Genomic DNA, 115,343 nt, shown 5'->3' with positions numbered 1-115,343 from the left:
ATAAACTAATAAGAAATAAAATGGAAGGCTTAGTAAGTCCTGAAAGTCAATATTTGCGTAATAGGCCTTCACTATTTATTTCCCTATTTCTTATAAAGTTTATAAATTCCAAAAGACAATACTTTTCTAATTCGACTTGGGGATTTGATCAATTTTCCCTCTAATGAAAACATCATCTTCACTTCAACTGGTAAGATTTCATTAGTTCCTTCGAATAAGTTTCGAAGATGCTTCACATCATTTCCTTTCAATACTTCTTCGAACCTAAACATCAAATACAATAACAACCCTTGGGCTCTAGATAGGACTCCTTCACTTTTCAATTTTTTGAGAAAAAGAATTCCCTGGTCAAGCACAAAGCGTCTTCTTTCTAGACTAATATGGGTATGAAAAGTAGACTTCCTATAAAAGGATGTAAAGTTATCGTTTCCATCCACCCACAATCTAATCTTCTCTGAATTTAATGCTCTAATGTGTAAATCAACATCTTGAAATCGCTGCAAGTCCATGTCAAATCCTCCAATTTGAGTAAAAAAATCTTTTCCCCAAAGTCCACTACTAGTGTGCCATGGGATCTGATAATCCAAAAACAAGTCTAGGTATTCAACCCTTGAAAAAGAGGGATTTAACAAATTCGAAAAAGCTGTAGATTCTTCCGTTGAGACTGTAAAATTGCCTGTATGAAAAACTGCTAGATCTATCTGTTCTCCAATTTGAGAAGTACGGTAAGAAAGGCAATTGTTAGATAATAAATCATCTGCATCTAAAAACAACAAAAGCTCACCTTTTGCAAGTTTTGCACCTAGATTCCTACAGGAATTAGCTCCTTTGGGAAGAGTTTCCGTTCTATTGATTATTCGAAACCTGCCATCTTGTTTTTCAAAATTCTTAGCGATTTCAATGGTTGAATCAGTCGAACCATCATCAACAATGATACACTCCCAAGCTTCATAGTCTTGATTTAACAGAGAATCCAAGGTTTCTGCCAAATGGTCAGAATTATTGAAACAAGGTATTACAACGGAAACTTTTGGCTCAGTTTGAATCGCCTCGGTGGATTTTAAAATATGCGAAAATGTAAGAGACAGCTATAGCTAATAAGCCAAGAAAAAATCCCAAAACAAGTGAAAATGCCAGAGTCATAGCCATTCTCGGAGATGTAGGTTTATTTGGGACATAGGGTGGTTCGATTTGAGAAAAGATCGGTTTTAAACTATTCAACTTTACTTTGGCTAGTTCCAATTCTTGAGAAATGGTTCTAAACAACTCAAATTTCAGACTGTATTCTGCATTCAGGTTTTGCTCTACAGCTTTCAAACTTTCTAAAGTAATCCCTTGGTTTCTTTCTCGATATTTTGTCAAAGTATTTTGAGCATCTTTATAATTCTTCTCAGCTACTTGGTATTGACCTTCCAAATAGTTCACTTGATTGGTTTGCTTTTCGAGCACATACCTACTGGAGTATTTCTCTATCAGTTTTTTAACTTTTTTTGAAAACTGAAAGGACAGATCCGCTTCAGGCATTTCAGTATCCAAGTTTAACAAAGACCCCTCTGGAGAAACAGCAATCCGACTTGCTATTTGTCCCATAGCATAAACCTCCAATGGTGCAAAACGCTCTCTCTCTGGAATCAATAAAGAATCATATTGATCAGAATCTACAGTCATTTGTCCTTTAAAAATTGAAGTCGGCCGTTTGATAGATTTTATTATTGAATTTTCTGGACGAGTTTCAACCATATATTTGAACAATGAAACAGAATCAGGGTACAGCTCTGAGCTAACCTTTGTTTTCATTAGATCCTCAAGGAATGGCTTACTTTGGACAATAACTGGATATAGTGCAGGGTCTAGAAAAGTATTTTGAGAAGCTCCCCCACCTAAACTAACTCCCGAGAGCTGAGCCAAAGACCCCAATCCTCCGGCACTATTAGCGCCCTCTTGAGACTCGATTAACAATACAGTATGGATCTGATAAGATTTAGGAGTAGTCACATAAATTAACAATCCTAGGCCTATTACACAGGTAATACTTAGCCAAAGTAATTTGATCTTTTGTTTAAATAAATGGATCAAATTGACCAAAGTAAATTCTCCTGATTGCAGGATATTCTCAGTATCAAATTTTTTCATTTTCTATCGAATGATTCTACCGTTAATGCCTTTGTGCAGATTTTCCTTGATGTGCGAGCATATACATCTCTTTGACACCGATCCACTCCAAATACCAAACAGCAAAAAACAGTTTGACTCTATCTTTAAATTGGATATCCTTTCTGAAAAGTAATGAAATTCTAGGTCTTAGAATATTGAGTGTGAATTTCAACTTTTTAAAATCCGAATAACCCCCAAAAAATCGGTAATACATTCCTCCAGAAGTTCTTTTTTTCTTTGATACCAGACTTTTAAATTCTTTCCTAGCAGGGTGCAAAACCAACGTATCATCTCCATAGGTCATTTTATACCCTGAATCGGTAGCTTTTTTTGTCCACTCAAAATCCCCTCCCGATAGAAGGTTTTCTGAAAAGGGTCCGATTTCATTTGCTATTTCCTTCCTACAAAAAAGGTTTGCAGTGATACTTTGCCCTCTCTCCTCAACATTTCTTTTTTGTTTAAAATTGAATGTTTTCTCAAACAAAAATGTAAGGTCATCTCCACCTTTTTCTTTGAAGAAATCAACCCTTCCTCCTACCAAATCAGATCCAGATTTTATATGCTTAATTCCGTTTTCCAACCAATTTCGATCTGGAATACAATCAGCATCTGTAAAAGCTAAAATTGGAAATTTGCTTTGTTCTATTCCCAGGTTTCTTGCGGAATAGGAGCCTGGTCTTTTCTGAATAAATAGTGTTGCATTTGGAGGAAGTTCAATTGAAGCTGGCTTTTCTTCAAATGGATCATTATTGACGATTAGGATCTCAAATTGTTCCTTTGGAAGTGATTGATTCTGTAATGCCCGTAGACATTTGGAAAGCAAATCCCAGCTTTTGTAGGTTGGAATAATGACCGAAACCTTCATTTATCCTTTTAAACAATTGAGCACTTTTGCCCACATGGCCTTAGACCTTTCCTTTTGAAGCGTTGAGTTCTCTTTCAGCTTTTCGTGGACTTCTTCCCTCTTTTTTTCGGAAAGAATCAAATCCAATTTTGTAGATAAATAGGACTTTTCCAATGACACATCACACATGCCCTCTTCATACTTATAATCCTTCATCAACTCTTGATACTTGTGACTCCATCCAGTTGACAAACATGGAATAGCCTGGGATAAAGCACTGACTAATCCATGGAAACGAGAGGTAACAACACCTTTTGAAGCACCGATGATCGCCTTTACCGCCAATGAATTGTCCTCTTTTACAATGGGAATAGGAGACTCAAGATGTTGGTTAACTGATTCTGCAATGGCTGCATCTTTATTGCTCTCATGAATCAAAAACAAAGGAAGCTCTCCTTTAACTTTTAACTGAGAGACCAAAGTCGCTAAGAATGAAATATAATTTTCATTAATTTCCTGACTATCCGTTTCCAACATTTTTTGATTGGGAATAATCAAGATTTTATCATTATAGCTGGACTTCAAATTGCTAGCATTCACAGTTACCAAATTGGTGAAATCTGGAGCTAATGAAATCGCACTGTTTTCAGGAGTCAAAGCTTTTAGATACTCCAATGATTGATCATCTCGAGCAAAAACTAAATCAGAGTTTTTGACGATTTTTTTCATTTGCTCTTGAAGGCTCTGGCTCGAAAAAGGGCCAAATGCCTGTGGTAAAAAAATGACTTTCTTACCTTGAGATCTCCAAGTCAAAATCGGATCACCGCTTCTTTGAGCAGCTTTTTTTGCTCCCCATTTATCCCCATATGCAAAACCAGAAGCATCTAAAACAGCTGAAATCTCTTGATCCAAGACCATTCGTTTTTTCCGAAGGACAGATTTTGGACTTAGCTGATAAAGGAATGTCAAATCAAATCCCTTTTTCTTTAATCTAGCTTTTTCAAAAATTCCAAAACTATCTAGTTTACTTTTAGGAGAACGGTGACTAGTCTCCATTACAAATTCAGCATCAGGTAACTGTTCCTTCAAATACTGAAGGATGGCATGAAGCATAAGCTCAGCACCTTTGTTGACAAACTCAACACCTCTTAATTCAATGAACATCAAAATTGTAACTTCTGATTTTAGTTAAATCTCTTTTTTTAGAATAGGCAACCTTGCCTTCTGGGTCAGGATATCCTACTCCTATACACATGACAGGCCTTTCCCAAGCTTTCAAGCTCAAAAAGTCTCCCAATAATTTTTCTCTTGATTCTATTTCCGGCCAATTAATCGGACAGCTTCCCAAGCCTAGAGTTTCCAAAGCAAACATCAATGCCATATTTGCCAAAGAGGCATCTATATAGATCAAATGCCTATCCCTTTCGTCAAAATAAGCTTCCAAGTTTCCAACAACAACAATGAAACTTTGGATGGAATGAGCATATCCCTTTGTCCCCATAGGAAAACCAGAAACTTGATCTACTAGGTCTTTTTTGTCAAAAATCCGATAGCTAAAAGGCTGTCTATTACATGCACTTGGGGCTTCTATTGCAGCTAGAATAGCTTTATCAATTAATTCCCTAGGAACGGGCTTTTCTTGGAACCAGCGAACAGACCTTCTTTGTCGGCAAAGTTTATAAAAAGATTCATAATCAATTTGGGAAAATTCCGTTCGGCTCCTTTCATAGGGGATGAAATGCTGATCCTCATCTTCTTTTTGAAGTGTTTTTAAAGAAAGTACTTTTTCGAATCTAGCTTTTAGAGAATCAATCTTTTGATTTGAGTCAACTACTGAAAAATACTCTTTCAGTACGTCTTTAGACCATTTCAGCTGTCCCTCTTCCAAATTTGCCTCCTGATCTATTGCAATGGACTCAAAGCAATTCATAGTCTCATCGATATAATCAAGGGCAAAAACTGGTTTTCTTGGCTGCATCAACAATCCCTTCTCCAATCTATGGGTGTTTCTCACCAACATGAAATAGTTTTTACCATTGGAAGAGGTAATATTCAAATGCTGTACTTTCCCAGCCAAAACTCCTTTAAATTCCCTTGAGAATCCTGGGTGGAACAGAAAATAATATAGAGCAGAAAGTCTTGTCGACCCTGCAAATAACCTTGGAAATTTATATTTGAAATAGTGGTTTTTCCTTCTTTTAAAACCACCATATATCTTTTTTAACATACCGATCAACCAGCTACTTTTTCCTTACCAAACTTAATTTCTAAATATTGCTTTTTGAGGTCTTCCCCCATAATCAACCAAATAATCCCTACATAACTACCCATCATCAGAACCAAAGAAACAATCATTCCAACTGGTGTATAATTGTAAGACACATACCCGATTCCCATGGAAACAATTAGTCCCAAAAGGGCTCCTTTCAAAACAGAGAAAAGTTCTTTGTAATGAAGATTAATAAGTTTCTTTAAAAAGAATTGAGCGATACAGACACTGACAAACTTATTGAACAGAACTGCATATGCTGCTCCAATTATTCCATAATAATAAACTCCAATGCTGATTGCCGGAAGGAAAATAAAAAGAGCTTTGAATAATTGGATAAAGAATTCCATTTTGGATTTCCCCATTCCCCTCATCAAAACGGTATTACTATTTGCCATCATATGAAAAATGACAGAAAGGGCTATAATTTTCAAAGGAATAATAGTTTGTTCCCATTTATCCCCAAAAAAGTTAAATACAATAGGTTCACCTAACACAATCAAGATCCCCATAACTGGATTAATAATCAGGCTATTATACTTCACTACGTTGAGATAGTACTTTTTGATTGAAGCTATATCTTCTTGCGCCTTTCCATATACAGGGTACATCACTTTGTTCATGATGCTCATGATTTGGCTTCTAAAAGTATCAGTCAAGACGAAGGCAAGTGTATAAGCACCTAAGGCACCAGCGCTTACAAATTTCCCAATAAATAAGTAGTCTAATTTATTGATCAGGTTATTGGAAAAGTTGGTACCGGTAGTATAGATTCCAAAACCGAAAATATCCTTAAATGCGGATTGTGACCAGATAAATTTAGGTGTCCATTTAGTAGCCCTAAAGTAAAGAGGCATACTAATTACAAAAGTAGCTACCGAATTAAAAACTAAAGACCAGACTCCAGCTCCATTCAGTGCCAAAACAAGAGAAAGTATTCCTGATGCTATTGCTGACAAATTTTCTATTTGAGCCACCTTTTTAAAGTTCAAATCCCTCATTAACTGAGCTTTATGAACCAAATTAATAGGGCTAGATAAAACTGAAATAGACAATACCGGAATGATTTTTAATAGAAGTGGTTCGTTATAAAAAGATGCCGCTAAAGGGCTTACCACAAAAATCATGACTTGGTACATAATCAATGACCAGCCGACTCCAGTCCAAAAGGCAGTGTAAAAATGCTCTTTTGTAAGGTTTTCATTTTTCCTTTGAATCAAGGCTGCTCCAAAGCCTAAATCATTAAAAACCTCCACAAAAGAAGTAAAAACCAAAGCCATTCCTACAATCCCGAATTCCTCCGGAAACAAAATTTTGGCAAGAACAAGCTTGATTACAAAACTAAAAGACTTGTTAACCAACACTTGCAAAGAGTTCCAGAAAACTCCTTTTAGTATTTTTAATTTAAGTGCTGCCAAAATTTTAAATATTATTTCGCTGGAACCCCTTTCAAAATCGCCCCGGCTTGGAAACAGTCTTTTGTAACCACTGCCCCTGCTCCAACGATTATTTCATCTCCTAAACTCACTCCAGGTAAAATCACTGCACCTGCTCCGATTCTACATTTCTCACCAATTGTCGAACCTCCCAAAAGCATAGCTCCCGGTCCTATCTCTGTATATTCCCCAACTTTGCAATCATGATGGATATTAGCTCTTACATTCACCAAAACCCCTTTGCCAAGGTTGGTATTTGGACCAACAAACGAAAAGGCCATTTTATCAACGAAAGTGAATACATGAGTTTGATCAAATATGGCTGATGGATGAGCCAATCCTTTGAGAGTACCTCCAATTTTAGTTAAAAGCAATTCAAAATTTTGCCTATGAATTGGGTTTCCCACTCCCAAACAAAACTCAGCGTTTTTTTGAAAGATCTCTGAAATATGGTCTAAAGAACAAATCACCCTTTCAGAGAATAGGTGACTTTTCTTTTTTGAAATATCCCCATCAAAAAAAAATATTTCGGAGCCATCAAATCCCTGATCAACAAGGCTTTGAAAAACCTCTAAACCATGCCCACCAGCACCTGCGATTACCACTTTTTATTGATTAAAAAACATAGGAATGCCCCCATGAATCACATGGGGGCAACAAATTTTACTTCGACCCGATACCGTAATGTGTGTAACCAAGTGTCCCAAGATAATTTTTGTCATAGATATTTCTTCCATCAAAAATCACCTTGTTCTTCAATAATTTAGAAACAACTTCCCAGCTAGGAATTCTAAATTCTGACCACTCAGTTACTAGTAACAATGCATCTGCATCGACAAGAGCATCATAAGCATCTTTGCAATAAGTCACCTTATCAAAGATGTAATGCTCTTTTGCTTCTTCCATAGCAACTGGATCATATGCTTTCACTGTTGCACCAGCAGCTCTCAATTCATCAATAATTACTGCGGCTGGAGCCTCTCTCATATCATCCGTATTTGGCTTAAAGCTCAATCCCCACATTGCAAAGGTCATCCCTGAAAGATCCTCTCCAAAATGTGATTTCACTTTGTTAGCTAATACATGCTTTTGATCTTCATTGACGTCCTCTACAGATTGTAATACACGAAGCTCATGACCATATTCTCTTCCTGTACGGATAATAGCCTTCACATCTTTTGGAAAACAGGAACCTCCGTAACCAACACCTGGATAAATAAACTTATTGCCAATTCTTGGATCAGATCCAATTCCTTTTCTAACCATGTTTGCATTGGCACCAACCTTTTCGCAAAGATTAGCAATATCATTCATGAAAGATATTTTTGTTGCCAACATTGCGTTAGCAGCATATTTTGTCATCTCTGCTGAAGGAATATCCATATAGATGATACGCTCACCGCTCAATTGGAATGGTTTGTAAAGACGCTGCATAATCTTTTCAGCTCTTTCGTCATCAATTCCAATCACAATTCTGTCCGGCTTTAAAAAGTCCTCTACTGCAGCTCCCTCTTTCAAGAATTCTGGATTTGAAGCTACTGCAAATGGCAAATCAGAACCTCTTTTATCCAAGGCCGATTTTATAGCAGATCTAACTTTTTCACCTGTGGTCACAGGTACAGTACTCTTAGTGGCAACGACGATGTAATCTGTCATTTTTTGACCGATTTCATCAGCAACAGCTAGTACATATTTCAAATCAGCAGAACCATCTTCGCCAGGAGGTGTTCCTACTGCAATAAATGCCACTTCGGCTCCTTGGATTGCTTCACCAAGATCAGTACTAAAATGTAGTCTTCCACTTTTATAGTTTCTGATTACAATTTCTTCTAGACCCGGCTCATAAATTGGCATAATGCCATTTTTAAGCTTTTCAATCTTTTTTTGATCGATATCTACGCAGGTAACTTCAATTCCTACGTCAGCAAAACATGCTCCTGATACTAGGCCTACATAACCTGTACCTACTACTGCTATTTTCATAGTGTTATTGTGGTATTAATTAATCAATCTTTCAACAAGAATTCCCAATGTTGCTAAACTCGACGCGATACCTATCCATCCAGCCGCACTCATCCTTTCTCGAATAGGTTTTTTGGGAACAACAATTTCTGCTCCCGGTTCTAATTTTGGATAATTTTTTATTCCTAAAAAGCTTTTGGTTTTTGCTGCATCTCCATTGGCATAAATCACATATGCTTTGGATCTTCTTGCATTCTCGGTAAACCCTCCTGCTTTTGAGATATATGCTTTAAGGCTTTTATTTTTCTCAAATCTTGTGGTAGTAGGTAGTAGCACCTCTCCTACCATCCTAACTGTTTGAAGTTGTTTAGGAATCTGAATCACATCCCCTTCAAAAAGGATCAAATCTGCCTCTGAGCCTGGGTGATCCATAATATATTCCAAATCAATCCCGACCAAATCCTCTTCTTTATACCTTGATGCATTCAGTGTAGAATCAATAGATAAACTATCTAAGGGATTAGATACTTCAAAGATTTTCTCTTGGAATCTACTTCTTTCTTCTTGGGCCTTTACTTCCTCAATTTGTTCGAGTTTTCTTTCAATCCTTTCGAACAAAATCTGTTCAGCCTCATTTGTATTTCTATTTTTCAACGGATCCAAATTATCCCGAAGTTCTTTTAATCTATCTTCCCGAATTTCTTCCTCAGTCGGTCCTTCAAAATAAATCGTTCTCCTAATCAAACTTGCTCCTTTTGGATAGGCAAACTGAGAAAGTCCTCCAGATCTTTTGATGACATCTGAAATTCTTTCATTCGCTGAAGTGATAGCATAATTTCCAGGGTATCTAACTTCACCTTTGACTGTGATCAACTGCTCTTGTTCAAATCCAGGTCTTCTCCTGATGAAAATATGATCAAATGGACTCAGAGGAGTACTGGCTTCTTCTTGAGATAATTTCATATCTGCATCTATAGATAAACTGATCACATCTGCAATTTTGCCGGAACCGCTATCCCTAACTCTTCTGGCAATCTCAATTGAAGAGTTACTTGCTGATTCCAAAAACCCTCCTGCTCTCAGGACCAAATCTCCTACAGTCATTTCAGAAGCAAATGGATAAGTTCCAGGAAAATTCACTTCACCAGAAACTTTCACATAATATTCCTCTTGGATGTCATATCTACTTGGAACAAATAACAAGTCTTCATTTTTCAATTCAACATCGGCACTTGTACCATCTAAAATTCCCTTGAGGTCTAATGGAACCGCCGCTAATGTCAAATCATCACTTGTTCTATAGAGTGTTGCTCTTGTTGTAAATGCCTCAGGCCTCAATCCTTCAGCTTTTTCAACTAATTGCTTGACAGTTAGGCCGCCAGAGCTCAAAGCAAATTCGCCCGGTCGATAAACCGAACCAGTTACCTGAACTCTGTTTGTAAACCTCTCCAAAGCCTCACCTACTAAAATCTCATCCCCATCTTTTGGTTGGAAAGTAGCGTATTCGGACTGTGGAACATCAAAAACTTTTCGCTCATTATTTTCGATTCTCCTTACAGTCACTCTATCCTTATAAGCAAGACTTTGGAATCCTCCAGTGTAAATATAGAGGTCTGATAAAGTCTCGTTTGGCTTCACCTCAAACAATCCCTCCCTTCGCACAGGCCCAATCACCTCTACTCTTGCCTGTAAAGGAGGAACTATTACTACATCATTATCTTGAAGTACAATATTGGCATTTTGGTCACCCTTTGATAGAAACTCATAAATATCTACCGTCGCCGCTAATTTCGAATTACGATAAACCTGCACATTTCTAAATGCGCCATTTTCATTAGGACCTCCAGCAGCATACAAAGCATTAAAAACAGTTGCAAAAGATGGCAAAGTGTATGTTCCTGGCTTGGTCAATTCTCCTACCATAGAAACTTTAATGGACCTAATATTTCCTAATCTAACTTGAAGGAAAGTATTTGGGTTAGACCCCAAAAGGCCAGAGTAGATTCTACCTAAACTTGTCTTAATTCTTGCCGAAGCTGCTTCAATGGTGGAACCACCAACTTGAATAGGACCAATATTGGGCAATAAGACTCTACCTTCCGGTGTTACTGTCAAATCAAATGATTGCTGGGACGCTCCATACACATCTACTAATAATTGGTCTCCGGAACCTATCACATAAGACAAGGGTGTCGGCAAATTCAAACTTGGGCTGAAATCCAATGATCTGTTATGAAACAGCTTGTAACCGAAAATTTTCTTTTGTGTTGGTGTGAGATCATAATATGGATCTGATCTTCTCAAGGAATCAAACATATCTATCCCCTGTTCACCTGTCATGGATCGACCTCCGAAACTCCCTATTCCTGTACCAGTTGAATTTGCAGCAGATTGAAGCTGAGAGATTCGTTGACTCAGTTTCATTGCTTCTGCTGCTGGCATCCCTCTTTCTCTGGCCATTCCTACCAACTGATTGCTTGTCAATCCACTTGCTTCAGCTCTTTTGATCAATTGCTCTATTTGAGCATCTGACAAATTATCAACCTTGATATTTTGAATATCAGATAAGCTTTGGGCTTCGACTTGGAAGGCAACAAAAAACGCCACAAGAATCAAAAGAAGACTCTTTATTCCAAATACTAGGTTATTTTTCAATTCGCTTTTCAAATCCGAATGGTTTGATGAAAATTCAATTTCGAACAATTTATTCACAATCCTCAATTGGGTACAGCTTCGCCCTTTCAGTCACATATGCGCCTAGAAGGGATTATTAAATTCACAAAGTCTAAATTGCTTTAGACTCCTATTTTAGTATCAAATAAAACAAGACCATTGCTTTCATAGCGGTCATTTTTTAGCATAAAGACCACCTTTCTTTCAATCATCTCTTCTATTCTTTTTGTCAGGGATTTGATATAATCTTTGTTCAGATTCTCACCTGTCACTACCACATCAATTTTCCCAGAATCAATTCCTTTGGAGATATCTCCTACCAAAACAACTTGACCAACTTCACCCATACGTTCCAAAATCTGCTCTAGCAACATGTCTAGTCCTAAATATTTTCGAATTATGTCTCGAATGTTGATATAGAAGGGGTGTTGGGTATTCGCCTGATAGGATATCTTATTTTTCTCAGAATGTTTGAGCAATATCCCTGCCTGAGTCAAGTTATTCAGTTCCTTTCGGATAGCATTTGTAGACTCACCAAACTCATCTGCCAATCCTCTTAGATGACTTTGATTTCTGTCATTGACAAAAAACTTCACAAGAAGCCTCAATCGAGTCTTTGAGGTGATTAGCGATTCTAACATTAAAAAACACTGAATAAGTGAGTAACAAAGGTACTCATTAGAAAGAATTGGAAAAAATAATCCCTCTAGAATTTATACTTAAAACGCCTCAAAAAATGAATTAAAGACCTATCCTCGGTAAATATTGGTAGGTCTCCGTTTGATTAGGTTTCTGAATAAATTACCACTCAAGGAAGAGAATCCTCCTAAAAAAAAGCCTATCACCCCTGTTACAGCCATCAACACAGTGCCTGAAGGGGCTCCTATAATCTGAGCCATTCTATCTGGTAAATCACTTCCTGAATTGATTGTCAAATATAAACTAAGCCCAATCCAAGATAGAGCCATACCAAATCCTCCTCCCCAAAATGCCGCAGAATTCCCTGGTTTTAATAATGCCGCGATGACAAATAAAATAACCATAACAGCCCAATAAGGCAGAAATGGATTTACAAAAACAACCACTAAAATGGTGACGACTAAGATTCCAAAAAATTTCATTTTACAGGGTTAAATGTGGTATTAAACAAAACAGGTAAATCTTGATCTTCCTTTCTCAGTGCAAAATCCAAATATTTTCCATTTGCCCAAAGGGGGATGAAATTGGAATAATATTTACTCCCAGGATTTCCAGATTGCCCTCCAGGATAAACTCCATAAGCTTTTATTTCTTCTCCAAGTTCTACTACCATTCTCCAACTTGCCCCATGCCTTTCACTGGTCGCATTCAACATTCCTCTTCCTCCTCCAGTATAAACATTTGCTACTGAAAAAGATTTGAACTGAGGTACAAGATGTTGAATTGTAGTTCTCTTATAATTTGCCCAAGAATAATCTCCTTCATCTTCTGTCCATTTTTCCAATTTTTCTACCATCTCCTCAAATCCTTTCTTCACATGGTCAGAAGCATTTTCAGTAACTGAAGTACTTTTTAAGTCAAAAACCGAGCTCTCAGGCTCTGTTTTCATTAATAGCGTTGTCTGATAGTTATTGGGTCTTACCACAGGTACTTCCAAATTGCTTAGATCCTTCCAAATCTGATTGTACGTTTCATTCCACCACAGATAAAAAATCGTAGGCCCTTTTTGATTCGGATCTGCATATAAGTCCCATCCTTTCACTTCTTCTAGAAATTTTGCTGCTATGTCACTCAATTCAGATGGTTCTCCAAGCAAGCCTAACATGACTGGTAAAGCTTCTGCAGCATGTAAATAGTAATCATCAAATTGGAGAGCTTGCATATCCTCAACTGTGATATTATTCATTTCTCTCAAACGATTATTCAATCTTCTGTTTCTATAATGCTCATAACTATTGTCAAAAACATAATAAGGATAGGATTGAGCAACGGGATGTTGATTCGCCGAAGAAACAAATCCCCTTTCGGGATTCAATGTACTCGGATTCTGATCATTGGGAATATATTGTTGCCACTCCATCCTTGGATCAGCTCCATCCATAAAAAACTTCCCTTGTTCAGGCCATTTCAAAGCAAATTTCCCTTGGACTCTCATCGCTACATCTCCTGATTTTGACGCAAAAGCAAAGTTTTGAGCAGGAGCAGTGAAGTTATCCAAGGCCGCGTTGTAATCATTATGATTTTTGGATCTATTGAGCATCAGGAATGTGCGTTGCTCATTGGATCCTTCATGAACAGTCCATTTTAAGGCAAAATTTGCATCTTGTCTTTCTCCTCTAAAGGTCCGATCATAAACAACAGGGCCATAATGGGTATAGACTACCGTATCCAAAAAGGTTTCCTCACCTTTTACTTTGATTTCTTCTACTCTAAATTCAGTCTTTCGCCACTCATCTCCATATTTATAAGTCGATCGACTATTATCCTGAAAAGTAATTTTATACCAATCCCGAGCATCTTTAGTGGCATTGGTTACTCCCCAAGCCACATTTTCATTAAATCCAGAGATCACACCTAATGCCCCTGGTAAGGTTGCTCCTTTTACAGAATACTCCGGGGTACTCAATTGCATACTATACCACAAAGAGGGAAGATTTAAACTCAAATGAGGGTCATTTGCTAGAATAGGATTGCCACTTTTGGTTTTTGATCCAGAAACTGCCCAGTTATTTGAGCCGGTACCCTCTTCAGGCTGTGGCAAAGGTTCTATTACCAATTCATCGTTTGGATAATTGAGGCTATCTGGTTTGGAAATAGGAATAGGTTGAAAATCCCAAACATGATCCGCTTCAATAATAGGATCATTATCAATTGGAAAATCTGGATACAACTTGTTCAAAAGTTCCTCACCTAGGATTTTCCTCAAATTTGAAAATTCTAAGTCCTTATCCCCAACAAGCATATCAGACATATACTTCAAAAGCAGTAAGGACTTGTATGCAGTCCAGTGCTCAGGCTTGTAATTGAGAATTTTATATTCTACAGGTAATCTAGCATCACTTAATTGATCAATATATTGATTCACCCCATCTGCATATGCTTCCAAAAACCTTAATGTCTCAGGATCCTTTTCTTGCAAAAAATTTATTCCTAACTCTGCTCCGTACCCTAACCCTTTTCTACGAGTCATTCTATCAAGATCCAAAGCAATTGGGCCAACAATCTCAGAAATTCGCCCTGCCGCTGCCATTGTCTGAAACTCCATCTGCCAAAGTCGATGCTGCGCTGTTACGTATCCTTGAATCCTATATAAATCTTCCTCATTTTTAGCGAAAACATGAGGGATTAAATTTTCATCATATGTCACCTTTACCGGTGAAGTCAGATTCTCCAAAGTAATCTCTTCCTCCGCAAAATCATCCTCACTTTTGGTTTGCTGCCAAAACCCATGATTGGGATCTAATAATGGAACAATAGGAGGAGCTGGGCCAAGTGGGATTGAACCAAAATATCCTAAGGCCAAGGTCAAAAGAAAAACAAAAATGAAACCTATATATTTCATGGGTGACAGGGTCTTTGATAGGTAGCGAATTTAGCTGAAAGATTCTTTTTACTAAAATCAGTGAAAAACCACTAAATCCAAATAAAAAAGCCCTGAAAACAAAATTTCAGGGCTTTGGAATATTTTAAAATCTTACTGAATTGTTATTGGCAACTTTAATTTTTCCCAACGAATCACCAATCCAGGTGACTCAATATCTATGGACAGCCTTTCTTGAGCTTCCGCCACCCATTCTGGGCTAACTTCAACTCTCAAAACATCATTTTTCTCATCATATTGAAAATGTCCATGTTCCAAATCCCATTCTGAATTGAAGATCACAGTCCACTTTCCATTTTCCTTTGGAATGGTAAACATTGAATATTTTCCAGCTGCCAAAGTTTTACCTTCTACTGTCATATCAGCGGATAAATCCACATAAGTAGCTTCGTTTGCACCTGTTCTCCACACCACATTATAAGGAACTAAATCACCCCACAATTCTCTTCCCTTAACGGCTGGAGAGCCGTATTGAACTCGAAAATCCTTCCCAGAAATTTGACCAGTTTTGACTTCCAACGGGCTAGGCCTAGATTCTTCAGAAGACTCTTCAGTACTTTCCATAGTTTCCATTTCGGTAGAAGCTTCCTCAGAAGTTTTAGATGAGCAGGAAAAGAGTAATGCTCCAAAAATAACAAAGACCCAAATTGTGTAGCGGTTATTCATATTGTTTCAATTTAATACTGAAATAAAAGGATAATTTATCGTATGCAAAATTCCTGCCTGATGTTGTTCAAAAATTTATTCAGGTAAAAAGACATTTTTATAAACAGTTTCATTTTCTAGCCTCTCTTTTGCTTCTTTACGGAAAGAATCCGTTTGAGGATTAGATTACCAATTAAATTAAACCAAACTATTACCATAATCTGGAATCTATTTCATGAGATTTCTTACTTGGCTTCTTTTCCTTTGTACGCTATTAGTTTTTGGGAGTGTATTTATTTCACCAGAGGACTTCCCGTATGTTGGGCTTTTACCATTCTTGATACCAGTTGCTTGGCTGATCAACTTTTTCCTATTTATCATCCTTACTCTTTCTTGGAGAAAATTAGCCTTTGTCCCTTTGGCAGCATTGCTAATAGGTTATCGATTTGCTGAAATCACATTTCAACTGAATCCAAAAACAGATAATCCCGAAGGACTCCAAGTGTTGACTTACAATGCTCATCTATTCAATTATAAAGGGAGAAATGGAGGAAAGTTTGATCCAAATATTTTCACTTGGCTTCAAGACCATCCTGCAGACGTGAAGGTCTTTCAAGAGTTTTATCAGAACTCCACAACTCCATCCAGAAATGCTGTAAAACTATTGGGCGAAGATTCTGGATTGGAAGTTTCCTATCAAATCATTGAAGGCAAGCCAAAAAGAAATTCTTATGGTTTGGCAATTTTTTCGCGCTACCCTATTGTCAATGATGGGAAGGTATTTGAAGCCCAACACACCAACGGAGCTATTTTCGCAGATATAAAATACAATTCAGATACTGTCCGAATCTACAACTGTCATTTGGAGTCCATGAAAATCGACTCAGAATCTTTGGACAATATTGACGGTGTCAAAGAAAAATACCGACAAACTTTGGGTAAACTGCACCGTGGAAGTTTGGAAAGAAGCAAGCAATTAAAAGTTTTGGAAGAACATATAGCCAATAGTCCACACCCAGTAATTGTTATGGGTGATTTCAATGAAATCCCCTACTCAAACACCTATTTCAGGCTGAGCAAAACTTTGAAAAACGCATTTGAAACTGCTGGAAGAGGATTTGGCTTTACCTACAACAAAATTCTTTTCTTCTTAAGGATCGACCATATTTTCACATCTCAAAGCTTGAAAGCTGTAGATTTCAAAACACATCGAGAGGTAGACTATTCAGATCATTATCCAGTATCTGCGACGTTTCAGTTAGAAAACTCTTCACCTGAATCAGAATAGGCGAATTAATAATTGACAAGATTTGTCAAAGATTTAAAATTATTATCGCTGAGTTTCTCTTTTTCAAGTTCCGATTTTTCAAGGAACCTAGTATCTTGCCGAGGTCTTTAAAACCCGAAAAAAATGCAGCAGTACCACGATTTGATGAAGAAGATTTTGAGTGAAGGAACCAAGAAATCCGACAGGACGGGAACGGGTACCATCAGCATTTTTGGACATCAGATGCGTTTTGATCTTTCTGAAGGTTTTCCTGTGGTAACTACCAAAAAACTTCATTTGAGAAGTATCATTATAGAGCTGCTTTGGTTTCTAAAAGGCGACAGTAACATCACCTATCTCAAAGACAACAAGGTTTCTATCTGGGATGAGTGGGCTGATGAAAATGGGGATTTAGGTCCCGTTTATGGGTACCAATGGAGACATTGGCCTGACGGAAAAGGTGGAGAAATCGACCAAATCAAAAACCTGATTCATCAAATCAAAACCAAACCTGATAGCAGAAGGCATATCGTGAGTGCTTGGAATGTTGCGGATGTAGACAATATGGCTCTTCCTCCTTGCCATACTCTTTTCCAATTCTACGTGGCCGACGGCAAACTTTCCTGTCAACTTTATCAAAGAAGTGCAGATGTATTCTTGGGAGTTCCATTTAACATCGCTTCTTATGCTCTATTCACCATGATGATTGCTCAGGTTTGTGATTTGGAACCAGGCGAATTCGTTCACACGTTTGGAGATGCGCACCTTTATTTAAACCATTTGGAGCAAGCTGAATTGCAATTAAGTCGTGATTTCAGACCGCTTCCAACCATGAAAATCAATCCAGAAGTAAAAGACATCTTTGATTTCAAATACGAAGATTTTGAATTGGTCAATTATGATCCACACCCGCATATTAAAGCACCTGTAGCAGTTTAAAAATATCAAGCTGGATCATTAAGGTTCAGCTTTTTTTATTCCCTTCATATGAAAAATCAGGAAAGAGAAACTCTAATTAAGGAATACATCTCTGCGTACAATGACATGAAAGTGGAGAAAATGCTCAGTCCACTTCATTCAGAATTAATCTTTGAAAACTTCTCTGGAGATGAAAAGACTCACTTTTTGGTTGGAAAAAAAGCATTTAAAAATCAAGCTTTGGAAGCATTGGGGTATTTTTCAGAAAGAAATCAATCCATATTGAATATCACTCATCAGAAAAGTAATTCTAAAGTTACAATTTCCTATCAAGCGACTTTAAGGATAGACATTCCAAATGGCCCTAGAAAAGGGGACAAACTTGATTTTGAAGGCAAATCAATATTTGAATTCAAGGACAATAAAATCTCAAAAATCCAGGATTTCAGCTAAAAAAAGTCCCCGACCTAAGCCGAGGATCTTCTCTTATTTATCATTCAATTCATATTTCAAAGTTCTTCCTTTTTCCACTGCAGGAAGACCTTCTGTCATCCAAAGTGGAGCAGGAGCTCCTTTCAAATAGTGATCAAAGAACTGACTCAATCTTACAGAAAGATCCTTTCTGTTTTTTCTTTGGCGAAGGTTATGGTCCTCCCCATTGTACTGAAGCAACCAAGCAGGCTGATTCAATCTCTTCAAAGCCATAAACATCTCAATGCCTTGGTACCATGGAACGGCACCATCTTCATCATTATGCATAATCAAAACCGGAGTATTCACACGATCCATGAAGAACAGAGGAGAATTCTCAATATAATAAAGAGGCTTTTGCCAAAGAGTCCCTCCGATTCTTGATTGAGTTTGTTCGTATTGGAACATACGACTCATCCCAGTCCCCCATCTGATTCCACCATAAGCAGAAGTCATGTTCACCACAGGCGCACCTGCACCAGCAGCTTTAAACATATCTGTTTGGGTGATTAAATACGCAACTTGATATCCTCCCCAGCTTTGTCCTTGGATTGCCATATTTTCTTTATCGACAAAACCTTTTGCCACTACTGACTGAACTCCAGGAATGATACAATCATATGCTGATGGTCCTGGAAGGCCCAATTCATACTTAATATCTGGAACAAACACCACATAATCATTACTTACAAAGTAAGGGATATTAATAGTGGAAGCAGATGGAGCAGGAGTTCTATAATTGTATAGACCATCACTGTTTCTTTCATAGAAATACACCATCATTGGGTACTTCTTATTTTCATCAAAATATTCTGGCTTGAATAACAATCCTTGAAGTGGAGTGCCGTCATTAGCTAAATAATCAACCAATTCTACAGAACCCCATTTGATTCCTGCCTGCTGTGGGTTAAGATCAGAAGCTTTTTTAAGGTTCTTCAAAGAAAGATCACCCAAATACAAGTCTGGATTTTCATTATAGGTACTTCTTCGGATTATGATCTCATCAGAATCTTTCGCTTTGGTCAAGCCATAATATCTATGCGGAGTCATAATGATTTTAGCTGGAGCTCCACCATTGATTTTACCAGTATACATCCCTGACTCTTTATTGATTTCATTGAAAGCAGTCAAATACAAAGTAGCTTTTGGATCGATACTTCTCTCCTCTCTATCCAAGTCTTGTCTTCTAAACTGGATCGATTGTTTTCTTCCTTCACCAGAAGTAAGATTAACTGCAGCCGAAGGATTTTTTGGATCAATTTTCCAAATATCAAATCGGTCATAAATCAAGATCGCGGCATCATCTGCCAACCATCCTGCAGATCCATAAGAACCAGGAAGTGAAGGGGAATCGTGCAATTCATCATAAAAAACGACTCCTTCAATACCTTCAGTCAAGTCAATTTGTTTTTTGGAAGCTAAATCATAAGCAACCCAAGAGCTATCCCTTCCAGAGTACCAGGAAACATATTTCCCTTCTGGAGAAAGGCTTGGATATCCAGAGATATTCTTTTCAATCAAGGTTCTAGCTCCTGTTTCAATATCTACAGCATATAAATCTCTACCGATTTGGATATCCCAGCTATAGTTCCTTCTGTAAGGAGCATCCGTCCAAGCTAAAGCAAAATCTTTTTCGATTTTACTTTCCAGAACCACATTGTTGACTTCTCTATCTTCCAATTGAGCAACTTGCTTATCACTCAAGTCAATAGTAGCCGTGTAAGTTCTTTTTTGTTCACGAGATTTGTTTTTCAACTGCATTGGTTGGATTTCAGCATCTTGCCATCCCCAGATATCCAAGCTTACGCGATCCTCATCCAAAATAGTGGTGTCAGATTCATAGTCATAATCCACATAATCATCCATCACACCAAAAAACATTCTAGATTCATCCTCAGAGAAACGAATTGAAGCATCCGAACTAATTCTACTATCCTCAAGTAATCCTGGAGTTTCGTTTCCTATCAAAACATTCACATCAGGAGAAGCAGTTGTAGTCAAGAAAATCTCATAATATGGCTTTTCAGCCTTAGCTGAATCATTGGTACTGACAAATGCCAGATATTTTGACTCTGGAGAGAAAGAAACTCTTTCATAACTGGTATTCCCCTCATGCAAAAGACTGGATTCACCTGTCGCTAAGTTCAAAAGTTGAATAGCGGCATTATCTAAGGTGTCTTCTTCAGCTAAAACATACTGAAGGAAGTCACCATTTTTGGAAAAGCCATAACTCTTTACTCTTTCAAATTCATAAGACTTTGAACCGTCTAAAGACCTCACCAACAGCTTTGTGCCATCTGTCTTTTTCGGTTTTTCAGTTTTTGTAGAATCGGAAGGATCTTTTTTCGCTGGTTTTTCTTTTTCAAACTGAATAGCAATCCAACTTCCCTCCTCTTGAGGAATAGAGAAAGATTTTACATTGGCCATTTTCTCCAAGTTGCCATTTGCCATCTGATAGATAAAAAGGCTATCCTTTGGCATGTCATCCTTTTTGGTCTTTTTCAGTTTCAATAGTCTCACTGAATCAGCCTGTGGTTCAATTTTCCCAACAGCAAATGCTCCATCTGGCGAAAAACTCCATCCTTGAGCTCTAGAAATCACGAACTTTTTGGAAACATCCTTAAAAGAAAGAATTTCAAGCCTCCCATCTCCTTCTTGTGGAGAAATCATATAGCCTACCCACTTACCATCTTTGGTAATTCTATTGGAAGATAGACTTTCCCACCCATCATAATCATCATGAGTAAGGGATCTCTTTTGCTGAGCAGATAAGCTGCCGACTGCCAAAAAAAGACAGACCAACATGACTCCGCTAATTTTACGTAGCATAAATAATTGGTTTTAGTTTATTGTAAATTCCTTTTCAAAAAAGCCTCCTCTAGTCGAAGACAATCTGATCTTTCCTTTGACAGGTTGATCCGAATTAACCTTCAATTTGAATGTAGCCGATTTCTTTTCACCCTTCCCTGTATATCCGGCGTAAATGGTTTTATCGTATAGTTCAGGACTTAGAATCTGAACTTTTGCATCTTCATAGCCTTCTGTTAGCTCTTTATCAAAATTCAGAGACACTCGATCTTCCTGTACTATTTTCACCAATTTGGCTTGTTCTAATGCTACCGGCAAACCACCAACATTCTCCCAAGAAATACTGATTTCATATTCGCCTTTTCCTAAATCTTTCACCATCGCATCTCCTACTTTCAATTCAGGAAGTCTTTTGGCCATAGCTAAGTTGAATTGTGCTTGCTTTTTAGCCCAATTTTCAAGCTGCCAAGTAGGACCATTTTGTCCAAAAAACTTCGGATGAAAACCTCCAATCTCTACCTCTCCCAACTCTGGATGGGTCATTGGAGTCCAAGATTTAAAACCTCTACCACCGTTCTCCTCTTCATCCCACATCAGGGCATCGTAGTCATCGTAAATCCCATCTCCATTGTAATCTTTCATGGCACCGTTGTTCCATAACTCATCTCCATACCAAACACTTCCGAAATAGAAATACCCGAAATCAGGACCATGTCCGAATAAAGGAGATGGTTTCAAAGGATCCCCTGTCATTCTATTGACTTTATATCTTGTCGCATAAGTCTCGTACACATCTCCAGCCCAAGGATAGGCAGTAAAAGAAAGTCCCAACTCATCCATTTCCTTATATATATCCAAATCTGAAGGATACATACTTTCTTCAGCTTTGGAAGTAGATGGGGCTCGAAGGTGCATGGGAACGCGTGTGTCCATGGAATTCACCACAGAAATATTTGGATGACTCAAAACCCAAAGAACTGTGGCTTTGCTTTCAGGCTCACTCAGAGGAAATTCACCTGCACCATTTTGAGTATATCCCCGTCCTGTCAAATCTCCCCCAGTATCAGGCCTCCAGTTTTCCAGATAGTTTCTATGAAGGTCGAGTCCTCCGATTCCATCTTCATTATATCTTCCATCTCCATCATTATCAATCCCTTCAGAATACATCAAATATTCACCTTTTCCAGCTTCAACTCTTTTCATGAGCTTACCGGATGGGTGGTCTGGATTGACAATAAAGTTCGCCTTCTTTTTGTCTTCTTCAGTAACAGCTTTTTTTCTTATCTGGTATAAGATGCCATCTCCATCCAAATCTTCTCCAGGATCTTCATCAATCAACCCATCTCGATCATTGTCATGAGGTCTTACAGTACTTCTATTTGCTTGAGCAGTATATAAGTAAAGATTGGAACCATCAGGATTGTTTTGAGGCCGCAGGTAAATTGTCTTTGTATCTACCAAATGTGTGATTTCCGCATCCTTTCCATAATTCTCCAAAATATGCTGAGTCAACCAAAGGATTGATTCGGAAGATGTGATTTCTCCAGAATGTCTGCCCCCTTCAAAATAAGCCGCAGGTTTATCTGTCTCTTTTCCTGTATTCTTATTTGTGATCGTCATTTGATAAATAGGACGACCTTCCAAGGATTCACCAACTATATAAAGGTCAACTATCTCTGGAAATTGTTTTGCCCAAGTCTCATACCAGTGATACATCACATTTACAGTATGGTATTTATCAAATGCTAGTTTTTCCCCTGGTGTATATTCAACTTCGGGAAATGCTTCTTTTTTAAAAAATGAAGGGCCATGTCTTTCTCCAGAAACAGTATGAAACTTTGATTTGGAGTTATTTTCTGGAAAAAGGGGTTCCTTTTGAAATGGCTGCACTTGGGCTTGAGACAAGCCAGCAATTAAAGCAAAACTTGAAAGAGTAATGATTTTTTTCATGGAGGGTGGTGGTTTTTGAAAGTGATAAAAATAAAAAAGGTGCTATTGTGTAATAGCACCGTTTAAAGAAAAAGCGGAAAACCGGACCTTATTTTCTGATTGTCAGTTCAAATACCTCAGGTGAATAATTAGAAAATCCAGGAACGGGCTTACATTTTGGAAGCTTTCTAACTAAATAATCTAAACGTTCTTTCAATCCTTTATCTACTTCCGACACCAATTCATATCCTGACAATTTACCTTTAGAATCAACTGTAAGAAGGACTTTAACTTCCTCAACTGCTTGGGATTTTTTGGTTCTAAATAAAAATGGAGAATATGAATCTATCATATCCAAAGTATATTCAGGCCAGGCCCAATGAGAGGAAAGGTTGTTCGCAATATTTTCTTCGACAATTGTCAGAGGCTCCAATTTGACATCTTTTGCCTTACTGCTTTTTAAATTTTTCTCAGTTGACTCTACCATAGAAAGACTCAACTTATTATACTGAACTGTGACAGTCTTGTCCAATCCATCTTCTCCATTTACCTGAGCCATTGCTTTAGCGGTTAATTGTTGGCCGATAAATAGAATACAAAAAACAAAAACTGGAAACGATTTGAAAGAAAGTAGTCTGATCATACTTGTCGAGGATTTACGACAAAAATACACTTTTTAAATTTTCAAATGCAAAAAAATGTATTTAAAATTTACAAAAGGGCAACAAAAAAGTCCTGCCAGTAGCAAGACCCTTTTCAGAATATAAACCCAAATATAACTTTAGAGATTAAAAGTTTTACTCGAAATAATTGAAAGTTTGGCGAAACACCAATATCCCGAATATTCGATTCAATAATAATTGAAAATCAAAATTTTCAGAAAGACAATTATTTCGATTCCAAAGTAAAAGATTTTTGAATTTAATTACAAATTGAAAAAATAATTTTGCAATATTTTGAACAATCTCTAATTTACAAGCGATTTCATTAACAATCATCTAAATCCAATATAGAAAAATGGATAAAATTTTAGATATCGATAACATAGACCTAAAAATCATCTCTCTTTTAAATGAGGATGCAAAAACCCCTTATACTGAAATAGCCAAAAAAGTATTCGTTTCTTCCGGAACTGTGCACGTAAGAATGAAGAAATTGGAGGATATGGGGATTGTCAAAAGTGCCACCCTCAATATTGACTTCTCCAAGTTGGGATATGACATCTCCGCTTTTTTGGGAATTTATTTAGAAAAAAGCTCCCTTTATGACAACGTTATCGAGAGGCTGAAGGAAATTTCAGAAGTAGTTAGCGCCTATTATACCACTGGTAACTACTCTATTTTTGCGAAAATCATTTGCCGGGACACCAACCATTTGAGATTGGTTTTAGATAAAATTCAGAAAGTTGACGGAATTGATAGAACTGAAACCTTGATCGTTTTAGAAGAAAGCATCAACCGCCCTATCCAGTTTTTTGATAAAGAAAAATAAGAATACTCTCTATTTAGATCAAATCTAAATAAAAAATATGACTTAAATCATATATTAAGCCCGAATTTTTCGGGTTTTTTTTTATTCTTCCAAAACCGTGTACACGTAGCCAAAATGGCCTTTTTCATTGAAATTTTGAATCCCTGATAGATTTTTAAAATAGGATTGAACATAATAATTTGGTTTTATGTTGTACCTTCGCAAGTCAAAATGTAATTAGTCTAAATAACTCACACCCATGAGCAAAGACAACCAGATTTTAGAAGAATTTACCTCAAAAGAATACGAACACGGTTGGTCCGTCAATTATGAAGTGGACGAAGCACCAATCGGGCTGAATGAGGAAATCATTAAATGGATCTCCGCGAAGAAAGAAGAGCCAACCTGGCTATTGGAGTGGAGATTGAAAGCTTTTAGAACTTGGCAAGAAATGCAAGAGCCTGATTGGGCGAATGTAACCTATCCTAAAGTTGATTTTCAAAAGCTTCGTTATTACTCTGCACCAAAGCAGCAGAAAAAGGCGAAAAGCTTAGAAGAAGTAGATCCTGAATTGTTGGCGATCTATGAGAGACTTGGGATCTCCATGAACGAGCAAAAAAGATTGCAAGGAATTGCGGTAGATGCTGTACTAGATTCAGTTTCTGTTGCAACTACGTTCAAAGGCACTTTAGCGAAACTTGGAATCATCTTCTGTTCTTTCAGTGAAGCTGTAAAAGAGCATCCCGAATTGGTTAAAAAATATTTAGGATCTGTCGTACCAATGACAGATAATTATTATGCTGCATTGAACTCGGCGGTTTTCTCTGATGGTTCATTCTGCTATATTCCAAAAGGAGTAAGATGCCCAATGGAGCTATCTACTTACTTTAGAATCAATGCCGCAAATACTGGTCAGTTCGAAAGAACATTGATAGTTGCTGAAGATGATGCATACGTTTCTTACTTGGAAGGATGTACTGCTCCTCAAAGAGACGAGAATCAGCTTCATGCTGCTGTAGTGGAAATTTACGCTGCTACCAACGCTGAAGTAAAATATTCAACTGTTCAAAACTGGTTCCCTGGAGACAAAGAAGGAAAAGGTGGTATTTACAACTTCGTGACCAAAAGAGGTATCTGTGCAGGAGACAACTCCAAAATCTCTTGGACTCAGGTAGAAACCGGTTCAGCAGTAACTTGGAAGTATCCTTCTTGTATTTTGAAGGGAGACAATTCCATCGGAGAATTCTATTCTGTAGCGGTAACAAATAATTATCAGCAAGCAGACACCGGAACCAAAATGATTCACATTGGTAAAAACACCAAATCAAGAATCGTTTCCAAAGGTATTTCTGCTGGAAAATCTCAAAACTCCTATAGAGGTCAAGTTCAGGTGATGAAGCGCGCATCAAATGCACGTAACTTCTCCCAATGCGACTCTTTATTAATGGGCGACAGATGTGGTGCTCACACTTTCCCTTATATCGATATCAACAACCCTACCGCCAAGGTGGAGCATGAAGCTACCACTTCTAAAATTGGCGAGGATCAAATCTTCTACTGTAACCAAAGAGGTATCGCTACTGAAGATGCAGTGGCCCTAATCGTCAATGGTTATGCAAAAGAGGTATTGAATCAACTTCCTATGGAATTTGCTGTAGAAGCACAAAAGCTTCTTGCATTGACTTTGGAAGGATCTGTGGGGTAATACCGATTGAAAAATTGGAAAATTAAAAATTGAAAAATTAGTATCATGCTTTCTATAAAAAATCTACACGCTTCAATCGAAGGGACGCCGATTCTAAGAGGAATCAACTTGGAAGTCAAAGCCGGTGAGGTTCATGCTATCATGGGACCAAACGGATCAGGAAAATCCACCTTGGCTTCAGTATTGGCAGGAAGAGAAGAATATGAGGTAACTGAAGGTGAAGTTACTTTCAAAGGAAAAGACCTTTTGGACCTAGCTCCTGAAGATCGCGCTAGAGAAGGTGTATTCTTGGCATTTCAGTATCCAGTGGAAATCCCAGGAGTTTCTTCTACCAACTTCTTGAGAACTGCTGTAAATCAAGTGAGAGAATACAGAGGATTGGAAGCCCTTGACGCTGTGAAATTCCTTTCTTTGATGAAAGAAAAAATGAAATTGGTTGAGATCGATCAAAAGCTTTTAAGTAGAGCTTTGAACGAAGGATTCTCTGGAGGTGAAAAGAAGAGAAATGAAATCTTCCAAATGGCAATGCTAGAACCATCTCTTTCAATATTGGATGAAACTGATTCAGGTTTGGATATCGATGCATTGAGAATCGTATCCAACGGAGTTAATCAATTGAAATCAGCTGATAATGCAACGATCGTAGTGACTCACTACCAAAGATTGTTGGACTACATTGTTCCTGATTATGTACACGTATTGTACAAAGGAAGAATTGTTAAGTCTGGAACCAAAGAATTGGCTTTGGAACTGGAAGAAAAAGGCTACGACTGGATCAAAGAAGAAGTTGATTCCGCAGCTACTGTCTGATTTCTAAAAAAAAGAACATGAGTACCTTGACTACACAAGATACCCTTACCCCTTTGTTTGAAGGAGCTCCTGCTGATTTCTCTTCTGAGAGAGCATTGGCTAAAGAAAGCTTCTACACACAAGGACTCCCTGCGGTCAAAGCAGAGGAATATAAATTCACTCAGATTGCCAGAAAACTGGAAAAAGAAATCTCTGATTTCAATCCAGCAAAACCCGTATCCATTACTGAAGAAATGGTAAAAACTGCCATTTTCGAAGGATTTGTAGGATACATTCTTGTTTTGAACAATGGCAAATTGGAAGAAGAGCTTTCTCAACTTCCATCTGAAGTTTCAATTTCTGCACTTTCAAATCAGGAAATTGGCTCAATCGCCAAGCCTTCCAAAGATGCATTCGTCGCTTTAAATCAAGCCTCATTTGTTGAAGGTCTTGCGATTTCTGTACCTAAGAAAACTCAAGTTGAAAAACCTATCCTGATTCTTTCTTTTGCAAAAGCAAGTGCTGGACAGGTGGTACAACCAAGAATCTGGATTGAGGCTGGCGATTTTGCTGAAGTGACTTTCATCGAAAAAACCATTCTATTGGGTGAGGACAAAGTCTTTTCCAACCAAGTAGTAGAGATCAAAGGGGCAATCAATAGTAAAATCCATTATTACAGACTTCAAAATGAAGGCGATCAAGCCATTGAGGTAAGTAATATTGAAACTGATATTCAGAAAGATTCTCAGTTTACTGCAGTAACAATTTCCCTATCTGGCGACATGGTTAGAAATAACCTAAACTTGAATCTTTTGGGAAGTAATTCTGAAGGAAACATGTATGGCTTATACCTATTGAATGGTAAAACCCACGTGGACAACCACACAAATGTGGACCATACAATCCCTCATGCTGAATCCAATGAATTGTATAAAGGAATTCTTGCTGATCAATCCAGAGGTGTTTTCAACGGAAAGATTTTCGTGCGTCAAGACGCTCAGAAAACCAATGCTTTCCAGCAAAACAACAACATCCTTCTTTCCGAAGATGCGGTGATCAACACCAAGCCTCAATTGGAGATCTGGGCAGATGATGTGAAATGCTCTCATGGCTGTACTACCGGTCAATTGGATGAAGAAGCATTATTCTATTTACAGGCAAGAGGAATTGACAAAACCCAAGCAAAAGGATTGTTGCTTTATGCTTTTGCTGGTGAAGTTTTAGAACATATCGAAGACGAAAGCTTCCACGATTATTGCGTTTCCTTGGTACAGGAAAGATTGGGGAGCAAATTCTAATTTCCCTTCATGAAATTTGATATAAACGAAATCAGGGGCTTGTTTCCTGTGCTTCATCAAGAAGTGCACGGCAAGCCCTTGATTTATTTTGATAACGCTGCTACAACCCAAAAGCCGAAAGCAGTTTTGGATGCTCTGATGAACTATTATGAGCATGACAACTCCAACATTCATCGAGGTGCACACGCATTAGCCGATCGAGCTACTCAGTATTATGAAAATACCAGAGAGGCCGTTCGCGAGTTTATCAATGCGAAAGAAAGTGCCGAGATTATTTTTACAAAAGGCACCACTGAATCTATCAATCTGGTAGCTCAGACATTTGGAAGAAAGTTCATAGGCCAAGGAGATGAAATCATCATCTCAACTATGGAACACCACTCCAATATCGTTCCTTGGCAAATGCTCTGCGAGGAAAAAGGGGCGATTCTCAAAGTAATCCCTATCCATGACAATGGCGAATTGGATTATGCCGAGTTTGAAAAATTGCTTTCCCAAAAAACCAAATTGGTTAGTATCGTTCATGCTTCCAATGCATTGGGAACCATCAACCCTGTAAAACAAATCATTGAAGCCGCCCATGCTGTAGGAGCCAAAGTTCTTTTGGACGGAGCACAATCTTCCAGTCACCTGGAGATTGATGTGCAGGCATTGGATTGTGACTTCTTAGCCCTTTCTGCTCATAAAATCTATGGTCCTACAGGGCTTGGGGTTTTGTATGGAAAAAGAAAAGTTTTGGAAGCTATGCCTCCATTTTTGGGAGGAGGAGAAATGATCAAAGAGGTTACTTTTGAAAAGACTACCTACAATGATATCCCTTTCAAATTTGAAGCGGGAACTCCGAATATTGCGGATGTAATTGCTTTCAAGGAGGCCTTGGACTTTATCAAAGGTTTAGGAAAACCAGTAATTAAAGCTCATGAAGATGAATTATTGGCCTATTCCAATGAACTTTTGAAAGACGTAAAAGGATTTATACCAGTAGGTACCGCCGCAGATAAAGTCAGTGTTTTATCCTTCAATATCAATGGGATGCATCCATTCGATGTAGGTCAAATGTTGGATGCCAGAGGGATCGCTGTGAGAACAGGTCATCACTGTACTCAACCTTTGATGAAACGTTTTGGAATTGAAGGAACTGTTCGGGCCAGCTTTTCTGTTTACAATACCAAATCAGAAATTGAGCAATTGGCAGAAGGCGTAGCACGTATCGCCAAAATCAAGAATAAATGAGCATACAGGAGATTCAGGACGAAATTGTATCAGAATTCGAAATCTTAGGAGATGACAGAGAGTCCACCATTTTCTACATTATGGAAATCGGTAACAATCTGGAAGCATTTCCTGAAGAGGAGCAAAAAGAAGAAAATATCATCAAAGGATGTCAATCCAAGGTTTGGTTGATTGCTGATGAAAAAGATGGAAAAATTCATTTTCAAGCAGATTCCAATACAGATATTACTAAAGGTTTGATTTACCTTTTGATCCGAGTGCTCAATGATAGAAAGCCTGAAGAAATCATCCATGCTGATCTGGATTTTATTCAAAAAATCGGTATGGGTGGGATTATCGGAAGCCAAAGATCCAATGGACTGGCAGCCATGATCAAACAAATGAAATTGTATGCTTTGGCTTTCCAAACCAAACTAAACGCATCAAATGGAAACTGAAAATAAAGTAAGTCAGATCGACGACTTGAAAGAAAAAGTGGTCTTGGCAATCAAACAGGTTTATGACCCGGAGATTCCAGTAGATGTTTACGAACTAGGCTTGATCTATGAGATCACCGTGTACCCCGTAAACAATGTCTACGTCATGATGACTTTGACTTCCCCAAATTGTCCTTCTGCCGAATTTATTCCATCTGAGGTGAAAGATAAAATTCAGCAGATCCAAGGAATCAACAATGTGGAAGTAGAAGTTACCTTTGACCCACCCTACTCTCAAGATATGATGTCTGAGGCTGCGAAACTTGAATTAGGATTTCTATAACCGACAATTAAAAATTAAATAATATGTACCCTGAAGAACTAATTGCTCCAATGAGAGCAGAACTTTCCGATGTAGGATTTGAAGAGTTTAGAACAGCAGAGCAAGTTGCTGAGCATTTAGGTCCAGATCATAAAGGAACCACCTTTGTGGTAGTTAATTCTGTATGTGGATGTGCTGCTGGTGCTGCTCGCCCAGGTGTAACTTACGCTTTGGAGGCTTCTGATAAAAAACCAACTACTCTTGCTACTGTATTTGCAGGTAATGATCGTGAGGCAGTTGCTAAATTCAGAGAATTGGTTCTCCCTTACCCTCCATCTTCTCCAGCAATGGCTTTGTTCAAAGATGGTGAATTGGTTCACTTCATTGAGCGTCACCATATCGAAGGAAGAAATGCTAAAATGATTGGAGACCACCTTGTTGAGGTTTTCGGGCATTTCTGTGACTAAAATCAAAATCAGCCCTTCGGGGCTTTTTTTCATGAATATTTTGAAAAAAATGAGATTTTCAGGATTTCCTTTTATAAAATCTTAGTCCTCAGATAGTCTATTTAGGATTTTCAGGATATTTGCGATTAAAAAATTATTGAATTCGAATTAATATATCACCCGTTGCATAATAAAAACCTTAAAAAATATGGGATTTTATTAACTTAAGGCCATCTTTTAAGGTTTTCTAAAAAACGCAATCCAAATTCTTATAAAATGTCTGATTCCGCCAAGCTGTCCTATAACGGACAAGATTTTGAATTCCCAATTACTGTCGGTACCGAGAATGAAGCTGCAATTGATATTGCTAAGCTGAGAGGCTCAACCGGCTTGATCACCCTTGATCCGGGCTACAAAAACACAGGTTCTACAACCAGTGCTATTACATTTTTGGATGGAGAGGAAGGAATCCTCAGATATAGAGGATACAGAATTGAAGATTTGGCAGAAAAGTCAACTTTCATGGAAGTTGCATACTTGTTGATTTATGGCGAATTGCCAACTCAAGCTGAGTATGAAGCTTTCACCAAAGAAATCACCCATCATACCTTGGTACATGAAGACATCAAGAAGATTTTGGATGGTTTCCCATCCAATGCTCACCCAATGGGCGTATTGTCTTCTTTGATCTGCTCCTTGTCTGCATTCTACCCTAACTCTTTGAATCCTAACAGAAGCAAAGATGAAGTAAATATGAGCATCATCCGCTTGCTAGCAAAAATGCCAACTTTCGCTGCATGGGCTTACAAAAACGAAATGGGACATCCGGTGAACTACCCAGACAACACCTTGGATTATTGTTCCAATTTCTTGAAAATGATGTTTGCACTTCCTGCTGAGAAATACGATGTAGATCCAGTAGTTGCAAAAGCTTTGGATAAATTATTGATTCTTCATGCTGATCACGAGCAAAACTGTTCTACCTCCACCGTAAGAATCGTTGGTTCTTCCCAAGCAACCATTTACGCTTCCATTTCTGCTGGTATCAATGCTCTTTGGGGACCGTTGCACGGTGGTGCTAACCAGTCTGTAATTGAGATGCTAGAGGCCATCAAAGCTGATGGTGGAGATGCGAAAAAATACTTGGACAAAGCAAAAGACAAAAACGATCCTTTCAGATTGATGGGATTTGGACACAGAGTTTATAAAAACTTCGATCCAAGAGCGAAAATCATCAAGAAAGCTGCTGATGATGTATTGGAAAAATTGGGTGTTAACGATCCTGTTTTGGAAATTGCCAAAGAATTGGAATACGCTGCCCTTCATGATCAGTACTTCGTAGATAGAAAGCTTTATCCAAACGTAGATTTCTATTCTGGCATCATCTACAGAGCACTAGGTATCCCTACTGACATGTTCACTGTCATGTTTGCTCTAGGTCGTCTACCAGGCTGGATTGCTCAGTGGAAAGAAATGAGAGAGAATGGCGAACCAATCGGTCGTCCTCGTCAGGTTTATGTAGGTGCAAATGAGCGTGACTACGTTTCTATGAACAAGCGATAAGCCTCCTTCAAATAATTTGAAGCCAACCTCTTAATAGGTTGGCTTTTTTTATACCCAAAATGTAATGTTTTTCAATTTTTGAATTCATATTTGGAAACTAGAAATCATAATTTGAGTTTACATGGAAATCACCAATTTAGAGGACGCTGCAGCATTGACTAAGAAATTTACAAGCCGACCTTCCAACGAGGAGTTATTAAAATTATATGGCCTTTACAAACAAGCTACAGAAGGTGACAATGAAACTGAAAGACCGGGAGGTTTTGATTTCAAAGCTGCCGCTAAATTCAATGCATGGCTCAATTTCAAAGGGAAAAGTAAAAGTGATGCAAGTGATGAATACATCTCCCTGGTAGAGGAATTGTCCACTAAATACTTGTAAAGCAAAAAGCCTGAGAATGAATCTCAGGCTTTACTTTTTACCCTTTAAAAATTTTATTTCTTTCCATATTTAGAACCAAAAGGTGTCCTTTTGAGCATATAATCTACGCTTCCTTTGTAAGCATCTGTTCCAGTTCCAAAGGCATGACGTGAATTTGAATATAAATTATCACCTCGGTCATTAAACATCCTCAAATCAACCATGGTATCATATTCGATATTTGTTGAGGAGCTGGAGGAGCTAAAAACACTTCCTTTATTCCTTTTTGTATCAGAATTTTTATCCGTTTTCTGAGAATAAGTCGAAGATCCAGAAGTATAAGTGGTAGCCCCTTTATTAGTCACTTTTACCGATCCAAAAATTATAAATTCCACACCTAAAAGTTCTGCAATTTCAGCAGGTGTAAAAGAATCGATATTATCCTGACTCAAATTATTTTTAGCCAAGATAGCATTGGTGGTCAGTGGATCTTGAAGAGAGAGGCTCCCGTATTCATTTCTGACTGTATTCGCAGCTTGATTTTGTGTAAATGTTCGCAATTCATCTATTGTAAGGCCTGGGTCATTAGAAATGATTGCAAATGGCAAAACCGCTATTTTATTATGTCTTTCAGCGGAACTGCCGGCATGAGTCCCATCTGTTGGCAAATCCGAAACATTCTCTTCAAATGATTGAATCCGGCCACTCGCAAATTTGATTTGAGAGATATCAGTTTTAGGGATTTCATAGTCAAAATCCTCTCCGATATACCGAAATTTCACTATGGTCTCTGTTATACCCGTTACCTTTACTTCCCGATTTTCTCCATTTCTCATCACCACTATATCCACTTTCTCCTGGGCATAAACAGATTCAATATTAAATAATAATCCAAAAGAAAATAGTATAACTAACAAATATTTTATTGAGTTTTTCATCTTTTAAGAACTTTTATTTTACAAAAGATAAATATTAATAAATATTTGATCAAGTAAGGTCACTCAAATGATACCTGGAACTATTCGGTCTTCCTTGAAAAATATTGGGCAATTGCAGATCCAATGATCAATTGTTGGATGTGATAAAGCATCACTGGTAATAGAACTAAGCCTAGCATCGCTGGATCTGGAAAAAGAATTTTTCCAATAACTACTCCATGGACCAAAGATTTTTTTGATCCACAAAAAAGAGCAGTAATTCGATCTTTTAAGGTAAATCCAAGTCCTTTGGACACAAAAGATATCACGGTCCAAATAAATAAAAATAGAGAAAGCATAATCCCTGCAATCTCAAGCAAAGTTTCTGTTTTATAGGGATCAAAAACTCCCTGAGAAAAGGAATCTGAAAAAGCTGTAAAAACAATCATCATAATTACAGTTTGATCCACATATTTCAATTTTTTAAGATGATTTTCGATCAAAGGAAATATCTTTCCATGAAATAAAACGCCCAAGCAAACAGGAAGAATTACTTTGAAAGTCAATTCCAGAATAGTGGGCATCATGTCAATCTCCATTCCACCGGTGCTTTTTCCCAAAAAACCCATCCAAACAGGTGTAATGAAAACACCCAATAAACTGGAAATACTTGCATTGAAGATGGCTGCAGGCATATTTCCTCCGGCAATTGATACCATGACCACAGAAGCACTCACAGTCGATGGTAAAGCAGAGAGGTAAGTAATTCCCAATTTAAAATCATCATCTATCCATGGGATCAATCGCAACAGAAAAAAAACTAAAACCGGAAAAATGATGAAAGTGATGCTCTGGATCAAGACATGCAGTTTCCAATTGGATAGGCTTTCTCTTAATTGTTTGGGATCCAATTTCACCCCATAAAAGAAAAAAACTAAAGCAATTCCCACATTAATAATTGATTTCCAAGGGAATCCACTTTCAGAAGATCCAATCGAAGGGAATAACCAAGCCAAAAATATTGCTCCAAATAAGCCTAAAAGAAACCCATTAATCCCTACTTTTTGAAGCAGTTGAATTAGTTTTTTCACGATTACGAAATAAGTCGTTTGAAATTGTCACAAAAAACAGCAGTAGCGATTGCGACATTGAGAGATTCGGCAGATCCAAAAGCCGGAATGGTTATTTTTTGGGTAACCAATTCCCCAACTTCTTGGGAAATCCCCTTTGACTCATTACCCATTAAAATCACTCCCGGTTCAACTTTAGATAATTTATGAATATTTTCTCCTTCTAAAAAAGCACCATAGACAGGGAGATTCCAGCTCTTTAGGACTTCCTCCAAATCCGAATAGAAAAAATTAACCCGAGTAAAAGAGCCCATAGTGGATTGGATCACTTTGGGATTGTAGAAATCTGCCGTCTGCTGCGAAAAAACAAGGTTTTTAATTCCATACCAGTCAGCAATCCTAATAATAGTCCCCAGATTTCCAGGATCCCTAACATCATCCAATGCTAAAATCAGTTCATCATTCGAAGGAATAAACCCTTGATTATCTTTCATCCGAACTACTGCCAATGCCGAATCATTACTTTGGTATTGACCAAGTGATTCTAACTGTTTTTGAGTGGCTTGAATAACTTCTATCTTGGATTTGGAAATGAGGGTATGATTCTTGTCCAAAAAACTATCCGTAGCAATCAACAAATCCGTTTTGAAATCTGATGAAAGGACCTCCACGACACTCTTTTCACCTTCCACAAAGAACTTACTGTGCTCAGATCTGTATTTCTTTTGATGTAAGGATTTTATAAACTTAACTGTATTTTTGCTAAGCATTCCGTTTGATTCTCCCAATTTGAAATTATCCAAATATATACTTTTTCTTTTGCTGCTAGGGCTATGTCTGGGCTGTTCCCTGACCAAAAACCTATCAGAAGGCGAATATGTTGTATTTGATGCAGAAATCGAAGGATCAGACAAATCTGATGAAGCTGCATTAGCTAATTTGAATCAACAGGAACCCAATTTTCGAATCCCTCTTTTGAATGTATCTCCTGGAGTTACCATTTATAGAATTGGTAATTCTTTTTATGACAAGGAGAAGATCACCCAGAAAAAAGAAGATGCACAAGAGGAATTGAGTCAAATTACTGCACAACTAGATACCATTCCCGGAGACAGAAAGCTCCAAAAAAGGCAGGAAAAACTTCAATCTAAAATTGAAGGCTATACCAAGAAGGAAGAATACGGAAATGGTTTGATGAGAACAGGAAACCCAGTGACGAAATTAGACAGCAATCTTGTCGAAGCTTCACAAAAAAACATGGCTGGCTATCTTCAAAACAATAGTTTTTTTGATTCCAAGACTGATTTTACTGTTACCACTAAGGGCAAGAAGGCATTCATCACTTATCAATTAACAGAAAACAGTCCATATCTGGTAGATTCTATTTTTACCAAATCAGAAAATACAGAAATCCAAAAACTTCTTAAGTCATCTGCTGATCGATCCAATTTACGAGTTGGGAAGCGATATGCTCAAGATGACATAATTGCTGAGAGAAACCGGGTGGAAGAGTTATTAAAAAACAATGGCTTTTTCATGTTCTCAAAGTCCTATCTGGAGTATAATGTCTATCAGGATACTACAAAAAAGGAAGTACAAATTGAACAATTGATACGCCAGCCGACTTTTGCAGATAAGCATGAAATCTATACGATTGATTCGATTAATTTTAGAATAAACCCACCATCTGATGAGTTTGCAGATGCGCAAGTCAAGGGCGAATTCAATGACATTGATTTCAGTTTTTATAGAGATAGATATTCTGAGCGAATATTAGCTTCAAGGGTATTAATTAACAAAGGTGACAAATACAGCAGGTCCTCAGTAATCGAAAGTCAAAGGCAATTGAGCAATTTGGATCTCTTCCGTTTTGTAAATATCACTTTCGACACTTTAGGCACTTCCCTTACAGCAAATATTTTTACACAACCTGCTCAAAAGTATCAGTTGACAAATCAACTTGGTTTGAGTGTGACCGAACAACTACCAGGGCCATTTTTCAGTACCTCACTTCGAAATCGAAATTTCTTCCGAGCAGGGGAGATTCTGGAATTCAATTTTCGAGCAGGACTAGAAGGAGTGGCGTCAGCAACCAACCAAGGGGTTTATCAAAGTAAAGAACTCGGCGTTTCGGCTTCCATAATCTTCCCAAGATTCTTAATTCCATTTGCTCCCAGCACCCTTGAAAAATACGGTAGATACAACCCTAATACCAGGACCCAAATAGGATACAACTATACTAACAGGCCTGAATACACCCGAAAAGGAATTAATGCTTTGCTTTCGTATAACTGGGCCACAACAAACAATCGGCAGCAGTTTACAGTCAACGTAGCGGACATCAACTACATACGTACTCCCAAAATCACACAGGAATTTTTGGACGTCTTGGATAATTTGGCCAACCAGGGAAATAATCTAATCTGGTCCTTTCTCCCTTCTTTTGTAAGTAGTTTTTCCGCTCAATCAATCATTAATTTCAATCAATACGGAAACTGGAAAACCCGTCCTTCTTCCCTTTTAAAATTATTTGTGGAAAGCGGCGGAACCACCTTGAACTTTCTGGATGTCCCTAGCAACAGTGATGTTGAAAATATTGATTATGCGAATTTCCAATGGTTGAAATTTCAGGCGGATTTCAGGAGGTATTATCCTCTAGACCAAAAACAAACTTTTGCTTATAGGTTCAATTTTGGAATAGCACAGCCCTATGGAGTCAGTGCTGGTATTCTTCCCTATGAAAAATACTTCTTTGCCGGTGGTGGTACCAGCATCAGAGCATGGCAAGCCAGACGCTTAGGACCTGGAAGTTACAAGCCCCAAATCGGAACTGGAGGAAGATATGATTACGATTTTGAGCAACCAGGAGAAATGATCATTGAGTCAATGTTCGAATATCGCCGTAACTTGTACGGGTATTTCGATATGGCTTTGTTTGTCGATGTCGGAAACTCATGGGTGATTGGCGCAGATCTGAGCCGTCCAGGAGCTGACTTTAGATTTGACAGATTTTATAAAGAATTCGCTGTCGGGACAGGGTTGGGATTAAGAATGGATTTTGATTTCTTGATCATCCGTCTGGATTTAGCAACCAAAGCCATAGATCCATCTGAACCTGAAGGTGACAGATGGGTTTTGGACAATATAAATTTTAAAAGACCTTTTGGACTCAAAGGCCAAACGGTTCTCAATTTTGGGATTGGATATCCTTTCTAAGAAAATGAGCAGAAGAAGTAAAGAAGAAATAGCAGAGATCTACAAGGGAATACAGGATCACATTACCTGTGAACTTGAGAAGCATGATGGCCAAGGTAAATTTCGAGAAGACGCTTGGCAAAGAACTGGTGGCGGTGGTGGTAGGACTAGAATTTTCGAAGACGGAAAAATAATAGAAAAGGGTGGAGTTGCATTTTCTGCAGTCCACGGTCCGACTCCTGATAAGATTCTAAAGAAATTAGGACTGGAGAAAGCAGAATTCTTCGCCACAGGTGTTTCAATAGTATTGCATCCCAAAAGCCCTATGGTTCCGATCATCCACATGAACATTCGATATTTCGAAATGGATAATGGAACACATTGGTTTGGTGGTGGAATAGATTTGACCCCGCATTACATCGTCCCTGAAGATGCTCGTTATTTTCACCAAGAAGTCAAAAAAGTCTGTGATCAATTCGATCTAGAATATTATCCAAAATTTAAAAATTGGGCTGATGACTACTTCTTCGTGAAACATAGAGATGAGACTCGGGGCATTGGCGGTATTTTCTACGACAGGCTAAGTGCGGAATCAGATGAGCACTTCGAAAAAATCCTTCAATTCAGTTTGGCAATTGGGAGATTATTCCCAGATGTATATGGTCATTTCATGAATAAAAACTCTGAAATTCCTTTTGGAGAAAATGAAAAAGCTTGGCAAAACCTGAGAAGGGGTAGATATGTCGAGTTTAATTTGGTTTGGGATGCCGGCACCAAATTCGGTCTGGACACCAATGGTCGAACAGAAAGTATTTTGATGAGTATGCCTCCTGTGGCAGAGTGGACTTATATGCATGAACCTCAAGAGGGAAGTCAGGAGGAATTCACTCTTCAAAATCTAAAAAAAGGCATAGATTGGCTTAATTTTCATCAATGATCGAAATCTTAAAACAATGGGATGAGGAACTTTTCCTCTGGTTGAATTCCTTTCATTTTGATTGGTTGGATCCAATCATGTTTCAAGCTACAGAAACTATCACATGGTTTCCCCTCTATGCTTTTTTGATTTATAAAATCTATAAAATTGACCCTAAGAACAGTTGGTGGGTATTTGGCGGAGTAGCTATGACTATTTTGATTTCAGATCAAGTCACTTCCGGGATCATGAAACCATTTTTTGAAAGACTTCGCCCATGCCATGACGATAGATGGGAAGGAGTCATACACAATTATGGCAGATGTGGTGGTCTTTATGGCTTCGTTTCATCCCATGCTGCTAACACTTTTGGTTTGGCAGTTTTCTTAAACCGAAAACTCAAAGGAAAAATAAAAGGCCTGAAATGGCTATATCTATATGCTGCCTTTGTGAGCTATACACGTGTTTATTTGGGCGTCCATTACCCCTTTGATATTATTTTAGGAGCAGCAGTAGGAACAGCAGCCGCTTGGTTGAGTTGGTTTTTGATTGTGTTTGTCAAAAGAGAAATATTGAAAAAAGTCCTTAAATAAAACAAGACATGAGGCAGGTTTTGGATTCATTCTTTTCGTATTTGGAAAACATCCAAAACTTGACTCCTTCCTCAATAGATCGCCTGGCAAGACTTAGCTCTGTAGTCAGATTGAATAAGAATGAGATTCTACAACAAATTGGCAAAACTTGTAGAACAATTTACTTCGTAAACCATGGAGCGGCTAGAATTTTTTATTACAAAGACGGATTAGAAATCACAGAATATTTTGCTTTTGAAAAGGATTTAATCATACGTGCAGAATCTCTATTCACAAATCAACCCAGCCAAAAAGGAATCATTTGCATGGAGGATACAGAATTCATCTCTATTCCTTCAGAACCCTTATTTAGCTTATTCGACAGTCACCACGACATAGAAAGACTTTTTCGAAAATTAATTCAAAACGCCTATGTAGAAACTGTCCGACGGATAGAACTGATACAGTTTAATACAGCAGAAGAGAGATACCAAGCACTACTTGCTAATCATCCCGAAGTCCTTCAGAAAGTACCTTTAAAGTTCATCGCCTCCTATCTAGGAATCACCCAAGTAAGCTTAAGTCGAATACGCGGCAGCCTTTCCTGATTTTTTAACATATGTAAAAGGAAAGGTTTTGGGATAGGCAGAAATTTGCAATATGAATTCTGTCCTTATTCAGCCTAAACTCGGACTAAAAGGAAACTGGAAGCAATTTTCTCTTTTGGTTTTAATCAATGGTTTTGTTGGAGCCATGGTAGGACTCGAGCGTTCAATTTTCCCACAATTCGCTGACGAAGTTTTTGGAATCACATCTGAATCTGCAATCCTTTCTTTCATCATCATATTTGGAGTCTGTAAAGCATTCAGCAATTATTTTGCAGGCAGGCTTGCAGATCGGATTGGTAGGAAAAATCTGCTTGCAATAGGTTGGACTTTGGCGTTACCTGTCCCATTAATCCTCGCCTTTTCAAATTCTTGGACTTTTATCCTTTTTAGCAATGCAATATTGGGCATAAGTCAGGGTTTAACATGGAGCAGCACTGTGGTGATGAAAATCGATTTGGTGGGAGAAAAAGAAAGAGGGCTAGCCATGGGGTTAAATGAGTTCGCTGGCTATTTGTCAATAGGGATCTCTGCTTACTTAACAGCAATCATTGCCGATCAATTTGGAATTCGTCCCTTTCCATTCTTGATTGGAATTGCAATTTCTTCGGTTGGACTTTTTTTATCGATATTTTTCGTAAATGACACTGGTTCTCATGTACAATCTGAGCTATATACTAAAAGTCTGCCTAAACAAAAATCTCTTTTTTGGAAGACGACATTTACCGACAAAAATCTTTCCTCAATCACACAGGCGGGGTTAGTCAACAATCTAAACGACGGGATGATATGGGGACTTTTCCCCATATTCTTGACTAAAATAGGATATGGACTTACAGATATCGGAAGTCTTGTGGCTATTTACCCTATGGCATGGGGTTTTGGCCAGTTAGCTACCGGAAGATTGGCTGATATCTATTCCAAAAAAAGAATTTTGGTCATTGGGATGATTGCTCAAGGATTGGCTATCCTATTGATACCATCCTCATCTAGTACTATTCAAATAGTCAGCTTGAGTTTGGTTTTGGGATTGGCAACAGCCATGGTTTACCCCACTTTTTTAGCTGGAATAGCTGATTATACACATCCCGTCCAACGCGCAGAAGCCATCGGGATCTTTAGGCTTTGGAGAGACTTGGGATATGCATTCGGAGCGGTTTTTTCTGGATTAATTACCGTACAAATTGGAGTTGAATTCAGTATAGCTGCGATCGGAATACTAACTCTATTTTCAGGATTGTTGGTATGGCTTAGAATGCCTGGCAAAACGAATTAAGACAATTCTTTATCCAGCTCCTCAAGTGATTTTCCTTTAGTTTCAGGCAAAACTTTCCACAAAACCAAAAATCCAAAAGCACAAATTGCTCCATAAAGCCAAAAGTTATTGGCCCAACCCAAGTTCTCTTTGATTGCTGGAAAGAAATAAGTCAGTGTAAAATTACCTACCCAATGGGCCAAAGCGCCTATGGAAATAGCGGCTCCCCTAACTCTGGTTGGAAAGATTTCTGACAATAAAACCCAAAGTAAAGGGGCCAATGAAATACTATAAAACATCACATTGGCTAAAACTAAAACCACCACTGTAGCTCCTCCTAAATCTGCATAGAAGGAATATCCTATAGCGCCATACAAAAGCGCCATTGCGGCCAAACACCACAGCATAATGGACTTGCGACCGTATTTATCTACAGTCGCCAAAGTCACAAACACAGATGCTACCATTACTCCACCTATCACCACTATATTGAGCATCATCTGCTTCAGCGTAAATCCAGCAGCCTGGAAAATATCAGCAGCATAATAGATCACGACATTAATCCCACTCCATTGTTGAAGGAAAGCCAAGAATATCCCCAAAGCCAACAGCTTCAAGATTTTTGGGTGAAACAAGGCTTTTAGATTTACTTGAGATTCATCTCCATTGGATAAAATAGCTCTAGTCTCTAGAATGCTATCCTCGGCATATTCTTCCCCTCCCATCTTTTCCAAGATCTTTCTTGCTTTATCGACTTGACCATTTTTAATCAACCATCGAGTACTTTCGGGTACAAAGAACAAAAGGATAAAAAACAGCGCCGCAGGAATTACTTCTGCTCCAAACATCCACCTCCAACCGACTTGGCCGTTCCAGCTTTGAGCGATTTGGTCAAATGTAGCCTCGTCAGTCAACTGAGTATCCAATAAAGAAATTTGCCAGTTTACGACTTGAGCTAGCAAAACTCCGATCATGATTAGCAACTGGTTGATTGTAACCATTCTCCCTCTCCTCTCAGCCGGAGACATTTCTGAAATGTAAAGTGGAGACAGGTTCAGGGCTATTCCCATCGCAATCCCACCAATGATTCTATAGAAATTAAAAAACCAAAATGTATCTGCCAATGCGGTTCCTATTGCTGAAAGAGAGAATAAGAAACCAGAGAATATTAATAAGCGCTTTCTACCCAGACGATCACTTAGGAAAATACAGAGAGTGGCTCCAACCATACAGCCAACCAATGCTGAGCTAGTTCCCCAGCCTTGATCTGCAGAGCTCGTGATATTAAAAAATGGCTCATAAAATGACTTAGCCCCTCCTATCACCACCCAATCGTATCCAAATAAAAATCCCCCAAGAGCAGCAGTGAGGGAAATGAGCCAAATATAAGTTTGATTATAAGGATAAGCTTTGGTCATGTCAGGTGGGTTTATTTGAAAAGTAAAAAATACGGGAAATTCCCGATCAGGCAATCCTGCTCTCCCCTTTCGCAAACCTGAAATCAAAACTCAATCTCAGATTTTACCTAAAAATTTGTATCCAAATAATTTAATCGTAATATTGCAATATATAATCTTCAACATGGGAGTTACTCAGAAACATTTATTCACTGATCAGCAAAATGAATTGGCGGCTTTAGCTAAGGCAATCGGGCATCCTGCAAGAATCGCCATTCTTCAGCATCTCATTCAATCCAATACCTGTATCAATGGAGATTTGGTTCAAGAAATAGGATTGGCTCAAGCAACCATAAGCCAACACCTAAGGGAGCTTAAAGAAGTAGGTCTTATTCAAGGAACAATTGAGGGTACAAAAGTGAGCTATTGCATTCATCCCGGAAAATGGAATGAGCTTCAAACCTTATTTGATGGCTTTTTTAAAACCTTCGACAAATGCTGTAACTCTTCCTGTTAAAAAAATTTGAATTTATTCATCGTAAAAAACCGACAAACCATGAAGCTATCAGAAGCAAAACAAATCCTAGCACATTCCCAAACCATTCAATTTCTTTTACCAGATGGAAGTTTGGTGCCCAGTCATTTCCATGTAACTGAAATCGGACTAATTGACAAGCATTTCATTGATTGCGGTGGTACGTTAAGAAATGAGCAAAAAGTGAATTTTCAATTGTATAGCGCCAATGACTACGATCACAGGCTCCATCCAGAGAAATTGATTCATATTATTGAGCTTTCAGAAAAAGCTTTGAATATTCCTGACTTAGAAATAGAAGTGGAATACCAGGGAGAAACAATTGGGAAATATGGACTAGGTTACGATGGAAAACAATTTGTCCTTGAAAGCACCAAAACAGACTGCTTAGCCAAAGACAAATGTGGAATTCCTGCCAGTAAACCTAAAATAAGACTTTCAGACCTTCAGAAAAGCAAAGATATTTGCTGCGAACCAGCAAGCGGATGCTGCTCTTAACCCAAAATCGATGAGCCACGATCATTTCGAAAAACTACTTGACACGATTCAACAGGCAAAAAAACTTCCAATTTCATCCGAAAGAAAAATGGAATTGGAGGTTTTGGTTGTTTATATCATAGATAAAAACAAACTAGGTAAGACTCCGAAGTTAAATTTTATCTGCACCCATAATTCAAGAAGGAGCCAATTTTCCCAAGTTTGGGCTAAAACAGCTGCTTCCACTTTGGGAATAGAAATTCAAACTTTCTCTGGAGGAATTGAGGAAACAGCTTTTAATGAAAGAGCGGTTGCCGCTCTAAAAAGGCAAGGATTTCGAATTGAGACAAATTCAAAAACACCAAATCCTCATTACTTTATAAGCTTTTCAGAACTTGAAGCACCTATAGAAGCCTTCTCGAAAATCTATAATGAAGCACCAAATCCATATGAAGAATTTGCAACTGTAATGGTTTGTGGCCATGCAGACGAAAATTGCCCGATCATTCCTGGTGCCGAAAAAAGAATTCCACTTCGATACGAGGATCCCAAAAAATATGATGGAACAAGCCTTGAAACTCTCAAATATGAAGAACGCTCTTTACAAATAGCGTCTGAAATGCTATTTGTTTTTTCAAAAGTTAAAGGTCAAATTGATGATAAATAAAGCCTTAATTATTTTTTAGGCACTCTATCATTTATGAAAAAGCCAATACTATTTATACTTTCTCTTTTTCTACTTTATAACACTCATGCTCAGAGTACTAAACAAAAACTTTCGTTTAAAGATACTTTAGACGGTAAGTTTGATTTTAGTAGTTTTTTATTAGATGCTAATGGCTTTATCCCCGTACCACAATTAATAACCGAACCTGCACTTGGAGGCATTGGATTCATGTTGGTTCCAGTATTTATACAAACCAATAAATACCCTTATCCAGATCGATACACTCCTCCAACTATAACAGCTGTTGCGGGTATGTATACTGGCAATAAATCTTGGATGACTGCTTTAACCAGATCGGGTGCAATTACAAAGCATAACCTCAAATATCAATTGACGGCAGGTTATGGTTCTATCAACCTAGATTTGTACCGAGAACTACCAATCATAGGAGAACAAAAATTCGCCTTCAATTTTAAAACCCTTCCTATTTATGGAAACATTCTAAAGAAGCTGGGTAATTCAGATTTTTATGCAGGATTTCAATATCTATTTCTTAGCACTGAAGTCAATCCAAAATTCTTAACAGCAGGAGAGAATTTACCTTCATTCATTCAAGAAGGCTCATTAAAGACCACTCAAAGTAGTCCTGGAGTAATCATAAGGCTCGATAAACGAGATAATATTTTCACACCAGACAAAGGGACTTTTTTCCATGCTGACTTCAGATTCAATGCCGAATGGACTGGTGCAGACTTCCACAATCAATCACTTAGAGCCTATATCCTCCAATATTTTCAATTGAAAGAAAATTGGATTAGCGGTTTTAGACTGGAAACCCAACAACAATTTGGTGACGTACCCTTCTACTTAGAATCAGGCCTTAACATGAGAGGAGTACCTTCTGCCCGTTATCAAGGAACCTCCACCTATCTTTTTGAAACGGAACAACGCTATGATATAAGTTTACGATGGAGTGGAATAGCTTTTGGGGGAATTGCCAAAGCGGTTCCAAAAAACAAGACTTTTCAAGAAGCCCAATGGGTGCACAATTATGGACTAGGAGTCCGCTATCTAATGGCAAGATTATTCAAACTTCGGATGGGAGTTGACATCGCTTGGTCTAATGATAATTTCGGATATTATATAGTTTTTGCTTCTGCTTGGAGATAGAGGAAATTCAACTCTTAGACCTCAAAAACCCATAGACACGGAAACAGAATTCATTTGCAGTCATATTAGTGAGGTAGTTAAAGAACAAAAGCTTTTCTTGACCCAACGGTATTCTATCAACGACCTCAGTAAGGACACAGGAATTCCAGTTTACAAAATATCTCGAGCGATCAATTCTTGCAATCAAACAAATTTCAATCAATGGATCAATCAATTTAGAATAGAGGAATTTCAAGTTTTAATTGAACAAGGTTATCAAGATCAGCTCACATTGGATGTGATTGCCGAAAAGTGCGGATTCTCAAATCGAGCCACTTTTATCTCTGCATTCAAGAAAGTAAAAGGAGTAACCCCAGGAGTTTATATTAAAAATCAAATGACCCCAATTTCCTAAAAATATTTTTCCTTAAACAATTAAGTCTGAAATCAGGTTTCTTTATAAAAGTTTAATACTAGGTCTAAAAGCTACTACAAGAGAACTCTGAATACCTTTATTTTCTAAAACTAACTACCCTTTGAAACTCTTGATTATAAGATAAGATCAAGTTTTTATTGAACTTTTTTAGTAAATTTCATTCTAAAAGTATTTTTCCCATGCTTTATGAAACTTCTCATAGAAAGCTTGCTATTTTTACTAAGGAATGCTCTGATCAAGGGCAAATCGGGTTAGTTCTTATTAAAATTTTTGGAGGTTTAAAATCACTTATTCAGAATCTCCGCTTCGACAAATACTTAGTATTTAAACTTTTATAAACCCAAATCAAAAGATTAACAATTTTCAAAAACATGAAAAAACTTCTACTTATCCTTTTAGTTTGGAGCCTATCCCAAACTCATTCTTGGAGCCAGGAGGCCATTTCAAGTATCAACCTTGATCTTATTCAGAATAAGATCAATGGAGGCTTACCTCTCCCATCAGAAGAAAAATTCTATGTTCAAGGAGCGATTCCTAGCACTATTGAATTGGTGAAAATCGATGTATATCCTTCGAAAAAATCGAAAAAATCAGGTTACACTTATTTCTGGAAGGCTCCATTTGGATATAATGAGCTTGCTTTTAGAGTTCTTATTGAAGACCCTTTGAGAGCCAACGATGATTACCACTTGGAAATCGGCTTTTACCAAAAAGCTGGCGTGGATGAGGTGAAAGAACTAAGAGAATTGATCCATACCAACCTTAGTACTTATTTGACAACCATCACATCTGTCAAAAAGGGAGGAATCCATATGGAAGATTCTGATGAGCAAATCATCAATAATCTCAGTAAAATAGTAACCAGAGGGGCATATTATTTTGAGATGCCAACAGCAGTTCCTTTTCCAGGATTTTCAGATTTGACTTTGAAGAAACTAGAGCAAAGGAAAAAACTGAAAATGGGTAAAGCCAAATACAACGTCTCGGGATTAGGTGATGGTGACAATGCTAGAGGCGCTTATGCCAGACAATATTTAGACGAACTGGAAGAAATCATTTTTGCAGAGGTTGATCAATATTTTAGCACCAACTTATTGGCGAGAGTGGATGAGAAAAAATTCCAAAATTATCCAACTGAGAAAAAAGCTAATTCTATTCCAATCAATGTTGGATATGGAGCCATTTCTCTTGCTCAAAATCTTCCACAACAAGAATTTGTATATAGCCCCTATGCAGGAGTATCATTCCCGCTTGGGAACAGAACATTTGCCAGATTTATGAGCAATATGTCTCTAAGCACAGGAATATTTGTCTCAGGAGGTATGGAAAACTCGTTGGGAGAAAAAATATCAGGACCTGCTTTTGACAGGCCAGTTTATGTGGGATTAGGATATAGCTTCTTCCGATTTATCAGATTAAATGCAGGAGGCACTTTTATTACTACCGAAACAGCCGCTGGAGACAACAGAAGCTTTCAGCCATTTGTAGGCGTAAGTGCAGAGTTTAGATTTTGGTTAGGAATAGGAAATAAAAAGTAAGACGATGAAAAAACTAGTATCAATTTTCGCGATTCTCCTTTTTATTTCTCCAGCTTTTGGACAGCAATATGGATACAAATGGAGATTCGGATTTAGCGCCGGTACAACCAATTATTTTGGAGATATCCGCCCTTTAGGAATCAAAAATTTCGATCAATTCACCAAGCTTTATAAAAGGTATAATCACTATTCTGAAAACCTATCCTATCAAGCTTCTATTGAATATGCCTTAGGAAATTCTGTAGGATTGATGTTTACAGCGGGAAGCTATCAGTTTGGTTCAGGAGATCGATTTGTCAAAAATGACGGAACCTTATACACCGAGGGGATGAACTTTGACAGAGCACTGAACTTCCAAACAAATGTGACAGATGCTGGACTTTCATTTGTCATCAAGCCCGATAACAACTGGCTACTTTCTGGAAAATCCTTCTTTGCTCCCTACATAGTTCTAGGCCTTGGAGTTCAGTCTTTCAATGTCTATGGGGACCTTTTGGATGCAGATGGTAATGAATACAATTACAAGAATCTTAATGTTATTCCTGATGGAACTTTTGAAACAAGTTTGAGAGAACTTGAAACAGAAGTAGTTGGCGGATACAATAAAGCTACCATGTATGCCAATCTTGGTTTGGGATTCCGGATTCGAATTGCAAAAGGCATTGAGATCTTCGCCCAATCGGATTTCAAAAGAGCTGCTACCGATTATTTGGATGATGTATCTGGTGTTTACAGAACATCCTATGACAATGATTTTCAGCAATATGCTGCAAAACCAGGCACTAACCTTGTCACACTAGACAATCCATACAGGGGAATGGAAAATGGCAAAGGAGATTGGTATATCTATCATGGCATTGGGGTCAAATTCAGTTTAGGAGCCAATAAAGAAAGTTTCAATCCTCCTGTTATTAGCCAACGATACACCTTTGTTCCTACTGAACTTTCTGCAAAGCAAATGGAGAAAGCTGATTCCACTCAGGTAAATGCTATTCAATCCGCTCCAGTTACCAATAATTATTTTACTGTAATTCAGCTTCCAAGCTGGGAGCAAAATGGATTCATGAGAGATAGCACTGCCATGGATTCAGTGGCTAAAGCTGAGCTTGAACTGGTTCGCGATTCGCTATTAGCTCAAAGAGCGACAGTTCAATCCGATCTTCTTCAAAGCCAGAATCAACTTGCTCAAATTGATGAAACGATAGAATTGGCGAGAAGAGACAGTACAGTTTCTGCAGAAATAACAGAAACTAGAGTCGCTAGTCTTGAAAATGAAAGAAGCATTGCCAATGGTCAACTTACAAGTCTTAATACAATCGATGCGCAAATAGAATTCAAACTAGATTCTATTCAAGCTGTAGAAGTCAATGACGAAGTTCATTATATGGACTCAACTGCCATGATGAAGCAATTATTAATCTATCCAGGACAAGTCAGCAAGATTTTGTATTCCGCCTCAGGACCTACAGAAGTCTATTTGGATAGCCTCTCTGCAAATCAAGATTCAACTCAGGTCATGCTAGCCAGAGCAACTTCCGCAACTGATTCCACCAACTCTGACATGATGTCCAAAGAGGAATTTGAGGAGAAGATGGAAGAATTCAGATCAGAAATGCTTCAAGCTCAAGCAAAAAGAGATTCAGCGATGATCATGGCTTTTGCCTCTCGCATCCCAGAACCGCAAGAGTATGAACCACAAGAAACAGAACCGCAAGAATTGCAGGTAAACACTGAGGCAATGGATGAAAAGACTGCTAAGAAAATGGAGAAAAACCGTAAAAAGCAGGAGAAACTTGAGAAGAAGAACAATGAATTGCTTAAGGATGCCTTGTTAGTAGGAGGAACTGCGGCAGCTACTTCGGCAATTGCAAACTCAGGTGATAAAAAAGCTGCTGAGGAGCAAGCTAGAAGAGATTCATTGATGATGGCTCAAATCAAAGCAGATAGCATCTTGATCGATAGTTTACAAAGAATTACAACTGTAACCCCTACTCCTGACACAGTAGTGGTAGAAAAATCAGTACCTACACTTTCCCATGCATTATTAAACCAAAGCAAAATCGAGATCTTTTTTGGAATTAATCAAACAGGATTGACTTCTTCTGAAGAAGAAAAACTCAAAAAAGTGATAGAGGTATTAAATGAAAATCCTGATTTAGGATTGGAGTTAACTGGTTATGCTGACAATACCGGAACGGTAAGCTACAACTTGCAAATCTCCTCCAAACGGGTAGCCTCAGTCAAAGACTATTTCATTTCCCAGGGAATTGAAGAAAGCCGCATCAACAGCGATGTTGGAGGGCTAATTATCCGGGGAGCTACAAAAGGCTCATCCGACTCAGATAGAAAAGTAGAAGTAAGATTCAGGGAAAATTAATTCCTGAATCTTACTTCTTTTTTGGAAATTCTTTGCTTTCAGAAAATTAGTAACAATAAGTTTATCAAGGAATTTCAAAAGCAATTGAATTCATCGGGATCAAATTGATTTTAGCTTCTAATAGTGGGAGATTTCAGCTCCCTCATCTATTTAAATTTTATTGCTATGAAACATTTTACTTTTCACCAGATTTCTGGACTGTTATTGATCTTTTTTGTGAGCTATTGTGCACCAAAACAAGATTATGATTCATTAGAATCGGTTGTAGTAGAGGAAACTGCACTCACTTCATGGAATGACGGCCCTTCTAAACAAAAAATCATTCAGTTTGTAGAAAAAACAACAGACTCCTCTAGCCCTGATTTTGTTCCTGAAAGCAAGAGGATAGCTGTTTTTGATAATGATGGGACCCTTTGGGCCGAAAACCCAGTCTACTTTCAGCTTTTCTATGCCATTGATTTCATTAAGAAGCATTCTCCTGGGCATCCCGAATGGTCTGCAAACCCCACACTTAAAGCTATCCTTGAGGATGATTTACAAACTGCTTTGGAAGGAGGAGAAAAGGCATTGGCAGAAATTGTAATGGTTTCCCATGCTGGCATGACAGAAGATCAATTTACTTCTTCTGTTAGAGATTGGATTAAAACTTCAAAGCATCCACAAACAGGCAAAGCATTTAATCAAATGATCTACTATCCCATGGTGGAGCTAATGGAGTATTTAAGAGAAAGTGGATATAAAACTTTTATTGTTTCTGGAGGAGGAATAGACTTTATCAGAGCCTGGGCTGAAGAAACCTATGGAATACCTCCTTATCAGGTAGTTGGTTCTTCTTTGAAAGCAGAATACACAGAGGTAGATGGCAAAAACCAGATTGTCAAACTTCCGGAGCTAAACTTCTATGACGATAAAGCAGGAAAACCGGTAGGAATCCACCAACATATCGGCGAAAGACCGATTATGGCATTTGGGAATTCTGATGGAGACTATGAGATGTTGGAATACACAACTCAATCACCGGGACCAAGGTTGGGTGTATATATCCATCATACGGACTCCATTCGTGAGTATGCATATGACCGAAACTCTTTAGTCGGCCAATTGGTTAGAGGTCTGGATAATGCAGAATCAAATGGATGGCTATTGGTGGATATGGCCAAAGATTGGAAAATCGTTTACCCAAATCCATAATCGTGAAGATCAGACTATACTTTTTCATTCTCTTCATTTCAGTTTGCAATTTTTCTTTCGCCCAAGAGGAGGCAGAAGAAAATGAAAAGGAGCATATACCCAAAATTAGAGCAGCCATTATGATGGCAAACTCCCATGTACCCCATGCTGTGGAGGGTGAAAAAACAGTAGCAATTATACCTACTTGGGGAGCAGATATTGATTATTTCTTCCATCCGAGATGGTCTGTTGCATTCCAGACTGACATTAAACTCCAAACATTTGAGGTAGAAGATGGAGAGACATTATTGGAACGTAGTTTCCCTTTCTCAACAGCTTTGGTAATGCACTATCATGCCCTAAAGCATTGGTCTTTTTTTGCAGGACCAGGATATGAATTTGAGAAAACAGAGAACCTGACCTTCTTCCGATTGGGAACAGAATATAGCTTTGAAATCACCGAAAACTTTGAAATAGCTTTAAATTTAGCATACGAAAATAAAAAAGAGATCTATAATGCCTGGACATTTGGAATAGCATTTAACAAAAAAATCTGGGAGAAAAGAGACTAAACCAATCACATTTCATGTACAAACTATTAAGAGCTGGAATCATCCTTTCGATTTTATTTTTAAGCATTCACCATGTAAATGGACAGGGTGCTCAGAAAATCTTCAACCCAATCTACCAAGACTATTTTGATAGCTTGAAGCAAATGGATTACCCTTACACTTTTCCAATTTTGGGTAAAAAAGCTTCGAAAGCAGGCTATGATCTTCCATATGCATGGGGAGCCAGTGTCATCTATTTTACTCAAAGACAGGAAATATCCATCAATCAGACCCTTGTTGGTTTCAATGGAAGTGACATGGTTGATGTTAGTAATTTCATCAAATTTGGACCTACGATCGCTAACACCTATGCTGTAACCGTAAGACCAGATATTTGGGTTTTACCTTTTCTGAATGTTTATGGAATCTTTGGAGGAGGTGGTACCCAAACAGAAATCACGCTAATCGAGCCAGTTGGATTCCAAACCAAGCAAAATTTCAATGCAAAAAGTGCTGGATTCGGAGGAACCTTGACTGGTGCTTTTGGCCCGGTATGGGTCGCTTGGGACAACAATATCAACTATGCGAATATTGAAGTAATGGTGGAGCCCGTTCCTGCTTTCAACTCCAGCTTGAGAATAGGTCATACAATCCCATCCTTGAGAAATCCACAAAGAAACTTATCTGTTTGGGGAGGTACTTTCTACCAATCCATTCAAAATGATACGCAAGGCTCGATACCAGTGAGCCAAATTTTTCCTGGATTTGGAAGTGGTAATTTTATTGGCGCCTTAAGAGAATGGTCTGCCACACTTCCTCCAGGTCAAAGGCTAGTTGTCAATCAAATCATCAATAAACTGGAAGATGTTTCGAATGGAATTGACCCAGACAACGGAACAATTGACTACAAACTTGACAAAAAAGTAGCAGCTCCATTTAACCTAATCTTTGGGGCTCAATATCAATACAGCAAAAACTGGATGCTCAGAACAGAATTGGGAGTGTTTGGTAGAAGAAGTCAATTTCTTCTCAATTTGAATTATCGATTTGCGGGGTTCAAAAAAGTCAAAAATCAATAGGCCGAAATGGAATTATCAAGATCTAGTTGGAAATCAGTCTTTGCGTTCAGTTTGACTTTAGGACTTCTAGCCTTGGCACCTCAAAGAGCCAATTCTCAAGTTTTGATGAGTTTGATTTTTGGAGACAAATTAAATACCGAGAAAAACCTTTTTGGGCTTCATATGAATGAAAGCACTCATCATTTTTCCAATTACCAAACTGGAAAAGATTTACGCTCTTTCAGTATGGGATTGTTTTTCAGCCATCGAGTGAATGAAAAATGGATGTGGAATCTAGAAATGCTGGCCAAATACAAACGTGGCATGAAAGGGCTAGCTTTTTACGATTTAGGAGATGAGGAGCTAAATGCATTATTCCAAGAAAGTACTGCTGACAAGACTATCAAGTATCTAAGCGTTCCATTTACCATGAGGTATTACAGAACTGATAAACTATTCTTAGAATTTGGACCTCAAATCTCCATGAGAATGAAAGCCTGGGATGTTTTTGAGGTAAAAAATGGGGCAAGCAAACTTGAGTATAAAAACGATATAAAAGATCAAATCAACAAATTTGACATTGGATACGTCATCGGACTGGGTCTAATGGTAGGAAAAGATCATATCAATGCAGTTGGAATTCGACATCATCAAGGTTTCTCAGATGTCATCAAAGACACTTCCGGTAATCAACATCATAGTCAATGGGCCTTGTACGCCAACCTTCCAATTGGAAGAGGAAAAATGAAAAACTAAACCAAAAAATCATGAAAAAGCTAAGCCTTATTGCCTTGTTCATTTTTTCTAGCACCTTCTTAATGGCGCAAGAATTAAGATTGAACACCTATGCGGGTTATATTTTCAAAGATCAGGTAGATTCTTATTATTCAAGCTCTTCCTATTTCAACGGAACTATTCAAGATGGGCTTAGATGGGGACTCGGATTGGAATATCATATTCCAGATAGAGGTGCCATTGAGATCCAATACCTAAGACAAGACACAAGTGCTCCAACTACATATTTGGATGAGGGGATATTTAATCAAATTCAAAACACCACTTTCGACCTAGGAATTAACTATATCTTCATCAACGGAACTAGGTATTTTCCAGTGAGTGAGCAAGTTGAACCATTTGCTGGAGCAGGAATGGGATTGGGGATTTTTGGAGTAGATAATCCAGATAATGGCAACTCCAATTCAGCAACAAAATTCTCTTGGCAAGTTAGAGGAGGCTCCAACTTCTGGCTAGCTGAAAACATCGCACTGAGGGTTCAAGCATCGCTTGTTTCAGCCACTCAGGCCATTGGCGGCGGTTTATATTTTGGAACAGGAGGAGTTGGTGGAGGATTGAGTTCTTATTCCAGCTTATTGCAATTTGGACTAGAAGGTGGAATTGTTTTCAGGATTCCTCAGAAGTAAGCACTTAAATTACTCCCCCTACTAATCTAGTAGGGGGATTTTTTATTAATTTTGCCCGCTCGGAGAAAATCTTCTCCATTTAGCTGTACACCATTTCTAATTTTGATGAAAAGTTCATTTTTCAACCCGCCAGTATTCCTATTGGCGTTTTGCATTTTATTGCTTTCCCCGCAACTCCTAAAAGGACAAGAAAAAATTGACAGTACACAAGCGACTATCTCTCATAGTTCTAAAGGGTTTGTTTTTGCCACCGGTGACAAGAAATTTGAACTTCAAATTGCTGCAAGACTTCAATTCCGCTTTGCTACCCCTGATGACCAAAACCCGGTTACTTTCAATGACTTCACCAATTTGAATAGCCGACTTTTTAAAATAAACAGGTCCAGATTGAAAATTGGTGGACATGCCTATCACCCATGGTTGAAATACTACTTTGAGTATGAATTAGGACAAGGCAACTTATTGGATTTTAGAGTAATGATCGAAAAATGGCCTTGGCTAAAATTCAAATTTGGGCAATGGAAAGTGGAGTTTACCAGAGAAAGATTTATCAGCTCAGGCGAACAGCAAATGGTCGATAGATCACTGATCAACAGAGAATTTACACTTGACAGACAACAGGGAATCACTGCCTATGGTAACTTGGCAGGTCGAGGAGCTGCTAATTTCAGTTATTGGCTTGCAATGCTAACTGGAACCGGTAGAGCAGCCACTTTCAATGACGACAATAAATTGATGTATTTCGGAAGGCTTCAGTGGAACTTCTTAGGACGAGTGATCCCATTTTCAGGTGGAGATGTGGGAATTTCTGAGAAACCAGCAGCACTTATAGCTTTAGCAGCTGTGACCAACACCAGCCCCTATACAAGGTTTTCGCAATCTGGAGGTGGTCAATTAGTGGGCTATGAACCTGGATCCAATGGCCAATATAAAATTGACCAGTACCAATTGGAGACAGCATTCAATTACAAAGGCTTTTCATGGGTTAGTGAACTTCATAGAAAATATATTCTCAACAAAGGAACTAACGAAAACACCACTTTGGCGGGATATTATGTTCAAGCGGGATATTTCCCTCATGGTATCATCTCTGGAATTCCCGAAAAATTGGAAATCGCCATGAGATTATCTGAGTATCGTCCTGATTTAAGCATCAAAGCCAACAAACAGCAAGAAGTTGCTTTTGCAGTCAATTATTTCTTCCAAGGCCACAAAAACAAATTGACAGCTGAGATCACTGAATTCACTTTTGAGGACAAAGATCTCCTCAGACAAGATGAAACAAGAATTAGGGTCCAATGGGATATCTCTTTCTAATTGGATTCAAATAATTTTCAGCTCAAGAAAATAATTGAAAAGATTCCTACTAACTTTAATTCATGAGGAACTCTCTTTTTACGGCTTTAATCATTATTTCAGTTTGCTTTCAAGTTTTTTCTCAGGAAGAACCAGAGTATGAGTCAAACAAAATTCAAGACTTTAAGCTAGTTCCCCTACCTGCAATTGCCTACAATCCAGCTAATGGTTGGATGTTTGGTGTTGCTCCGGCTGCTACTTGGTACATGGGAAATCCAGAAAATACCAAACTTTCCAATTTGGTAGGAAACCTCCTTTACACCACAAAGAGACAATGGATTTTCAGTTCGAGAAGCAACATCTTTTTGGATCAAAACAGTTTAATACTAATTGGAGACTGGAGATATTTCATTACTTCCCAGCCTACTTTTGGGTTGGGCAGCAATACTCCCAATGAATTTGAAGTGAATCCAAACTCAAGTCTGTCTCCATCCTATTGGGGAGATCAACAAATGGATTTTCGATTATTTAGATTCTATGAAACTGTATTAAAAAGGGTTTCGGACACCAATTTTTACCTGGGATTTGGGTACCATTTAGATATTCATTCCAAAATTGACAACTTCTTGGATGTAGATATGATTCCCGATTATGAATTTTCACATGATGCATATAATGAGGCTTTAGGTTTTAATTTAGACCGTTATACATTATCAGGGTTTACAATCAACGGAGTGTATGAAAACAGAGACAATTCCGTTTCCCCTTATGAAAAAAACTTTGCTTTAGTTTCTTATAAAGTCAACCCTACTTTTTTAGGGTCAGATCAATCATCTTCTACCCTTTTGTTGGACTATCGTCATTATATTAATCTAAGCGAAAAAAGAAAAAGACATCTGCTAGCACTTTGGGCATACGGCAACTTTTTGGTGTCTGGAAACTTACCCTATATGAACTTGCCCTCTCTTGGATGGGACATGTTTGGTAGAACTGGAAGAGGGTATGCTCAAGGGAGATTCAGAGGAGAAAACATGCTTTATTCAGAAGCAGAATATAGATTCCCTCTGCAAAAAAACAGCAATCTTTTTGGCGGAACAGTATTCGTCAATGCAAATTCATTCGGTAGTAAATTTGACTCTGAAAAACTTTTAGAGCATATCAATTTGGGCTATGGAGTAGGTCTACGAGTGATGATTAATGAAGAAAACAGAACAACAATTTCTGCGGATTATGCTTTTGGCAGAGAAGGAAATTCAGGCTTCTACCTAAACATAAACGAATCATTTTAAGTTAAAAAAGCAGGTATTTTATCTGTTAAAGTTTACTTTTATTAAATCTTTACAAGAAAAGATTTAAAATTTTTACACAACCTATTTAAGTATTTTAGTTTTCACTTCAAATTTACTTGATATGAAAAAGCATCTATTCTTTTTAGGACTTTTCATCCTAATCTCTGGGTCTATTTTAGCACAGGACATCAATGATGAAATCACATTGATTCAAGCAGAATTCGGTATGGGTAAACGCCAACTAGTAGAGGCCTACATGGATTTGCCAGGATCAAGTGCTTCTACCTTTTGGAAAGTTTATCAAGAATATGAAGCTGATCGACAGCTTTTGGCTAGAGAAAGGATTGTAATCATCAACGATTACCTAGAAAATCTAGACTCCATGGGTGAAGATGAAGCAGATGATTTGGCTAAAAGAAGCCTGAAAAATGATGTGGCATTGAGTAAACTTCACCAATCCTATTTCAAAAAATTCAAAAAAGCCACCTCAGCAAAAGACGCTGCAAAATTCTTACAAATAGATATCTACATCCACAATACCATAAGAAATCAAATGCAGCAGGAGCTGCCATTTATTGAAGAAAACTAACACAACTAAAATTAAACTATGCTCAAAATTTACCACAAAATGCTGCTTGGAGTATTGGCTCTAGGGATGATCACTTCCTGTACTCCAGAAGGAGCAGAATACATTGATGAATTAGACATCGTATATACAAACCATGACCCTGATTTTGTCTTTTCTTCACAAAACACCTACGCGCTACCTGATCAGGTGGTGAAAATCACTGAAGAAATTGTGGATGGAGAACCAGGAGATGAACCTGAATACATTGACCCTGCATATTCGGTTACTATTTTGAATTCAATTCGTTCAAATATGAATTCACTGGGTTATACAGAAGTTGATAAAAGTGCTAATCCTGATTTAATCGTTCTTCCTTCTGCCATGCAGACTGATCAATTGTACTTCTATTACGATTGGTGGTACTGGAATTGGTGGTATCCAGGATGGGGAACTGGATGGGGCTGGTATTATCCAGGATATTATCCTCCACAGGTTTCCAGAATTAGAACTGGAACCGTCTTTTTGCAAATGACTCAGCCAGAAGGAATCAACGCTGCTGACCAAATCCCTGTTATCTGGACAGGAGTAATGAACGGGCTACTTGAAGGAAGTAAAGATCAAGTTGCAACCCGAATTAACAACAGCATTAATCAGGCATTCACTCAATCTCCTTATTTGGCTAAATAATCATGAAAAAGACACTTTATATAAGCATCCTTTTGGTTTTTGCTAGCCTTGGACTGGCGAAAGCCCAACATTCCGCATTTACGATAGAAATCCCGGTAACTGTCCCAATGGGCAAAACAGCAGACTTTATAGATCAAACTGGTATTCGTGGCATCAATCTGGAATATCAAAGATTTATTAAGCCTCAGTTTGCAATCGGTGGTGAAATCGGTCATACCACCCTTTATAAAAGAGAGGAAAACAAAGTTTATACTGAGGGATCCGCATCTTTATCAGGGATTCAATATCGTTACCAATATGCATATCCAATCTTGATTACAGGAACCTATTTTCCAATTACTGAGGGGGAAATCAAGCCTTATGTAGGAGTGGGACTAGGTACCATGGCTCAGAAAAGAAGGGTCGATATGGGGATTTTCACTTCTGAAAACACACATTGGCAATTTGCTTTGAGACCAGAAGCAGGAATCATGATCGAGCCTTCCCCACAGGTTGCCTTCAAATTGGGAGTAAAGTATTATAACTCTTTTGAGAGTACTGATTTGAACGGACAATCCAATCTAGGGATCAATGTTGGCTTAGTCTTCTTGAGGTAAATCAAGCAGTAAATTGCTCAAAAGTATCTAACTTATATCAGTTCAATTAAATACTATGAAAGCAGCATCAATCTTCTTTTCGTTTCTTATTGGGCTTATTTTAGTCTCTTGCGGCTCAGGCCCAGTAGCGGTAGACAAGGATTTATATTCGGATTTCAACTTAGGAAATTATCATTCATTTGACTTTGTGAAAGTCGATGCAGAAAATACCGGAAAGCCTGAATTCGAGCAAAACATCGAATACATAAAAGAAGCTATTGCAAAAAAAATGGCTGAAAATGGACTAAGCCAAACCAGTAGCAATCCTGAATTATTGGTAAATCTAGGAATTACTGTCGAGGAAAAAGTTCAAACTAGGGAAACTAGCTTAGCAACTGATCCCTTCATGTATACTGGTCAAAGAAACTATACCTGGAAAGTCCAAGAAGTACCCGTTGGGACCTATCAAAAAGGCAGCTTAACGATGCACTTGGTTGACAAAAAAATAAATCAAGCTGTTTGGGTTGGGACTATTGATAGAGCACTTCCAAACAAAGCCAAAAACACTCCAGCCACCATAGATAGTGCTGTTGATCTTTTATTTAAAAAACTTGATAAATAAACACTTAAACAAAAAACAATGAGAAGGCTTTCAACACTATTTGCTTTCACTCTTATCGTCTTGGGATCATGTTCCCCAAGTGTGAAAATTTTGGGTTCTTGGACCAGCCCAAGTATGTCTACTACGGGCTATGAAGATATTTTTGTCACAGCTTTGACCGAAAATATTTTGGCAAGACAAACTGTAGAACAAGATTTGGACAATTTGCTCAATGAAAAAGGAGTAAATGCCCAAAGCAGCTTCAATATTTTACCTCCGGGTTTCAAAACCAGTGGAGTGGACAAAAATGAAGTGCTACAAAAAATCAAAGCCTTGGGAAGCGATGCTATTTTGACAGTAGCTGTTTTGGACCAGACCAATGAAACAAGATATGTACCTGGCACTACTATGTATTCTCCAATGGGATATGGATACTATGGCCGTTTCTGGGGATATTATAGTTACTATAACCCAGTGATGTATGATCCAGGTTATTATACAACTGACAAAAACTATTACTTAGAGGCCAATCTATATGATGCAGAAACCGAAGAGCTAGTTTGGTCTTCTCAATCTGAAACTACGAATCCAGCTTCTATTGAGACATTCTCCAAGACATTCTCTGAAACGATTGTAAGCCAATTGATCAAAGATGGCTTGATCATCAAAGAGTAATCGAAAGAAAAACAATAAAAAAATGGTCCCGGAAATTCCGGGACCATTTTTATTTATGAGCAGAATATTAAACTCTTACTTAAGCAGCATTTCTAGCTGCATTGATGATTCCAAACATACTTCTTAGAATCAGCTTTTGAAGGACTTCTTTACTTTTACCTTCTTCCAACATTGTTTGAATTGCATATTGTTGAATAGTGATCAATGGAAGAACGATTTTCTCCCGAATAGCTATGGAAGTTTTAATCATTTTACTATCTCCCATCAATTCGTCCAGTTGGGAAATTTCCTTCAACTTTTGAACAGATCTCTCATATTCTTCAAACATTAGCTCCCAAAAACCACCGTACTCCTTGTTCTCTTTCAAATAAGAAGTCGCTGGGTAGAAACACTTGTTCAAAGACTGCATGGAGTTACCCAAAAGGGTTCTGAAAAATAGACTATCCTGATACAATTTTTGAAGTTCTTCTGTTCTTCCCGCCTTCTCCATCACTTCAATTGCAGATCCTACTCCGTAGTAACCCGGAATGTTTTGCTTCATCTGAGCCCAAGAACCCACAAATGGAATAGCCCTCAAATCCTCAAACTTTAATCCTTCACCTTTCCCTCTTTTCAAAGGTCTAGATCCGATATTGGTTTTGCCAAAATATTTCAAAGGAGTAACATGCTCAAGATATGGAACAAACTTCGGATGGTTTTTGAAATCTTTGTAAGACTCATACCCCAAATTCGCCAACTCTTCAATCAAATCGCGCTGGGTTTGGGAAAGGTTTCTCTCCGCATCTGAGTACAAATGATTCTCCAATCCGGCACTCAATAGTTGCTCAAAATTGTATATACAAGAAGCTTGCTTGCCATAGTTTGCAGAAATAGTCTGTCCCTGAATGGTAACCTGAATCTCAGAGTTCTCTACTTTTTCACCCAAAGAAGCATAGAAGTTGTGCATATTTCCTCCACCACGAGCAGGAGGCCCACCTCTACCGTCAAAGAAGACGACTTCAATTCCATTGTCTTTGGAAACTCTGGTCAGTTCCTCTTTTGCTCTCAGGATTGACCAGTTGGCTTTCAAATATCCACCATCTTTAGTTCCATCAGAGAATCCCAACATGATTGTTTGCTTATTTCCTCTTGAGGCCAAATGCTTTTTATAAACTGGAAGTTTGTAAAGCCAATCCATGATTTCTGGAGCTTCCGCCAAGTCATCAATTGTCTCAAATAGAGGCACAACATCCAAAGTCAAGTTTTGCTTTCCTTCCCCTAAAGTCAATTGAGCCAATTTAAATACCTCTAAAAGATGTTTGGCTGATTGACAGTTTGAGATGATATAGCGATGCAAAACATCTTCACCGTTGGCTTCTTGAACTTTCTCAATCGCTCCAAAAGACTGAAGCATTTCCTTGTGGAATTCATCTTTGAAATAAGGAAGATCAGGTAGACTTTGAATAGCTAAAACCTGCTCAATTTGCTCTGGTTCTGTTTCCGCCAATTCAATCCCTTTGATCTTGAAAATTTCTTCCCAAAGACTATCATGCTTACGACTATCTTGACGCATATCCATGTAGCCAAAATGGAATCCGAATATCTTTACTTTAAGAATAAACTCATCTAATAGCTCCAAAAACAAGCCATTATGGTATTTGATCAAGGCTTCTCTGGCTTGAAGCAAATCATCCAATAATTCTTCCTTGTTTTTATAAACAGGTTTATCTTCGAAAAGAGTTGAATAAATACCTTTTAAAGCCTTTACAATGATTTCCTCCACATGGCTGAAAGTCATTCTTCTTCTCAACTTTCTAATATCTCGATAGTAACACCTCAATACAGATTTTTTCAGCTTTTCAGCAACTTCAACCGTAGTGCTATGTGTTACAAATGGGTTACCATCTCTATCTCCACCTGGCCAAAAACCAACTTTTAGAAGCCCCGGATTTTCCCAAGTATGAAGTGGTTGATTCAAACTAGTCAGGAGACGAAACATGATATCGGAAATGCTTTGATAAAAGACATTTTCCAAATACCATATCAAGCTCACTGCTTCTTCCAATGGGCTAGGTTTTTCTCTATTGATAAAACCAGTTTTACCCAATTGCTGGAGCAAAAGATTGATCTGCCCCAAATCATCTTGACGAATGGCATTTTCTAGATCAGTGATGATCCCCAATACACTTCCAGGATAGAATTGAGTCGGGTGGGCAGTCAGGGTTAGTCTGACAGAAAAAGTCTTTAATTTTTCAATCAGATCCTCTTTTTTATGATCACTTTCAGCCCGGGTAATTAAAGCCTTTGCAGAACCTTTTCCTCCCAGATCATTGATCTTTTCGTATGCAGCATCTTCGATAGAATCGAAAAGTACCACCTGACGCTCTACATACTGAATCATCTGAAATAACAGATCATTTTTTTCATCTTCAGTACCATTTGGCATCATCTCCTCAAAATATCCCTCAATGATCTCACGTGGTGTCTTTCCTGATTCAAAACCTTTCTGACATGCCGTTCCCAAAATAGGGAGCAAGGTTCCTGTTCGAAAGATATCGTGGAAAGGAAGATCTAAAAAAAGTGAGTTGTAAATCGTAAATCGCTTGGCGACTTCCGTATCATAGGTTTTATACATTCGGTTTAGGGTTTAAAGCTTAGCAAATTAATAAAATTATTGCGTTTTGTCCAATAAATTGCCAATTCATTAAATTTTAAAGCAAAAAGATTAATTTTTTTCATCAAAACAGTCATTTGAGTTAAACAGCATAGATATTCAGATAGAATTCCATTTCCTATATTTAAGAATGAAAAAATCTCTTCTTCCTATTCTACTGTCAGGACTGATTGCCTGCTCCACTCCACAACAAAAAGATACAGAAAAAACAACTCCTATGACCTATCAATTTTTGGTTGGAACCTATACAAATTCACCTGAACAAGGAATCGATTTTTTGACCGTAAGTCCAGAAAGTGACTCCATTAACTTAAAGACTCTGGTATCTAACTTTTCAAATCCCTCTTTTGTTTTGGCTAACAATTCAGGCTCACTTGTTTTCTCTCTTCAAGAAGAAGCTGGGAAAGGAGGAGGGAAAATCGCAAGTTTTAAAAGAGATCTATCTTCCAATCACCTGACCTTAATTGACTCATTAGAAACAGGCGGTGATCACCCTTGCCATATTGCGCTTTCTCCCAATGAAGACTTTCTGATTTTGAGCAATTATACAGGAGGAAGTCTCTCTGCATTCAAGGTAGATTCAGAGGGGAAATTGACTTTCTCACAGCTCATCCAACACGAAGGGAAAGGAACTAATCCAGATCGACAGGAAGGTCCGCATGTGCATAGTTCCACTTTTGATAAAGAAGGAAAACATGTATTGGTTGCAGATTTGGGAACCAATGGTGTTTACGTTTATGACTTCAATCCTGAGAATCCCGAGTCTTTGACTCTGCAGGAAAAAGTAGAAATGACACCAGGTGATGGCCCGAGACATTTGGCCTTTTCACCAGATGGAAAAGAGGTGTATGTGGTTCAAGAAATGACAGCAGTCGTAGAGGTCTTTGATTACAATGATGGAAAAATGACTCCGAAACAAAGGCTTTCACTTTTAGAAGATGGATTTGATGGAGCTGTAGGAGCTGCCGAAGTTCGAGTTTCTCCAGATGGCAATAACGTTTATGTCTCTAATCGAGGTGATGCTAATACCATTTCAGCATTTAGAAAAGGAGAAAATGGAAGTTTCGAGTTAATTGCACATTATCCATCAGGAGGATTAATGCCAAGAAATTTCAACTTAACTCCTGACGGAAAATACCTGATCTCTGCCCACCAAAAGTCAGGTGATATCGTTGTATTCGATAGAAATTTAGAAACAGGAGAATTGAAGGAAACTATGCTACGAACCAAAGGAAATCAGCCAGTTTACCTTTTCCCTATCAATTAGGAAGGTGTTTCCCAGGCATGGTTTCCATAAACCAATTTGCCGGATTGAATTTCAAGTGGAGATTCTAGATTGTTATGATATAGCTTACCCGTTCCTAATCCCTGAGGAATCATAGGCTCGAATTGAGAGGTCAATTGCGCTATGGCATTGAGCCCAATATTACTTTCTAAGGCAGAAGTCATCCACCATCCGATGGATCGGCTTTCTGCCTTTTCTATCCATATCCGACTTTCATCAAAGCCCCCAACCAAAGTTGGTTTAAGAATGATATGTTGAGGCTGAATCATATCTAGAAGTCCAACTTTATCCTGACATCCGATTAATTCTTCGTCCAGTGCAATGGGCAAAGGAGTCTTTTTACACAAACTTGCCATTTCTTCCCACTGACCCGCTTTGATCGGCTGTTCAATGCTATGAATTTCCAATTCAGATAGTCTCTTCAACTTCTCCAAAGCCTCATTCGGCGCAAAAGCCCCATTGGCATCCACTCTCAAAATGATCTCTTCTGCAGAAAACTGACTTCTGATGTAGGAAAGCAATTCCAATTCTTGCTCAAAATCAATCGCACCAATCTTCATTTTGATACAGGAGAATCCGGAATCCAATTTCTCTTTGATTTGGGAAAACATAAACTCTCTTTCTCCCATCCAGATCAATCCATTTATCGGGATTGCTTTTTTCTCATCAAAAAATGAATTCTCAAAAAATCGCTTTTTCCCGCCTTGAACCCAATCCAGAACCGCCATTTCCAGAGCAAATCTAATCGAAGGCAATTCGGAAGGAACAATCTCTTTTATTAAGGAAAGAATCTCTTTCTCTTCACTTGGCCAAGCAACCCCATCGCACTTTTCCAGTATTTCCTTTAAAAGTACTTCAAAATCAGGTCTATCGTCTGGACTCAACTTTACCAAAGGTGCCGCTTCCCCCCAACCTATTTGATCCGGATTATTCAGATCATAAGCTTTTATCCACCAAATATTTCTAGATCTGAGAACTCCTCTAGAAGTTCCCGCATCAAATCGGAATTGGAGCGTGCGAGGTACAATTTCAAATTTTAGATTGGTGGTATTCATGCAAATGTTGGAAAAAGAGGCCAAAAGATTAGAAGGAGCTATATTTGCCCTTTCAAATCTCAAATTATGCTAGAGCCTCTCGTCAATTTAAGAGACTACGAATATACACTTCCAGAAGATCGAATCGCTAAATATCCTTTGGAAAAAAGGGATCATTCGAAGCTGCTTCACTATAAAAATGGGAAGATCGAACATCTTCAGTTCTTTGATATTCCCGATTTGATAGAGTCTGGAAGCCTTTTGGTTTATAATGACACGAAAGTCATTCCTGCAAGATTGATTTTCCAAAGAGAAACAGGTGCTAGGATTGAGATTTTCCTTTTGCAGCCAGTTTCCCCAAGTACTGTCATTCCAGAAATCATGCTAGCAAAACACCCTGTCCAATGGGAATGCATGATCGGGAATGCCAGAAAGTGGAAAGATGGAGAAATACTTAAAGGAAGTATTCCCTTCCGCGGAAAAGAGATTATCCTCTCTGCCAAAATCATCGAAAGAGAAACAAAACGAGTAGAATTCAGCTGGTCTGATTTCTCTTTATCATTCGTAGATATAGTCGAAGCGAGCGGTGAAGTGCCACTTCCGCCCTATTTGAACCGTCAGGCAGATGAGGAGGACAAATCTCGGTACCAAACGGTTTACTCCAAAAAAGAAGGCGCTGTTGCAGCACCTACAGCTGGTCTTCATTTCACCAATGAGGTATTTGAAAAAATCCGGTCTAAGCGAATCAAGGAAGCTCAAGTGACCTTGCACGTTTCTGCAGGCACCTTTCAACCAATCAAAGTTGATAAGGTAACAGAACATCCCATGCATAGCGAGCAGATTCATTTGAGCCGGGAGACTATCCAACTTTGCATGGAACAGGAAGGCAAAACCATTGCGGTGGGTACCACATCTGTGAGAAGCTTGGAAAGTTTGTATTGGTTTGGCGTGAAGCTTATCGAAGGAAAAGGAAAAGACTTCAAAATCGAAAAGCTATTCCCTTACGAAGACAGAAAGGCACTTCCTTCCAAAAAGGAGTCATTAAAAGCCGTTTTGGAATTTATGGATTCAACGGGTATCGGAGAATTGATGGGAACTACGGAGATCTTTATTTTCCCTGGGTATCAATTTCAGATGATAGAAGGACTCATCACCAATTTCCATCAGCCAGGAACTACTTTAGTCCTGTTAATCGCAGCCATGCTAGGTGATGATTGGAAAATGGTCTATCAAGATGCAATGGAAAGAGATTATCGATTCTTGAGTTATGGCGATAGTAGTTTACTTTGGTTTTAAAAACAAAGTATCGGTTTGACGTTCAATTTTTTTTATACCTTTTGATCATTAAATTCTTTCGAATTTGATCCTATGAAAAACGATATATTTTCTCCACGCTTATTTTACTTTTTGGGATTTACCTTCCTTTTAGGAGCTTGTAAAAAGGATGAAAATCCAAACCTAATCCCAGAGGATCATGGAAAAATATCTATTTCTGAAATCCAGCTCACCAACTCTGACAGTAACTTTCCTGACAATTTTGAGGACCAAATCACTATTTCATTTTCTAATCAAGGCACATCTGAGAAATCTGAATTGACCATTAACCCCAATGAAAGTCCAATTCAGGAATCCATTGTTTTGCCATTTGAAACCTATCTCTATTCTTTCCAAAGTGCAAATTCATCTGAATTTTCAAAAGAAGCCCAAATCACTTTAGGCGGAACATTTACCCTTTCTAACCAAGAACAAACTGTCAATCTTTTAGGAACTCGGAACAATTCTCGGATTGTGGTCAATTCAAATAAAAATATTGAAGTTCCAAGTTTACAGGCTCCTAGTTCATTTGAATTTTCAAACTCCAACTCAAAGCTCTTTCAGCTTTATACTAACAATACAGGACAAATTGAATTTGAAGTACCTTATTCAAGTTCAAAATCCTTTTCCTTATTTGAACGATTGGAATTGGGCTCGGAGAAAATCTATCAAGTAGAATTAGATGCAAATGACAATGATTATGAAGTCAACACCGTTAAGATCGATTCTGAAGGAAATCTTTTGACCTTAATCGGTTTGGAAAAGTCTAATCTAGAATCTTCCCAAAACGAAACCTCCGGTCTCGCCTGGATAGAAGGGCGTCTTTTTTCTATCAATGATGGTGATAACACCAACCAGGTTCATGAAATGGATCCTACTACAGGAAAAACACTTAGAAGTATCACTATCGAAAATTCCCAGAACCGAGACTGGGAAGAATTGGCTCAAAGCGCAACCCACCTTTACATCGGGGATTTTGGCAATAATCTAGGGTATCGAAAAGACTTGGCAGTATACAAGGTTTCTATTTCAGATTTACTCACCAAAACAAGTGTTACTGGAGAAAAACTCAATTTCATCTATCCTGATCAGATTGATTTTACCTCTCGAGAAGACCATCGGTTTGATTGTGAGGCTATGGTTTTTTCAAACAATAAGCTTCATATTTTCACCAAAATCCCATCAACACTTGATTCGGATCACTATACTTTGGAGATCAATCAGGAAAATCAAAATGCCAATTTCGTTGAGTCGCTACAGACCGACTTTATGGTAACAGGAGCGGAAATAGATTCAGAAAGTGGCCAAATTTTACTTTTGGGTTTAAAACCACAAGGCACGAAACCTTACGAGCAGTTTCTTTCCTTTTATGGAAGCATTCAGGGAAATGGAAATCTCAGTTCTCGTACTCAGTTTATAAAAATAGGATATTTGACTATCCGGGGGAATACAGAAGGAATCAGCTTGGGAGAAAACAAGCAGCTTTGGATAAGTTCAGAGCAGTTTTCATACTCTGGCTTTCCTGAAATAGCCCCGAAACTTTCTCTTTTCAGCTTGAAAGGGATTCTTTAATCGAATGCTGCCATTTTCTTGGCATTGCTTCTGATCACGTCATCCAGCTCTTGAGCAAGCGGCTTTAGGTAAGAAATATATCGCTGATTTTCTGGATCTAACTTCCTGAAGTCAATCAACTCAAGCAGACCTAGCATGGACGAAAGCGGAGATCTCAAAATATGGGATGGGCACAGCGCCAATTCTCTCAAAGTCTCTAACTCACCTTCCATTTTCACCAATTTGGAATTGACAGCAGTCATGTCAATAGCGTAAACCATCACATAAACTTTATCTGCGTTAACCTTCAATGGCTTAACCTGAAATGTCCAATATTCATTAGATCCGTTCTTTGTTTTTATCTGAAGGTTCAGATCCTTTTCATTTCCTTCGAAGGCATCACCAATCAATTCCAAGAATCGATCAGACTTTTCATTTGCAAACTTGAGATCAAAGAAGTCTCCTTCATTTGCAAGCTTCTTCAACCATTTTTCTGAAACTCCTTCTGCATAGGAATTTTGCTGGACGATTCTAGTGTCTCTTTCCAGAATCCAAACTGGACCAGAAAATGCTTCAATTTGAAAGTCGGTAAATGGTTTAGAAAAAATTTCCTCTTTTACCAATTGGTTCATTTGTCTCATGAGCAATAAAAAGCCTTTAGAATGCCTTAATAGGTTGATTGAAAATTTACCTTGATGAGATCCAGAAGTCACATCTAATGAGAAGTGGTAGAAGTCTTTGAGCTGATTTATTTCTTTTAGCTTCAGCTGATCTAAAAGATTAAGTTCCAACGTTTGCACCTCAAAAAGATTTTTAGAAATCAATGTTTCTGAATCAATATTTAACCAATTCAGAATTTGGTCATCAGCAGATCTAAATCTCAGATTTTCATCCAAATCAGCTTTCCCAAGACTAAATACCTCCAACAGGTTTCCCCAAGAAAGCTTCCCTTCCAAAAGTGAAAGCTCTACTCCTATCCCAATAAAACCAACAGGATCCATTTCTTGATTGATCAGCATCGTGAATTCCCAAGAGGAAGATATTGGTTTGCTTGTACCAAAATCTAAAATTACTTGGTGAGACTTACTCGGATAATGAATTATTTGATCCATCAACCCCTCAAATTCATTTCTGAACCCTTGATTTAATGCCGATAAAATAGAATTTCCTTCTTTGATTGAAATTGCTCTTTGGAAAAGCGCATTGCAATCCGTTACATTTCCTTCAATGTCCAAACAGACAAGAAAGAAATGCTCAGATTCCCTCAAGTACTCTGGAATCAATTGATCAATATTTGAAATGCTAATCACTTTAAAGGGGAATTATTGGGTGATAAATCCTACTTTCTAAAGCAAAATTTGGCAAAAACTTTCTTTAAAAAAAATTCGAAATTGAAAAATAAAATTTCAAAACAAACTGATTTTCAATACTTTATTTGTTTAGATACTTTAAAAAGTTGATCCAAAAACAAAAAATGCTTTTCATCCTCAAAAAGGGATGGAAGAAATTTTTTCAAGATTTTTTGAATTTTTTCAAGAAATCTGGGTTACACCATCAAAATTGGTGTAATCGATCTCTTTTACTAGCATAATCAAAGAATTAGAAAACTCTTGTCTACTAACTCTCAGCTTAAATGGCATGGGGCCTGAAACTATTTCCAAAGCTTTAGAAGAACAAAATAGTCTATAAAGCTCTTCTTGTGAATCCGACTTTACTGAAATACAGCTTTTGTCTTTTTCACAATTCTCTATTAAAAAGGATGCATTAGAAATCTGAAGAAGCATATCAATAAAAGTTTCAAATCAAAAATAAGGGCATTGAGAACAAAATTCTCAGTTTCTAGGAATTCTACGGGTTGAATTTACAAAAGTTCAAAAATTATATCGTTTGAAAGTCAGGGAATTAAAAAAATACTTTTTGAATATGAATTTGTGATGCACCAATGTTTGCTAAAATCTTCTCAATTAGTTTATATTTGCATCGCCTTAGGGATAATTCATTATCCGAATGAGGAAAACAGAGAGTTGGGTGAGTGGCTTAAACCAGCAGTTTGCTAAACTGTCGTACGGGTCAAACCGTACCGGGGGTTCGAATCCCCCACTCTCTGCATCAAAGCCTGACACATTGTGTTGGGCTTTTTTGTTTTAACCCTACTCTTCTCAGACATAGGAGATTGCTACCTAACCTGAGACTTTCCAAAGCATCCAGTCTGGTGAGCTTAGACTATTTTTTCTAGTTTTGTTTTAGATGAAAGTTTGTATTGCTGAAAAACCAAGTGTCGCCCGTGAGATAGCCTCTGTACTTGGAGCCACTGCCAGACATGATGGATATTACGAGGGAAACGGATATATCGTCACTTATACTTTTGGTCATTTTTGCACCTTATTTGAACCCAACGATTATGAACCTTTTTGGAAAAGCTGGAGTCTCAGCCACTTGCCTATGCTTCCCGAAAAGTTCAAAACCAAAGTGGTTGACAACTCAGGGATACAGAAGCAATTCAATATTGTAAAAAAACTATTTGAAACCGCTACAGTTGTGATTAACTGCGGGGATGCCGGCCAAGAAGGTGAACTGATCCAGCGCTGGGTAATAGAGCAAGCGGAGTACAAAGGAGAAGTCAAACGCCTATGGATTTCATCCTTGACTACAGAGGCGATCAAAGAAGGCTTCGAAAAACTCCAGCCCTCCTCCAAATATGATAATCTATACTATGCAGGATTTTCCAGAGCCATTGGTGACTGGTTGTTGGGAATAAATGCTACTCGACTATATACTGTCAAATACGGCGGATACAAACAAGTCCTTTCGATAGGAAGAGTGCAAACGCCAACTTTGGCTATGATTGTGAATCGCTTTAAAGAGATTCAAAACTTTAAGCCACAGCCTTATTGGGAATTACAAACTGTCTATAGAGAAACAACTTTCAATTGCGAAGAAGGGAAATTCTTAAAGAAAGAAGACGGAGAAGCTTTTGCCAACCAGGTAAAAGAACATGACTTTGAAGTTATCTCTGTTGAAAAGAAAAAAGGAAAGGAATTCGCCCCTAAGCTTTTTGACTTAACAGGTTTACAGGTTTATTGCAATAATAAGTTTGGGCTTTCTGCGGATGAAACACTTAAAATTGCCCAGCAACTTTACGAGCAAAAGGTCATTACTTATCCAAGAGTTGATACCACATTTTTACCTAATGACATCTATCCCAAAGCTGCTGGAATCCTGCAAAAGCTCACCAAATATGAAGGATTAATCCGACCAGTTTTAGGTAAAAAATTAAAAAAGTCGACCAAGGTTTTTAATGATAAAAAAGTAACCGACCACCATGCTATCATCCCTACAGGAATTCAGGGGAATTTGCATGGGAACCACCTTAGAGTCTATGATATTATCGCAAGACGATTTATCGCAATTTTTTATGATGAATGCTCAGTTGCCAATACAACAGTAATTGGACAGGTGGATACAGTTTCCTTTAAAACCACTGGTAAGGTCATTTTAGAAAAAGGCTGGAAGGTTGTTTTTGAAACCGCCGACGGAAAAGACAAAAAGGAAAAAGATGAGCTCCCTATCTTCAAAAAAGGAGAGAAAGGACCTCATGAGCCTTCTTTTCAGGAGAAAGAAACCAAAGCTCCCAAGCACTATACCGAGGCGACATTGCTAAGAGGAATGGAAACTGCCGGAAAACAGGTAGACGATGAGGAAATGCGGGAGTTGATGAAGGAAAATGGTATTGGGCGTCCTTCAACCCGGGCAAGTATCATTGAGACGCTTTTTAAACGGCAATATATCGAGCGGAATAAAAAGCAGATTTTACCTACCGAAACAGGCATCCAATTGATCGAGATCATCCGCAACAACATGCTGACCTCAGCGGAACTAACAGGAAAGTGGGAAAAACAGTTGAGGGAGATCGAAAAGGGGAATTTTCATGCAGGTTCTTTTGTGAAAAACATGAAAATCATGGTAGAGCATTTGGTGTATGAAGTGATGAGGGAACAAAACCAAACCATCATTGCGCCTCCTACTGAATCCAAGGCTTCTGATAAAGAAAAGCCTCAAGAAAAGGAAAAAACGAGCACTACCCTTGTGGGATTTGATTGCCCAAAATGCAAGGAAGGATCTATTCTAAAAGGAAAATCAAGCTACGGATGTAGTGCTTATAAAAAGGGCTGCAACTTTTTACTTCCATTTTCATTCGAAGGGAAGAAAATCTCAGAAAATCAGTATTTACGTTTAGTCCAAAAAGGTTCCACGGTCAATTTAAAAGGGTTTAAAACTCAGACTGGAGACAAAGAAGGCCTAATTCGGTTCGATGAAACTTTTCAACTCATTTTGGAGGAAAAGAAATCAAAAAGCACCCAAGAATCTAAAAAATCTCCTCCTGTTATTCCATGTCCATTGTGTCAAAAAGGAACGATTATTAAAGGAAAAACAGCCTATGGATGTAGCGCTTACAAAGAAGGTTGTGATTTCAGATATGCTTTTGAAACCATCCGAGAAAAAGCCAACAAAAGGCCACTAACTGAGGAGCTGGTTATTTCATTATTAAAAGAAAGTGTGGGAGTATAAACGTACCTGTATTTGAAAACATCCCTAAAGATCAGACAATAAGAAACCAAGTAGACACTATATCTTTTCATCGAAGCCTGACATAAAATGTTGGGCTTTTCCTTTCAGTAAGTACAACAAAATAGTCCGCCACCGAACAAACCTGTTCGGACAACCTCATCGATTTCTCCTAAAATCCCTTTCAAATCCCTCCAAAAGCATTTTTTAGTTTTGGCATGGATTTTAAATACTACAAATAGGAATTTATTATCTATTCATGAAAAAGTATCAGCTGGGTGAATTTGAAGAGATCGTCATGCTCACCGTCGGAGTTTTGTATGATGAGGCCTATGGAGTTTCTATCAAAACAGAAATCGAATCACGTCTAAAAAGAAACGTCAGCGTCGGAGCATTGCAAACAGCTCTCAAAAGACTGGAAGAGAAAGGATATCTAAAACCCCAAGATGGCGAACGAACTGAGGAGAGAGCCGGAAGACCTAAAAAGTATTTCAGAATTACCGCCTTGGGTAAAAAAGCGATGGAATACAGCAAAGAAACCCGGGAGTCATTATGGAATGCAATCCCCGAAGTTGCCTGGAAACTTAAAATGGTCTAATAATGAAAAGGAATCAACCGAAAGGGCCACCTGAATTGTTCATTTCCTTTTTCCGATGGTTTTGTGATCCAGAAATCCATCAATTTATCGAAGGGGATCTTTTTGAATTATACGATCAAAGGCTGGAGGAAAAAGGCAAAAAAAAGGCTGACCTCTTATTCATGAAAGATGTCCTTCAACTTTTTCGACCAGGGATCATCGGAAGAAAGAAAAACCACTACCAAACCAACTTTATAGACATGTTTCGCAATAATTTTAAAATCGCCAGAAGAACTCTCTGGAAAAACAAGCCATCGACAATCATCAACATGCTTGGGCTGACCGTTGGGATGACTTCTTGTTTGATGATCGCACTTTTTGTTCTGCATGAAGTCAGCTTTGATAAATTTCAACCCAATGCAAAGCGAATCGCTAGGGTAGTGATGGAATATTCCATGGGCAGAGATGGAGGAGTTGAAGAAGGAACTTTTACCAGTACAAAAGTAGCTCCGGTATTTTCGAGAACATTCCCTGAGGTTGAAAAAGGAATTCGAATGAATGATGCATCTGCCATCCTTCAATTGAACAATCAGCCGGTCCTTGAATCAAATTTCCTGTATGCCGACTCGACCTTCTTTGATGCATTTTACTATGAGATGATTGAGGGAAATCCTAAAACAGCTTTGAACGGCCCAAATAAGTTGATCCTAACTGAAAGTATGGCGAAAAAGTATTTTGGAGACAAAGATCCAATTGGTCAAGGAATGGAAGTCGGTGAGGAAAAAGAATTGTTTGAAATCACTGGAATTGTCAAAGACTATCCTAAAAACTCGCAGTTCTATTTCGATTTTCTGGCTTCTTTTTCTTCACTGGGAGCCAATCAAGAGGAAACGTATTGGAACGCCAATTACACCACCTATTTGCTATTGAATAGCGAGGAAGCATTTCACTCTTTGCCAGATAAAATAGATCCTTTTATGAAAAAGGAATCTGTGGAAATGGGTGCTTCTGTTGACTTTCACCTAGAGCATTTTGATGAAGTCCACCTATTTTCTCCTCACAGCGATATGGTTCCAAATACCAGTATTACCTACCTGTACATGTTGGGAGCCATCGCATTTTTGATTCTAGTAATTGTCTGTTCGACATATATCAATTTGAGCACCGCCAAATCTGTAGAAAGAGCCAAGGAAGTAGGAATCAGAAAAGTCTCTGGCGCAGACCAAGGGCAATTGTTTTGGCAGTTTATAGGTGAATCTACCCTTTTGACATTTTTGTCTCTGATCACAAGCATGGCTTTAACCTACTTGCTATTGCCCAATTTCAATGATTTGATTGGTAAAAATCTTTCTGCTTCCGAATTGATTCAGCCAAGCTTTCTAATCTTCACAATTGGTCTCACTTTGATCATCAGTATCATCGCTGGAAGCTACCCTGCTATGATTCTTTCTAAGTTCCAGCCGATTTCGATCCTGAAAGGAGTTTTTAAAAAAACCAATTCAGCCAAATGGCTCCAGCAATCGCTCACGGTGTTTCAATTTGGGATTTCAGTTTTTCTAATCATCGCCACATTGGTGATCAGTGGACAATTGAACTTTATCCAAAACCAAGATTTAGGTTATGACAGAGAACAAATCATTGCACTTTCGATTGGGTGGAACAAGGACAATAAACAAGTCTCGACTTTCAAAAAGGAATTGAAATCTCATTCTCAAATCATCAATGTCAGTAGAGCAGCCAATAGCCCTGTCAACATTCAAAGTGGTTATAGCATGAACCTTCCTACCCGTCCAGAGAATGAATACATTTCTGTGAATGCAAATCCTGTGGATGATGAATTCATCAAAGTAACGGGGCTTGAATTGATCGCAGGACAGGATTTCACTGAAAACATGATTCATTTGACAGAAAATGAAAACTGGGACGACAATGAGTTCAATTACATTTTGACAGAGAATGCTGCAGCAAAGTTTGGATGGAGTCCAGATGAAGCCATTGGAAAAAGAATGATTCTCAATCAGGAAGGAACAGTTGTCGGGGTGATCAAAAACTTCCATTTCCAATCTTTGAGGAATGACTTGAATCCATTGGTCCTATTTACATCTTCCTGGGGTTCGCGACTTTTAGTAAAAGTGAATGGCCAGGATCTTCCGGGAACCCTGGCATTTATCGAAGAGCAATGGAAAAAATTCATGCCGGACAGACCTTTTTCCTACCGCTTTTTAGATGAAGACTACAATCGAATGTATCAATCCGAGATGCAGCTTGGAAAAGTCATGAATATTTTCGCAACTATGGCCATCATCCTTGCATGCTTGGGCTTATTTGGACTTTCTTCCTACATGATTCAGCAGAGACTCAAAGAGGTAAGCATCAGAAAGGTTTTGGGAGCCTCCACCTGGCAGGTACTCCAAATGCTTTCTGGAAATTTTGTCAAATTGGTACTCATAGCCATTGTCATTGCTACTCCTCTCGCCTATTGGGTGATGCATCAATGGTTGGAGGATTTTGCCTTCCATATTTCCGTACCGATTTGGGCTTTGCTGGTTGCAACTATTGCCACCGTAGGAATAGCATTCACCACAGCTGGAATCCATGGACTGAAAGCCGCTTGGAGCAATCCAGTGAAAAACCTTAAAAGTGAGTAAATAAACCCGGATTATGCATTAGGATCCGTAGTGAGAGTTCAAAATGCAAGAAAATCAAGCATTTAGCGAATGAGGCATAGCAAGGCTCTGGTGAATGAGTTAAATGCAGCAAAGCGATTGATTTTGTCCGCCGCGGCGGATGGGCTCGGAATAGAAAGTCTAATGCATATTGCGGGTTAAAATAGGGTGAGACAAAATCTCACCCTCTTTACCTTTTAATTCTTGGAATCAGAAGCCCATTTGGTTTTCCAGCTCATCAAAGGATGATGAATCCGTTTTTTACCAGATTTTGAAAGTAGGTTCTCGTAAACTTCTTTTTTCTCTTCTCCTTCCAAGAATAAATCTAAAGCCATCATTTCGAGTAAATCAGCTTTTTTCTTCATTCCGATCAAGGAATTCAATTAACCAGCAGCTTCTCTCTCATCTGCTGAGCGGCATTGACCATCCGCTTCAAAGCTTCGGTAGTTTCTGACCACTGTCTGGTCTTCAACCCGCAATCAGGATTGACCCAAACATTCTCCTGAGGAAGGTAGCTGATTGCCTTTTCCAATAAATCTACCATTTCCTCCTCTGAAGGAACTCGAGGAGAATGTATATCATAGACTCCAGGACCTATATCATTGGGATATTGAAATGCAGCAAAGGCATCCAACAACTCCATTTGGGATCTGGAACACTCGATGGTAATAACATCTGCATCCATTTCAGCGATTTCAGAGATGATATCGTTGAAATCAGAGTAGCACATATGTGTATGAATCTGGGTCTGATTTTTCACCCCAGATGATGAAATTCGGAATGCACGGATCGCCCAATCTAAGTAACCCTTCCATTCTTCTTTTCTCAAAGGCAATCCTTCTCGAATAGCAGGCTCATCAATTTGAATGATTTTGATTCCTGCCTTTTCCAGATCAATCACTTCTTTTCTAATAGCAATGGCTATTTGAAGGGCTGTTGAGGACCTTGGTTGATCATCTCGCACAAAGGACCATTGCAAAATGGTCACAGGACCTGTCAGCATCCCCTTGACCAATTTGTCAGTACAAGCTTGTGCAAAGGAAGTCCACTCTACCGTCATGGCTTCAGGCCTAGAAACATCACCGTAGATTACTGGAGGCTTGACGCAGCGAGAACCGTAACTCTGAACCCATCCATTTTGGGTGAATGCAAATCCATCCAGCTTTTCTCCAAAGTATTCCACCATGTCATTCCTCTCATATTCTCCATGAACCAAAACATCCAAGCCAACCTCTTCTTGCCATTGAATGGTTTCCTTGATCTCTTGTTTCAACAAATTCTCATATTCTACTTTCCCTAGCAGACCTTTCTTGAATTGTAATCTCCAAGCTCTCACTTCTTTGGTTTGTGGGAAAGAGCCAATTGTAGTTGTAGGAAATGCCGGAAGATCTAGATGAGCCTGTTGCAAAATCTTCCTGACTGAGAATGGGTTTTTGCGCGTATCAGAACCTCTAGACAAGGACCAAGCTTCTTCTTTAACATTGGAATTATGAACCAAATCTGAAGACTTTCGAGCCTGAATCAATTTCTGATTTCTTGAAAACAACTCGTTTTCTCGAGAGGTTACAAGTTTTTTCAAGGCTGCTAATTCTTCCAATTTTTGCTTGGCAAAAGCCATCCAGGCCTTGATTTCGGACTTGAGTGATTCTTCATTTGTTTCCAATTCTAAATCACAAGGAACATGAATCAATGAGCAGGAAGGGGAAATCCAAACTCGTTCCTCTCCTCGCTGTTGGATCGCTTCCTCAAGGAGATTTAAAGACTTGGAGTAATCATTGATCCAGATATTTCTACCGTCCACTACACCCAAAGACAGAGTGATATCAGCAGGAATATGAGCCAAAACATCTGACAATTGCTCTTCTCCTCTCGTCAGGTCCACATGCAAGGCACAGATGGGAAGGGAGGACAACCAATCCAATTGGTGCTTAATGGATCCAAAATAACTGGAAACCAAGATTTTCAGGTAAGGAAATGCTTTTCTAATCTGGCTATAAACTACCTGAAATGCCTCGATTTCATCATTCTTCAAATCCATGACCAAGCTCGGCTCATCCAATTGAATCCAGTCTGCACCTGCCTCTTCCAACTTTTTCAGAATTTCGAGATAAACAGGCAGCAAGTTTGAAATCAAATCAATCCGGTTGAACCCTCTTTCCTTTTCCTTACCCAATAAAAGATAGGAAACCGGACCAATCAGAACAGGCTTGGTATGAATCCCCTCATACTTAGCTTCTTGGAATTCATCGATCACTTTGGTTGAAAAAAGCTTGAAAGGTTGGTCTTTTCGAAACTCAGGAACCAGGTAATGGTAATTGGTATCAAACCACTTGGTCATTTCAAGCGCTACGATGTCCAAGCCATCATTTTGATAGCCTCTGGCCATGGCAAAGTATAAATCCAATTCAGATTTACCTTCCTTCAAAAGCACCTCATGAAACCTTTCAGGGATCGCATTGACCATCAGAGACATATCCAGCACCTGATCATAAAATGAAAAATCATTGGATGGGATTTTGTCAATCCCCAACTCCTTTTGAAGTTCCCAATTGGCCTTTTTGATCAAATGGCCTTCTCGCAACAATTGTTGTTGGCTGATTTTGCCTGCCCAATAATTTTCGCAGGCCTTTTTCAATTGACGTAAGCTACCTATTCGCGGATAGCCCAAGTTGTTTGTCAACATGATGTAAGCATTAAAATTTAGAAAATTGATTAACACTCGTCAGAATGGAAGAATCAATTGCTTACAGGAAAAGAAGAAAGACAGAATTGGACATACATATCCCATGAAAAAATGGAAATGGTAGAGTTCAATGCCTGACAATAACTTCAGATCGCGAAAGCAATGTCAATGCGTTGTGGCAAGTCTCCTGACTTCCCTGACCTTTTCCGCCTTCTCATTTGCTGGATGCAAACAATGGCATTCTTGGAAAAAGCTTGTTTCCGAAAATTCGGAACAGGGTTACAGTTGCGCGACAGTCCATGATTTTCACATGGTTCCTTATTAATTCCCGTTAAGGGAAACCGACAACGGCTTTGATTTTTAATTGAACCAAAGAACGAGAGGGCCAAAAGTAATCAGAAAATTGGTAGGTGGAGGTTTTTATTTTCTTCTTTCGAACATTCCAAATAAGAAAATTTCTTTATGTCTGATTTCCAAAGGATCAAAAGGCTATTTGAATTCAACAAAAAAGCCCGGCAAAAAAACCGGGCTAGAAATTTAAAATCCATCGAAAATTCATTCAAAAATTTTCGAATGTTGACTTCTTATTATTTGAAATTGACAGTCGCCACAACAGGCAAATGATCAGAAGGATAGCGCTGATTCAAAGCGTCCGTCAATACTGCATATTTGGATACTTCGAAGTCATCACTTACAAAAACATAGTCAATTCTGTTTTTCATGGGTGCGGTAAACACAAATGCATTGGTGGTTCCTACCGGCCCATAAGGTTTCATTTTTGAAACTTTATAAGAATCATTCAAAAACTCCGACAATCCAATAATCTGCTCCGTATCAGGAGTGGAATTAAAATCTCCTGTACAGATGACAGGTTTTCCTTTGGCGATTTCTTTCATTTTTTTCACCATCAACTTCCCAGATTCTTTTCTAGCAACTACCCCTTGATGATCAAAATGAGCATTGAATACATAGAACTCATTTCCATTTTCCAAGTCCTTGAAAAGCCCCCAAGAAGCGATTCGATTACAGCAAGTAGCATCCCAGCCCAATCCTGGTTCATCTGGATTTTCTCTCAACCAAAAATCTCCAGATTCAAGCACTTTGAATCGATCAGTTTTATAAATGATAGCTGAATGCTCGCCACCTTGCTTTCCATCATCTCTACCTGCTCCGATAAATGCAAATCCAGGCATCTCCATCAAATCTGTCAATTGATGAATAAAGCCTTCCTGGGTTCCAATAATGTCAAAATCGTGATACTGGATCAAAGACTTGACCATTTCTTTTCGATTCGGCCAAGCATTGATGCTATCGCGGGGTGTATCCATTCTCAAATTAAAACTTGAGACTTTAATATCCTCAGAACCTTGTGCATACGCAGAAATGGACACTAAGAATACAAATAATGCTAAGAGTTGTTTTTTCATAATTGCCAATTTAAAGATCCCCAGAAAATAAATCTGGGGATCAAATTAATTCTTTCTATTCCCAACCTGGATTCTGACCCAAGTTTGGATTCATGATTCTTTTTTAAAGCTGTTAAGTTTCTTCTTAAATCAAAAATAAAATAATCCATAAGCCTCCTCAAACACCTCCTGTCACATGTAATAAAAAGGTAATGTGGGATTAAAATAAGTTTCACAAACTCATCGATCCATCTTCACATCATTAAACATCTTATAAAGGAAAATTTGCTCGAACGAATATTGATTGGAAAGAGACGGATATTTTTTGAAATACAGGTTTCGTTCAGAAAACTCTATCATTCTTACCAAAAAGAAATAGAAACAATTATTTTGGTCAAGATTAGATTCCATTAACCTTCAAACAATTTTAAAAGGATATTTAACATGCATAAATCCTTTGTCAAATTCCATTTTCAAACTTCGGGAAGATCCTAATCAACATTCTCAGAAAAAACATGCGATTTACTTTTAGAACTGTACTTACTTTTTTGTTATTCTCTCTGATTTGGACAAATACAATTGCACAAACTCAAACTATTGATAGCTTAAAAACAGAATTAGAGATTCATACAAATAAGGATTCAACAAGGGTTAATCTTTTAAATGCTCTTGCCTTCTCTTTTTTCAGCAGAGACATTCCAAAATCCCTTGAATATTTAAACGAATCTGAAGAGTTGGCCGATGCTATTGGATTTAAAAAAGGTAAGGCAAGAAGTATTTACATCAAGGGCATAACTGAAGCGATACAATCGAATTACGATCAAGCATTGCAAAATTATGATCAAGCACTAAAACTATATGAAAGCATAAATTTTAAGAAAGGAATAGCAAACAGTTACAATGCCATGGGAATCACTTTTAGAAACAAAGGTGAGCTCAGAAATGCGATTGCAAATTTCAAAAAAGCAATTTCAATAGAAGAAGAAATCGGAAGCGATAATCTTTCGGCAAGTCTCTTGAATTTAGGAACTGCCTATGAAGGGTTAGGTGAATTTGAGGAGGCCATTTCTTATTTGAATAAAGCGCTTTCCATTGCTGAATCAAACCAAAACGAACAACGGGTTTCCTACAGTCTAAACAATCTGGGAAACATTTATATGCAATTAGGCAATTACCCTCTTGCCCAAGAGCATTTCAAAAAGTCGTTGTATATGAATGAAAAGTTGGCGGATAGTATAAGTATGGCCCATAACCTTGGGAATATAGCTATGATATACAAAGTCCAGAAGGACTATGAAAAGGCTATGGAAACATTTGATAGATCTTTGGGGATTTATGAACGAATCAATAGCAAACAAGGAGTTTCTAATACTTTGAATGGGATAGGGACTATTTATGAAGAATTGGATGATTTAACTAAAGCACTTGAAAAATATTTTGATGCACTAGAGATAAGCAAACAAATAGAAGCTGACAGTGAAATACCTTCCATTCTAAATAATATTGGCGGAATTTATTTAAAACTTAATACTCTCGACAAGGCAAAATCTTACTTCTCTCAATCGGAAAAAATCAGTTTAGAAATCGAAAATAAAGAAACATTATCTGGAGCTTATATTGGACAATCCAGAGTTTTAGCAAAACAAACAGAGTATAACAAAGCTTTGTCTAAGGCACTAAAAGCATATGAAATATCCGAAAATTCAGGCTTCTTAAACTACCAAAAAGAAGCCTCAGAATTGCTTTCCTTAATTTATGAAGCTACCGGTGATTTCAAAAAAGCGCTCCAAAACCATAAGCAATATAAAATATTGGACGACAGTCTTTTTAATAAGGAAAACATAGAAAAAATAGCTCAACTGGAATACGAGTATAAATACAAATTGGAACTTGATTCTGCTAATATTAGAGAATTGAAATTGACAAAAACTGTATTGGACACTTCCCAGGATTTGGCAAAAACCAGACAAAATTACCTCTGGGCCATCATCGGCATCTTATTGATTTCCATCGCATTGGGCACATTGATTTTTATTGAAAAACTTAAAAACGAGAAATCAAAAACCAAACATGTCATTGTAGAGCAAAAACTGCTTCGTTCCCAAATGACACCGCATTTTATCTTCAATTCTCTATCTGTCCTCCAAGGGATGATTCTCAATAAAGAAGAAAGCAAATCAGTGAACTACCTCTCAAAATTCTCCAGACTACTTCGAATCATCCTGGAAAACTCGAGAGATAAATTGGTATTGCTCTCGAGGGAAATTACAGCGGTAGAAAACTATCTTTCACTCCTTAATCTCGAGGATAATAAATTCCATTTTACAATCCATGTCAACGAGAAAACTGACCCAAGCCAAATAGAAATCCCACCTATGCTGATTCAGCCATTTGTAGAAAATGCGATAGAACACGCTTTCAATGGACAATCTGAAGAAAGTAAAATTGATATTTCTCTAAAATATGAAGGAGAGCAACTTATTTGTACCATCTCTGACAATGGAATAGGAATCGATTCTCAACGAGGAAGTCAATCAAAAAACAAGAAGTCCTTATCAACTGCGATTACCTCAGAGCGGTTAAAAATTCTATCCAATGATTTCAAAATGAAAGGAGATATCAAGATTGAAGATAGATCCAAATACAATGAAAAAGGAACCATAGTGACTTTGACCATCCCATATAAACTAAGCCAAGAATCATGAATGCGCTGGTAATTGAAGACAAAGCCTATATCCGAAAGGGCCTGATCAATTTACTTAACTCTGTTAGCTCTGAGATAAATGTCATTGGCGAATGTGAATCTGTCAAGGAGGCAGTAATTGTCGCCAATGCCTGCAAGCCTGAGTTAGTATTTTTAGATATCAATTTATCAGATGGGACAGGATTTGATTTTTTGGATCAAACCGAACATCTGGACTTCAAGGTCATATTCATTACAGCCTATGAGGAATTTGCACTTAAAGCCCTAAAAATCGGAGCTGTGGATTATCTAATGAAACCGGTTGATCCTGAAGAGCTTCAGATTGCTTTGAAAAAAGTGCAAAACAAAAGTTCAGTCCAACAGAAAGAACAGATCAATCAATCAAAAAAAGTTTGGTACCAAGATGATTCTACGCTGGTACTCTCATTAAGTGACAGCTTTCAGGTCATTGATTTGTCGGAATTGTTGTATTGCGAGTCCGATAAAGGTTACACAACCTTTCACTTGTCAAATGGAAAAAAATATATCGCATCCAAACCCATCAAAACCTATGAGGAGCAACTTGAAAAGGTCCATTTCACTAGACCTCATCAATCCTTCATGGTCAACTTGAAGTTCATCGACAAGTATGATAAATCAGGCACCATCTATCTGAAGAATGGGATACAGATCCCTGTTTCTTTCCGAAAGAAAGAAGCTTTTTTGACAACTTTCCTAGAATTCAATCGACACTAGGACATACATTATTTAGGGGAAATTCTTCATTTTCCAATTTTCAGAAAAACGAAAACTAAACGTCTTTTTACTAATATAAAGCTGGACATTACGGATATAGACTGGCTATTTTTCTTAGTCTAGAATTTCACAACATTGATCTTAAGAAAACAGGAATTCAAGGATTCAAAACAGCCTTGGAGCACTTTTTAAAAAACTTAAAAGATCAATACAAATGGAAGACATCAAAGCAAAACTTGGGAAAGGCGGACTTTTACTAGCAGCCATGGGGATCATGTCAATGGTTCTATCAATTTTTAATTACAACATCAGGCTATTAGCCTGGATAGACATCTGGGGAAGCGGAATGGGCTGGATCATTCGGGTTTTATTGATCGCGGTAGGAGGAGCTTTGTTCTATATGTACGGTAGGGATTCTGAAGAAGTAGAAGACTAATCTTCAACATTCAAGAAATGAAAAGTCTTAAAATACCAGGTCTATTTCTTGTGCTGGCACTCCTTCATGCTTGTGGTGGCGGAGCCAGCAATCAAGAAGCAAATGCGGATGGCTTCCTTGTTATTGAGAAAGCTCTCAAGGACAAATTTGGAGAGGATGCATACTTTACCGATCTAGCTATCAGCCATAATAATTCAATTGGAAACATCATCTCAGTGACTGTCACGAGTGATCCTTCCTCTCTTAAAATGGGGCAATGGACTCAATCCAATGATATGTGGACTCAAACTTCTGACATCACCTTAGAGGTACCTCAAGGCATGAATGCTTCTGATTTCATGTTCCAGCTTGGTGATCCAATCGATCTAGCCAAACTGGGGGACTTGGTAGTAAAATCCAAAGAAAAATTGGAGGAAGAAAAAGAGATTCCAAACCCCTCCCTTCAAATGGCTATCGTAAAAATCCCTAAAGATGGAGAAAGGTCTAAAATCCAGTATTTGGTTCTTCTTCAGCCGGAAAATGGAGGGACGACTTTCACATATAGCTATGATTTAAATGGAGATTTCATTTCCATGAATTATTAAAGCAAGATCACTAAACCAACTAAATCTCTCCTATAATTCTCAAGGAAATGGAGACAATATTTTTCAAATAAGCTAAAGGACACATCAAGCCTTGGCCAATACAAATACCATGAATAAAAATTTAAGCTATTTCCCTCCTATCAATCCCAAAAAAGCCTCCACGAAACAAGATGAGAAGTGGGATGAATCAATTGCCTTGTTTAACAGTGGACATTATGAACAGGTAATCCCAACGCTTTTAGACTATATCGACAGCAGCCTAAAGTCTAAAAAAACAGGAAACACCTATGAAATAGCGCATGGATCTGTGGTAGTATTCATTGCACAATCAGAGACAGAACTTATCATCAAATGCCCATTTTTAAATATAGAAGATGCCAAAAAAGTCCCATTAATGAGGCGATTGGCGGAACTTCGAATGTATCCACTCAATCTGGCCAATTTGGTACTAGAGGGGGACATGGTATTTTTCACTTTTTCTTGTCCCATTCATCTATGTGAGCCCTATAAAATTTATGGCGTCTTGCGGGAAATTTGTTTGTACGCAGATAGCTATGATGATGAACTAATCGAAAAGTTTGGCGCAGAGCATCTTCAGGAACCAGTCATTTCCCCTTTCCCAGATAATCTAAAAGAGCAGGCTTTCAACAATAGTCAGACTATCCTTTCAGAGGGTATAGAGAGGTTAAACTATTACATGGAAAAGAGGCAGTCCAACAATGCTTGGTACACGCTCAACATCACTTTCAAAAAGCTGGAGTTTTACTCCGAACCTCAAGGCTATTTAAGAACCCTTATCGAAAAAGCCATCGATGGAATTCAAGATCGAAGAATTCAATTTCAGACAAGATTATTGAATGGAAAATCAAGTCTTGAAAAGTTAAAAAACTATCCTAAGGAAAAGTTTTTATCCGATCTCTACCAGGTAGAAACATTTGTCCCTCACAAATACAGCAGCAAGAAGGAAAATATCCGAGAAAACTGGGAGGACAGCTACTATGAGGCAAAGGAAAAAATCTCCAACTACCAGTTTGAAGATGCCTGCAATCTCATGCAATCCTGTTTCTACGGGCTTTTCTATTACAATCTGGTGAATGAATCTATCAGTAAACCCATCACAGATGCTTTGGCACAAACTAGTCAAATGGACTGGAATCTAGCAGCTCCAATCCTGATGACTGGGATGGAATCCATCATGGAGGACTCACTTTTCGGCCAAGAATTCGGTATGGATCTCTCAAAAATCATGGGGGCACAAATGCAAGAATCCATGGCAGCAATTCAACAGATGATGGCAAACTTTAAGACTAATTGAAAATGAACACTATACAAAACCTAGAAAATTCAGTTTATAAAATTAATACTGCATTTGGCTCTGGAACAGGATTTTACAGCTCTCAAGACAAGGTAATTATCACCAATTTCCATGTCATTTCCGGTAGTCTATCTATCAGTGTAGAAGATGGAGCAAAAAACAGATATTTGGCAAAAGTCATTTACGCAAATCCAGGCAAAGACCTTGCATTTTTGAAGGCGGAAAGTCTTCCCATCCCAATTCAAACAGTTAATACAAATCATGACACAACAGTTTCAACAAGAGACAAACTTTTGGTATTGGGATTCCCTTATGGTATGCCTTTTACGGTGACCGAGGGGACTGTTTCTAATCCACAACAAATCATCGGCGGTAGTGACTTTATACAAACAGATGCTGCCATAAACCCCGGAAATAGCGGAGGCCCTGTGATCAATGAAAAAGGAGAATTGCTTGGAATCGTTACTGCAAAATTCTCAGATGCTGATAATATGGGCTTTGCCATTCCAATAGAAACAATCAGAGAAGAGCTTGAAATCATTGATCAGCTTTCTGAAGATCTTACCTTGGGTTGCCCTAGCTGTAATTCATTAATCCAGGAAAAGACCGCTTATTGTCCCAATTGCGGAAATGACATTGAGGAAAGTTTGTTCGAAGAAAGTCCTCTCTCCGATTTCAGCGTGAAGGTGGAAAAAGCCATTCAAAATTTAGATATAGATCCTGTATTAGCGAGAACCGGTAGCGAATATTGGAAATTCCATTTGGGAAGTGCTGAAATTCGAATGTTCGTATATGACAACAATTATCTTTTTGCAACCTCTCCATTGAACGAGCTCCCAAGGCAAAATCTTGCAGAGATTTACGAATACATCATGCGCACAGATACCGGTGAGCACCGACTTTCCATCTCTGACAATCAAATCTATCTTTCCTACAGGGTACATATCAGTGATTTGTATTCAAAGGAAAATGAACAGGTATTGAACAACTTGGCTCAATTGGCTGAAAAAGCTGATCAATTGGACAATATGTTCATCTGTGATTTTGGTGCGAAAATGACAAAATTCAGCAAACAACATGAGGCTTAAGTATGCCTACATACTGCTTATTTTATTGATCATTTCAAGCTCATGCAATGCTATCAAACCGACAGTTGAGGAAGCAAAGGCATTCAAGAGTCTAAATCGAATCAACTATCCATTTGCTGAAATCAAAAATGGAGATAGCCCCAACACTATTTCAGATTTATTGGAAGCCGAGGAAATCTCAACTCTCGAGAATTGGAAAAACTCTGAAGGTAATCCAGAAAGATTAATAAAATCAGAATGTGTCGGCTGCTCTGATGAAATCAGTGGGTATTTCCCTGTCTACAAAGTCAAAAAAGGGAAATTCATTCACTTTGGCCTCAAGAATAGTCAAGGGATTCAAAATTTGGTTTTTAGAAAAAATGGAACTTTCATGAACCTGTTCTTCATGTTTGAAGGCTATTCTCAAGACCAATTCAATGATAAACTACAAAAACAGGATCTGAAAGAATATGAGGTCATTGAGGGAGTTTATCCGATAGAGATTGGAAAAGAAAAGCTCATTCAAGAACTAGTTGAGTACAATAGTTTTGCGGGAATTGGGGACTGGTACGAAAGTCCCTTTCCCACCAAAATAGTATTTGAGAGATTACTTCGCGAAAAAAGAACTGATTTACCATTCAAGTTTGTAAGCGGTCTTTACAGTATTCAAGGAGAAGACAATAAAGGTGAATTCAAGATTATCAACTTTTTTGAACCCGTTTTCTGTGCTAATGCCGTAGCTTTCAATGAAAATCAGTCTTTTGAATCTGTCACTGAAGGATATTATGGCAACGCGACATTTTTTCTGATTTCACTAGAGGAAGCAAGTGAAATAGAAATCAATATTGAGCCGAATGATCCAAATCATAAATTTCAATTTTCGGTTTTTGAAAACGACACTTTTCACACTTTGGAAGAATACCTAAACATGGATATGGCCCAATTTGATTCTTTTCTAGAACCTCTAGAAAAAGGTCAGTATTTGATAAGGGTGATTCATGAGAATTCTGATTTCATTGAAGATCCTTTATACAACCTTAAGATTTCCAAAGTCTTCACCGAATGATCAGCTAAGAGATGACTTTTTTACTTCAAATATTGATTGCATCGGTTATATATGCTGTGACGGCCATAATTATTTTAGCTGTTTCAAAGCAAAAAGTACTAACAGGTCTTATCCAAATTCTATCTGTATTCTTCTTGATTGGAGGAGCTTTTTTGTTTTTCACAGAATATTCATCTATTCATAAAAGAGAGGTTCGAAATGGAGCTATAGAACTTATCGATTGGGATGACCTACCTGAAAATCAATTCATAAAAAATGAACTCGTAGCATTAAGACATTTTCAGGAATACAGAAATGCTCTAAAAGGTTATGAATTTTTCCTACTTGATATCGTACATAAGGGAAACGATCCCGAATCCTATCAGAGCACATTGAGAGATCAAATCATTTCTCAATTGGAAAATCAAGAATATGGCGCATCCTACTGGAACAAAGTATTTGATATAGCTTTTGAATTTGAGCCTAGTACAGAAGAATTCGAACAGGCTAATTACGAGGCAGTTTTTTCAATTCCTTTTGGTTTTCAATCCCAAGAAGAAGCAGAAGACTTTGGAGATTTAGAAATAGAGGAAAACTATTCCAGTTTCGAACGGGCCTCTCAGCTGATGTACATTGCACAAAAAGCTCAATCAATCGACAGAACTTCGGATCGGGTTTCCTTTTTCTGGGATCAAAACAAAGTCTATTTCTATACTTTTTTCTCGAATACCCGGTATGAACAATTATGCAAAAAGCTAATAGATGACTTAATCCTGGTTTATGAAGAGATTGTCAAGGCTCCTTCCCACAAGGAATTCTACAAGAAATATGACGTAAGCGATGAAAAATTTCTTGACTTTCATTCAAAAAAATTCACCAAGAAATTCAAATATTCCTGGCCTTTCAGTTTTTGGGACAGGCGTTTTGCAGAAGAAAATGAAACCGAGGTATTTCGAATCCTAAAGGAAATCCAAACCCATTATAAGAATTAATATGAAGAAGATTGCAATAATCTCGGTTTTGGTAGGGCTTTCTTTTGTGGGATTAGCGTATTTCTATTCCCTCAAATCTTCAGAACTAATCAGGGATAATCTGGAGTATGACAGTATCAAAAATACTCTCCAAGAAAATCAACAGATTGCTTTAGCAGACGAAATTTCTGAAATCAAAAATGGAGATTTTATCAGCAACCAATTCATTGAATTGAGCGAGTCAGAATACAAGGATGTAACCATGTTTGTCGATCAGTTCAACAACGATGATAGAGTGGATCCACTCTTTTCAAATGCAGTTGTTGATTTAATCGAAAAGGACTTCAGCGAATTGGGGTTTATCAAATCCATCATTGGTTCCTCAATCGATTATGGTAATTTTTCTTTCGACTACTCCTTTCTTCCTCAATTATTTAAAGAAGACGCCTCTCTTTCAGATTTACTGACTTTAAGCTTTTTGAACAGGTACCGAAATTCAGATCTGCTTTTACAAACTTATGAAAGATATAAGGAGGACATTTATCATAGCATACCCAAAAGTTTATATCAAAAAGTATTTGTCCAACAGATTAATGATTGTCTTTTGGCTTATGAAGAAATAGCCAAAAAAACAGACAAAAAGGCCTTTTTCGAAGACATTTACTTCAAGGCTAACTCCCAAAATCTGCATAGAAAATATTGGAAATACACTTTTTGGAAAAGGCGCGAAATAGAAAAAAATGATAAAGAGATTTATACTATTCTAAGTGAAATAAAAGATCATTATGAGAAGCTATAAGATCATATCCAGCATAAAAATCTGACCTAATGGGAATCATTATTATTGTCTTTTTGCTCCTGTTTTTTGCGGCTTTTATATACCTGTGCTATCTATTGATCAGGTGGGTTTTTAAAAATAAAAGGCGGACTCAGGTATTTCAGGCCTTATTGGTGATTGGAGTAGTAGGTATATCCATCCATCATTTCTTTTTTAAAGATATGCACTTCATTCAGTCAGAAGTCTATTCTAATCTCTATTTGGTAGAATATCTTGACAAGGACTATTCAGTAGTGGAAGAGGCCATTAAAGAAAAAATAAAAGAACACCTGAAGTCCGAACATAAAACCGGCAAACCACTTTCCTATTCCGGAGAAAACGCCATCTATTTTTATGAATTAGGTGGAATGACCTTAGGTTTTATAGGAGACGCCGGCACAGGTTATTTTATTGATCATGAAGAGGATTTGGGCGGTTTTGTAAGTGAAGAACTAGGCATGTACACAAATTATAGGTTGGCTGAATTTTACTATGATCCTTGTCCTCAAGACGCTTCTGTGTATTGCGGTGAAATCAACTTTTTCAGAGAAGGAGAACATTTCAGAGTAGATAGTCTCACAAACCTTGATTTCCTTGACAAGGAGCCCAATAATTTACCTCACCAACAAACATCAACTCAGGAGGTTGTTTTTCCTCTTCACGGATTACTGGATAAAGAAGCTCTAGCTACCTATTATCCTGAAGTTTTAAGCGAATTTAATTTCAATGGAAAATTCCATGCGAAACGAATAGCCTGGACAAATGGCAACGGAGCAATTTTAAGTCTTTTGCAACATACAGATTCCAATTCAGACTATTTCCTTTATTCCCATGACCAGAACTTCAAGGTAATTGACTCCTTTTACATCGGAGAGGCTATGGATTTTGATAATGGAAAAAGCGTGACTATTGATTATGATGTCATCCAAGACACCTCCATTTCATTTAACAAAGTGGTATTTGGGGCAATAATTCGAAACAACGAAGAAACTATTGACACCTTGGCTCATGAAACAACCACAATTCAGATAAATAAAAATGGAACGCTCCATTACACAATTTCGAAGAATCCCAAATTTTACAGTTTGGAGGTTTTTGATAGAGACTCTGGGTCCGACGGAATCCAACTAAGGGACAAGCCCAATGGCAATATCATTCAAACTCTCGACACAACAGGAGATGGCTATATCATTAGTATAGTAAGTGGAGAAAATGGTTGGTTTCGGGTTTTAAAGATTGACTCCATAGATGTGGGTGAATTGGAAATGCCATACGGTATTGCTTGGGTTCATCACTCCGAAATAGGGATTCGAGCAAATCGCGAAACATCAGTCTTTGACTCGCCCAAAAATGGAAAGCAGATTGGCAATGTTCCAATGGACGGGGATTTAAATATTATCGATTTAGAGCAGGATTGGGTTAAAATCGAATACCAAAATTTAACAGGCTGGGTTGATTCTAAATCCCTCTGTGGAAACCCATTAACCACTTGTCCATAGATTTATGAAAAAACTTAATAACATAAGACAAGGGTTATTGATTGCCTTCTATCTGATAACAATAAGCTGTAAGGATGGTAAAGGAAATGAAGAAAGGATAATTGAATCGACCGAGATAGATTCAAAGACCAACATCCCCATTTCAAATCAGACTTTTGATATTGAAAAACTAAAAGAAGCCTATAAAACCAAAAATGAAGCTCAGTTTCTAGAGCAATTTCCAGCTGATTTTCAACAATTCATGGAGTATTTCGGATGGAACAATAAAAGCGATCAACCCAACGAACTATACGAAGAAAGTTACACATATATAGAGTACTTCTTTGATTTAATATCTGATTCCAAGTACCTAGAATTTGAGTCCAAATTAACAAGCATAGCTGAGAATGGTGTTTGGCAAGAGGATGCTGCCAATTACTTTCAGGATTTTACTTTAGACTATATCCAGAGTAAAAAAAGATATCATCTCATTGATAACCTTTCATCCGACCAAGCAAAGTCGGTCCTTTTTTTCCTCTTCGATGGACCTCATCCCAAATTTGACGCTGATTTTGCTTCCCAGCTTAGTCCATCAAAAAATGAAATCCTAGAAGAGCTCTTCGAATCAGGATTTTACGACCAGAATGAAAACCCAGACCCTATAGACTATGAAGATCCAGATCCAATTGATTATGAAGGCTCAATTGCCTATGAGATAACTGATTTTGAGAATTTGGAACACTATTTCATAAGGGATATCGATATAAACAACGACAAGATATTGGATAAAATAGTGAGCGCAGATCCTTACCAAGGGGATGAATTATTTCTTTTTATAAAAAAAGGAGACCAATACCAATTTGCTCTCAAGACCACCAATTTTTCACAGGATGGAGGCAACCAAATTGTCGATGTATTCGCTGAAGAAGGCGGGTTTTATGTTAAAACAGCTTTTCCCGACAGAGGATTTTTCGAGGCCAATTACCACATAACCTTTAAAGACTATAGTTGGATTTTGACCAACACCATTTACAAAACCAAAAGCAGCAATCAAATAGATGCCTTCATCTATGTATGTGATGTAAAACAAGAATTGAACTTGGAGGACAAGCATTTTCATGAGCAACTCAAATGGATGCCCGAAGAAGGAGAAAAAGAAATCCTTTGTACCAAAGAAAAAATAAATTAAGCCAAATAGGATGCGTTTCGTAAAGCTCATATTGACCTACTTAATTTGGACAATTTTGTCCTTGATTTTAGGCGTCAGCTATATGAGACTTGTTTTGGGTCCAAATGATGTCTCTGAGGATGGCTGGTGGTATCTATTGCATTTGTTTTTTGATATGGGACTGTTACATGTAGGTTTTTGGATCGGCGTCGCAATAGCCTCAATTTTTATACTTCTGGATGTGTTTTATCTCCGAAAGAAATTGAAAAACAATTCCCAAAAAACGATCATCCAGCTGATCACCTTATTGGTAATTACTGGATTAATAGCCATAGTTCATTATTTCCTCGAAAAGGTAATTGATGTCATTTAACAGAAGAATAATGAAATACCAACTTATCATATTTGTACTTTTTCTCTCGGCTTGCCAGCAAAAAAGCGATTTGAAAACCGCCCCTGAAACTGAAATTCCTGAAAGAAAACCGAATGAAGAAAGGCAGGATACTATAGAAACCCAACAAGGGCAAAATCAACTTGACAGTACAACAATTCAATACGATACCAAACTTTTTAATGAAATCCAGACGGACACCATAGAATTTATGGACTACAATGATGACTTTGATTATGGTTATCTGAATGGACGAAAAAAAGGCAAAAATCTATCTTTCGTCTACAATTGGTACTGGACAGAAAACCAAGAATACAATTTCAGGCCAGGTGATCTGATCCAGGTTGAATGGAAAATGGACAGCATCCTCATGGCCGGAGACGAGGAAGTAGTGAATGTGGTGGAACGAGCATTGGATGCAAAAAAGATAGCTTCAGGAAACCTTCCTATTCATTTTTTAACTCGAGAGGATAGTTATGACGAGTCCGTAAAGGCTAATATCAGCTCCATGGTCATCAATCAATCCTACCTTCACAACATCAGCGAACCAGAAAGAGCAGCATTGGGATACATCGCTTTTGATATTGGAAACGAATGTCAATGGGGCTACGATTCGCAAGGAAAACGGGCTCTCTACTGCCAAATAGTAACTGCCTTGAATTTGGATTATCAGTGTTCGGATACCCAATTGGACTTTTTAAGAAAGTGGTTTACCAAGGACAGGGTTGCAAATGAAAAGCTAAAAAGCTGTCCCACTATTCCCAATACGGCAACCATCCAAAGCACTTTTGATGAGATCCTTATTCAAAAGGACGAATCCAATAAAACAATTACTGTCAATTCTAAAATTACCGGCATCAACATAAGGGAATCAAAATCCTGGAAATGGTCCCAGACCGATGTTTTTGAATACAGCCAAGATAACATCGCCTTAATCGACTCCAAAAAATCGGAATTGACTGAAAGTAAAATTGATTTGAATCCTGATCACGATACCAATAATGACCTTTGAATAAATAGGCAAACACATTATGAAAACATCATACATCGTATTGATTTTATTCATCCTTTCCTGCAGTTCCAAGACCCAAGAAGACAAAAATACTCCTGGGGCCATAGAGGTGATTGATGGTGCAAAAGACAGTTTGTCCGAAGGTGTTGAAAAAGGCTTTTTGGAAACGATTAAATCAGCAAAAGCCAAAAACTTACCTCAGATTGAAAAAACCAATTTTGACAGTTTTTTCGATGAAGATGATTATACCCATATAGATTTCAAGGCATTGAAATTAGATCAGGTGTATCCGGATTTAAATTTTGAAAACCTCAATGTTAGAGCAATTGACATGTACACCCTACTGATTCGGGATGACTACCATTCCGTGGTGGTCACTGTTTTAAAAAGTGATAATGAAATGGAAAGCATCCTCATCAACTACAATGCTGAAGGGGATATTATTGACCATGAATTAGTCTCTTATGATGAAATCGCCGAAGGAATGTCACAGGTTGTTTCACGAATCAGTGAAAATCTCCTCACGGTAAATCAAATATACTGGGGTGATTCCAAAGAAATCGAGCAAGTGGAATACGAAATCCGTTGGGATGGAACCATTGAAAAAGTAGACACAAAAAACCTGAACGAATTCTTTGAAGATTTTGAACTGATCGATAAGGTTTTGACAGAACTAAAATTGGATTGGGTGCAGACAAAAAACTCTATGATCAAGACAAAGGTCTACCCAGAAAATCCGAATGAAACTTTTCTGGCCATCCCTGAGATAGTCGATGAAGGAGAACAGTATTTTGAACTCAACAGTCACATTATAATAGCAGATAATCAAACAGGTAAAATCACTCACCAATTTTTCGAAAGCAATCAAACTAACCAATGGGTCTCTGACGCAATTGAATTGCGGGAAATAAACATCGACACTGCGCAGTTTCAGCTTTCTGAAAAAACGAAAGCTTATGGATTACAAGTCGATTATTTGGGAATGTCTAGGGTAAATCCCTATTCAAATAAAACATTGTCATTGTTTATTAAATCAGGTGATAAGCTTAAGAAAATTCTTTCCAATTACTCCATCAAAGATTTTGGAGGAGAATGGGACGGCAATTGTGATGGTGAATTTGAAAGCGAGGAAAAAATAGTATTTCTGAGTCCCAATAAGACTAAAGGCTATTTTGACCTTTTGGTCAATAAAAAAATCTCAGAAACAAGGAATTATCAAGATGAGGATGAGGAGTGCCAATCGGAAAATTCTTACCAGATCAAAAACACAATTCTGAAGTTTGATGGCACAAAGTATATTGAAGTAGAAGATGGATTTGAAAGCAAATCCTATCCACAAATCCATCCAAAGAAGCTTGAGAACCTCCAACAAGACAATTTCCATATAGATCAGGCCTATGAATTAAATGGGCAAAAAATAATAACTGGAAATTACATCCCAGAAAAGGGAAAACATTATACATCTAGTACCGAATCCCAATTTGAATGGGGAGATCGTTTGCTACTGCTGGATTCGGAAAACGACCTAGTTTTTCAATCACTGGGTTTTGGAGATCTCTATCACTTTGAACCTCATTTTTATACCGCCGAGGCTTCTAATAAAATCATTATCATTTGCCAAAAAGCCTTTGAATATCCTTTTGGAGGAGAAGTTTTTATCCTTGAAGAAAACGCAAAAAAACACGTAGGTACTCTCGATATAGAAGGCAATGAGGAAAAGGATTTCCTAACCGAGATAGTGGAGATTCATGAGGTAGAGAGCAGCCTAGTTTTCGCTATAAAATCTAACTATTTGATGTTGAAACCAGGCGAAGAATTTAGCACTAAGGTCTCCAATGCCATTTACGTTTATCAAGGCAATCAATTGGTTTTAAAGACAAATACCCCATGACTAATATTAAAACTCACTTTTTATGGCTGTTTTTCATGGCGCATGGGCTTTTCGCACAAAGCGAATCCAATTATCCTGAATTGTCGGGAAGTGGAAGTTGTATAGAAGAATTGATTCCATTAGGATGGCAAATTTTATCTCAGGCCGAAGGAGATCTTAATGGGGATGGACTCGCAGATTTAGTCTTTGCAATTCAAAGTCCTTTACAAGAGACAATTGAGTACTCTGATGGATATGAAAGCGACACGTTGCATATAAATCCTAGAGTATTGGGAATATACTTTGGAGAACGAAAAGGGAAATTTAAAAAAGTATTCCAATCCAACACCTTCATTATCAATCGAGGCTCCCCTACAATGGATGAGCCATTTAAAGAACTGGGGATTCTCCCAAGCGGCGAGCTTCAGATAAACTTCTACATCTGGCAATGCAGGGAATGTACCTCTTGGTCCACTCATAAGTATCAGTTCAAATATCAAAGCTCAGAATTTGAATTAGTCAGATATGAGGAAAGTATTACTCAAAGAATTTCAGGAGATGAAACAACCTATCAGGTCGATTTTCAAAAGGGAATAGTAACTATTCTCACCACTGAAAGCGAGGAAGAAAACAACGAACCAATAACTGATGGACAAATCAAAAGGTTTGAGTTGCAGCAATTACAATCCATAAAATCATTGGGAGAGCCTTTTAAATGGCTATTCCAGAACCTTCACATTTAAAAGTTCAGATATGAATACAAGCATATTAGTTTTTTTAGCCATCACAGTCTTAGTGGCCATTTTCACCATCATTATCAACAACAAAATCATCTTCAAAAAGAATCAAGTTGACCAAGCCTATGGGAGTATTGAGATCTATCTAAAAAAGAGATTTGATCTTCTTCCCAACCTTGCGGCCATGGTCAAAAAATACATGGAACATGAGAAAGAGATTCTTTTAAAAGTCACCGAACTCAGATCTCTGGTAGAAAGCGCGATTGACCAAAAAGAGAAAATTCAAGCTTCAAATGAATTAACCAAGATTCTTGGTGGCCTCAGCATCACTTTAGAAAATTATCCTGAGCTCAAAGCAGACAAACAATTTCTTCATCTTCAATATGAAGTCAGTGAAATGGAAGATCAAATCTCTGCAGCTCGAAGAGCTTTCAATGCCGCAGTAGTGCAATACAATAATCAAATCCAGATGTTTCCTTCCAGCCTGATCGCGGGCATCCGAAAGGATGAAAAAAAACTGCTTTTGGAGATTCCAATATCAGATCAAAAAGAAGTAAACCTCAATCAACTTTTAAATTCATAAACCATGCAAATGTTCGAAAATCTGCCTTGGTACGGGTATGTCATCCTAGCTTTGGCCATTGCTTCCTATGCCTACAAATATTTTAAAATCGGCAAAGATGAATACGATAAACCTGATTTTGAAAAGGCCAAATTCAAAAAATCTCCAGATAGCAATCTTGGCTTAGATAAGCTCTTTTCTATAGCTCTTTATACTCCAATTTCCGAGTGGTGGAGCGCAACCACAAATACATTGAAATTCAGAAATGCAAAGACCATCCAACCTTATTTGGAAGGCTGGGGAATTGAATCAGCTTCAGGGTATTGGAATTTGACAGAATATTTCATGAAGGACGGAAGACGCTGGTATTTTGATTTTATCACTCAAATGATTCAATCTGAGCCTAAGGAAAATTGGGATGATTTGATGGGGCGAAAATTCGGGAATAATGATCGGTCTCAGAAATACCTTGATGTATTAAGCTCCGGGGAAATCCTTAATGATTTAAAGCAAAAAGGCATTTTTACTTTTGATTCTGACATGGAAATAGGCCTGGCAGGATATGACGCTGCTATGTTGGTTGGACAAGCCCGAATAGCTTTTACAGGCAATATCATCTCTGAGGAAGAGGCTTGGAAAGTCATTGACTTCGCCACCCAAATGGCATTGGACAATTTTAGTTCTTGGGAGGATTTCGGGAAAAGTTTCTCTTTGGGTTTTGCCTTGGACATGAAGGGAAGTTATGACAACTATTATCAGGAGGTTTGCCACATCTACAAACAAGTATTGAATGATCAATCCAGCCCTTGGAACACCATAAACTGGCCTTCATAAATGGATCAGTTTTTAATTCAGCATACTTTTAAAGAAGTCCAAGATTCATTAAAGGATATCCAATCAAAGAGAAAAAGGACGCATTTTTATCAAAAAATCACTTGGGGAATCACAGGAATTTATCTGGTAGGAATGTTAATCATCCTAGCATCCTCCTATTTACCTGGCACAGATTTGCCATTTGGAGACATACTGGCCAAAGCTCAGCCTTCGGCCAATAATCCATATGCTCAGGTCTTGCCATTTGCAGGGTTGATGGTATTAATCTATTTCTCAACTTCCTTTTTCATTCAGGCCTTTCAGAAATTCAAAACCCAAGAAATGAAAACCATGGCTAATATGGTTGATAAACTATTTCCGGGTTTGGAATTTACACAAGGGGCCAGCGCTCCCAAAAAGGAAATCCAGAGCAGTAAACTTTTCTCTTCGCTCAAAAGCGAAACCTCAGTGTATAATTTCGGTCAAATGCGAAGTAGATCTAAGGGTTTGGAATTCAATCTTGCGGACATAGGAATTCTTGAGAATGACCTGTCTAACAAGGCGTCAGGAACTTTGATGCGCATTCCAGTATTGAATATGGGTTTGGTTTTGTATCAATATGTATTCAAAAATCTGGTTTCAAAAAAACCTGAAGAAAGCCTCCCCTATTCATTTCGTGGGATGTTCTGCTGGCTAAAATTCCAAAAAAAGCTCGATGGACATACTGTGGTTTTCTCAAGAAATCAAGGAGTAAAATTAGATCGCTGGTCCAGCTTCAAGTTTAGGGAGGAGCAAGAAATCTACCTGGAAGACCCAAGATTTACGGAAAACTTTATAGTGTATGGAACAGATCAAGTGGAAGCAAGATATGTTCTTTCCACAGCATTGATGGAAAGAATTTTGGAGTTAAAAGAAAAGTTTGACCGCCCCATTTTCCTTTCATTTCAGAATAAACAAATGTATTTGGCTGTCAAAAATGAAAACGGACTTTTTGCTTTTCCTTCAGGGAATTTGGAAAGGATTCAGGTATTGGAAGAATTGGTAAAGGAAATAGAAACGGCATTAGGGATGAAAGCCGATTTAAGGCTTTGAAGAAATCGGGAAATCTTCTCTTTCTAAATCAAAAAGACAGCCCTGTGGACTGTCTTTGTCGGGGTGACAGGATTTGAACCTGCGACCACACGCCCCCCAGACGTGTACGCTAACCGGACTGCGCCACACCCCGATCTATTATTATCATTTTTAGAAAACTACTCTTAAATATCTATAGCATCCAAAGAATTGAAGCTGTGACCATCCTGACGCTGTCAGGATATGCTTACCGTCCCGTTTTTTTCGTGGATGCGCCACACCCCGAATTCTCAAGTACTAAATTTACTGCTTCTCTACTTTGCTACCCCACCAATCCTCGTTCGGTTTCCAGTTTTTATCCAGCATCTCTTTTCTAGCCTTTTCCAATCTTGGTTTCAAAACCTCTCTATAGGATTTCAACTTCATGCCCAATGAATCCTGACTGAATGTGGGGTCTTTCACTGGATAAAAGGCATTTTCACTTTTAAGCCATTGAAGCAATTCATTATCCAGCTGCTCAGCTACTTGTGAAAATTCAACTGATAAATCATTTGTTTCCCCAACGTCTTTTCTCAAATCATAAAGCTCAACTCTATCATCTTCCCAATAATGAATCAATTTCATTCCATCCCTTTGAATGGTAGAATTTGGCTCACCTCCTTGATTCCCGTAGTGCGGATAATGCCAATACAAAGGTCTTGAATCCATTTCTTCTCCATTGAGTAAAGGAACTAAGCTTTTACCATCAATTTCATTTTCATCCATTTGCACTCCCGCATATTCCAAAATAGTAGGAAAGAAATCGGCTCCAGTTACAGGAGTCTGTATAATTTGACCTTTTTCTCCCATCCAAGGGATGTAAACAAAGTAAGGAACCTTGGTCCCTCCCTCCCATTGGTATCCCTTTCCACCTCGTAAGCCCAAACTATTGGTTGAGTAGTTATCACCAGAAGCTACCCCTCCATTGTCTGAGGTAAAAATCACAATTGTATTTTGATCCAAGCCTTGCTCTCTCAAAGTTTGAAGAACAGATCCTACTGCTTCATCCACTTGCTCAATCAAGCCTGCATAAACTGGATTATCCTGCTTTTTTCGAATTGGAAATAGTCTTTCCATTTCAAAACCTTCTTCCTCAATCCCCATGGCTTCAGCCTTATCACGGTACTTTGACCACTTTTCCTCACTCGTCTGGATAGGTGCATGGACCGCATAAAATGCCAAATAAGCCAAAAACTGAGATTCTTTGTTTTCAGCAATGAATTGAGAAGTCTCCTTCGCCAATTTCATAGACAAAGTCATCCCTTTTTCTTCAGGAAGATCTTCCAAGTATGGATTATTGAAAGGTGAAAAATAGCCTCCAGTATAAGGGCCTCCGGCATGAAACCCACCTTTATTGATATCAAAACCATGATTGGTTGGTAGGGAAGATTGTTCTTCTCCACCAAGGTGCCATTTTCCAGCAAAGAAAGTTTTATATCCAACAGTCTTTAAGGCCTCAGGAATAGTCACATATTCATCTTTCAAATAATGAGGATAATCTGGCGGCAGCAGTTTGGTGAACCTGCCATATTTCCTCCATTCCTCTCCCACCGGAGCTCCGATCCAATCAGTTACTTGATGGGTAGCAGTAAACTTCCCGGTCAATAAGCTTGCTCTTGATGGACTACAAACAGCACTAGTGGCATACCCATTTACAAAGTTCACTCCCTTGTTTGCCAAGTCATCAATATTGGGAGTTTCATAATACTTACTTCCATTGACGCTCAAGTCAGAATATCCCAAATCATCCACTACAATAAATAGGAAATTTGGTTTCTCTGGAGCTACTTTTTCAACTTCAGAATTGCAGGAAAAGAGTATTAGACTTAAAGCAAGTCCATATAGAGGCTTAAAAGAGTTCATCAAGATATAAATCGAGTATTTCATTAAAAACAGGAACAAACCCTCCCATTAATCTGCATCAGAATCACAAAAAAATGACAACGCCTTTCCTATTTTCAAACTTAATGGAAAAAATGAATTTAGGCTATTTACCCTAAAAACAAATACTTGAATTACCCTATCAGTCTATATGCAAAAAGCTTATTCTGGATTTTTCTCTTTAAAAAAAACTGCTTGAAAAGTATTGGTACAACATGTAGGGCAAAGGCTTGCCATTGGATTTAATGATTGAGCTTTCCTCATGGCTTCTGGACCATTATTAAAAGGCCCTAGATAGTCCCTGTCCAAAGATTCAGGAATAGAATCACATTCTCTTTCGTGGATTTCAAAATTTCCTTCTTGGTTGGGTTTAGAGGACAGGTAAAAGAATTTCATAGGGAAGTGCTAAAATTTAATAACCAAAAATACACTTCAATCATACAGTAGAAAATACCCAGTACAGGGTATTTTACATGTGAATTTCAAAATTTTATACGCTGAAAAATAAAAAAATATGACTTTTCCAATAAATCCTAGGAGTTAAACCTTTTGAATAATTTTTGCCATTCCTCATCCAAAGATAAGCTGGGTCTTGACTCTCCTGCCCTATGATACCAATAATCGGCATTCCATTGATCTCCTTCCTTTCTATGAAGGTAAGCATGAACTCTTGCCGCAGATTTTCCATCCAAATGATCCACCTGATCATGCGCCAAATGCCAATCCCCCTTCATATCATACCATAATGATTTTAATTCTGGAGAAAATGTACTCAAAGGTGAATCAAGATTTTTAAAGGCTTCTAATTCCATTTTTTATTAGTGAGATTTAATGCTTTCAAAATTAGCTTCACTCAAAATTGTAAATTCTTTGTTTTAAGATGAAAAATAATCCAAGCTTTCTGCTCATTACGCTTCTTATTGTCTCTTTTTTCTATTCTTCGATTCCAAGTTATAGCCAATCCCAAAAAGGTCTTGAAAAGGAAATTCAAAGTTTAGTAGAAGGTTTCCACGGCGATGTAGGGATTTATATCCAAGAACTTGGAAATGATAGAAAAATAGAAATCAATGCCGATACAGTTTTCTCCACAGCTAGCATAGTCAAAATCCCTATCATGCTGGGAATTTTTGACAAAATCGAAAAAGACGAACTTTCATTTCATCAAGCTTTGATGTACAGAGATTCTATTAAATATGGAGGCTCTGGCTTGATGCAATTTTTTCAAGATTCTACTCAAACAGATTTAAGAACATTGATTGCCTTGATGCTGAGTTATTCTGACAATACAACTTCCCTTTGGAATCAGGCATTAGCAGGTGGAGGCACACAAATCAATGAGTTGATGGAAAAGCTTGGATACACAAATACAAGAGTAAATAGCCGCACTCCAGGTAGAGAAAAAATCTGGGAAAAGTATGGATGGGGACAAACTAGCCCCAAAGAGATGGCTGATATTCTTGTTCGTATTTATCAGAAAGAGTTGATAACCCCTGCGGCATCAGAACAGATGTACCGATTGCTTTCCAACACCTATTATAATGACTATGCTCTGAGTCAAATTCCTCCAGGAGTCAATGTTGCCAGCAAACAAGGAATGGTGAACGCATCAAGATCGGAGGTGTTTTTAGTAAATGGACCGGAAAGTGACTTTGTGGTAGCAATATTCACAGACCATAATGAAGATACCAGTTGGAAATTTGACAATGAGGCTTGGGAACTAACCAGAAAAATCACTCTACTGGTTTGGAATTATTTCAACCCAAAACATCCATATTCTCCACCTGTGGGTATTCAGACATATTTAGAAGGACTACCCTATGAATGATCCTTATCATCTATTTCTTATATTTTTATAAATAGATAATTCCTAGACACTTAAACGAATACGCATCAAACCCACTCAATCACTGCCAAATAATTAATAAAATAAGCCTATCATTATTTTAATCGCAATAAATATCAGGTTATCACATAAAAACCTATTGTTTATTTGGAGTTGGCAGGTTTCTTAGAAATTATATATTTGCTCAATTAATAATTAACCAAAACAACTGAGTAATCTAATTTTATGGAACAAGCGGTGATATATCTAGTCCCTGCATTAGGCATACTAGGACTGATCGTGATGGCGATCAAATCCGCCTGGGTCAGCAAGCAAGACACAGGCGACAAAAACATGATGGAATTGGCAGGTTATATTGCCGATGGAGCAATGGCTTTCCTCAAGGCTGAATGGAAAGTATTAATCTATTTTGCCATCATAGCTGGGATTCTTTTAGCCTGGTCAGGAACCACCGTGGAAACCTCTAGCCCAATCATCGCAGGTTCATTTCTTATAGGTGCAGTATTCTCTGCTTTTGCTGGCTACATCGGTATGAACATCGCCACAAAGGCCAATGTAAGAACTACACAAGCCGCCAGAACAAGTCTTAAGCAAGCTTTGAAAGTTTCATTTACCGGTGGTTCCGTGATGGGCCTTGGAGTAGCGGGTTTAGCTGTTTTGGGATTAGGTTCTTTGTTTATTGTTTTCTACCAAATGTTTGTGGTAAGTGCTGGAGCTGGTGTGAACGGAATGGAAATGGAGAAGGCTCTAGAAGTTCTAGCAGGTTTTTCATTGGGTGCAGAGTCCATTGCCCTTTTCGCTAGAGTTGGTGGAGGTATTTATACAAAAGCAGCTGACGTAGGTGCTGATTTGGTAGGAAAAGTAGAAGCAGGAATCCCTGAGGATGACGTTAGAAACCCTGCAACCATTGCAGATAACGTAGGGGATAATGTTGGAGACGTGGCTGGAATGGGCGCAGATTTATTTGGTTCTTATGTTGCGACCATCCTTGCCACAATGGTTTTGGGAAGAGAAATAGTCTCTGCTGATAATTTTGGAGGCATTGCCCCTATCCTATTGCCGATGGTTTTGGCTGGTTTAGGAATCGTATTCTCTATCATGGGAATGGCCTTTGTCTCAGTAAAAGATGAAAAAGGAGACGTTCAGAAAGCATTGAATATGGGCAACTGGTCCTCAATTGTTTTCACCGGTATTGCTTCATTTTTTATAGTAAGACATATGCTTCCTGAAAATCTAGAAATCAGAGGATATGAATTCACCAACATGGATGTATTCTATGCTATCATTTTGGGACTTGTAGTAGGAACTTTGATGTCTATCATCACCGAGTACTATACTGCAATGGGTAAAAGACCTGTTTCTTCTATTGTAAAACAATCAGCTACTGGTCACGCCACAAATATCATCGGTGGATTATCAGTAGGTATGGAATCTACCGTTTTACCAACTTTAGTTTTGGCTGCTGGGATATATGGGGCCTATGAATTTGCAGGACTTTATGGTGTAGCGATTGCTGCTGCAGGAATGATGGCAACCACCGCTATGCAGTTGGCGATTGATGCCTTTGGACCAATCGCTGATAATGCCGGTGGTATTGCCGAAATGAGCCAACTTCCAGAAGAAGTACGAGGCCGAACAGATATTTTGGATGCAGTAGGAAACACCACAGCTGCCACTGGAAAAGGATTTGCTATTGCTTCTGCTGCTTTGACTTCTTTGGCACTATTTGCGGCATTCGTAGGAATTGCTGGCATTGATGCTATCGATATTTATAAAGCCCCTGTTTTGGCAGGTTTGTTTGTTGGTGGTATGATTCCATTTATCTTCTCTTCCTTGGCTATTGCAGCTGTTGGTAGAGCTGCCATGGATATGGTAAATGAAGTTCGTCGTCAATTCAAGGAGATACCTGGCATCATGGAATATAAGTCCAAGCCAGAATATGATAAGTGTGTGGAGATTTCAACCAAAGCTTCTATTCGTGAAATGATTGCTCCTGGAGCTATTGCTTTGATCACTCCAATCATTGTTGGTTTCGCTTTCGGACCTGAGGTATTGGGTGGCTTATTGGCCGGCGTAACTGTATCAGGTGTTTTGATGGGCATGTTCCAATCCAATGCAGGAGGAGCTTGGGATAATGCTAAAAAATCATTTGAAAAAGGTGTAGAAATCGATGGAGAGACCTATTTCAAAAAATCTGAACCTCATAAAGCTTCAGTTACTGGAGACACCGTTGGGGATCCATTTAAAGATACTTCTGGCCCTTCCATGAACATCCTCATCAAATTGATGTCAATCGTAGCCTTGATTATTGCACCGCATATTAGTGAAGGAGTTCATGGAGGACATGAAATGGCAGAACGGGTTGAAGTCAAGAAAGAGATCAAATATGAAAACGGTAAAAAAATAGTGACCGAGACCAAAAAGATTTTCAAGTAACAATTACATAAACCCAACTTCAAAGGCTACCAATTAGGTAGCCTTTATTTTTTTATATGAATTATCAGCTTATTGCAACATGATTCATACTTAAATTGCATAAACCTGCAAAAAAGAATATTCCTTTGACATGTGAAAAATTTATTCCCATCTATCAAAAAATTAACTCAAAATTTGATTTTAGGTGATCAAACTTTTTAAATTGAGCAATCAATCAAATTAAGAAGGACTTAAAACCTTCAAAAATGAAAGCTTTCAGGCTTTTTTTTGACCAAACGAGCTAGTAACCAATCATTAAGATTCAGCAATTTAGCTAGCAACTTTATGCTGTATTTGTTTTTTGGGATTGAATTTTTCATTTCAAAAACTGTAAAAACATGCAAACCAGATTGATAAACCAATTATAAAATTTATAAACTCAATTCACATGAAAAACTGCTACAAATCAGCGATGCTTTTCTTGGTTGGTTTTTTGGCAAGTGTCCCATTATTTGCCCAACAAACCATTTCTGGAAAAGTCACCGCATCCGAGGATGGCTCTGCCTTACCCGGAGTAAGTATTCTCGTCAAAGGAACATCTACGGGTTCCGTATCTGACATTGACGGGAATTATTCCATTTCAGTACCGGGATCGGAATCGGTCTTGGTTTTTTCCTTCATTGGGTATCAAACCAAAGAAGTTACAGTTGGGTCTTCAAGCCAATTGAACGTAACGATGAGTGTCGAGGAATCCGAGTTGGATGAATTCATTGTTACAGCCTTTGGTATTTCCCAGGAGAAAAAGGCTTTGGGATATGCTGCTCAAAGCATTGATGCAAACGAAATCACCAAAACGCGCCAGCCTAACGTCGTCAATGCATTGCAAGGACAAGTTGCGGGTGTTCAGGTGACCAATTCTGGCGGTGCCCCTGGTCAATCTGCAAGAATCATTATCAGAGGGATTAACTCTCTGGATCCATCTGCTGACAACCAGCCACTATTTGTTGTAGATGGTGTACCGGTTGACAATTCAACAGTCGAAGCATCAGGAACACCTAGAGGGATGTCAAACAGAATTGCAGATATCAATCCAAATGATATCGAGTCAATGTCTGTCTTAAAAGGTGCTGCAGCCACTGCACTTTACGGAGTACGAGCAGCAAACGGCGCTGTAATTATCACCACTAAAAAAGGAAAAGCTGGCCAGGTCAGAGTGAATTTCAACTCTTCAGTTGGCTTGGACAATTTGGTAAAATTGCCTGAACTGCAAGACAAATATGGACAAGGTTTTAGTGGCTCAAGAGATGACTCTAGCTTTTGGCCGTCTTGGGGAGCAAATATTGCTGATGAAAACGATCCGAACTACGTCTACCAGGACAACTGGAATAGAGCTTTTGATACAGGACTCCAGGTTGATAACTCACTAAGTGTATCAGGAGGTAACGAATCCGCTACCTTTTATGCTTCATTGGGTAGATTAGATCAAAAGGGAATTATCCCTTTCTCTACTTGGGATAGAACAAGTGCTAAATTTTCCGGGACTGTCAAAGTCAGTGAGAAATTCAATTTCTCTGGATCAATGAACTACACCAACTCAGGTGGTAATCGTGTTCCTCATGATAGATTCTTAGAAAGAATGATGTACTGGTCTGAAACCACTGATGTAAGAGACTATATCAATCCAGATGGTACTATGAAGACTTACGGTAACACAAACCCGATTTACGATGCACGATTCGCTACCTACAAAGATGATGTCAACCGTGTGATTGGAAACATGAATTTCAATTACAGTCCTACCGATTGGATGACATTGTCCTACAGAGTTGGTATAGACAACTACACTGATTCAAGAGAAGAAATCACTCCTGGCCCGAAAGGTATAGACGGTGAGGTTGCCCTTAGCTCCACTGGTTATATTGAAGAAACTAGAATTGTTTCCCGAGACCTAACTTCCAACTTCTATGTGTCTTTAAAAAAGCAATGGAATGATGATTGGAATACAAGCCTAAGACTTGGTAATGATGTGTTTGAAAGAAAATATGACAGAGTTTCCCTTTCAGGAAGCAACTTTGTAATTCCTGGGTTTTATAATGTAAATAACACCACCCAAGTTTTTGCAAGTCAAGGTAAAAGCATCAGAAGACTAGTTGGTTTCTATGGAGATTTGATGGTTGATTACAAAAACTTCCTGTTTTTGAATGTCACTGGAAGAAATGACATCTCCTCCACCCTTCCTAAGTCCAACAACTCATTTTTCTACCCTTCTGTAAACTTGGGCTATGTATTTAGTGAAAACTTCGACCTTCCTTCATGGGTGACATTTGGTAAGTTAAGAGCTTCATGGGCACAAGTAGGCAAAGATACCAATCCGCACATTTTGGGAGCTACTTTCGTTTCCCCAAGCGTTTTCCCTCTGAATGGACAAGTGGGTTTCTCAAGAAACTCAACTTTTGGAGACCCAGAATTGAAGCCTGAATTGACAACTTCAATTGAATTCGGTACACAACTAGCTTTCTTCAACAACAAAGCGAATTTGGATGTGACATATTATAAGTCCAATGCTGTGGATCAAATTATCCCAGTTCCGATTTCTGATGCAACAGGATTTTCATCCTATATCACCAATGCAGGTGAGATTGAAAACAGAGGTTGGGAGATTGTATTAGGTGGTACTCCAGTAGAAAGTGGAGATTTCCGTTGGGATGTGACAGCTAACTTGACCACTAACAAAAATGAAATCAAAGCGATCCGTGAAGGCATCGATCAAATAGTAGTCGGTTCTCAGTATGGTTACGCAGGAGCTACTGTTACAATGATTTTAAAAGAAGGTGAGGCATATGGAAACATCTACGGATCCAGCTATATAAGACCTGGAGCTGCTGAGGGCGCTACTGAATTGGACCGTGATCTACCTGTCCTTATCGGATCAAATGGATTTCCTGTTAGAACTGGCAGTCAATTGATCCTGGGAAATGCTGTTCCAAAATTCTTTGGAGGATTGAGAAATGAGTTCTCATACAAAGGATTTGAATTTTCATTCCTAGTTGATTTCAGAGCTGGTTTGCAGCAATACGATCAGTTTGGAAACTTCTTAGCTGCCTTCGGAAAGCAAAAAGATTCTGAGAGAAGAAACGACATTGTGGTTTTCCCGGGTCTTTTAGCGGATGGTTCTGAAAACACTAAAGAAGTTTGGCTAGGTCAAGGTGAAGGACCTGATGGTGTAGATTATGGAGCTGGATATTGGAGAAACTATTACAGAGGTGCTTCTGAAAACTTTGTAAAAGACGCGAGCTACATCAAGTTGAGAAATGTAACCTTGGCATACAGCCTTCAGCCTAATGTTTTGGAAAGAACTCCATTCCGTACTGCAAGACTTTCTGTTGCTGCCAACAATATCATCCTTTACACTCCTTGGGATGGATTTGATCCTGAATCATTCTCTGCCGGTGCTGGTGGAAATGCAGTAGGATTTACCGGTCTGGGCTTCCCAGGCGTACAAAGCGTATTCTTCACTTTGAACTTGGGACTGTAAACCTTAAAGCACGAAAACTATGAAATATAGAAATAAATTAACGGCAATAATGGGAGCTTCAGTCATCCTGATGACTTCCGCATGTGACTCTTTTTTGGATGTCAATGAAAACCCTAACAATCCAGAGGATGCTCCGATTACCGGATTGCTAACCAATAGCACCTACGAAACCTCCCTGAACGTTTATAGAGGAGGAAGTGCCATCAGCAACTATGTCCAATACTTGGCTTCACCAAATCCAAGTAGTTCATCAGACACGATGGATCCGCTAAACTTTAGCAGCACTTGGTTCAGCCTTTACAATGTCATGACCGACTTGGATGTGATTATCAAGAAAAGCGAAGAACAAGATGCAAGTCATTATAAAGGCTCAGCTCAAATCTTAATGGCGCTAAACTTAGGAATGACTGTAGACTTTTTTGGAGATGTTCCATTCTCTCAAAGTTTCAACTTCGAGACTGTTACGCCTGCATATGACAATGATGAAGAACTTTATTCTCGCATCCTAACAATGCTAGATGAAGGAATTGCAAACCTTCAGGGAAGCACTGCCATTTCTATGGGAGCGGATGATTTCATCTATGGAGGTGATGTAGATGCCTGGATCAAATTCGGAAATGCATTAAAGGCAAGATTCTTACTCCATACAAAAGGATCTTCAGGCTATAGCGCTGCGGAGGTTTTATCTGCTGTAGATGCCGGTTTCGCTTCCAATGACGATGATGCAAAAGTCATTTTCTTTGAGCAGAGATTTAACCCTTGGGCTCAAGTGGCAATCAACAATGAGAATTTGCTTTTGGGAGGATGGATATCTGAACAGTTTGTTCAGGCCTTGGATGGCACAACCTACCCGACAGTCGACCCTAGGTTACCTTTGATGATAGGTACAACTGATGATGGTGAATTCATTGGAACTGTCAATGGTGCTGGTCGTGGAGATGCCCCAGAGCAAGGAGCTCGTTCTACATTGATTCCTGGTCAATATTACACTTCTACACTTTCCCCATTGATGATTGCAACATATGCGGAATTGAAGTTTATCGAAGCTGAAGCCGCTTTGGATACCGATAAAGACAGAGCTTATGCAGCTTATTTAGCTGGGATAGAGGCTCACATGGATATGTTGGGAGTATCTGATGAAGATAAGACTGCCTATCTAACCGAACCAAGTGTTAGTGTCGGCGCTGGATCTTTGACACTTGAAGAAATCATGAAAGAGAAATGGATTGCTCTTTTCTTACACCCAGAAACCTGGAATGATGCAAGAAGATTTGACTATGGATACAAAGGCATGGACTTACCTGCGAATTTGAATCCTGACTTGAACAATCAATTCATCAGAAGATTGGCATACCCAGACAGTGAAGTCAGCAGAAATGGAAGCAATGTTCCTTCTGTTACCCTTCTGGATAGAATCTGGTGGGACCAATAAATTTCAACAATCATATAAGTCTCCTGCGCAAATGCAGGAGACTTTTTTATTTTAACAGTATGAAAAGACTTTTACTCGCCCTCGCGGTTTTGGCTAGTTCCTGTACCGTTCAAAAAATTAATAAAAGCTTCACCAAATCCGATGTTTTTGATAAGGGACATTTGGGTTTTATGCTTTTGGATCCAGATAAAGACAAAGTTTTGGTCGATATCAATTCGGACAAATATTTCATCCCTGCTTCCAATACCAAACTTTTCACTTTTTACACATCCTATACCGTTTTGGGCGACGAGTTGGTAAACGGTCTGAACTACCTAGAGAGAGGAGATTCATTGATTTTCTGGGGAACAGGCGACCCAAGTCTACTTCATCCTGACTTAAAAAATGATGTGGTGATCGAGTTTCTGAAAAAATCCGACAAGAAGCTATTTATGGTCGACACCTTTGATCAAGTGGATGCATTTGGCCCCGGTTGGTCCTGGGATTGGTACAATGCCTACTATGCAACCGAAAGATCATCCATGCCGATTTATGGAAATGTGGTTCGCTTTAAGCAAGAAGATGGAGAAAGTAAGTTCAGTGTAATTCCGGATAAATTCATTTCGAAGCTGGAGGGAAAAGCTACCGAAAACTGGAATGGATATAGATTTCGTAGAGATCACCTCAAAAACGAATTTACTTTCCAAATCCCTACCGAAGCTTATACAAAAGAGTTTGAAACAGACATTCCTTTTATCACTTCTGCAGAATTGACCGCTCAGTTTCTTTCTGAAGAAAGTGGCAAAGAAATCAACTTGATCAAAAACTCCAGTTATTTGGAATTGGATCCCAAAAAGCTCCAAACTGCTCCTGCAGATAGCATTTATGCTCAAATGATGAAAATCTCTGACAATTTCCTAGCAGAGCAATTGATGCTTTTGGTGTCGGATCAACTGAACAATAAGCTCAGCACTAGAGATGCGATCGCATACGCTAAAGAAAACTTGTTAAAAGACCTGCCTGATGAACCTATTTGGTATGATGGTTCGGGATTATCCTCCAGAAACATGTTTACGCCGCGATCCATCATTGCACTATTGGGCAAGATCAGAGCCGAAGTTCCTTTGGAAAAAATCAAAGCATACTTTCCAGCAGGCGGAGAATCTGGGACAATCCGAAGTTGGTATCCAGCAGATGAAGGCCAAGAACCCTATATCTATGCCAAAACAGGCACTCTCAGCATGACCAATGCTCTCAGCGGATATCTGATCACCAAATCAGGTAAAATCCTCCACTTTTCCTGCATATTCAACAATTATGCAATTCCTTCCAGCGAATTGAAAACCGAATTACAACAGGCACTTTATCAAATCCATGACAGCTATTAATTGATGAAAAAGCTCAGCTCCCTACTCCTATTCCTCCTATTCTTCTCCATGGCTTCCATTGCCCAAAGATTCACCATGGCAGAAGTGGGAAAATTCTCTTTCCCCTCAGAACTAACTAGCTCCCCCACTGGTAAAAAGATTGCCTGGGCTATGAATGAGCAAGGAAAACGAAATATTTACCTCGCCAAAGGACCAGATTTCAAACCAGTCAAAATGACTCAATTCAATGAGGATGACGGACAGGAAATCAGCAGTCTGCAATTTACAGCAGATGGAAACTGGTTGGTTTTTGTAAGAGGCGGAGACCATGGAGGAGGAAATGCTTCCTCAACAGTCAATGCCCAAAACCTACCCACTCTTCCCAAAGTGGAAATTTGGAAAATAGCAATCGACGATCCTCATCCGACTCCTATTTTAGAGGGGGATGATTTTACACTTGGACCTCAAAATCAGCTTTTGTATCTCAAGGGTGGGCAAGTGTGGTCAGCGGATTTGAAAGGGATAGACAAACCTTCCCAACTTTTTCAGATAAAGGGAAATGTTAATTCACTGGAGTTTTCTCCAGATGGTAAAAAACTGGCATTCACAGTAAGCAGAGGAGGTCATCAATTATTGGGAATCTATGAAAATCAAGAGACTCCGATCCATTGGATTGCGCCTTCATTTCACAGATATTCCCAACCCAAATGGTCTCCAGACGGAACCAAAATCGCTTTTATCAAAACCCAAGGTGGTCTAGGAGAAGCTTTCCCACTTTTGGAACCAAGACATGTTCCATGGGAAATCTGGATTGCCGATATTGCTTCAGGTGAAGGTAAAAAGCTATGGAAATCTCCAGAAACGCTGAGAGGCTCTTACCGCTATTTCTTTTTCTCCTACCCCAATGAAAAGGAGTTGATTTTCGAATCCTATCAGGATGGCTGGCAACATCTATATTCTTTGAATTTGGAAAATTCTGAAACAAAGCTACTGACACCTGGTGATTACATGGTCGAGCAGATCAAATTAAGTTCCGATAAGAAAAAAGTCCTTTTCTCAGCCAATACAGGAGCAAGCAAAGAAGACTTGGATAGAAGACATATTAGAAGCATTGATTTAGCAAACAAGAAGCTTTCTTGGGAAACTTCAGGAACCGGAATCGAGGCATATCCAGTAGCAATCGGAAATGAAGGGACAATTGCTTATTTCTCTGCCGACGCTCAAAGATCTCATTTGGTAACTATCCAAAACTCAAAAGGAACCAAACTATTACAGGAAGAGATCATCCCATCTGATTTCCCTCAAAAACTATTAGTCACTCCAAAGCAAGTCAGTTTCAAGGCTCCGGATGGCACCACGGTTTATGGACAACTTTTCGAAAAAGAAGGTGGACCAGCCAATAAGCCCGCAGTGGTTTTTGTTCATGGCGGGCCTCAAAGGCAGATGCTTTTGGGCTGGAGTTATATGGATTATTATTCCAACACCTATTCCATCAACCAGTATTTGGCGGAATTGGGCTTTGTGGTCCTTTCCGTTAATTATCGTTTGGGAATTGGCTACGGATATGAATTCCATCGACCAGCTTACGGCTATTATCAGGGAGCAGTTGAGTACCAAGACATCAAAGCTGGAGGAGAGTTTTTAGCATCTCTCCCTCAGGTCAATTCAGAGAAAATCGGGATCTACGGAGGAAGTTATGGTGGCTATTTGACTTCATTGGCTCTGGCACGAGATTCAAAGCTTTTCAAAGTGGGAGTTGATATTCATGGGGTTCATGATATGGATAAAAGATATGACAGTCCTGAAGGTTTTGAAGTAGCTCCTGATTATGAAAAAGCCAAAGAAATTGCCTGGAAATCATCTCCAATGCCTGATTTAAAAACCTGGACATCACCTGTTCTTTTCATTCATGCAGACGATGATAGAAATGTTGCAGTCAGCCAGACTACTGATTTGATTCGAAGATTTGATGAAATGGGCAAGCCATATGAATCTATTTTGATTCCGGGGGACACACATCATTGGATGAAGTGGGAAAATATGATTCGGGTAGATCAAGCAACTGCTGACTTCCTTAAAAAGCACTTGATGGATTAAAAATGCTCAAGCTTAACTCACTCCATCATATTGCGATTATTTGTTCAGATTATGAACGCTCAAAGAGGTTTTATACAGAAATCCTAGGCTTGGAAATCACTCAGGAAATCTACCGAAAAGAACGGGATTCGTATAAATTAGATCTATCACTGGGTGGGAATTACTTAATTGAGCTATTTTCCTTTCCAAACCCACCTGCAAGAGTCTCTAGACCTGAGGCTTGCGGGCTAAGGCATTTGGCTTTTGGAGTGACAGATATCGAGGAAAGTGTGAAGCAATTACTTAGCTTGGGTATCGATGTAGAAAACATCCGAATTGATGAATTTACCGGAAGAAAATTTACATTTTTCTCTGACCCCGACGATTTACCCATTGAACTATATCAAGAATAAAAATGGCTGAAAACAAAACCCAACCAACCGATGCATCTGTTGATGATTTCATCAATCAAACTGAATCTCCTAAAAAGCGGGAAGATGCTTTTCGCATCAAGCAAATCATGGAAGAAGAAACAGGCGAAAAGGCCATCATGTGGGGACCTTCAATCATTGGTTTTGGTCAGTATCATTACAAATATGAATCTGGACGCGAAGGTGATTTTTTGATCACAGGATTTGCCCCAAGGAAATCTGCAATTTCTCTGTATCTATTGGGCTGTATGGAAACCAGTTTTGATGAGCTATTTGCAAAATTGGGAAAATATAAGACTGGGGCATCTTGTGTTTACATCAATAAATTATCCGATGTAGACGAGACAGTGCTCAGAGAATTAATCAGAACAGCTTATCAATACATGAAAGATAAATATCCGACGAAATGAATTTTCACATCCTAAATGGAGACTCTCTTTCCCAGCAATTTCCAAAAGAAATTTCTGGTGAAAAAATCATTTTCAGGGAATGTTTAGTAGATGGACCTGTTAAGTCAGATTCGGAAGATGATTTTTGGAACCAAAGAAGGAAATTCATCGAAGCAGAATTTCAAGAAGCAAACTATGATTCCTATTCCAAAGCTGAAATCCTCAAAATCTCGGAGATTCCTGAAGATTCGAAAGTCCACTTTTGGTTTGAGGAAGACCTCTTTTGCCAAGTGAATTTTTGGAAAGCCTGCACTCTTTTACCTCCTTCAATCCAATCTGCTTTCTTGGTGATGCCAGGTAGCAATTCCCCCTATTCTTTTGCACATCTAAGCAATGAAAACTTGATTTCCCAATGGGAAAATGCGGTTGAATTAAATTCAGAAGACCTTGAGCTTTTTCAAAGTTTGTGGAAGTCATTTCAAAACTCAGATCCAGAAGAAGCTCTCCAATCAGCTTCAAATTTTGAAGAAATATTCTCCTTTTTGATTCCTGCAATCAAAGCTTGGAAAGAGATGATCCCAAATGAAAACTCTGAAGGTCTTCCAAAGGAAGAATTGAAAAAAATCCATCAAGAGCTTCAAACCGAGAATTTCGGTCCGGTTTTCAGGGAATTTCACCGAAGACTTCCTATCTATGGACTTGGTGACACCCAAGTGCTCAAACTTTGGCAAAGCATTTAAAAAGAGGCTGTCTCAAAAGTCTAAAATTTGTCAGACTGAGCGGAGTCGAAGGCCTAATGAAGCAAGTTAAGCAACATTTCGATCCCGTACGGCTGTCGGGACGCTCAATGTGACAAAAATCAATTATGAGACAGCCTCTTTTTCTATTCAATTCCTTCTAAAAGTTCTTGTGCCTTTTCTAATGCTCTATCATATTTTCTAAAAGCCCAACTTCCAAAAATATACACGCATATCAAACCAATTGGCACATAAACAATCCAAAACTTAGTATTGGAAACCATGTCAGCTTTCCCTAATAATTCCGCCAGCGGAGGCAAAACAGTGATTGCAAACAAGCCTGAAAGCATAAGCGCCACTTTTTGAAAATTCCTGTAAAAAACTTTGTTCTTTTTGAATTTTTGAAGCACTTCCAAAGGGCTTTGACTCACAATATCCAGACTATTCATGCGATACAAAGTAACCAAACTGATTGTCGGCAAAATAATCATTATCAAGGTATTGAAGGCAGCGAATGCTTGATTGATTGGAAGCTGCAAATTCCCAAATTGTGTGATAAAATACCCCGCATAGATAAAGGAAATGATACTGCCCAGGATTTCTGGGAAATATATCTTCCCAAGGCTATTCTGGTATTTTTTTCTCGTCATTTTCATGAGTTCTTCTTTTTTGATTTTTTCTTGACTTTCGACTTTACCACTGAGTTCTCCCCAAATGGATTTCATTTCTTCGAGTTCCATGATCTTGTTGAATTAATAGGTTTGAACTCCTTTTCTAAGCTTTTCCTTAATGCGAGAAAGACGAGTTCCCACATTGCTGACACTAATTCCGACGATTTCAGCTATCTCTTCATGGTTTTTTCCTTCCAAATAGAGAAAGACAATACCACGATCCAGCAAACCCAGCTTTCTGATTTCTGAATACATTAGCTTGATTTGCTCTTCTTTCTGAGAATCAACTTCATCCATCAGGTTCAATTCCAAACCTTCCATAGGCACTGCAGTCACCTGTTTTTTGGATCGATTTAGATTGGTTATTGCAGTATTCATCCCCACTCTATAAAGCCAGGTACTTGGCTTGGAGGCTTTTTTGAATTGGTCAAAAGACTTCCATGTCTGGTAGACTATTTCCTGACACAAATCCTCCTGCTCT

The 115,343-nt window shown here is 38.3% G+C and carries 103 protein-coding genes, 2 tRNA genes and 1 riboswitch (2 of these 106 running past the window's edge); of the genes, 71 read left to right on the top strand and 34 right to left on the bottom strand.

Annotated elements, in window-relative coordinates; all coding sequences use genetic code 11:
• From BUF13_RS17230 to BUF13_RS17165, 14 genes are all read right to left on the bottom strand, one after another.
• A protein-coding gene (locus BUF13_RS17230; RefSeq protein WP_073573054.1) for a hypothetical protein crosses the window boundary here: on the bottom strand, positions 1–72 show its beginning. The gene continues 1,131 nt to the left of window position 1, outside the view; 72 of the gene's 1,203 nt are visible here — the first part of the coding sequence; it begins with the start codon at positions 70–72; its stop codon lies off the left edge, out of view.
• An 11-nt stretch (positions 73–83) separates the two neighbouring features.
• On the bottom strand, positions 84–1,046 hold the full coding sequence (locus BUF13_RS17225; RefSeq protein ID WP_262710398.1) for a glycosyltransferase family 2 protein: 963 nt from the start codon (positions 1,044–1,046) through the stop codon (positions 84–86).
• Positions 1,036–2,133: a GumC domain-containing protein gene (locus BUF13_RS17220; RefSeq protein WP_073573052.1), complete on the bottom strand. Its 1,098-nt coding sequence runs from the start codon at positions 2,131–2,133 to the stop codon at positions 1,036–1,038. Before BUF13_RS17220 ends, BUF13_RS17225 begins: the two co-directional genes overlap by 11 nt.
• A gap of 22 nt (positions 2,134–2,155) precedes the next feature.
• Positions 2,156–3,019 carry a glycosyltransferase family 2 protein gene (locus BUF13_RS17215; RefSeq protein WP_073573051.1) on the bottom strand — a complete coding sequence of 288 codons (864 nt, stop codon included), beginning with the start codon at positions 3,017–3,019 and terminating at the stop codon, positions 2,156–2,158.
• Entirely contained in the window at positions 3,020–4,162 is a 1,143-nt protein-coding gene (locus BUF13_RS17210) for a polysaccharide pyruvyl transferase family protein (RefSeq protein ID WP_073573050.1), read from the bottom strand. It abuts the gene before it with no gap.
• Positions 4,152–5,225, bottom strand: a complete 1,074-nt coding sequence (locus BUF13_RS17205; protein WP_083586502.1) for a nitroreductase family protein — start codon at positions 5,223–5,225, stop codon at positions 4,152–4,154. Before BUF13_RS17205 ends, BUF13_RS17210 begins: the two co-directional genes overlap by 11 nt.
• 5 nt (positions 5,226–5,230) lie before the next feature.
• Entirely contained in the window at positions 5,231–6,685 is a 1,455-nt protein-coding gene (locus BUF13_RS17200) for a lipopolysaccharide biosynthesis protein (RefSeq protein WP_073573049.1), read from the bottom strand.
• 11 nt (positions 6,686–6,696) lie between these two features.
• On the bottom strand, positions 6,697–7,308 hold the full coding sequence (locus tag BUF13_RS17195) for an acetyltransferase (RefSeq protein ID WP_073573048.1): 612 nt from the start codon (positions 7,306–7,308) through the stop codon (positions 6,697–6,699).
• A 58-nt stretch (positions 7,309–7,366) separates the two neighbouring features.
• On the bottom strand, positions 7,367–8,686 hold the full coding sequence (locus BUF13_RS17190; RefSeq protein ID WP_073573047.1) for a UDP-glucose dehydrogenase family protein: 1,320 nt from the start codon (positions 8,684–8,686) through the stop codon (positions 7,367–7,369).
• A gap of 15 nt (positions 8,687–8,701) precedes the next feature.
• On the bottom strand, positions 8,702–11,332 hold the full coding sequence (locus tag BUF13_RS17185) for an SLBB domain-containing protein (RefSeq protein ID WP_243839759.1): 2,631 nt from the start codon (positions 11,330–11,332) through the stop codon (positions 8,702–8,704).
• A gap of 128 nt (positions 11,333–11,460) precedes the next feature.
• Positions 11,461–11,979, bottom strand: coding sequence for a transcriptional regulator (locus tag BUF13_RS17180; protein ID WP_073573046.1), 519 nt, complete (start codon positions 11,977–11,979; stop codon positions 11,461–11,463).
• Positions 11,980–12,087: 108 nt separating this feature from the next.
• Complete coding sequence (locus BUF13_RS17175; RefSeq protein ID WP_073573045.1) at positions 12,088–12,459, bottom strand: hypothetical protein; 372 nt, start codon at positions 12,457–12,459, stop codon at positions 12,088–12,090.
• Positions 12,456–14,879, bottom strand: coding sequence for a penicillin acylase family protein (locus BUF13_RS17170; protein ID WP_073573044.1), 2,424 nt, complete (start codon positions 14,877–14,879; stop codon positions 12,456–12,458). Before BUF13_RS17170 ends, BUF13_RS17175 begins: the two co-directional genes overlap by 4 nt.
• A gap of 132 nt (positions 14,880–15,011) precedes the next feature.
• Positions 15,012–15,584 (bottom strand): DUF2911 domain-containing protein, encoded by a 573-nt coding sequence (locus BUF13_RS17165; protein ID WP_073573043.1) that lies wholly within the window; start codon positions 15,582–15,584, stop codon positions 15,012–15,014.
• Positions 15,585–15,798: 214 nt separating this feature from the next.
• Between BUF13_RS17165 and BUF13_RS17160 the strand changes: the two genes are divergently transcribed.
• The 3 genes from BUF13_RS17160 (at position 15,799) to BUF13_RS17150 (ending at position 18,201) form a co-directional block, all read left to right on the top strand.
• On the top strand, positions 15,799–16,851 hold the full coding sequence (locus BUF13_RS17160; RefSeq protein ID WP_073573042.1) for an endonuclease/exonuclease/phosphatase family protein: 1,053 nt from the start codon (positions 15,799–15,801) through the stop codon (positions 16,849–16,851).
• 123 nt (positions 16,852–16,974) lie between these two features.
• Positions 16,975–17,769: a thymidylate synthase gene (locus tag BUF13_RS17155; protein WP_073573041.1), complete on the top strand. Its 795-nt coding sequence runs from the start codon at positions 16,975–16,977 to the stop codon at positions 17,767–17,769.
• A 48-nt stretch (positions 17,770–17,817) separates the two neighbouring features.
• Positions 17,818–18,201: a nuclear transport factor 2 family protein gene (locus BUF13_RS17150; RefSeq protein ID WP_073573040.1), complete on the top strand. Its 384-nt coding sequence runs from the start codon at positions 17,818–17,820 to the stop codon at positions 18,199–18,201.
• Between the two features lie 33 nt (positions 18,202–18,234).
• Here BUF13_RS17150 and BUF13_RS17145 read toward each other — a convergent pair whose 3' ends face one another.
• The 3 genes from BUF13_RS17145 to BUF13_RS17135 all read right to left on the bottom strand — a co-directional run bounded on the left by BUF13_RS17145 (position 18,235) and on the right by BUF13_RS17135 (position 23,599).
• Positions 18,235–21,048 (bottom strand): S9 family peptidase, encoded by a 2,814-nt coding sequence (locus BUF13_RS17145; RefSeq protein WP_073573039.1) that lies wholly within the window; start codon positions 21,046–21,048, stop codon positions 18,235–18,237.
• Positions 21,049–21,060: 12 nt separating this feature from the next.
• Positions 21,061–22,977, bottom strand: a complete 1,917-nt coding sequence (locus BUF13_RS17140) for a M14 family metallopeptidase (protein WP_073573038.1) — start codon at positions 22,975–22,977, stop codon at positions 21,061–21,063.
• Positions 22,978–23,065: 88 nt separating this feature from the next.
• A complete protein-coding gene (locus tag BUF13_RS17135) occupies positions 23,066–23,599 on the bottom strand; it encodes a hypothetical protein (RefSeq protein WP_083586501.1) in 534 nt (177 codons plus the stop codon).
• Between the two features lie 374 nt (positions 23,600–23,973).
• On the opposite strand from BUF13_RS17135, the gene BUF13_RS17125 reads away from it, so the two are divergent.
• The 10 genes from BUF13_RS17125 to BUF13_RS17080 all read left to right on the top strand — a co-directional run bounded on the left by BUF13_RS17125 (position 23,974) and on the right by BUF13_RS17080 (position 32,580).
• Positions 23,974–24,447 carry an Lrp/AsnC ligand binding domain-containing protein gene (locus tag BUF13_RS17125; RefSeq protein WP_026956867.1) on the top strand — a complete coding sequence of 158 codons (474 nt, stop codon included), beginning with the start codon at positions 23,974–23,976 and terminating at the stop codon, positions 24,445–24,447.
• 238 nt (positions 24,448–24,685) lie between these two features.
• On the top strand, positions 24,686–26,131 hold the full coding sequence (gene sufB, locus BUF13_RS17120) for a Fe-S cluster assembly protein SufB (RefSeq protein WP_073573036.1): 1,446 nt from the start codon (positions 24,686–24,688) through the stop codon (positions 26,129–26,131).
• A gap of 45 nt (positions 26,132–26,176) precedes the next feature.
• Positions 26,177–26,941: a Fe-S cluster assembly ATPase SufC gene (gene sufC / locus BUF13_RS17115; protein WP_073573035.1), complete on the top strand. Its 765-nt coding sequence runs from the start codon at positions 26,177–26,179 to the stop codon at positions 26,939–26,941.
• A 17-nt stretch (positions 26,942–26,958) separates the two neighbouring features.
• The gene (gene sufD / locus BUF13_RS17110) at positions 26,959–28,218 is read left to right on the top strand and encodes a Fe-S cluster assembly protein SufD (protein WP_073573034.1); all 1,260 of its coding nucleotides are present in this window, start codon (positions 26,959–26,961) and stop codon (positions 28,216–28,218) included.
• 9 nt (positions 28,219–28,227) lie between these two features.
• Positions 28,228–29,451 (top strand): cysteine desulfurase, encoded by a 1,224-nt coding sequence (locus BUF13_RS17105; protein WP_073573033.1) that lies wholly within the window; start codon positions 28,228–28,230, stop codon positions 29,449–29,451.
• On the top strand, positions 29,448–29,888 hold the full coding sequence (locus BUF13_RS17100) for a SufE family protein (protein WP_073573032.1): 441 nt from the start codon (positions 29,448–29,450) through the stop codon (positions 29,886–29,888). The genes BUF13_RS17105 and BUF13_RS17100 overlap by 4 nt, the downstream gene beginning before the upstream one ends.
• Positions 29,878–30,210 carry an iron-sulfur cluster assembly protein gene (locus BUF13_RS17095; RefSeq protein ID WP_073573031.1) on the top strand — a complete coding sequence of 111 codons (333 nt, stop codon included), beginning with the start codon at positions 29,878–29,880 and terminating at the stop codon, positions 30,208–30,210. The genes BUF13_RS17100 and BUF13_RS17095 overlap by 11 nt, the downstream gene beginning before the upstream one ends.
• Before the next feature lie 23 nt (positions 30,211–30,233).
• A complete protein-coding gene (locus tag BUF13_RS17090) occupies positions 30,234–30,656 on the top strand; it encodes a BrxA/BrxB family bacilliredoxin (protein WP_073573030.1) in 423 nt (140 codons plus the stop codon).
• A 255-nt stretch (positions 30,657–30,911) separates the two neighbouring features.
• On the top strand, positions 30,912–32,198 hold the full coding sequence (locus BUF13_RS17085; RefSeq protein ID WP_073573029.1) for a citrate synthase: 1,287 nt from the start codon (positions 30,912–30,914) through the stop codon (positions 32,196–32,198).
• 121 nt (positions 32,199–32,319) lie between these two features.
• Positions 32,320–32,580, top strand: a complete 261-nt coding sequence (locus BUF13_RS17080; protein WP_073573028.1) for an acyl-CoA-binding protein — start codon at positions 32,320–32,322, stop codon at positions 32,578–32,580.
• Between the two features lie 53 nt (positions 32,581–32,633).
• Here the strand turns inward: BUF13_RS17080 and BUF13_RS17075 are convergent, their stop codons facing one another.
• From BUF13_RS17075 to BUF13_RS17065, 3 genes are all read right to left on the bottom strand, one after another.
• Positions 32,634–33,497 carry a hypothetical protein gene (locus BUF13_RS17075; protein ID WP_073573027.1) on the bottom strand — a complete coding sequence of 288 codons (864 nt, stop codon included), beginning with the start codon at positions 33,495–33,497 and terminating at the stop codon, positions 32,634–32,636.
• Positions 33,498–33,577: 80 nt separating this feature from the next.
• Positions 33,578–34,567, bottom strand: coding sequence for a bile acid:sodium symporter family protein (locus BUF13_RS17070; protein WP_073573026.1), 990 nt, complete (start codon positions 34,565–34,567; stop codon positions 33,578–33,580).
• 2 nt (positions 34,568–34,569) lie between these two features.
• Entirely contained in the window at positions 34,570–35,316 is a 747-nt protein-coding gene (locus BUF13_RS17065) for a TrmH family RNA methyltransferase (RefSeq protein WP_073573167.1), read from the bottom strand.
• Between the two features lie 49 nt (positions 35,317–35,365).
• Between BUF13_RS17065 and tamL the strand changes: the two genes are divergently transcribed.
• From tamL to BUF13_RS17040, 5 genes are read left to right on the top strand one after another with little or no spacing between them, the layout of a single operon-like run.
• On the top strand, positions 35,366–37,762 hold the full coding sequence (gene tamL, locus BUF13_RS17060; RefSeq protein WP_073573166.1) for a translocation and assembly module lipoprotein TamL: 2,397 nt from the start codon (positions 35,366–35,368) through the stop codon (positions 37,760–37,762).
• 4 nt (positions 37,763–37,766) lie between these two features.
• On the top strand, positions 37,767–38,678 hold the full coding sequence (gene hemF / locus BUF13_RS17055; protein ID WP_073573165.1) for an oxygen-dependent coproporphyrinogen oxidase: 912 nt from the start codon (positions 37,767–37,769) through the stop codon (positions 38,676–38,678).
• A complete protein-coding gene (locus BUF13_RS17050) occupies positions 38,675–39,250 on the top strand; it encodes a phosphatase PAP2 family protein (protein ID WP_073573025.1) in 576 nt (191 codons plus the stop codon). The genes hemF and BUF13_RS17050 overlap by 4 nt, the downstream gene beginning before the upstream one ends.
• Positions 39,251–39,258: 8 nt before the next feature.
• A complete protein-coding gene (locus BUF13_RS17045) occupies positions 39,259–39,837 on the top strand; it encodes a Crp/Fnr family transcriptional regulator (RefSeq protein ID WP_073573024.1) in 579 nt (192 codons plus the stop codon).
• A gap of 52 nt (positions 39,838–39,889) precedes the next feature.
• A complete protein-coding gene (locus BUF13_RS17040) occupies positions 39,890–41,110 on the top strand; it encodes an MFS transporter (protein WP_073573023.1) in 1,221 nt (406 codons plus the stop codon).
• On the opposite strand, the gene BUF13_RS17035 is transcribed toward BUF13_RS17040, so the two are convergent.
• A complete protein-coding gene (locus BUF13_RS17035; protein WP_073573164.1) occupies positions 41,107–42,507 on the bottom strand; it encodes a sugar porter family MFS transporter in 1,401 nt (466 codons plus the stop codon). The two genes, BUF13_RS17040 and BUF13_RS17035, sit on opposite strands and share 4 nt — an antisense overlap.
• 163 nt (positions 42,508–42,670) lie before the next feature.
• Here BUF13_RS17035 and BUF13_RS17030 point away from each other — a divergent pair, with 163 nt between their 5' ends.
• From BUF13_RS17030 to BUF13_RS16940, 19 genes are all read left to right on the top strand, one after another.
• Positions 42,671–43,003: an ArsR/SmtB family transcription factor gene (locus tag BUF13_RS17030; protein ID WP_073573022.1), complete on the top strand. Its 333-nt coding sequence runs from the start codon at positions 42,671–42,673 to the stop codon at positions 43,001–43,003.
• 39 nt (positions 43,004–43,042) lie between these two features.
• A complete protein-coding gene (locus BUF13_RS17025; RefSeq protein WP_073573021.1) occupies positions 43,043–43,519 on the top strand; it encodes a DUF6428 family protein in 477 nt (158 codons plus the stop codon).
• A gap of 226 nt (positions 43,520–43,745) precedes the next feature.
• Entirely contained in the window at positions 43,746–44,165 is a 420-nt protein-coding gene (locus BUF13_RS17020) for a low molecular weight phosphatase family protein (RefSeq protein WP_394345367.1), read from the top strand.
• A gap of 33 nt (positions 44,166–44,198) precedes the next feature.
• Positions 44,199–45,335, top strand: coding sequence for a BamA/TamA family outer membrane protein (locus tag BUF13_RS17015; protein ID WP_073573019.1), 1,137 nt, complete (start codon positions 44,199–44,201; stop codon positions 45,333–45,335).
• Entirely contained in the window at positions 45,316–45,729 is a 414-nt protein-coding gene (locus BUF13_RS17010) for a helix-turn-helix domain-containing protein (protein ID WP_073573018.1), read from the top strand. Before BUF13_RS17015 ends, BUF13_RS17010 begins: the two co-directional genes overlap by 20 nt.
• Positions 45,730–46,121: 392 nt before the next feature.
• Positions 46,122–47,288, top strand: a complete 1,167-nt coding sequence (locus BUF13_RS17005; RefSeq protein WP_073573017.1) for a hypothetical protein — start codon at positions 46,122–46,124, stop codon at positions 47,286–47,288.
• A 4-nt stretch (positions 47,289–47,292) separates the two neighbouring features.
• Positions 47,293–49,665, top strand: coding sequence for an OmpA family protein (locus BUF13_RS17000; protein ID WP_073573016.1), 2,373 nt, complete (start codon positions 47,293–47,295; stop codon positions 49,663–49,665).
• A 165-nt stretch (positions 49,666–49,830) separates the two neighbouring features.
• Positions 49,831–50,856, top strand: a complete 1,026-nt coding sequence (locus BUF13_RS16995) for an HAD family hydrolase (protein WP_083586515.1) — start codon at positions 49,831–49,833, stop codon at positions 50,854–50,856.
• 2 nt (positions 50,857–50,858) lie between these two features.
• Positions 50,859–51,407 (top strand): hypothetical protein, encoded by a 549-nt coding sequence (locus tag BUF13_RS16990; RefSeq protein WP_134204532.1) that lies wholly within the window; start codon positions 50,859–50,861, stop codon positions 51,405–51,407.
• A gap of 14 nt (positions 51,408–51,421) precedes the next feature.
• Entirely contained in the window at positions 51,422–52,465 is a 1,044-nt protein-coding gene (locus BUF13_RS16985) for a hypothetical protein (RefSeq protein WP_073573014.1), read from the top strand.
• A 6-nt stretch (positions 52,466–52,471) separates the two neighbouring features.
• Positions 52,472–53,200 (top strand): outer membrane beta-barrel protein, encoded by a 729-nt coding sequence (locus BUF13_RS16980; RefSeq protein ID WP_073573013.1) that lies wholly within the window; start codon positions 52,472–52,474, stop codon positions 53,198–53,200.
• 11 nt (positions 53,201–53,211) lie between these two features.
• On the top strand, positions 53,212–53,865 hold the full coding sequence (locus BUF13_RS16975) for an outer membrane beta-barrel protein (RefSeq protein WP_073573012.1): 654 nt from the start codon (positions 53,212–53,214) through the stop codon (positions 53,863–53,865).
• A 105-nt stretch (positions 53,866–53,970) separates the two neighbouring features.
• Positions 53,971–55,182, top strand: a complete 1,212-nt coding sequence (locus tag BUF13_RS16970) for a porin (protein ID WP_073573011.1) — start codon at positions 53,971–53,973, stop codon at positions 55,180–55,182.
• A gap of 62 nt (positions 55,183–55,244) precedes the next feature.
• The gene (locus BUF13_RS16965; protein ID WP_073573010.1) at positions 55,245–56,450 is read left to right on the top strand and encodes a BamA/TamA family outer membrane protein; all 1,206 of its coding nucleotides are present in this window, start codon (positions 55,245–55,247) and stop codon (positions 56,448–56,450) included.
• A 121-nt stretch (positions 56,451–56,571) separates the two neighbouring features.
• The gene (locus BUF13_RS16960; protein ID WP_073573009.1) at positions 56,572–57,039 is read left to right on the top strand and encodes a hypothetical protein; all 468 of its coding nucleotides are present in this window, start codon (positions 56,572–56,574) and stop codon (positions 57,037–57,039) included.
• Positions 57,040–57,057: 18 nt separating this feature from the next.
• The gene (locus tag BUF13_RS16955; protein WP_073573008.1) at positions 57,058–57,705 is read left to right on the top strand and encodes a DUF4136 domain-containing protein; all 648 of its coding nucleotides are present in this window, start codon (positions 57,058–57,060) and stop codon (positions 57,703–57,705) included.
• 2 nt (positions 57,706–57,707) lie between these two features.
• Entirely contained in the window at positions 57,708–58,301 is a 594-nt protein-coding gene (locus tag BUF13_RS16950; protein ID WP_073573007.1) for an outer membrane beta-barrel protein, read from the top strand.
• Between the two features lie 55 nt (positions 58,302–58,356).
• The gene (locus BUF13_RS16945; protein ID WP_073573006.1) at positions 58,357–58,902 is read left to right on the top strand and encodes a DUF4136 domain-containing protein; all 546 of its coding nucleotides are present in this window, start codon (positions 58,357–58,359) and stop codon (positions 58,900–58,902) included.
• An 18-nt stretch (positions 58,903–58,920) separates the two neighbouring features.
• Complete coding sequence (locus BUF13_RS16940; RefSeq protein WP_073573005.1) at positions 58,921–59,556, top strand: hypothetical protein; 636 nt, start codon at positions 58,921–58,923, stop codon at positions 59,554–59,556.
• A 79-nt stretch (positions 59,557–59,635) separates the two neighbouring features.
• Here BUF13_RS16940 and BUF13_RS16935 read toward each other — a convergent pair whose 3' ends face one another.
• Complete coding sequence (locus BUF13_RS16935; protein ID WP_073573004.1) at positions 59,636–62,170, bottom strand: phosphoenolpyruvate carboxylase; 2,535 nt, start codon at positions 62,168–62,170, stop codon at positions 59,636–59,638.
• A 169-nt stretch (positions 62,171–62,339) separates the two neighbouring features.
• Here BUF13_RS16935 and BUF13_RS16930 point away from each other — a divergent pair, with 169 nt between their 5' ends.
• Positions 62,340–63,476, top strand: coding sequence for a lactonase family protein (locus BUF13_RS16930; protein WP_073573003.1), 1,137 nt, complete (start codon positions 62,340–62,342; stop codon positions 63,474–63,476).
• Here the strand turns inward: BUF13_RS16930 and BUF13_RS16925 are convergent.
• Positions 63,473–64,549, bottom strand: a complete 1,077-nt coding sequence (locus tag BUF13_RS16925) for an o-succinylbenzoate synthase (protein ID WP_073573002.1) — start codon at positions 64,547–64,549, stop codon at positions 63,473–63,475. The two genes, BUF13_RS16930 and BUF13_RS16925, sit on opposite strands and share 4 nt — an antisense overlap.
• A 66-nt stretch (positions 64,550–64,615) precedes the next feature.
• Between BUF13_RS16925 and BUF13_RS16920 the strand changes: the two genes are divergently transcribed.
• The gene (locus BUF13_RS16920) at positions 64,616–65,824 is read left to right on the top strand and encodes an S-adenosylmethionine:tRNA ribosyltransferase-isomerase (RefSeq protein WP_073573001.1); all 1,209 of its coding nucleotides are present in this window, start codon (positions 64,616–64,618) and stop codon (positions 65,822–65,824) included.
• A 72-nt stretch (positions 65,825–65,896) separates the two neighbouring features.
• On the top strand, positions 65,897–67,414 hold the full coding sequence (locus tag BUF13_RS16915) for a hypothetical protein (RefSeq protein ID WP_073573000.1): 1,518 nt from the start codon (positions 65,897–65,899) through the stop codon (positions 67,412–67,414).
• Here BUF13_RS16915 and BUF13_RS16910 read toward each other — a convergent pair.
• Together BUF13_RS16910 and BUF13_RS16905 are read right to left on the bottom strand one after the other, a co-directional pair.
• Complete coding sequence (locus BUF13_RS16910; RefSeq protein WP_073572999.1) at positions 67,411–68,703, bottom strand: nitrogen regulation protein NR(II); 1,293 nt, start codon at positions 68,701–68,703, stop codon at positions 67,411–67,413. The genes BUF13_RS16915 and BUF13_RS16910 overlap by 4 nt on opposite strands.
• Positions 68,704–68,925: 222 nt before the next feature.
• Complete coding sequence (locus tag BUF13_RS16905) at positions 68,926–69,177, bottom strand: hypothetical protein (RefSeq protein WP_073572998.1); 252 nt, start codon at positions 69,175–69,177, stop codon at positions 68,926–68,928.
• Positions 69,178–69,411: 234 nt separating this feature from the next.
• Here BUF13_RS16905 and BUF13_RS16900 point away from each other — a divergent pair.
• From BUF13_RS16900 to BUF13_RS16885, 4 genes are all read left to right on the top strand, one after another.
• A tRNA-Ser gene (locus BUF13_RS16900) sits at positions 69,412–69,500 on the top strand.
• Between the two features lie 140 nt (positions 69,501–69,640).
• Positions 69,641–71,962 carry a DNA topoisomerase 3 gene (locus tag BUF13_RS16895; protein WP_073572997.1) on the top strand — a complete coding sequence of 774 codons (2,322 nt, stop codon included), beginning with the start codon at positions 69,641–69,643 and terminating at the stop codon, positions 71,960–71,962.
• Between the two features lie 256 nt (positions 71,963–72,218).
• Complete coding sequence (locus BUF13_RS16890; RefSeq protein ID WP_073572996.1) at positions 72,219–72,557, top strand: PadR family transcriptional regulator; 339 nt, start codon at positions 72,219–72,221, stop codon at positions 72,555–72,557.
• Between the two features lie 2 nt (positions 72,558–72,559).
• Complete coding sequence (locus tag BUF13_RS16885) at positions 72,560–75,184, top strand: ABC transporter permease (protein WP_083586498.1); 2,625 nt, start codon at positions 72,560–72,562, stop codon at positions 75,182–75,184.
• Positions 75,185–75,399: 215 nt separating this feature from the next.
• Here BUF13_RS16885 and BUF13_RS20680 read toward each other — a convergent pair whose 3' ends face one another.
• The 3 genes from BUF13_RS20680 to BUF13_RS16875 form a co-directional block, all read right to left on the bottom strand.
• Complete coding sequence (locus tag BUF13_RS20680; RefSeq protein ID WP_166669847.1) at positions 75,400–75,567, bottom strand: hypothetical protein; 168 nt, start codon at positions 75,565–75,567, stop codon at positions 75,400–75,402.
• Positions 75,568–75,581: 14 nt separating this feature from the next.
• On the bottom strand, positions 75,582–77,885 hold the full coding sequence (gene metE / locus BUF13_RS16880) for a 5-methyltetrahydropteroyltriglutamate--homocysteine S-methyltransferase (RefSeq protein WP_073572995.1): 2,304 nt from the start codon (positions 77,883–77,885) through the stop codon (positions 75,582–75,584).
• Between the two features lie 160 nt (positions 77,886–78,045).
• Positions 78,046–78,247: riboswitch (cobalamin riboswitch) on the bottom strand.
• Between the two features lie 225 nt (positions 78,248–78,472).
• The gene (locus BUF13_RS16875) at positions 78,473–79,312 is read right to left on the bottom strand and encodes an endonuclease/exonuclease/phosphatase family protein (RefSeq protein WP_073572994.1); all 840 of its coding nucleotides are present in this window, start codon (positions 79,310–79,312) and stop codon (positions 78,473–78,475) included.
• A 494-nt stretch (positions 79,313–79,806) separates the two neighbouring features.
• Here BUF13_RS16875 and BUF13_RS16870 point away from each other — a divergent pair, with 494 nt between their 5' ends.
• From BUF13_RS16870 to BUF13_RS16785, 18 genes are all read left to right on the top strand, one after another.
• On the top strand, positions 79,807–81,996 hold the full coding sequence (locus BUF13_RS16870; protein WP_083586497.1) for a tetratricopeptide repeat protein: 2,190 nt from the start codon (positions 79,807–79,809) through the stop codon (positions 81,994–81,996).
• Positions 81,993–82,730 carry a LytR/AlgR family response regulator transcription factor gene (locus BUF13_RS16865; protein ID WP_073572993.1) on the top strand — a complete coding sequence of 246 codons (738 nt, stop codon included), beginning with the start codon at positions 81,993–81,995 and terminating at the stop codon, positions 82,728–82,730. Before BUF13_RS16870 ends, BUF13_RS16865 begins: the two co-directional genes overlap by 4 nt.
• A gap of 214 nt (positions 82,731–82,944) precedes the next feature.
• Positions 82,945–83,166 carry a hypothetical protein gene (locus BUF13_RS16860; protein WP_073572992.1) on the top strand — a complete coding sequence of 74 codons (222 nt, stop codon included), beginning with the start codon at positions 82,945–82,947 and terminating at the stop codon, positions 83,164–83,166.
• Positions 83,167–83,183: 17 nt separating this feature from the next.
• Complete coding sequence (locus tag BUF13_RS16855) at positions 83,184–83,750, top strand: hypothetical protein (protein WP_073572991.1); 567 nt, start codon at positions 83,184–83,186, stop codon at positions 83,748–83,750.
• A 109-nt stretch (positions 83,751–83,859) separates the two neighbouring features.
• Positions 83,860–85,065 carry a type III secretion system chaperone family protein gene (locus BUF13_RS16850; protein WP_134204530.1) on the top strand — a complete coding sequence of 402 codons (1,206 nt, stop codon included), beginning with the start codon at positions 83,860–83,862 and terminating at the stop codon, positions 85,063–85,065.
• A gap of 2 nt (positions 85,066–85,067) precedes the next feature.
• On the top strand, positions 85,068–86,153 hold the full coding sequence (locus BUF13_RS16845; RefSeq protein ID WP_083586496.1) for a trypsin-like peptidase domain-containing protein: 1,086 nt from the start codon (positions 85,068–85,070) through the stop codon (positions 86,151–86,153).
• On the top strand, positions 86,143–87,198 hold the full coding sequence (locus BUF13_RS16840) for a hypothetical protein (RefSeq protein ID WP_073572988.1): 1,056 nt from the start codon (positions 86,143–86,145) through the stop codon (positions 87,196–87,198). Before BUF13_RS16845 ends, BUF13_RS16840 begins: the two co-directional genes overlap by 11 nt.
• A gap of 11 nt (positions 87,199–87,209) precedes the next feature.
• Complete coding sequence (locus BUF13_RS16835; RefSeq protein WP_073572987.1) at positions 87,210–88,169, top strand: hypothetical protein; 960 nt, start codon at positions 87,210–87,212, stop codon at positions 88,167–88,169.
• Position 88,170: 1 nt separating this feature from the next.
• A complete protein-coding gene (locus BUF13_RS16830) occupies positions 88,171–88,947 on the top strand; it encodes a hypothetical protein (protein WP_073572986.1) in 777 nt (258 codons plus the stop codon).
• 29 nt (positions 88,948–88,976) lie between these two features.
• The gene (locus BUF13_RS16825; RefSeq protein ID WP_134204528.1) at positions 88,977–90,464 is read left to right on the top strand and encodes a hypothetical protein; all 1,488 of its coding nucleotides are present in this window, start codon (positions 88,977–88,979) and stop codon (positions 90,462–90,464) included.
• Between the two features lie 4 nt (positions 90,465–90,468).
• The gene (locus BUF13_RS16820; RefSeq protein WP_073572984.1) at positions 90,469–91,632 is read left to right on the top strand and encodes a hypothetical protein; all 1,164 of its coding nucleotides are present in this window, start codon (positions 90,469–90,471) and stop codon (positions 91,630–91,632) included.
• A 10-nt stretch (positions 91,633–91,642) separates the two neighbouring features.
• Positions 91,643–91,984, top strand: a complete 342-nt coding sequence (locus tag BUF13_RS16815; protein ID WP_073572983.1) for a hypothetical protein — start codon at positions 91,643–91,645, stop codon at positions 91,982–91,984.
• Between the two features lie 10 nt (positions 91,985–91,994).
• Positions 91,995–93,014, top strand: a complete 1,020-nt coding sequence (locus tag BUF13_RS20475) for a hypothetical protein (protein ID WP_134204526.1) — start codon at positions 91,995–91,997, stop codon at positions 93,012–93,014.
• 19 nt (positions 93,015–93,033) lie between these two features.
• Entirely contained in the window at positions 93,034–94,905 is a 1,872-nt protein-coding gene (locus tag BUF13_RS16805) for a PA3715 family protein (protein WP_073572982.1), read from the top strand.
• Positions 94,902–95,627, top strand: a complete 726-nt coding sequence (locus BUF13_RS16800; protein ID WP_134204525.1) for a hypothetical protein — start codon at positions 94,902–94,904, stop codon at positions 95,625–95,627. Before BUF13_RS16805 ends, BUF13_RS16800 begins: the two co-directional genes overlap by 4 nt.
• A gap of 10 nt (positions 95,628–95,637) precedes the next feature.
• Positions 95,638–96,204 carry a LemA family protein gene (locus BUF13_RS16795; protein WP_073572980.1) on the top strand — a complete coding sequence of 189 codons (567 nt, stop codon included), beginning with the start codon at positions 95,638–95,640 and terminating at the stop codon, positions 96,202–96,204.
• A gap of 3 nt (positions 96,205–96,207) precedes the next feature.
• Positions 96,208–97,017: a DUF1266 domain-containing protein gene (locus BUF13_RS16790; protein ID WP_083586494.1), complete on the top strand. Its 810-nt coding sequence runs from the start codon at positions 96,208–96,210 to the stop codon at positions 97,015–97,017.
• Entirely contained in the window at positions 97,018–98,088 is a 1,071-nt protein-coding gene (locus BUF13_RS16785; RefSeq protein WP_073572978.1) for a DUF3137 domain-containing protein, read from the top strand. It begins immediately after the preceding gene.
• 58 nt (positions 98,089–98,146) lie between these two features.
• Here the strand turns inward: BUF13_RS16785 and BUF13_RS16780 are convergent.
• The 4 genes from BUF13_RS16780 to BUF13_RS16765 form a co-directional block, all read right to left on the bottom strand.
• Positions 98,147–98,221, bottom strand: a tRNA-Pro gene (locus BUF13_RS16780).
• 149 nt (positions 98,222–98,370) lie between these two features.
• Entirely contained in the window at positions 98,371–99,993 is a 1,623-nt protein-coding gene (locus BUF13_RS16775; protein WP_244547796.1) for a sulfatase, read from the bottom strand.
• 156 nt (positions 99,994–100,149) lie between these two features.
• On the bottom strand, positions 100,150–100,383 hold the full coding sequence (locus BUF13_RS16770; RefSeq protein ID WP_073572977.1) for a hypothetical protein: 234 nt from the start codon (positions 100,381–100,383) through the stop codon (positions 100,150–100,152).
• Between the two features lie 137 nt (positions 100,384–100,520).
• Positions 100,521–100,799 carry a hypothetical protein gene (locus BUF13_RS16765; RefSeq protein WP_073572976.1) on the bottom strand — a complete coding sequence of 93 codons (279 nt, stop codon included), beginning with the start codon at positions 100,797–100,799 and terminating at the stop codon, positions 100,521–100,523.
• A gap of 68 nt (positions 100,800–100,867) precedes the next feature.
• On the opposite strand from BUF13_RS16765, the gene BUF13_RS16760 reads away from it, so the two are divergent.
• From BUF13_RS16760 to BUF13_RS16720, 9 genes are all read left to right on the top strand, one after another.
• Positions 100,868–101,812 (top strand): serine hydrolase, encoded by a 945-nt coding sequence (locus BUF13_RS16760; RefSeq protein ID WP_073572975.1) that lies wholly within the window; start codon positions 100,868–100,870, stop codon positions 101,810–101,812.
• A 243-nt stretch (positions 101,813–102,055) separates the two neighbouring features.
• The gene (locus tag BUF13_RS16755; RefSeq protein WP_073572974.1) at positions 102,056–104,266 is read left to right on the top strand and encodes a sodium-translocating pyrophosphatase; all 2,211 of its coding nucleotides are present in this window, start codon (positions 102,056–102,058) and stop codon (positions 104,264–104,266) included.
• 427 nt (positions 104,267–104,693) lie between these two features.
• Positions 104,694–107,780 (top strand): SusC/RagA family TonB-linked outer membrane protein, encoded by a 3,087-nt coding sequence (locus BUF13_RS16750; RefSeq protein WP_073572973.1) that lies wholly within the window; start codon positions 104,694–104,696, stop codon positions 107,778–107,780.
• A 19-nt stretch (positions 107,781–107,799) separates the two neighbouring features.
• A complete protein-coding gene (locus BUF13_RS16745; RefSeq protein WP_073572972.1) occupies positions 107,800–109,212 on the top strand; it encodes a SusD/RagB family nutrient-binding outer membrane lipoprotein in 1,413 nt (470 codons plus the stop codon).
• 59 nt (positions 109,213–109,271) lie between these two features.
• Complete coding sequence (locus tag BUF13_RS16740; RefSeq protein ID WP_073572971.1) at positions 109,272–110,579, top strand: D-alanyl-D-alanine carboxypeptidase; 1,308 nt, start codon at positions 109,272–109,274, stop codon at positions 110,577–110,579.
• 3 nt (positions 110,580–110,582) lie between these two features.
• Positions 110,583–112,655 (top strand): S9 family peptidase, encoded by a 2,073-nt coding sequence (locus BUF13_RS16735; RefSeq protein ID WP_073572970.1) that lies wholly within the window; start codon positions 110,583–110,585, stop codon positions 112,653–112,655.
• A gap of 2 nt (positions 112,656–112,657) precedes the next feature.
• Positions 112,658–113,047, top strand: a complete 390-nt coding sequence (gene gloA2 / locus BUF13_RS16730) for an SMU1112c/YaeR family gloxylase I-like metalloprotein (protein WP_073572969.1) — start codon at positions 112,658–112,660, stop codon at positions 113,045–113,047.
• A 2-nt stretch (positions 113,048–113,049) separates the two neighbouring features.
• On the top strand, positions 113,050–113,475 hold the full coding sequence (locus BUF13_RS16725; protein WP_073572968.1) for a DUF1801 domain-containing protein: 426 nt from the start codon (positions 113,050–113,052) through the stop codon (positions 113,473–113,475).
• Positions 113,472–114,194 (top strand): DUF1835 domain-containing protein, encoded by a 723-nt coding sequence (locus BUF13_RS16720; RefSeq protein WP_073572967.1) that lies wholly within the window; start codon positions 113,472–113,474, stop codon positions 114,192–114,194. The genes BUF13_RS16725 and BUF13_RS16720 overlap by 4 nt, the downstream gene beginning before the upstream one ends.
• A 143-nt stretch (positions 114,195–114,337) precedes the next feature.
• On the opposite strand, the gene BUF13_RS16715 is transcribed toward BUF13_RS16720, so the two are convergent.
• Complete coding sequence (locus BUF13_RS16715) at positions 114,338–114,931, bottom strand: hypothetical protein (protein WP_073572966.1); 594 nt, start codon at positions 114,929–114,931, stop codon at positions 114,338–114,340.
• Positions 114,932–114,943: 12 nt separating this feature from the next.
• On the bottom strand, positions 114,944–115,343 hold the 3' portion of the coding sequence (locus tag BUF13_RS16710) for an RNA polymerase sigma factor (RefSeq protein ID WP_073572965.1). 89 nt of this gene lie beyond the right edge of the window; only the last 400 of its 489 coding nucleotides appear in the window; its start codon lies beyond the right edge, outside the window — the gene reads right to left on this strand; it ends in the stop codon at positions 114,944–114,946.

Origin of the sequence: Algoriphagus zhangzhouensis, assembly GCF_900148515.1 — a bacterium.
In the GTDB taxonomy this organism is placed as follows: domain Bacteria; phylum Bacteroidota; class Bacteroidia; order Cytophagales; family Cyclobacteriaceae; genus Algoriphagus; species Algoriphagus zhangzhouensis.
Note: the sequence above shows the minus strand (reverse complement) of the source record. Positions and strands in the feature narration are given on the sequence as shown.

Bases quoted from the DNA above. Each gene is read 5' to 3' on its own strand.
- BUF13_RS17220 (WP_073573052.1), bottom strand. From the start codon at position 2,133: ATGAAAAAATTTGATACTGAGAATATCCTGCAATCAGGAGAATTTACT.
- BUF13_RS17215 (WP_073573051.1), bottom strand. From the start codon at position 3,019: ATGAAGGTTTCGGTCATTATTCCAACCTACAAAAGCTGGGATTTGCTT.
- BUF13_RS17210 (WP_073573050.1), bottom strand. From the start codon at position 4,162: ATGTTCATTGAATTAAGAGGTGTTGAGTTTGTCAACAAAGGTGCTGAG.
- BUF13_RS17205 (WP_083586502.1), bottom strand. From the start codon at position 5,225: ATGTTAAAAAAGATATATGGTGGTTTTAAAAGAAGGAAAAACCACTAT.
- BUF13_RS17190 (WP_073573047.1), bottom strand. From the start codon at position 8,686: ATGAAAATAGCAGTAGTAGGTACAGGTTATGTAGGCCTAGTATCAGGA.
- BUF13_RS17180 (WP_073573046.1), bottom strand. From the start codon at position 11,979: ATGTTAGAATCGCTAATCACCTCAAAGACTCGATTGAGGCTTCTTGTG.
- BUF13_RS17175 (WP_073573045.1), bottom strand. From the start codon at position 12,459: ATGAAATTTTTTGGAATCTTAGTCGTCACCATTTTAGTGGTTGTTTTT.
- BUF13_RS17170 (WP_073573044.1), bottom strand. From the start codon at position 14,879: ATGAAATATATAGGTTTCATTTTTGTTTTTCTTTTGACCTTGGCCTTA.
- BUF13_RS17165 (WP_073573043.1), bottom strand. From the start codon at position 15,584: ATGAATAACCGCTACACAATTTGGGTCTTTGTTATTTTTGGAGCATTA.
- BUF13_RS17160 (WP_073573042.1), top strand. From the start codon at position 15,799: ATGAGATTTCTTACTTGGCTTCTTTTCCTTTGTACGCTATTAGTTTTT.
- BUF13_RS17155 (WP_073573041.1), top strand. From the start codon at position 16,975: ATGCAGCAGTACCACGATTTGATGAAGAAGATTTTGAGTGAAGGAACC.
- BUF13_RS17150 (WP_073573040.1), top strand. From the start codon at position 17,818: ATGAAAAATCAGGAAAGAGAAACTCTAATTAAGGAATACATCTCTGCG.
- BUF13_RS17145 (WP_073573039.1), bottom strand. From the start codon at position 21,048: ATGCTACGTAAAATTAGCGGAGTCATGTTGGTCTGTCTTTTTTTGGCA.
- BUF13_RS17140 (WP_073573038.1), bottom strand. From the start codon at position 22,977: ATGAAAAAAATCATTACTCTTTCAAGTTTTGCTTTAATTGCTGGCTTG.
- BUF13_RS17135 (WP_083586501.1), bottom strand. From the start codon at position 23,599: ATGATCAGACTACTTTCTTTCAAATCGTTTCCAGTTTTTGTTTTTTGT.
- BUF13_RS17125 (WP_026956867.1), top strand. From the start codon at position 23,974: ATGGATAAAATTTTAGATATCGATAACATAGACCTAAAAATCATCTCT.
- sufB (WP_073573036.1), top strand. From the start codon at position 24,686: ATGAGCAAAGACAACCAGATTTTAGAAGAATTTACCTCAAAAGAATAC.
- sufC (WP_073573035.1), top strand. From the start codon at position 26,177: ATGCTTTCTATAAAAAATCTACACGCTTCAATCGAAGGGACGCCGATT.
- sufD (WP_073573034.1), top strand. From the start codon at position 26,959: ATGAGTACCTTGACTACACAAGATACCCTTACCCCTTTGTTTGAAGGA.
- BUF13_RS17105 (WP_073573033.1), top strand. From the start codon at position 28,228: ATGAAATTTGATATAAACGAAATCAGGGGCTTGTTTCCTGTGCTTCAT.
- BUF13_RS17100 (WP_073573032.1), top strand. From the start codon at position 29,448: ATGAGCATACAGGAGATTCAGGACGAAATTGTATCAGAATTCGAAATC.
- BUF13_RS17095 (WP_073573031.1), top strand. From the start codon at position 29,878: ATGGAAACTGAAAATAAAGTAAGTCAGATCGACGACTTGAAAGAAAAA.
- BUF13_RS17090 (WP_073573030.1), top strand. From the start codon at position 30,234: ATGTACCCTGAAGAACTAATTGCTCCAATGAGAGCAGAACTTTCCGAT.
- BUF13_RS17085 (WP_073573029.1), top strand. From the start codon at position 30,912: ATGTCTGATTCCGCCAAGCTGTCCTATAACGGACAAGATTTTGAATTC.
- BUF13_RS17080 (WP_073573028.1), top strand. From the start codon at position 32,320: ATGGAAATCACCAATTTAGAGGACGCTGCAGCATTGACTAAGAAATTT.
- BUF13_RS17075 (WP_073573027.1), bottom strand. From the start codon at position 33,497: ATGAAAAACTCAATAAAATATTTGTTAGTTATACTATTTTCTTTTGGA.
- BUF13_RS17065 (WP_073573167.1), bottom strand. From the start codon at position 35,316: ATGCTTAGCAAAAATACAGTTAAGTTTATAAAATCCTTACATCAAAAG.
- hemF (WP_073573165.1), top strand. From the start codon at position 37,767: ATGAGCAGAAGAAGTAAAGAAGAAATAGCAGAGATCTACAAGGGAATA.
- BUF13_RS17050 (WP_073573025.1), top strand. From the start codon at position 38,675: ATGATCGAAATCTTAAAACAATGGGATGAGGAACTTTTCCTCTGGTTG.
- BUF13_RS17045 (WP_073573024.1), top strand. From the start codon at position 39,259: ATGAGGCAGGTTTTGGATTCATTCTTTTCGTATTTGGAAAACATCCAA.
- BUF13_RS17040 (WP_073573023.1), top strand. From the start codon at position 39,890: ATGAATTCTGTCCTTATTCAGCCTAAACTCGGACTAAAAGGAAACTGG.
- BUF13_RS17035 (WP_073573164.1), bottom strand. From the start codon at position 42,507: ATGACCAAAGCTTATCCTTATAATCAAACTTATATTTGGCTCATTTCC.
- BUF13_RS17030 (WP_073573022.1), top strand. From the start codon at position 42,671: ATGGGAGTTACTCAGAAACATTTATTCACTGATCAGCAAAATGAATTG.
- BUF13_RS17025 (WP_073573021.1), top strand. From the start codon at position 43,043: ATGAAGCTATCAGAAGCAAAACAAATCCTAGCACATTCCCAAACCATT.
- BUF13_RS17015 (WP_073573019.1), top strand. From the start codon at position 44,199: ATGAAAAAGCCAATACTATTTATACTTTCTCTTTTTCTACTTTATAAC.
- BUF13_RS17005 (WP_073573017.1), top strand. From the start codon at position 46,122: ATGAAAAAACTTCTACTTATCCTTTTAGTTTGGAGCCTATCCCAAACT.
- BUF13_RS17000 (WP_073573016.1), top strand. From the start codon at position 47,293: ATGAAAAAACTAGTATCAATTTTCGCGATTCTCCTTTTTATTTCTCCA.
- BUF13_RS16995 (WP_083586515.1), top strand. From the start codon at position 49,831: ATGAAACATTTTACTTTTCACCAGATTTCTGGACTGTTATTGATCTTT.
- BUF13_RS16985 (WP_073573014.1), top strand. From the start codon at position 51,422: ATGTACAAACTATTAAGAGCTGGAATCATCCTTTCGATTTTATTTTTA.
- BUF13_RS16980 (WP_073573013.1), top strand. From the start codon at position 52,472: ATGGAATTATCAAGATCTAGTTGGAAATCAGTCTTTGCGTTCAGTTTG.
- BUF13_RS16975 (WP_073573012.1), top strand. From the start codon at position 53,212: ATGAAAAAGCTAAGCCTTATTGCCTTGTTCATTTTTTCTAGCACCTTC.
- BUF13_RS16970 (WP_073573011.1), top strand. From the start codon at position 53,971: ATGAAAAGTTCATTTTTCAACCCGCCAGTATTCCTATTGGCGTTTTGC.
- BUF13_RS16965 (WP_073573010.1), top strand. From the start codon at position 55,245: ATGAGGAACTCTCTTTTTACGGCTTTAATCATTATTTCAGTTTGCTTT.
- BUF13_RS16960 (WP_073573009.1), top strand. From the start codon at position 56,572: ATGAAAAAGCATCTATTCTTTTTAGGACTTTTCATCCTAATCTCTGGG.
- BUF13_RS16955 (WP_073573008.1), top strand. From the start codon at position 57,058: ATGCTCAAAATTTACCACAAAATGCTGCTTGGAGTATTGGCTCTAGGG.
- BUF13_RS16950 (WP_073573007.1), top strand. From the start codon at position 57,708: ATGAAAAAGACACTTTATATAAGCATCCTTTTGGTTTTTGCTAGCCTT.
- BUF13_RS16945 (WP_073573006.1), top strand. From the start codon at position 58,357: ATGAAAGCAGCATCAATCTTCTTTTCGTTTCTTATTGGGCTTATTTTA.
- BUF13_RS16940 (WP_073573005.1), top strand. From the start codon at position 58,921: ATGAGAAGGCTTTCAACACTATTTGCTTTCACTCTTATCGTCTTGGGA.
- BUF13_RS16935 (WP_073573004.1), bottom strand. From the start codon at position 62,170: ATGTATAAAACCTATGATACGGAAGTCGCCAAGCGATTTACGATTTAC.
- BUF13_RS16930 (WP_073573003.1), top strand. From the start codon at position 62,340: ATGAAAAAATCTCTTCTTCCTATTCTACTGTCAGGACTGATTGCCTGC.
- BUF13_RS16925 (WP_073573002.1), bottom strand. From the start codon at position 64,549: ATGAATACCACCAATCTAAAATTTGAAATTGTACCTCGCACGCTCCAA.
- BUF13_RS16920 (WP_073573001.1), top strand. From the start codon at position 64,616: ATGCTAGAGCCTCTCGTCAATTTAAGAGACTACGAATATACACTTCCA.
- BUF13_RS16915 (WP_073573000.1), top strand. From the start codon at position 65,897: ATGAAAAACGATATATTTTCTCCACGCTTATTTTACTTTTTGGGATTT.
- BUF13_RS16905 (WP_073572998.1), bottom strand. From the start codon at position 69,177: ATGCTTCTTCAGATTTCTAATGCATCCTTTTTAATAGAGAATTGTGAA.
- BUF13_RS16895 (WP_073572997.1), top strand. From the start codon at position 69,641: ATGAAAGTTTGTATTGCTGAAAAACCAAGTGTCGCCCGTGAGATAGCC.
- BUF13_RS16890 (WP_073572996.1), top strand. From the start codon at position 72,219: ATGAAAAAGTATCAGCTGGGTGAATTTGAAGAGATCGTCATGCTCACC.
- BUF13_RS16885 (WP_083586498.1), top strand. From the start codon at position 72,560: ATGAAAAGGAATCAACCGAAAGGGCCACCTGAATTGTTCATTTCCTTT.
- BUF13_RS20680 (WP_166669847.1), bottom strand. From the start codon at position 75,567: ATGAAGAAAAAAGCTGATTTACTCGAAATGATGGCTTTAGATTTATTC.
- metE (WP_073572995.1), bottom strand. From the start codon at position 77,885: ATGTTGACAAACAACTTGGGCTATCCGCGAATAGGTAGCTTACGTCAA.
- BUF13_RS16875 (WP_073572994.1), bottom strand. From the start codon at position 79,312: ATGAAAAAACAACTCTTAGCATTATTTGTATTCTTAGTGTCCATTTCT.
- BUF13_RS16870 (WP_083586497.1), top strand. From the start codon at position 79,807: ATGCGATTTACTTTTAGAACTGTACTTACTTTTTTGTTATTCTCTCTG.
- BUF13_RS16865 (WP_073572993.1), top strand. From the start codon at position 81,993: ATGAATGCGCTGGTAATTGAAGACAAAGCCTATATCCGAAAGGGCCTG.
- BUF13_RS16860 (WP_073572992.1), top strand. From the start codon at position 82,945: ATGGAAGACATCAAAGCAAAACTTGGGAAAGGCGGACTTTTACTAGCA.
- BUF13_RS16855 (WP_073572991.1), top strand. From the start codon at position 83,184: ATGAAAAGTCTTAAAATACCAGGTCTATTTCTTGTGCTGGCACTCCTT.
- BUF13_RS16850 (WP_134204530.1), top strand. From the start codon at position 83,860: ATGAATAAAAATTTAAGCTATTTCCCTCCTATCAATCCCAAAAAAGCC.
- BUF13_RS16845 (WP_083586496.1), top strand. From the start codon at position 85,068: ATGAACACTATACAAAACCTAGAAAATTCAGTTTATAAAATTAATACT.
- BUF13_RS16840 (WP_073572988.1), top strand. From the start codon at position 86,143: ATGAGGCTTAAGTATGCCTACATACTGCTTATTTTATTGATCATTTCA.
- BUF13_RS16835 (WP_073572987.1), top strand. From the start codon at position 87,210: ATGACTTTTTTACTTCAAATATTGATTGCATCGGTTATATATGCTGTG.
- BUF13_RS16830 (WP_073572986.1), top strand. From the start codon at position 88,171: ATGAAGAAGATTGCAATAATCTCGGTTTTGGTAGGGCTTTCTTTTGTG.
- BUF13_RS16825 (WP_134204528.1), top strand. From the start codon at position 88,977: ATGGGAATCATTATTATTGTCTTTTTGCTCCTGTTTTTTGCGGCTTTT.
- BUF13_RS16820 (WP_073572984.1), top strand. From the start codon at position 90,469: ATGAAAAAACTTAATAACATAAGACAAGGGTTATTGATTGCCTTCTAT.
- BUF13_RS16815 (WP_073572983.1), top strand. From the start codon at position 91,643: ATGCGTTTCGTAAAGCTCATATTGACCTACTTAATTTGGACAATTTTG.
- BUF13_RS20475 (WP_134204526.1), top strand. From the start codon at position 91,995: ATGAAATACCAACTTATCATATTTGTACTTTTTCTCTCGGCTTGCCAG.
- BUF13_RS16805 (WP_073572982.1), top strand. From the start codon at position 93,034: ATGAAAACATCATACATCGTATTGATTTTATTCATCCTTTCCTGCAGT.
- BUF13_RS16800 (WP_134204525.1), top strand. From the start codon at position 94,902: ATGACTAATATTAAAACTCACTTTTTATGGCTGTTTTTCATGGCGCAT.
- BUF13_RS16795 (WP_073572980.1), top strand. From the start codon at position 95,638: ATGAATACAAGCATATTAGTTTTTTTAGCCATCACAGTCTTAGTGGCC.
- BUF13_RS16790 (WP_083586494.1), top strand. From the start codon at position 96,208: ATGCAAATGTTCGAAAATCTGCCTTGGTACGGGTATGTCATCCTAGCT.
- BUF13_RS16785 (WP_073572978.1), top strand. From the start codon at position 97,018: ATGGATCAGTTTTTAATTCAGCATACTTTTAAAGAAGTCCAAGATTCA.
- BUF13_RS16775 (WP_244547796.1), bottom strand. From the start codon at position 99,993: ATGAAATACTCGATTTATATCTTGATGAACTCTTTTAAGCCTCTATAT.
- BUF13_RS16770 (WP_073572977.1), bottom strand. From the start codon at position 100,383: ATGAAATTCTTTTACCTGTCCTCTAAACCCAACCAAGAAGGAAATTTT.
- BUF13_RS16765 (WP_073572976.1), bottom strand. From the start codon at position 100,799: ATGGAATTAGAAGCCTTTAAAAATCTTGATTCACCTTTGAGTACATTT.
- BUF13_RS16760 (WP_073572975.1), top strand. From the start codon at position 100,868: ATGAAAAATAATCCAAGCTTTCTGCTCATTACGCTTCTTATTGTCTCT.
- BUF13_RS16755 (WP_073572974.1), top strand. From the start codon at position 102,056: ATGGAACAAGCGGTGATATATCTAGTCCCTGCATTAGGCATACTAGGA.
- BUF13_RS16750 (WP_073572973.1), top strand. From the start codon at position 104,694: ATGAAAAACTGCTACAAATCAGCGATGCTTTTCTTGGTTGGTTTTTTG.
- BUF13_RS16745 (WP_073572972.1), top strand. From the start codon at position 107,800: ATGAAATATAGAAATAAATTAACGGCAATAATGGGAGCTTCAGTCATC.
- BUF13_RS16740 (WP_073572971.1), top strand. From the start codon at position 109,272: ATGAAAAGACTTTTACTCGCCCTCGCGGTTTTGGCTAGTTCCTGTACC.
- BUF13_RS16735 (WP_073572970.1), top strand. From the start codon at position 110,583: ATGAAAAAGCTCAGCTCCCTACTCCTATTCCTCCTATTCTTCTCCATG.
- gloA2 (WP_073572969.1), top strand. From the start codon at position 112,658: ATGCTCAAGCTTAACTCACTCCATCATATTGCGATTATTTGTTCAGAT.
- BUF13_RS16725 (WP_073572968.1), top strand. From the start codon at position 113,050: ATGGCTGAAAACAAAACCCAACCAACCGATGCATCTGTTGATGATTTC.
- BUF13_RS16720 (WP_073572967.1), top strand. From the start codon at position 113,472: ATGAATTTTCACATCCTAAATGGAGACTCTCTTTCCCAGCAATTTCCA.
- BUF13_RS16715 (WP_073572966.1), bottom strand. From the start codon at position 114,931: ATGGAACTCGAAGAAATGAAATCCATTTGGGGAGAACTCAGTGGTAAA.